General features: G+C 44.1%; 123 protein-coding genes, 3 tRNA genes, 29 pseudogenes and 1 CRISPR repeat array (1 of these 156 cut by a window edge). Of the genes and pseudogenes, 84 read left to right on the forward strand and 71 right to left on the reverse strand.

Features of this window, described 5'->3' with window-relative positions; genetic code table 11:
• The 3 genes from JCM16161_RS00335 to JCM16161_RS00345 all read right to left on the reverse strand — a co-directional run.
• Window positions 1-142 carry the 5' portion of a hypothetical protein gene (locus tag JCM16161_RS00335; RefSeq protein ID WP_054854648.1) on the reverse strand. Its footprint begins 47 nt before the window's first position, so 142 of the gene's 189 nt are visible here — the first part of the coding sequence; the start codon lies at window positions 140-142; the stop codon falls past the left edge of the window.
• The gene (locus JCM16161_RS00340; RefSeq protein ID WP_054854649.1) at window positions 132-920 is read right to left on the reverse strand and encodes a hypothetical protein; all 789 of its coding nucleotides are present in this window, start codon (window positions 918-920) and stop codon (window positions 132-134) included. The genes JCM16161_RS00335 and JCM16161_RS00340 overlap by 11 nt, the downstream gene beginning before the upstream one ends.
• A gap of 156 nt (window positions 921-1,076) precedes the next feature.
• Window positions 1,077-1,841: a DMT family transporter gene (locus tag JCM16161_RS00345; protein WP_243668269.1), complete on the reverse strand. Its 765-nt coding sequence runs from the start codon at window positions 1,839-1,841 to the stop codon at window positions 1,077-1,079.
• Between the two features lie 107 nt (window positions 1,842-1,948).
• On the opposite strand from JCM16161_RS00345, the pseudogene JCM16161_RS00350 reads away from it, so the two are divergent.
• Together JCM16161_RS00350 and JCM16161_RS00355 are read left to right on the forward strand one after the other, a co-directional pair.
• Window positions 1,949-2,643, forward strand: a pseudogene (locus tag JCM16161_RS00350) (phosphoribosyltransferase).
• A gap of 233 nt (window positions 2,644-2,876) precedes the next feature.
• Window positions 2,877-3,248: a hypothetical protein gene (locus tag JCM16161_RS00355; RefSeq protein ID WP_243668270.1), complete on the forward strand. Its 372-nt coding sequence runs from the start codon at window positions 2,877-2,879 to the stop codon at window positions 3,246-3,248.
• Window positions 3,249-3,250: 2 nt separating this feature from the next.
• On the opposite strand, the pseudogene nucS reads toward JCM16161_RS00355, so the two are convergent.
• From nucS to JCM16161_RS00375, 4 genes and pseudogenes are all read right to left on the reverse strand, one after another.
• Window positions 3,251-3,873: pseudogene (gene nucS / locus JCM16161_RS00360) on the reverse strand (endonuclease NucS).
• Between the two features lie 177 nt (window positions 3,874-4,050).
• Window positions 4,051-4,425: a hypothetical protein gene (locus tag JCM16161_RS00365; RefSeq protein WP_054854650.1), complete on the reverse strand. Its 375-nt coding sequence runs from the start codon at window positions 4,423-4,425 to the stop codon at window positions 4,051-4,053.
• A complete protein-coding gene (locus JCM16161_RS00370) occupies window positions 4,422-4,649 on the reverse strand; it encodes a hypothetical protein (protein WP_054854651.1) in 228 nt (75 codons plus the stop codon). The genes JCM16161_RS00365 and JCM16161_RS00370 overlap by 4 nt, the downstream gene beginning before the upstream one ends.
• Window positions 4,650-4,708: 59 nt before the next feature.
• Window positions 4,709-5,902: pseudogene (locus JCM16161_RS00375) on the reverse strand (citrate synthase/methylcitrate synthase).
• A 165-nt stretch (window positions 5,903-6,067) separates the two neighbouring features.
• Between JCM16161_RS00375 and JCM16161_RS00380 the strand changes: the two are divergent.
• Window positions 6,068-6,602 (forward strand): annotated as a pseudogene (locus JCM16161_RS00380) (nicotinamide-nucleotide adenylyltransferase).
• Between the two features lie 245 nt (window positions 6,603-6,847).
• Here JCM16161_RS00380 and JCM16161_RS00385 read toward each other — a convergent pair.
• The gene (locus JCM16161_RS00385) at window positions 6,848-7,039 is read right to left on the reverse strand and encodes a hypothetical protein (RefSeq protein ID WP_243668271.1); all 192 of its coding nucleotides are present in this window, start codon (window positions 7,037-7,039) and stop codon (window positions 6,848-6,850) included.
• Window positions 7,040-7,457: 418 nt separating this feature from the next.
• Window positions 7,458-9,156: a CRISPR direct-repeat array (repeat unit 25 nt; unit sequence GAGGATTTCAATAGAATATTGAAAG).
• A gap of 82 nt (window positions 9,157-9,238) precedes the next feature.
• Between JCM16161_RS00385 and JCM16161_RS13485 the strand changes: the two genes are divergently transcribed.
• Both JCM16161_RS13485 and JCM16161_RS13490 read left to right on the forward strand, forming a co-directional pair.
• On the forward strand, window positions 9,239-9,805 hold the full coding sequence (locus JCM16161_RS13485) for a hypothetical protein (protein ID WP_243668272.1): 567 nt from the start codon (window positions 9,239-9,241) through the stop codon (window positions 9,803-9,805).
• A 35-nt stretch (window positions 9,806-9,840) separates the two neighbouring features.
• Complete coding sequence (locus tag JCM16161_RS13490) at window positions 9,841-10,014, forward strand: hypothetical protein (RefSeq protein ID WP_243668273.1); 174 nt, start codon at window positions 9,841-9,843, stop codon at window positions 10,012-10,014.
• Between the two features lie 16 nt (window positions 10,015-10,030).
• On the opposite strand, the gene JCM16161_RS00390 is transcribed toward JCM16161_RS13490, so the two are convergent.
• From JCM16161_RS00390 to JCM16161_RS00400, 3 genes and pseudogenes are all read right to left on the reverse strand, one after another.
• A tRNA-Asn gene (locus JCM16161_RS00390) sits at window positions 10,031-10,106 on the reverse strand.
• Between the two features lie 88 nt (window positions 10,107-10,194).
• Window positions 10,195-11,421 (reverse strand): FprA family A-type flavoprotein, encoded by a 1,227-nt coding sequence (locus JCM16161_RS00395; protein WP_054854653.1) that lies wholly within the window; start codon window positions 11,419-11,421, stop codon window positions 10,195-10,197.
• 158 nt (window positions 11,422-11,579) lie between these two features.
• Window positions 11,580-12,842: pseudogene (locus tag JCM16161_RS00400) on the reverse strand (Glu/Leu/Phe/Val dehydrogenase).
• A 125-nt stretch (window positions 12,843-12,967) separates the two neighbouring features.
• Between JCM16161_RS00400 and JCM16161_RS00405 the strand changes: the two are divergent.
• From JCM16161_RS00405 to JCM16161_RS00415, 4 genes and pseudogenes are all read left to right on the forward strand, one after another.
• Entirely contained in the window at window positions 12,968-13,204 is a 237-nt protein-coding gene (locus JCM16161_RS00405) for a PadR family transcriptional regulator (protein WP_243668274.1), read from the forward strand.
• Window positions 13,205-13,288: 84 nt separating this feature from the next.
• A complete protein-coding gene (locus JCM16161_RS13495) occupies window positions 13,289-13,462 on the forward strand; it encodes a hypothetical protein (RefSeq protein ID WP_243668275.1) in 174 nt (57 codons plus the stop codon).
• Entirely contained in the window at window positions 13,432-13,902 is a 471-nt protein-coding gene (locus tag JCM16161_RS00410) for a CDP-alcohol phosphatidyltransferase family protein (protein ID WP_243668276.1), read from the forward strand. The genes JCM16161_RS13495 and JCM16161_RS00410 overlap by 31 nt, the downstream gene beginning before the upstream one ends.
• A gap of 82 nt (window positions 13,903-13,984) precedes the next feature.
• Window positions 13,985-14,422, forward strand: a pseudogene (locus JCM16161_RS00415) (DUF2286 domain-containing protein).
• A gap of 19 nt (window positions 14,423-14,441) precedes the next feature.
• On the opposite strand, the pseudogene JCM16161_RS00420 reads toward JCM16161_RS00415, so the two are convergent.
• A pseudogene (locus JCM16161_RS00420) lies at window positions 14,442-17,067 on the reverse strand (DNA-directed DNA polymerase I).
• Between the two features lie 176 nt (window positions 17,068-17,243).
• Between JCM16161_RS00420 and JCM16161_RS00425 the strand changes: the two are divergent.
• Both JCM16161_RS00425 and JCM16161_RS00430 read left to right on the forward strand, forming a co-directional pair.
• The gene (locus JCM16161_RS00425) at window positions 17,244-17,636 is read left to right on the forward strand and encodes a hypothetical protein (protein ID WP_054854654.1); all 393 of its coding nucleotides are present in this window, start codon (window positions 17,244-17,246) and stop codon (window positions 17,634-17,636) included.
• 72 nt (window positions 17,637-17,708) lie between these two features.
• Window positions 17,709-17,945, forward strand: coding sequence for a CPBP family glutamic-type intramembrane protease (locus tag JCM16161_RS00430; protein ID WP_054854655.1), 237 nt, complete (start codon window positions 17,709-17,711; stop codon window positions 17,943-17,945).
• Here the strand turns inward: JCM16161_RS00430 and JCM16161_RS00435 are convergent.
• The 3 genes and pseudogenes from JCM16161_RS00435 to JCM16161_RS13500 form a co-directional block, all read right to left on the reverse strand.
• On the reverse strand, window positions 17,920-19,326 hold the full coding sequence (locus JCM16161_RS00435; RefSeq protein WP_054854656.1) for a glutamine amidotransferase: 1,407 nt from the start codon (window positions 19,324-19,326) through the stop codon (window positions 17,920-17,922). The two genes, JCM16161_RS00430 and JCM16161_RS00435, sit on opposite strands and share 26 nt — an antisense overlap.
• Window positions 19,327-19,347: 21 nt before the next feature.
• Complete coding sequence (locus JCM16161_RS00440) at window positions 19,348-19,794, reverse strand: phosphatase (RefSeq protein ID WP_054854657.1); 447 nt, start codon at window positions 19,792-19,794, stop codon at window positions 19,348-19,350.
• A 3-nt stretch (window positions 19,795-19,797) separates the two neighbouring features.
• A pseudogene (locus tag JCM16161_RS13500) lies at window positions 19,798-20,963 on the reverse strand (aconitase X catalytic domain-containing protein).
• 93 nt (window positions 20,964-21,056) lie between these two features.
• On the opposite strand from JCM16161_RS13500, the gene JCM16161_RS00455 reads away from it, so the two are divergent.
• Window positions 21,057-21,821 carry an HAD-IIB family hydrolase gene (locus JCM16161_RS00455; protein ID WP_054854660.1) on the forward strand — a complete coding sequence of 255 codons (765 nt, stop codon included), beginning with the start codon at window positions 21,057-21,059 and terminating at the stop codon, window positions 21,819-21,821.
• A gap of 171 nt (window positions 21,822-21,992) precedes the next feature.
• On the opposite strand, the gene JCM16161_RS13505 is transcribed toward JCM16161_RS00455, so the two are convergent.
• From JCM16161_RS13505 to JCM16161_RS13515, 3 genes are read right to left on the reverse strand one after another with little or no spacing between them, the layout of a single operon-like run.
• The gene (locus JCM16161_RS13505) at window positions 21,993-22,190 is read right to left on the reverse strand and encodes a hypothetical protein (RefSeq protein WP_243668277.1); all 198 of its coding nucleotides are present in this window, start codon (window positions 22,188-22,190) and stop codon (window positions 21,993-21,995) included.
• Window positions 22,169-22,957, reverse strand: coding sequence for a DUF1743 domain-containing protein (locus JCM16161_RS13510; protein WP_243668278.1), 789 nt, complete (start codon window positions 22,955-22,957; stop codon window positions 22,169-22,171). Before JCM16161_RS13510 ends, JCM16161_RS13505 begins: the two co-directional genes overlap by 22 nt.
• Window positions 22,948-23,259, reverse strand: coding sequence for a hypothetical protein (locus JCM16161_RS13515; RefSeq protein WP_243668279.1), 312 nt, complete (start codon window positions 23,257-23,259; stop codon window positions 22,948-22,950). The genes JCM16161_RS13510 and JCM16161_RS13515 overlap by 10 nt, the downstream gene beginning before the upstream one ends.
• Window positions 23,260-23,377: 118 nt before the next feature.
• Between JCM16161_RS13515 and JCM16161_RS00465 the strand changes: the two genes are divergently transcribed.
• Window positions 23,378-24,319, forward strand: coding sequence for a DNA polymerase sliding clamp (locus tag JCM16161_RS00465; RefSeq protein WP_054854661.1), 942 nt, complete (start codon window positions 23,378-23,380; stop codon window positions 24,317-24,319).
• 34 nt (window positions 24,320-24,353) lie between these two features.
• Here JCM16161_RS00465 and JCM16161_RS00470 read toward each other — a convergent pair whose 3' ends face one another.
• The 8 genes and pseudogenes from JCM16161_RS00470 to JCM16161_RS00500 form a co-directional block, all read right to left on the reverse strand.
• Window positions 24,354-25,259, reverse strand: coding sequence for a hypothetical protein (locus JCM16161_RS00470; protein WP_054854662.1), 906 nt, complete (start codon window positions 25,257-25,259; stop codon window positions 24,354-24,356).
• A 15-nt stretch (window positions 25,260-25,274) separates the two neighbouring features.
• Window positions 25,275-26,081, reverse strand: a complete 807-nt coding sequence (locus JCM16161_RS00475; RefSeq protein WP_243668280.1) for a hypothetical protein — start codon at window positions 26,079-26,081, stop codon at window positions 25,275-25,277.
• 117 nt (window positions 26,082-26,198) lie between these two features.
• Window positions 26,199-26,453, reverse strand: a complete 255-nt coding sequence (locus tag JCM16161_RS13520; RefSeq protein WP_243668675.1) for a sugar phosphate nucleotidyltransferase — start codon at window positions 26,451-26,453, stop codon at window positions 26,199-26,201.
• A 5-nt stretch (window positions 26,454-26,458) separates the two neighbouring features.
• A pseudogene (glmS, locus tag JCM16161_RS00480) lies at window positions 26,459-28,292 on the reverse strand (glutamine--fructose-6-phosphate transaminase (isomerizing)).
• A gap of 53 nt (window positions 28,293-28,345) precedes the next feature.
• Window positions 28,346-29,032 (reverse strand): ribosome biogenesis protein, encoded by a 687-nt coding sequence (locus tag JCM16161_RS00485; RefSeq protein WP_054854663.1) that lies wholly within the window; start codon window positions 29,030-29,032, stop codon window positions 28,346-28,348.
• A gap of 20 nt (window positions 29,033-29,052) precedes the next feature.
• Complete coding sequence (locus JCM16161_RS00490) at window positions 29,053-29,547, reverse strand: GNAT family N-acetyltransferase (protein ID WP_054854664.1); 495 nt, start codon at window positions 29,545-29,547, stop codon at window positions 29,053-29,055.
• A 237-nt stretch (window positions 29,548-29,784) separates the two neighbouring features.
• Window positions 29,785-30,269, reverse strand: a pseudogene (locus JCM16161_RS00495) (30S ribosomal protein S13).
• Window positions 30,270-30,306: 37 nt separating this feature from the next.
• Window positions 30,307-31,425 carry an NDP-sugar synthase gene (locus JCM16161_RS00500; protein WP_054854666.1) on the reverse strand — a complete coding sequence of 373 codons (1,119 nt, stop codon included), beginning with the start codon at window positions 31,423-31,425 and terminating at the stop codon, window positions 30,307-30,309.
• A gap of 104 nt (window positions 31,426-31,529) precedes the next feature.
• Here JCM16161_RS00500 and JCM16161_RS13525 point away from each other — a divergent pair, with 104 nt between their 5' ends.
• The 6 genes and pseudogenes from JCM16161_RS13525 to JCM16161_RS00530 all read left to right on the forward strand — a co-directional run bounded on the left by JCM16161_RS13525 (window position 31,530) and on the right by JCM16161_RS00530 (window position 35,510).
• Window positions 31,530-32,027 carry a hypothetical protein gene (locus JCM16161_RS13525; protein ID WP_243668281.1) on the forward strand — a complete coding sequence of 166 codons (498 nt, stop codon included), beginning with the start codon at window positions 31,530-31,532 and terminating at the stop codon, window positions 32,025-32,027.
• Window positions 32,015-32,926 carry a hypothetical protein gene (locus JCM16161_RS00505; RefSeq protein ID WP_243668282.1) on the forward strand — a complete coding sequence of 304 codons (912 nt, stop codon included), beginning with the start codon at window positions 32,015-32,017 and terminating at the stop codon, window positions 32,924-32,926. Before JCM16161_RS13525 ends, JCM16161_RS00505 begins: the two co-directional genes overlap by 13 nt.
• Window positions 32,926-33,809 (forward strand): annotated as a pseudogene (gene cca, locus JCM16161_RS00510) (CCA tRNA nucleotidyltransferase). The gene JCM16161_RS00505 and the pseudogene cca overlap by 1 nt, the downstream one beginning before the upstream one ends.
• A gap of 42 nt (window positions 33,810-33,851) precedes the next feature.
• Window positions 33,852-34,349: a hypothetical protein gene (locus JCM16161_RS00520; RefSeq protein WP_243668283.1), complete on the forward strand. Its 498-nt coding sequence runs from the start codon at window positions 33,852-33,854 to the stop codon at window positions 34,347-34,349.
• Between the two features lie 62 nt (window positions 34,350-34,411).
• Window positions 34,412-34,852 carry a hypothetical protein gene (locus JCM16161_RS00525; protein ID WP_054854670.1) on the forward strand — a complete coding sequence of 147 codons (441 nt, stop codon included), beginning with the start codon at window positions 34,412-34,414 and terminating at the stop codon, window positions 34,850-34,852.
• 18 nt (window positions 34,853-34,870) lie between these two features.
• A pseudogene (locus JCM16161_RS00530) lies at window positions 34,871-35,510 on the forward strand (orotidine 5'-phosphate decarboxylase).
• Here JCM16161_RS00530 and JCM16161_RS13530 read toward each other — a convergent pair.
• The 5 genes from JCM16161_RS13530 to JCM16161_RS00545 form a co-directional block, all read right to left on the reverse strand.
• Window positions 35,485-35,709: a hypothetical protein gene (locus JCM16161_RS13530; RefSeq protein ID WP_243668284.1), complete on the reverse strand. Its 225-nt coding sequence runs from the start codon at window positions 35,707-35,709 to the stop codon at window positions 35,485-35,487. The pseudogene JCM16161_RS00530 and the gene JCM16161_RS13530 overlap by 26 nt on opposite strands.
• Window positions 35,710-35,830: 121 nt before the next feature.
• Window positions 35,831-36,259 carry a hypothetical protein gene (locus JCM16161_RS13535; RefSeq protein ID WP_243668285.1) on the reverse strand — a complete coding sequence of 143 codons (429 nt, stop codon included), beginning with the start codon at window positions 36,257-36,259 and terminating at the stop codon, window positions 35,831-35,833.
• On the reverse strand, window positions 36,219-37,106 hold the full coding sequence (locus tag JCM16161_RS00540; protein WP_243668286.1) for a DUF373 family protein: 888 nt from the start codon (window positions 37,104-37,106) through the stop codon (window positions 36,219-36,221). The genes JCM16161_RS13535 and JCM16161_RS00540 overlap by 41 nt, the downstream gene beginning before the upstream one ends.
• A complete protein-coding gene (locus JCM16161_RS13540) occupies window positions 37,097-37,324 on the reverse strand; it encodes a DUF373 family protein (RefSeq protein WP_243668288.1) in 228 nt (75 codons plus the stop codon). The genes JCM16161_RS00540 and JCM16161_RS13540 overlap by 10 nt, the downstream gene beginning before the upstream one ends.
• Before the next feature lie 140 nt (window positions 37,325-37,464).
• The gene (locus JCM16161_RS00545; RefSeq protein ID WP_054854671.1) at window positions 37,465-38,322 is read right to left on the reverse strand and encodes a hypothetical protein; all 858 of its coding nucleotides are present in this window, start codon (window positions 38,320-38,322) and stop codon (window positions 37,465-37,467) included.
• 104 nt (window positions 38,323-38,426) lie between these two features.
• Here JCM16161_RS00545 and JCM16161_RS00550 point away from each other — a divergent pair.
• Together JCM16161_RS00550 and JCM16161_RS00555 are read left to right on the forward strand one after the other, a co-directional pair.
• Window positions 38,427-40,186 (forward strand): annotated as a pseudogene (locus JCM16161_RS00550) (succinate dehydrogenase/fumarate reductase flavoprotein subunit).
• Window positions 40,187-40,246: 60 nt separating this feature from the next.
• Window positions 40,247-40,666 (forward strand): Trm112 family protein, encoded by a 420-nt coding sequence (locus JCM16161_RS00555; RefSeq protein WP_054854672.1) that lies wholly within the window; start codon window positions 40,247-40,249, stop codon window positions 40,664-40,666.
• Window positions 40,667-40,680: 14 nt separating this feature from the next.
• Here JCM16161_RS00555 and JCM16161_RS13545 read toward each other — a convergent pair whose 3' ends face one another.
• From JCM16161_RS13545 to JCM16161_RS00565, 3 genes are read right to left on the reverse strand one after another with little or no spacing between them, the layout of a single operon-like run.
• Window positions 40,681-40,842, reverse strand: a complete 162-nt coding sequence (locus JCM16161_RS13545) for a hypothetical protein (protein ID WP_243668290.1) — start codon at window positions 40,840-40,842, stop codon at window positions 40,681-40,683.
• 58 nt (window positions 40,843-40,900) lie between these two features.
• Complete coding sequence (locus tag JCM16161_RS13550; protein ID WP_243668292.1) at window positions 40,901-41,161, reverse strand: hypothetical protein; 261 nt, start codon at window positions 41,159-41,161, stop codon at window positions 40,901-40,903.
• Window positions 41,158-41,451, reverse strand: a complete 294-nt coding sequence (locus tag JCM16161_RS00565) for a DUF211 domain-containing protein (protein WP_054854673.1) — start codon at window positions 41,449-41,451, stop codon at window positions 41,158-41,160. Before JCM16161_RS00565 ends, JCM16161_RS13550 begins: the two co-directional genes overlap by 4 nt.
• 89 nt (window positions 41,452-41,540) lie before the next feature.
• On the opposite strand from JCM16161_RS00565, the gene JCM16161_RS00570 reads away from it, so the two are divergent.
• Entirely contained in the window at window positions 41,541-41,990 is a 450-nt protein-coding gene (locus JCM16161_RS00570; RefSeq protein ID WP_054854674.1) for a DUF2258 domain-containing protein, read from the forward strand.
• A 22-nt stretch (window positions 41,991-42,012) separates the two neighbouring features.
• Here the strand turns inward: JCM16161_RS00570 and JCM16161_RS13555 are convergent, their stop codons facing one another.
• The 3 genes and pseudogenes from JCM16161_RS13555 to JCM16161_RS00580 all read right to left on the reverse strand — a co-directional run bounded on the left by JCM16161_RS13555 (window position 42,013) and on the right by JCM16161_RS00580 (window position 43,799).
• Window positions 42,013-42,255, reverse strand: coding sequence for a nitroreductase family protein (locus JCM16161_RS13555; RefSeq protein WP_243668294.1), 243 nt, complete (start codon window positions 42,253-42,255; stop codon window positions 42,013-42,015).
• 5 nt (window positions 42,256-42,260) lie between these two features.
• Window positions 42,261-42,818, reverse strand: a complete 558-nt coding sequence (locus JCM16161_RS00575; RefSeq protein ID WP_243668296.1) for a SagB/ThcOx family dehydrogenase — start codon at window positions 42,816-42,818, stop codon at window positions 42,261-42,263.
• A 367-nt stretch (window positions 42,819-43,185) separates the two neighbouring features.
• Window positions 43,186-43,799 (reverse strand): annotated as a pseudogene (locus tag JCM16161_RS00580) (haloacid dehalogenase).
• 176 nt (window positions 43,800-43,975) lie between these two features.
• On the opposite strand from JCM16161_RS00580, the pseudogene JCM16161_RS13560 reads away from it, so the two are divergent.
• Window positions 43,976-44,524, forward strand: a pseudogene (locus JCM16161_RS13560) (glycerate-2-kinase family protein); the annotation flags it as partial.
• Between the two features lie 120 nt (window positions 44,525-44,644).
• The gene (locus tag JCM16161_RS13565) at window positions 44,645-45,163 is read left to right on the forward strand and encodes a hypothetical protein (protein WP_243668677.1); all 519 of its coding nucleotides are present in this window, start codon (window positions 44,645-44,647) and stop codon (window positions 45,161-45,163) included.
• On the opposite strand, the gene JCM16161_RS00590 is transcribed toward JCM16161_RS13565, so the two are convergent.
• On the reverse strand, window positions 45,160-46,233 hold the full coding sequence (locus JCM16161_RS00590; protein ID WP_243668298.1) for a GTPase: 1,074 nt from the start codon (window positions 46,231-46,233) through the stop codon (window positions 45,160-45,162). The two genes, JCM16161_RS13565 and JCM16161_RS00590, sit on opposite strands and share 4 nt — an antisense overlap.
• A 68-nt stretch (window positions 46,234-46,301) precedes the next feature.
• Here JCM16161_RS00590 and JCM16161_RS00595 point away from each other — a divergent pair, with 68 nt between their 5' ends.
• The gene (locus JCM16161_RS00595) at window positions 46,302-47,084 is read left to right on the forward strand and encodes a GNAT family N-acetyltransferase (protein ID WP_243668300.1); all 783 of its coding nucleotides are present in this window, start codon (window positions 46,302-46,304) and stop codon (window positions 47,082-47,084) included.
• A 25-nt stretch (window positions 47,085-47,109) separates the two neighbouring features.
• Window positions 47,110-47,186, forward strand: a tRNA-Ala gene (locus JCM16161_RS00600).
• Window positions 47,187-47,206: 20 nt separating this feature from the next.
• Here the strand turns inward: JCM16161_RS00600 and JCM16161_RS00605 are convergent.
• Window positions 47,207-47,682 (reverse strand): annotated as a pseudogene (locus JCM16161_RS00605) (PaREP1 family protein).
• Window positions 47,683-47,816: 134 nt separating this feature from the next.
• On the opposite strand from JCM16161_RS00605, the gene JCM16161_RS00610 reads away from it, so the two are divergent.
• The 11 genes and pseudogenes from JCM16161_RS00610 (at window position 47,817) to JCM16161_RS00655 (ending at window position 54,583) form a co-directional block, all read left to right on the forward strand.
• Entirely contained in the window at window positions 47,817-48,182 is a 366-nt protein-coding gene (locus tag JCM16161_RS00610; RefSeq protein ID WP_243668302.1) for a hypothetical protein, read from the forward strand.
• Window positions 48,155-49,513 carry a hypothetical protein gene (locus tag JCM16161_RS00615; RefSeq protein WP_243668304.1) on the forward strand — a complete coding sequence of 453 codons (1,359 nt, stop codon included), beginning with the start codon at window positions 48,155-48,157 and terminating at the stop codon, window positions 49,511-49,513. Before JCM16161_RS00610 ends, JCM16161_RS00615 begins: the two co-directional genes overlap by 28 nt.
• Before the next feature lie 53 nt (window positions 49,514-49,566).
• Window positions 49,567-49,914, forward strand: coding sequence for a hypothetical protein (locus tag JCM16161_RS00620; RefSeq protein WP_054854679.1), 348 nt, complete (start codon window positions 49,567-49,569; stop codon window positions 49,912-49,914).
• Between the two features lie 32 nt (window positions 49,915-49,946).
• A complete protein-coding gene (locus JCM16161_RS13570; RefSeq protein WP_243668306.1) occupies window positions 49,947-50,111 on the forward strand; it encodes a hypothetical protein in 165 nt (54 codons plus the stop codon).
• A 14-nt stretch (window positions 50,112-50,125) separates the two neighbouring features.
• A pseudogene (locus JCM16161_RS13575) lies at window positions 50,126-50,558 on the forward strand (amidohydrolase family protein).
• Between the two features lie 336 nt (window positions 50,559-50,894).
• Entirely contained in the window at window positions 50,895-51,089 is a 195-nt protein-coding gene (locus JCM16161_RS13580; RefSeq protein WP_243668308.1) for a hypothetical protein, read from the forward strand.
• Window positions 51,090-51,094: 5 nt separating this feature from the next.
• Entirely contained in the window at window positions 51,095-52,378 is a 1,284-nt protein-coding gene (locus JCM16161_RS00630; RefSeq protein WP_243668310.1) for a hypothetical protein, read from the forward strand.
• A gap of 42 nt (window positions 52,379-52,420) precedes the next feature.
• Complete coding sequence (locus JCM16161_RS00635) at window positions 52,421-52,702, forward strand: hypothetical protein (protein WP_054854680.1); 282 nt, start codon at window positions 52,421-52,423, stop codon at window positions 52,700-52,702.
• A gap of 20 nt (window positions 52,703-52,722) precedes the next feature.
• A pseudogene (locus JCM16161_RS00640) lies at window positions 52,723-53,458 on the forward strand (amidohydrolase family protein).
• A gap of 434 nt (window positions 53,459-53,892) precedes the next feature.
• Window positions 53,893-54,333 carry a hypothetical protein gene (locus JCM16161_RS00650; protein ID WP_243668312.1) on the forward strand — a complete coding sequence of 147 codons (441 nt, stop codon included), beginning with the start codon at window positions 53,893-53,895 and terminating at the stop codon, window positions 54,331-54,333.
• Between the two features lie 7 nt (window positions 54,334-54,340).
• On the forward strand, window positions 54,341-54,583 hold the full coding sequence (locus JCM16161_RS00655; RefSeq protein WP_243668314.1) for a hypothetical protein: 243 nt from the start codon (window positions 54,341-54,343) through the stop codon (window positions 54,581-54,583).
• 47 nt (window positions 54,584-54,630) lie between these two features.
• On the opposite strand, the gene JCM16161_RS13585 is transcribed toward JCM16161_RS00655, so the two are convergent.
• The 3 genes from JCM16161_RS13585 to JCM16161_RS13595 form a co-directional block, all read right to left on the reverse strand.
• Window positions 54,631-54,903 carry an FAD-binding oxidoreductase gene (locus tag JCM16161_RS13585; RefSeq protein ID WP_243668316.1) on the reverse strand — a complete coding sequence of 91 codons (273 nt, stop codon included), beginning with the start codon at window positions 54,901-54,903 and terminating at the stop codon, window positions 54,631-54,633.
• A 72-nt stretch (window positions 54,904-54,975) separates the two neighbouring features.
• The gene (locus JCM16161_RS13590) at window positions 54,976-55,188 is read right to left on the reverse strand and encodes a hypothetical protein (protein WP_243668318.1); all 213 of its coding nucleotides are present in this window, start codon (window positions 55,186-55,188) and stop codon (window positions 54,976-54,978) included.
• A complete protein-coding gene (locus tag JCM16161_RS13595) occupies window positions 55,185-55,766 on the reverse strand; it encodes an FAD-binding oxidoreductase (RefSeq protein WP_243668320.1) in 582 nt (193 codons plus the stop codon). The genes JCM16161_RS13590 and JCM16161_RS13595 overlap by 4 nt, the downstream gene beginning before the upstream one ends.
• 64 nt (window positions 55,767-55,830) lie before the next feature.
• On the opposite strand from JCM16161_RS13595, the gene JCM16161_RS00665 reads away from it, so the two are divergent.
• On the forward strand, window positions 55,831-57,609 hold the full coding sequence (locus JCM16161_RS00665; RefSeq protein ID WP_054854685.1) for a molybdopterin-dependent oxidoreductase: 1,779 nt from the start codon (window positions 55,831-55,833) through the stop codon (window positions 57,607-57,609).
• 147 nt (window positions 57,610-57,756) lie between these two features.
• The gene (locus tag JCM16161_RS00670) at window positions 57,757-58,158 is read left to right on the forward strand and encodes a hypothetical protein (RefSeq protein WP_054854686.1); all 402 of its coding nucleotides are present in this window, start codon (window positions 57,757-57,759) and stop codon (window positions 58,156-58,158) included.
• Between the two features lies 1 nt (window position 58,159).
• Here JCM16161_RS00670 and amrS read toward each other — a convergent pair.
• Window positions 58,160-59,298 (reverse strand): annotated as a pseudogene (gene amrS, locus JCM16161_RS00675) (AmmeMemoRadiSam system radical SAM enzyme).
• A 125-nt stretch (window positions 59,299-59,423) separates the two neighbouring features.
• Between amrS and JCM16161_RS00680 the strand changes: the two are divergent.
• From JCM16161_RS00680 to JCM16161_RS13605, 3 genes are all read left to right on the forward strand, one after another.
• Window positions 59,424-59,735 (forward strand): 30S ribosomal protein S26e, encoded by a 312-nt coding sequence (locus tag JCM16161_RS00680; protein ID WP_054854687.1) that lies wholly within the window; start codon window positions 59,424-59,426, stop codon window positions 59,733-59,735.
• Window positions 59,736-59,881: 146 nt separating this feature from the next.
• Window positions 59,882-60,070 carry a hypothetical protein gene (locus JCM16161_RS13600; protein ID WP_243668322.1) on the forward strand — a complete coding sequence of 63 codons (189 nt, stop codon included), beginning with the start codon at window positions 59,882-59,884 and terminating at the stop codon, window positions 60,068-60,070.
• Window positions 60,061-60,285, forward strand: a complete 225-nt coding sequence (locus tag JCM16161_RS13605; protein ID WP_243668324.1) for an FHA domain-containing protein — start codon at window positions 60,061-60,063, stop codon at window positions 60,283-60,285. Before JCM16161_RS13600 ends, JCM16161_RS13605 begins: the two co-directional genes overlap by 10 nt.
• 11 nt (window positions 60,286-60,296) lie before the next feature.
• Here the strand turns inward: JCM16161_RS13605 and JCM16161_RS13610 are convergent, their stop codons facing one another.
• Genes JCM16161_RS13610 through JCM16161_RS13620 form a run of 3 tightly spaced genes read right to left on the reverse strand, consistent with a single transcriptional unit; the run spans window position 60,297 to window position 61,833 of the window.
• A complete protein-coding gene (locus JCM16161_RS13610) occupies window positions 60,297-60,902 on the reverse strand; it encodes a serine/threonine protein kinase (protein WP_243668679.1) in 606 nt (201 codons plus the stop codon).
• Window positions 60,854-61,204 carry a hypothetical protein gene (locus tag JCM16161_RS13615; protein WP_243668326.1) on the reverse strand — a complete coding sequence of 117 codons (351 nt, stop codon included), beginning with the start codon at window positions 61,202-61,204 and terminating at the stop codon, window positions 60,854-60,856. The genes JCM16161_RS13610 and JCM16161_RS13615 overlap by 49 nt, the downstream gene beginning before the upstream one ends.
• Window positions 61,205-61,221: 17 nt before the next feature.
• Complete coding sequence (locus tag JCM16161_RS13620) at window positions 61,222-61,833, reverse strand: hypothetical protein (protein ID WP_243668328.1); 612 nt, start codon at window positions 61,831-61,833, stop codon at window positions 61,222-61,224.
• 151 nt (window positions 61,834-61,984) lie between these two features.
• Here JCM16161_RS13620 and JCM16161_RS00695 point away from each other — a divergent pair.
• A pseudogene (locus JCM16161_RS00695) lies at window positions 61,985-62,258 on the forward strand (acylphosphatase).
• 117 nt (window positions 62,259-62,375) lie between these two features.
• Here JCM16161_RS00695 and JCM16161_RS00700 read toward each other — a convergent pair.
• A complete protein-coding gene (locus tag JCM16161_RS00700; protein ID WP_243668330.1) occupies window positions 62,376-62,714 on the reverse strand; it encodes an NUDIX hydrolase in 339 nt (112 codons plus the stop codon).
• Window positions 62,715-62,791: 77 nt separating this feature from the next.
• On the opposite strand from JCM16161_RS00700, the gene JCM16161_RS00705 reads away from it, so the two are divergent.
• From JCM16161_RS00705 to JCM16161_RS00720, 4 genes and pseudogenes are all read left to right on the forward strand, one after another.
• The gene (locus tag JCM16161_RS00705) at window positions 62,792-63,031 is read left to right on the forward strand and encodes a hypothetical protein (protein ID WP_054854688.1); all 240 of its coding nucleotides are present in this window, start codon (window positions 62,792-62,794) and stop codon (window positions 63,029-63,031) included.
• A gap of 5 nt (window positions 63,032-63,036) precedes the next feature.
• Complete coding sequence (locus tag JCM16161_RS00710) at window positions 63,037-63,315, forward strand: MoaD/ThiS family protein (protein WP_054854866.1); 279 nt, start codon at window positions 63,037-63,039, stop codon at window positions 63,313-63,315.
• 121 nt (window positions 63,316-63,436) lie between these two features.
• A pseudogene (locus tag JCM16161_RS00715) lies at window positions 63,437-64,173 on the forward strand (CoA transferase subunit A).
• Window positions 64,166-64,891: a CoA-transferase gene (locus JCM16161_RS00720; protein ID WP_054854689.1), complete on the forward strand. Its 726-nt coding sequence runs from the start codon at window positions 64,166-64,168 to the stop codon at window positions 64,889-64,891. The pseudogene JCM16161_RS00715 and the gene JCM16161_RS00720 overlap by 8 nt, the downstream one beginning before the upstream one ends.
• Before the next feature lie 10 nt (window positions 64,892-64,901).
• On the opposite strand, the gene JCM16161_RS00725 is transcribed toward JCM16161_RS00720, so the two are convergent.
• Window positions 64,902-65,249: a hypothetical protein gene (locus JCM16161_RS00725; RefSeq protein WP_054854690.1), complete on the reverse strand. Its 348-nt coding sequence runs from the start codon at window positions 65,247-65,249 to the stop codon at window positions 64,902-64,904.
• A 201-nt stretch (window positions 65,250-65,450) separates the two neighbouring features.
• Here JCM16161_RS00725 and JCM16161_RS00730 point away from each other — a divergent pair, with 201 nt between their 5' ends.
• From JCM16161_RS00730 to JCM16161_RS00750, 5 genes and pseudogenes are all read left to right on the forward strand, one after another.
• Window positions 65,451-65,993: an RNA 2'-phosphotransferase gene (locus JCM16161_RS00730; RefSeq protein WP_243668332.1), complete on the forward strand. Its 543-nt coding sequence runs from the start codon at window positions 65,451-65,453 to the stop codon at window positions 65,991-65,993.
• 33 nt (window positions 65,994-66,026) lie between these two features.
• A tRNA-Ala gene (locus JCM16161_RS00735) sits at window positions 66,027-66,103 on the forward strand.
• A gap of 278 nt (window positions 66,104-66,381) precedes the next feature.
• Window positions 66,382-66,690, forward strand: a complete 309-nt coding sequence (locus tag JCM16161_RS13625) for a hypothetical protein (protein ID WP_243668334.1) — start codon at window positions 66,382-66,384, stop codon at window positions 66,688-66,690.
• 229 nt (window positions 66,691-66,919) lie between these two features.
• Window positions 66,920-68,050: an MFS transporter gene (locus JCM16161_RS00745; protein WP_054854692.1), complete on the forward strand. Its 1,131-nt coding sequence runs from the start codon at window positions 66,920-66,922 to the stop codon at window positions 68,048-68,050.
• Window positions 68,051-68,096: 46 nt separating this feature from the next.
• Window positions 68,097-68,864, forward strand: a pseudogene (locus tag JCM16161_RS00750) (ATP/GTP-binding protein).
• Here JCM16161_RS00750 and JCM16161_RS00755 read toward each other — a convergent pair.
• The gene (locus JCM16161_RS00755) at window positions 68,852-69,454 is read right to left on the reverse strand and encodes a hypothetical protein (RefSeq protein ID WP_243668336.1); all 603 of its coding nucleotides are present in this window, start codon (window positions 69,452-69,454) and stop codon (window positions 68,852-68,854) included. The pseudogene JCM16161_RS00750 and the gene JCM16161_RS00755 sit on opposite strands and share 13 nt — an antisense overlap.
• The gene (locus JCM16161_RS00760) at window positions 69,400-69,858 is read right to left on the reverse strand and encodes a hypothetical protein (RefSeq protein WP_054854694.1); all 459 of its coding nucleotides are present in this window, start codon (window positions 69,856-69,858) and stop codon (window positions 69,400-69,402) included. The genes JCM16161_RS00755 and JCM16161_RS00760 overlap by 55 nt, the downstream gene beginning before the upstream one ends.
• 103 nt (window positions 69,859-69,961) lie before the next feature.
• Between JCM16161_RS00760 and JCM16161_RS00765 the strand changes: the two genes are divergently transcribed.
• Window positions 69,962-70,606 carry an HAD family hydrolase gene (locus tag JCM16161_RS00765; protein ID WP_054854695.1) on the forward strand — a complete coding sequence of 215 codons (645 nt, stop codon included), beginning with the start codon at window positions 69,962-69,964 and terminating at the stop codon, window positions 70,604-70,606.
• Here JCM16161_RS00765 and JCM16161_RS00770 read toward each other — a convergent pair.
• Together JCM16161_RS00770 and JCM16161_RS00775 are read right to left on the reverse strand one after the other, a co-directional pair.
• Window positions 70,581-72,236 carry an Ig-like domain-containing protein gene (locus JCM16161_RS00770; protein ID WP_054854696.1) on the reverse strand — a complete coding sequence of 552 codons (1,656 nt, stop codon included), beginning with the start codon at window positions 72,234-72,236 and terminating at the stop codon, window positions 70,581-70,583. The two genes, JCM16161_RS00765 and JCM16161_RS00770, sit on opposite strands and share 26 nt — an antisense overlap.
• A 2-nt stretch (window positions 72,237-72,238) precedes the next feature.
• Window positions 72,239-72,523, reverse strand: coding sequence for a hypothetical protein (locus JCM16161_RS00775; RefSeq protein WP_054854697.1), 285 nt, complete (start codon window positions 72,521-72,523; stop codon window positions 72,239-72,241).
• 118 nt (window positions 72,524-72,641) lie between these two features.
• Here JCM16161_RS00775 and JCM16161_RS13630 point away from each other — a divergent pair, with 118 nt between their 5' ends.
• Window positions 72,642-73,085 carry a hypothetical protein gene (locus JCM16161_RS13630; protein ID WP_243668338.1) on the forward strand — a complete coding sequence of 148 codons (444 nt, stop codon included), beginning with the start codon at window positions 72,642-72,644 and terminating at the stop codon, window positions 73,083-73,085.
• On the forward strand, window positions 73,061-73,999 hold the full coding sequence (locus JCM16161_RS00780; RefSeq protein ID WP_243668340.1) for a MiaB/RimO family radical SAM methylthiotransferase: 939 nt from the start codon (window positions 73,061-73,063) through the stop codon (window positions 73,997-73,999). Before JCM16161_RS13630 ends, JCM16161_RS00780 begins: the two co-directional genes overlap by 25 nt.
• Window positions 74,000-74,004: 5 nt before the next feature.
• Here JCM16161_RS00780 and JCM16161_RS00785 read toward each other — a convergent pair whose 3' ends face one another.
• Entirely contained in the window at window positions 74,005-75,093 is a 1,089-nt protein-coding gene (locus JCM16161_RS00785; RefSeq protein WP_243668342.1) for an ABC transporter permease, read from the reverse strand.
• A 359-nt stretch (window positions 75,094-75,452) separates the two neighbouring features.
• On the opposite strand from JCM16161_RS00785, the gene JCM16161_RS00790 reads away from it, so the two are divergent.
• The 5 genes from JCM16161_RS00790 (at window position 75,453) to JCM16161_RS00805 (ending at window position 77,802) form a co-directional block, all read left to right on the forward strand.
• A complete protein-coding gene (locus tag JCM16161_RS00790) occupies window positions 75,453-76,448 on the forward strand; it encodes an NAD(P)/FAD-dependent oxidoreductase (protein ID WP_243668344.1) in 996 nt (331 codons plus the stop codon).
• A gap of 8 nt (window positions 76,449-76,456) precedes the next feature.
• The gene (locus JCM16161_RS13635; RefSeq protein WP_243668345.1) at window positions 76,457-76,621 is read left to right on the forward strand and encodes a hypothetical protein; all 165 of its coding nucleotides are present in this window, start codon (window positions 76,457-76,459) and stop codon (window positions 76,619-76,621) included.
• A gap of 4 nt (window positions 76,622-76,625) precedes the next feature.
• Complete coding sequence (locus JCM16161_RS00795; RefSeq protein WP_243668347.1) at window positions 76,626-77,105, forward strand: DUF1641 domain-containing protein; 480 nt, start codon at window positions 76,626-76,628, stop codon at window positions 77,103-77,105.
• A 114-nt stretch (window positions 77,106-77,219) separates the two neighbouring features.
• The gene (locus JCM16161_RS00800) at window positions 77,220-77,465 is read left to right on the forward strand and encodes a MoaD/ThiS family protein (RefSeq protein WP_243668349.1); all 246 of its coding nucleotides are present in this window, start codon (window positions 77,220-77,222) and stop codon (window positions 77,463-77,465) included.
• Window positions 77,466-77,517: 52 nt separating this feature from the next.
• Window positions 77,518-77,802, forward strand: a complete 285-nt coding sequence (locus tag JCM16161_RS00805) for a MoaD/ThiS family protein (protein WP_054854699.1) — start codon at window positions 77,518-77,520, stop codon at window positions 77,800-77,802.
• Between the two features lie 14 nt (window positions 77,803-77,816).
• Here JCM16161_RS00805 and prf1 read toward each other — a convergent pair.
• Together prf1 and JCM16161_RS00815 are read right to left on the reverse strand one after the other, a co-directional pair.
• A pseudogene (gene prf1, locus JCM16161_RS00810) lies at window positions 77,817-78,922 on the reverse strand (peptide chain release factor aRF-1).
• A 91-nt stretch (window positions 78,923-79,013) separates the two neighbouring features.
• A pseudogene (locus JCM16161_RS00815) lies at window positions 79,014-80,203 on the reverse strand (thiolase family protein).
• A 154-nt stretch (window positions 80,204-80,357) separates the two neighbouring features.
• Between JCM16161_RS00815 and JCM16161_RS00820 the strand changes: the two are divergent.
• Window positions 80,358-81,389 (forward strand): polyprenyl synthetase family protein, encoded by a 1,032-nt coding sequence (locus JCM16161_RS00820; protein ID WP_054854700.1) that lies wholly within the window; start codon window positions 80,358-80,360, stop codon window positions 81,387-81,389.
• Window positions 81,390-81,456: 67 nt separating this feature from the next.
• Window positions 81,457-82,221 (forward strand): isopentenyl phosphate kinase, encoded by a 765-nt coding sequence (locus tag JCM16161_RS00825; protein WP_054854701.1) that lies wholly within the window; start codon window positions 81,457-81,459, stop codon window positions 82,219-82,221.
• Here JCM16161_RS00825 and JCM16161_RS00830 read toward each other — a convergent pair.
• A complete protein-coding gene (locus JCM16161_RS00830) occupies window positions 82,218-82,949 on the reverse strand; it encodes a hypothetical protein (RefSeq protein WP_054854702.1) in 732 nt (243 codons plus the stop codon). The genes JCM16161_RS00825 and JCM16161_RS00830 overlap by 4 nt on opposite strands.
• Before the next feature lie 90 nt (window positions 82,950-83,039).
• Between JCM16161_RS00830 and JCM16161_RS00835 the strand changes: the two genes are divergently transcribed.
• Entirely contained in the window at window positions 83,040-83,663 is a 624-nt protein-coding gene (locus JCM16161_RS00835; RefSeq protein WP_054854703.1) for an alpha/beta fold hydrolase, read from the forward strand.
• Window positions 83,664-83,682: 19 nt separating this feature from the next.
• On the opposite strand, the gene JCM16161_RS00840 is transcribed toward JCM16161_RS00835, so the two are convergent.
• On the reverse strand, window positions 83,683-83,976 hold the full coding sequence (locus tag JCM16161_RS00840; RefSeq protein WP_054854704.1) for a hypothetical protein: 294 nt from the start codon (window positions 83,974-83,976) through the stop codon (window positions 83,683-83,685).
• A 250-nt stretch (window positions 83,977-84,226) separates the two neighbouring features.
• On the opposite strand from JCM16161_RS00840, the pseudogene JCM16161_RS00845 reads away from it, so the two are divergent.
• Both JCM16161_RS00845 and JCM16161_RS00850 read left to right on the forward strand, forming a co-directional pair.
• Window positions 84,227-85,083, forward strand: a pseudogene (locus JCM16161_RS00845) (ornithine cyclodeaminase family protein).
• Window positions 85,084-85,181: 98 nt separating this feature from the next.
• Window positions 85,182-85,490: an ArsR family transcriptional regulator gene (locus JCM16161_RS00850; RefSeq protein ID WP_243668351.1), complete on the forward strand. Its 309-nt coding sequence runs from the start codon at window positions 85,182-85,184 to the stop codon at window positions 85,488-85,490.
• Between the two features lie 156 nt (window positions 85,491-85,646).
• Here JCM16161_RS00850 and JCM16161_RS00855 read toward each other — a convergent pair whose 3' ends face one another.
• Window positions 85,647-85,835 carry a hypothetical protein gene (locus tag JCM16161_RS00855; RefSeq protein WP_054854705.1) on the reverse strand — a complete coding sequence of 63 codons (189 nt, stop codon included), beginning with the start codon at window positions 85,833-85,835 and terminating at the stop codon, window positions 85,647-85,649.
• A 320-nt stretch (window positions 85,836-86,155) separates the two neighbouring features.
• On the reverse strand, window positions 86,156-86,644 hold the full coding sequence (locus JCM16161_RS00865; RefSeq protein WP_054854707.1) for a metal-sulfur cluster assembly factor: 489 nt from the start codon (window positions 86,642-86,644) through the stop codon (window positions 86,156-86,158).
• 125 nt (window positions 86,645-86,769) lie between these two features.
• On the opposite strand from JCM16161_RS00865, the pseudogene JCM16161_RS00870 reads away from it, so the two are divergent.
• Window positions 86,770-87,851 (forward strand): annotated as a pseudogene (locus tag JCM16161_RS00870) (L-threonylcarbamoyladenylate synthase).
• A 129-nt stretch (window positions 87,852-87,980) separates the two neighbouring features.
• Window positions 87,981-88,908: pseudogene (locus JCM16161_RS00875) on the forward strand (malate dehydrogenase).
• Window positions 88,909-88,933: 25 nt separating this feature from the next.
• On the opposite strand, the gene JCM16161_RS00880 reads toward JCM16161_RS00875, so the two are convergent.
• Window positions 88,934-89,362 carry a hypothetical protein gene (locus JCM16161_RS00880; protein WP_054854708.1) on the reverse strand — a complete coding sequence of 143 codons (429 nt, stop codon included), beginning with the start codon at window positions 89,360-89,362 and terminating at the stop codon, window positions 88,934-88,936.
• A gap of 33 nt (window positions 89,363-89,395) precedes the next feature.
• A complete protein-coding gene (locus tag JCM16161_RS00885; RefSeq protein WP_054854709.1) occupies window positions 89,396-89,638 on the reverse strand; it encodes a hypothetical protein in 243 nt (80 codons plus the stop codon).
• A 157-nt stretch (window positions 89,639-89,795) separates the two neighbouring features.
• Here JCM16161_RS00885 and JCM16161_RS00890 point away from each other — a divergent pair.
• Both JCM16161_RS00890 and JCM16161_RS00895 read left to right on the forward strand, forming a co-directional pair.
• Window positions 89,796-90,492 (forward strand): annotated as a pseudogene (locus JCM16161_RS00890) (diphthine--ammonia ligase).
• 19 nt (window positions 90,493-90,511) lie between these two features.
• Window positions 90,512-91,795 carry an amidohydrolase gene (locus JCM16161_RS00895; protein WP_054854710.1) on the forward strand — a complete coding sequence of 428 codons (1,284 nt, stop codon included), beginning with the start codon at window positions 90,512-90,514 and terminating at the stop codon, window positions 91,793-91,795.
• Here the strand turns inward: JCM16161_RS00895 and JCM16161_RS00900 are convergent.
• Entirely contained in the window at window positions 91,790-92,758 is a 969-nt protein-coding gene (locus JCM16161_RS00900; RefSeq protein WP_243668353.1) for an isoaspartyl peptidase/L-asparaginase, read from the reverse strand. The genes JCM16161_RS00895 and JCM16161_RS00900 overlap by 6 nt on opposite strands.
• 127 nt (window positions 92,759-92,885) lie before the next feature.
• Between JCM16161_RS00900 and JCM16161_RS00905 the strand changes: the two genes are divergently transcribed.
• From JCM16161_RS00905 to ilvC, 4 genes and pseudogenes are all read left to right on the forward strand, one after another.
• Complete coding sequence (locus JCM16161_RS00905; protein ID WP_054854711.1) at window positions 92,886-93,443, forward strand: helix-turn-helix domain-containing protein; 558 nt, start codon at window positions 92,886-92,888, stop codon at window positions 93,441-93,443.
• Window positions 93,444-93,535: 92 nt separating this feature from the next.
• On the forward strand, window positions 93,536-95,860 hold the full coding sequence (locus JCM16161_RS00910) for a hypothetical protein (RefSeq protein WP_243668355.1): 2,325 nt from the start codon (window positions 93,536-93,538) through the stop codon (window positions 95,858-95,860).
• Between the two features lie 29 nt (window positions 95,861-95,889).
• Window positions 95,890-96,821 (forward strand): annotated as a pseudogene (hemC, locus tag JCM16161_RS00915) (hydroxymethylbilane synthase).
• Window positions 96,822-96,860: 39 nt separating this feature from the next.
• Entirely contained in the window at window positions 96,861-97,871 is a 1,011-nt protein-coding gene (gene ilvC / locus JCM16161_RS00920) for a ketol-acid reductoisomerase (protein ID WP_054854713.1), read from the forward strand.
• Here ilvC and JCM16161_RS00925 read toward each other — a convergent pair.
• Both JCM16161_RS00925 and JCM16161_RS00930 read right to left on the reverse strand, forming a co-directional pair.
• On the reverse strand, window positions 97,864-98,595 hold the full coding sequence (locus tag JCM16161_RS00925) for a hypothetical protein (protein ID WP_054854714.1): 732 nt from the start codon (window positions 98,593-98,595) through the stop codon (window positions 97,864-97,866). The genes ilvC and JCM16161_RS00925 overlap by 8 nt on opposite strands.
• Window positions 98,549-99,013 carry a DUF371 domain-containing protein gene (locus tag JCM16161_RS00930; RefSeq protein WP_054854715.1) on the reverse strand — a complete coding sequence of 155 codons (465 nt, stop codon included), beginning with the start codon at window positions 99,011-99,013 and terminating at the stop codon, window positions 98,549-98,551. The genes JCM16161_RS00925 and JCM16161_RS00930 overlap by 47 nt, the downstream gene beginning before the upstream one ends.
• A gap of 53 nt (window positions 99,014-99,066) precedes the next feature.
• Here JCM16161_RS00930 and JCM16161_RS00935 point away from each other — a divergent pair, with 53 nt between their 5' ends.
• Window positions 99,067-100,191: a tyrosine--tRNA ligase gene (locus JCM16161_RS00935; protein ID WP_054854716.1), complete on the forward strand. Its 1,125-nt coding sequence runs from the start codon at window positions 99,067-99,069 to the stop codon at window positions 100,189-100,191.
• A 2-nt stretch (window positions 100,192-100,193) separates the two neighbouring features.
• Here JCM16161_RS00935 and JCM16161_RS00940 read toward each other — a convergent pair whose 3' ends face one another.
• The gene (locus tag JCM16161_RS00940; RefSeq protein WP_054854717.1) at window positions 100,194-101,381 is read right to left on the reverse strand and encodes an NAD(P)/FAD-dependent oxidoreductase; all 1,188 of its coding nucleotides are present in this window, start codon (window positions 101,379-101,381) and stop codon (window positions 100,194-100,196) included.
• A 58-nt stretch (window positions 101,382-101,439) separates the two neighbouring features.
• On the opposite strand from JCM16161_RS00940, the gene JCM16161_RS00945 reads away from it, so the two are divergent.
• Together JCM16161_RS00945 and JCM16161_RS00950 are read left to right on the forward strand one after the other, a co-directional pair.
• Window positions 101,440-101,637, forward strand: a complete 198-nt coding sequence (locus JCM16161_RS00945; RefSeq protein ID WP_054854718.1) for a hypothetical protein — start codon at window positions 101,440-101,442, stop codon at window positions 101,635-101,637.
• Window positions 101,638-101,657: 20 nt separating this feature from the next.
• Complete coding sequence (locus JCM16161_RS00950; protein WP_243668357.1) at window positions 101,658-103,145, forward strand: HD domain-containing protein; 1,488 nt, start codon at window positions 101,658-101,660, stop codon at window positions 103,143-103,145.
• 317 nt (window positions 103,146-103,462) lie between these two features.
• Here the strand turns inward: JCM16161_RS00950 and JCM16161_RS00955 are convergent, their stop codons facing one another.
• On the reverse strand, window positions 103,463-104,572 hold the full coding sequence (locus JCM16161_RS00955) for a M24B family metallopeptidase (protein ID WP_054854720.1): 1,110 nt from the start codon (window positions 104,570-104,572) through the stop codon (window positions 103,463-103,465).
• Window positions 104,573-104,626: 54 nt separating this feature from the next.
• Between JCM16161_RS00955 and JCM16161_RS13640 the strand changes: the two genes are divergently transcribed.
• The 3 genes from JCM16161_RS13640 (at window position 104,627) to JCM16161_RS00965 (ending at window position 105,910) form a co-directional block, all read left to right on the forward strand.
• Window positions 104,627-104,932 (forward strand): hypothetical protein, encoded by a 306-nt coding sequence (locus tag JCM16161_RS13640; protein ID WP_243668359.1) that lies wholly within the window; start codon window positions 104,627-104,629, stop codon window positions 104,930-104,932.
• 107 nt (window positions 104,933-105,039) lie between these two features.
• Window positions 105,040-105,336 (forward strand): hypothetical protein, encoded by a 297-nt coding sequence (locus JCM16161_RS13645; RefSeq protein WP_243668361.1) that lies wholly within the window; start codon window positions 105,040-105,042, stop codon window positions 105,334-105,336.
• A 91-nt stretch (window positions 105,337-105,427) separates the two neighbouring features.
• Complete coding sequence (locus JCM16161_RS00965) at window positions 105,428-105,910, forward strand: MarR family transcriptional regulator (RefSeq protein ID WP_243668363.1); 483 nt, start codon at window positions 105,428-105,430, stop codon at window positions 105,908-105,910.
• Here the strand turns inward: JCM16161_RS00965 and JCM16161_RS00970 are convergent.
• The 4 genes from JCM16161_RS00970 to JCM16161_RS00985 are packed head-to-tail and all read right to left on the reverse strand — an operon-like array spanning window position 105,890 to window position 108,234.
• Entirely contained in the window at window positions 105,890-106,762 is an 873-nt protein-coding gene (locus tag JCM16161_RS00970) for a PfkB family carbohydrate kinase (protein ID WP_054854722.1), read from the reverse strand. The two genes, JCM16161_RS00965 and JCM16161_RS00970, sit on opposite strands and share 21 nt — an antisense overlap.
• Window positions 106,762-107,493: a hypothetical protein gene (locus JCM16161_RS00975; RefSeq protein WP_054854723.1), complete on the reverse strand. Its 732-nt coding sequence runs from the start codon at window positions 107,491-107,493 to the stop codon at window positions 106,762-106,764. Before JCM16161_RS00975 ends, JCM16161_RS00970 begins: the two co-directional genes overlap by 1 nt.
• 58 nt (window positions 107,494-107,551) lie before the next feature.
• Window positions 107,552-107,983 carry a hypothetical protein gene (locus JCM16161_RS00980; RefSeq protein ID WP_054854724.1) on the reverse strand — a complete coding sequence of 144 codons (432 nt, stop codon included), beginning with the start codon at window positions 107,981-107,983 and terminating at the stop codon, window positions 107,552-107,554.
• Between the two features lie 35 nt (window positions 107,984-108,018).
• Complete coding sequence (locus tag JCM16161_RS00985; RefSeq protein WP_054854725.1) at window positions 108,019-108,234, reverse strand: hypothetical protein; 216 nt, start codon at window positions 108,232-108,234, stop codon at window positions 108,019-108,021.
• 95 nt (window positions 108,235-108,329) lie between these two features.
• Between JCM16161_RS00985 and JCM16161_RS00990 the strand changes: the two genes are divergently transcribed.
• From JCM16161_RS00990 to JCM16161_RS01005, 5 genes are all read left to right on the forward strand, one after another.
• Window positions 108,330-108,533 (forward strand): hypothetical protein, encoded by a 204-nt coding sequence (locus JCM16161_RS00990; RefSeq protein ID WP_243668365.1) that lies wholly within the window; start codon window positions 108,330-108,332, stop codon window positions 108,531-108,533.
• 39 nt (window positions 108,534-108,572) lie between these two features.
• Window positions 108,573-109,133 (forward strand): hypothetical protein, encoded by a 561-nt coding sequence (locus JCM16161_RS00995; RefSeq protein ID WP_054854726.1) that lies wholly within the window; start codon window positions 108,573-108,575, stop codon window positions 109,131-109,133.
• A gap of 166 nt (window positions 109,134-109,299) precedes the next feature.
• Complete coding sequence (locus JCM16161_RS13650) at window positions 109,300-109,458, forward strand: hypothetical protein (RefSeq protein WP_243668367.1); 159 nt, start codon at window positions 109,300-109,302, stop codon at window positions 109,456-109,458.
• Window positions 109,459-109,460: 2 nt separating this feature from the next.
• Window positions 109,461-110,105, forward strand: coding sequence for a RimK family alpha-L-glutamate ligase (locus JCM16161_RS01000; RefSeq protein WP_243668369.1), 645 nt, complete (start codon window positions 109,461-109,463; stop codon window positions 110,103-110,105).
• Between the two features lie 41 nt (window positions 110,106-110,146).
• Window positions 110,147-110,359 carry a hypothetical protein gene (locus tag JCM16161_RS01005; RefSeq protein WP_054854868.1) on the forward strand — a complete coding sequence of 71 codons (213 nt, stop codon included), beginning with the start codon at window positions 110,147-110,149 and terminating at the stop codon, window positions 110,357-110,359.
• A 12-nt stretch (window positions 110,360-110,371) separates the two neighbouring features.
• On the opposite strand, the gene JCM16161_RS01010 is transcribed toward JCM16161_RS01005, so the two are convergent.
• Complete coding sequence (locus tag JCM16161_RS01010; protein ID WP_243668371.1) at window positions 110,372-111,007, reverse strand: PRC-barrel domain-containing protein; 636 nt, start codon at window positions 111,005-111,007, stop codon at window positions 110,372-110,374.
• Window positions 111,008-111,100 lie beyond the last annotated feature (93 nt).

Consider the following 111,100-nt stretch of genomic DNA (forward strand, 5'->3'; position numbering starts at 1 on the left):
TTTTGTATAAGTAAAAGATCTTACCGCAATTATTGCAACGGCATGCAATTATGAAGTTCTCACTACCCCTCCTACTTAGGAATTGCACCATTGCCCAATTATTCATGCCGCAGTATGGCAGGTAATTACCATCATTTATCACCGAGGAAATCCATTAAATTGCGCCTGTTATTAATACTATCTCTAGCCTTCTTATCCTCCTTATTATCGGTGTCGCCCCTGCTATTATTCACCTCCTTAATGGCCTCATCTATTGGAATCACCACGCTATTCTCCTCATCGCCATACTTCGTGGTTAGTACCTTCCTAACAAGGCTAACTATGCCCTCATTTATATTATCAACCTTCCTAGTCCATTGCCCTAAATTATTCAATGCATCAAGTGGTGTTCCAAAGACCCTTAGTAATGCCTCTGCCCTCTTCGGACCTATGCCTGGTAATGATGATAGGAACTGAATCTGGGCGTCCCTGATCGTCTCACCCCTCTTAACTGGAACAGCCTTAATGCCTTTACTCCCTGCTCTTTCTGCCAATGACTTCAGGGTATACGCCGTACCCTCCTCATCAGGTGTGTATAATACCCTGATGCCCATGTCAACCAACATACCCAACGCGCCAAGCACAGAATGCTTATGCACATCTCTCCTATTCAGGGCCCTCCATAGGTCACCTTCAACGATTACGTAGGCTTTACTAAATGCATGTAATAATTCCCTGCCTTGTTCGAATAACCTACCATCGACTATCGATGATATGAAGTCCATAGCCCTCTTACGCTCAACACCGATGTCATTTGGTAATACGTAATCACCAATGTCGAGTTTACGAGGAATGACACTGCAGCCCAACCTCTTAACCCATTTAATGACCTCCTCAGCCGTTTCGTACTCCCGCGAATCAACTATTATAACGCAATCCACAGAATCCCCAATTTAATGAGTTAAGAGAACTAATTAATTTACCTAATCCACATTAAGCCCCTCCATGGACCTCCTCGGAAACTACCATGTAAATGCCGAATAACGTCACGACAATCCCAACAATGGTTAACGCCTGAGGAATCTGGTGAAATATTACTAATGCGAGTATTGAGCTCCAATAGGTTCGCCTAGTGTTGATGTGGTTACTGTTATGGCCCTTGAATACCTAAGGGAATAATTCAATAATGTGTGGCCAAGCAGCATTGGGCCGAGTACAATCATTGATATGTAAAACCAGGTATATAGTGGGTATGGCCAGAACCTGGTATGCATTATCAAGCCAACAATCAGTGTTGTTACTGCCGAGACGCTATAGACGGGTACTGTGTATGTCGCTAGAGAGGCCCTAACCCTAATGAACCTACCGACCAGGAAATACACGGCACCCGACACGGCGCCTGCAAGTGCGAGTAGGTCACCAATTAATGCCTTCATACTCACGTAAAATTCAGGTACTGTGATTAATACAATGCCTAGGAAAGCGGTTAGAGTTCCCATTATTGAGCGTTTACCAACCCTTTCGCCAATTAGTTTACCCATGGCCAATGTAAATATTGGGTATGTTGAGACTAACGTGGTGCTTGCAGCCACCGTGGTTAGGTATAGGCTCTCAATCCAGGTCATGAAGTGCGTTGCCAATGCAACGCCACTTATAACCATTAGCACCAGCTCATTCATTGACGGTGTATACGCATTGTTCTTCCTTTCAATCACGAGTAACGGCGATAGTACGGCCGCGGCTATCGCGGTTCTCCAAAAGGCCACGGCTATTGGTTGGGCACCGGATAATAATATTAGTATTGAGGCCCAGGATATTGCCACCACCGCTACCGCGAGCACAAGATAGTACTTAATTGCCATAAATCACTTCTGGATTAACAAGTATCAAGTTTTAAATGCATTAACAATGCACTATCCCCAGCGTGGGCATGAAATTTATAAATTAGCATGAGCATTATCAAAAAAACGTGGTTAAGGTACCTATAAGGCTTGTTAGTTGGGACGAAATAGCCGAGTGGGCCAGGTTATTATCGATGAAAATAAAGGACTCGGGTTGGTTACCGGATATTGTGGTTGCGATAGCCAGGGGTGGGTACGCACCGGCTAGGCTCGTCTGTGATTACCTAGGTATCACCGACCTAATTAGTCTTCAGGTTGTTCACTGGCCATCAACGGCTCAGGTGGCTGAGAAGGCGTACATTAAGTATCCCCTATCCGTTGACTTAAGTGGTAAGAAAGTCCTTGTGATTGACGATATAGTCGATACTGGTGATTCCATACAGTTGGCTAAGGAGCACATAGAACGTAATAACAGGAATGTTGAGGTGAGGACCGCAGCCTCCAGTGGATATCAACCGTCGCCAAGTTCAAGCCTGATTACTGGGCTATTGAGGTCAGGGATTGGACGTGGTTTGTCTATCCATGGAACATTACCGAGGACACCACGAACTTCATAAGAAGAGTACTTATTGAGGAGTCCAGGGGTGGTAAGAGGGAGTGGACGTTAAACGAGATAGTTAGTAAGATGGTTGATTGGTACGGCGATGAGATTCTCAAGGTTAAGGTAACCTACATAGATCTGGCCCTCAGGAACCTGGAGAGGCAGGGTGTAATCACCAGGACGTATAAGGATGGTGTTGAGCATATAGTGCTTAAGGCATGACTAATCAAGGCGAGAGAGTAATCATTTTTAAAGCCCACGATTAGCAAATCATGAATGCTAACACAGGAGGAGAGAATAAGGGCATCCATAATAGGTAGGGTGGGGAGACTCAGAATATACCTATACCTAATCCTACTACTGCTTTTCCTAGCGGCCTACTTCCTAGCTATGCCGTGAAACCCAGCCAGCAATTTGCGTCTCAGGTCAACCAGGAAATTAGCCAGGAGCAGTCAATGATTAATAAGTTATCATCAATATCGCAGATCGCAGCCTTCTCCTACAGGTTAACTAACCTAATGATGTCGTTGGGTCCATCGTTAATACCGCTATTTGGTATTTGGAATACAGCTGAACAGTGGGTCTATGCCGGTATAGCCACGAATGCCGTGTCCAGCAATATCGCCATATCAATAATGGCCGAGACGGTACTGTTAACGCTCATAATCGCCATACCCTCGACGGATGGTTTACTCCTAACACTATCACTAATTAATTACGGAAGGGATAGGAATTTCAAAGACCTGGCGGTACTCTCTTTACGCTGGTACATAATGTCCGTAATCCTAGCCATAGTATTCCTAGTACTATTTGCAGCAATACCATGATTTCAAACCAGGTTCTTCGGTTCAACACGCCTAAACTCAAGGCCATACTGCCTCAGGTAATGATAGGCCGCGGATGATATGGAGGGCGCCACGAGAATACCCCTAACGTTTTTGCCCTCCTTCTGGCTTAGGTGTTCTACGTAACGCTTAAGCTGATTAACAGCCTCGGGGCCTGCCTGATTTCTCTTACACTCAATAACCACTAGGTTGCCCCTGGAGTCCTTAGCCAGCAGGTCTATGTCGCCAACGATTGTGTGATACTCCCTGGCAATTATTTGCAGCCCATCCTCAACAATGCCCGGATTACTCACTATGGCATTTACCAAGTCCTCCTCAGTGCCAAAGACCCTGTAATTTAACGTGACGCCAAGCCTCACGCACTCACGAGCCTAATCACGGGCACCTCGACAACCACGATCTCCCTCGGGCTAGCCCTAACGCTCCTGAGTGTTAGCACGCCGAGGTTTATTGAGGCATATAACGTGGATGGTGGTGGGTTCCAAAGCCTGGGCTTCTCCTTATTGGACTCGTGGACCATGAACGTTCCATCAGGCTTTGAAATGACTAGTCTAGGCATTAAGTCCTCGAGCTGTGACTTTGCCCTGCCCTCGTAGGATGCCGTCATGTCCCCATAAACGAGTATTACATGAGTGCTCTTCCTAAGGTTAATTAGCCTAAGAGCCTCGGTTGGTGATGGATCAACTAAGTACTCAAGGTCTGGCGCCGCTTCTTTGTTAATAAAACTTGTGAGATCCATCTAATGCACTTATTGTTAAATGCATAAGAACTTTCTCTTCACTCGTTATTTCGTATACTCAACATCATCCTCACTTATTAACTCCAGCTCAAAGTTTAGGTCATAAAGAATCTTGGCGATATCAAATGTGCTGAGTCTTAATGGGTTAATGATTATGTTAAGCGTATTATTCTCAATCCAGATATCAAGGGGCTTAATCGCTTTCTGAGCATTCTCTAAATTACCTAGCTTAATTAATCTAAACCTGTAATACCTGGCGTATGCCGTGCACCCGTTATCAAGGGCTTTATTGGTGAAGTCCACATCATCATCTATCATTACGAGCGCTCCCTCATTACTTAGATTAATTATGTTTACATCTCTATTCTTAACAACGTTATCAAAGCACTTCCTCCACTTAATTAGGTAGACCAGATTCATTGATTAATCATCTTTTCAATAAACTCCTTAACCCTACGGATATCGCCCTCCTCAATCTCTATTAGGCTTAGGGCATTACGTAGTATGGCATTAAGTTCATCTTTAGTTACTGAATTAATCTCATTAAGTTCAGTCATTATGTAATTAATCACGGCCCTAGCAGCCAATCCCCTCAGGCCAGCTTGCATGTTCTTTAATTCCCTTAGTAACTCATTGCTATGCATCGAAATCGAAGAGATTATGAGAAATGGTACTTTTAACACTTTTTACTAACGAAAGCCCATCACTGTCTCTTATCAATGGGTACGTAGGGTACATCATGAGGCCCTACATAGCATGCCCTAGGCCTAAATAGTCTGTGCTGGTCTAGGTACTCAATGGCGTGGGCAGCCCACCCAACTACCCTCGACATCGCAAATATTGGTGTGTAGTATTCATAGGGTATGCCTAGTAGGTACATTGCTATGCCGCTCCAGAAGTCGATGTTCGGGTAAAGCTTCTTAGGAGCCAACTTCTCAAGGACCACCTTCTCCACCTCCTCGGCAATCCTGTACCACGTCATGTTACCCTTAGCCTCACTAAGCTGTTTAACAAGTTCCTTATAGATCCTGGCCCTCGGGTCATAGGCCTTATACACCTATGACCGACACCCATCAATCTCTTACCCTCAGCAAGCAGTTTTTCCACGTATGGCCTAGCATTCTCTGGCTTCCCAATCTCCAGGTACTGCTTCATTGCAGCCTCATTCGCACCACCGTGAAGTGGACCCTTTAACGCCGCTATGCCAGCCGCAATCGCTGAATATAGGTCCGTCCATGTTGATATTGCGACTAGAGTCGCGAATGTTGATGCAGGTACTTCATGGTCAATGTGAAGGACCAAGTAAAGGTCTATTGCCTTTGTTGATGTTTCATCGGGTTCCTTGCCAAACATCATGTATAGGAAGTTTGCGGCGTGGCTTAGGTCCTTCCTAGGTGGAACAATGTCCAAGTCTCTACTTGCTCTGTAATGTGCGGCTATCATTATTGGTAAGGCGGATGTTAATTTAATGGCTCTCCTGAGATTGGCTCCTTACTATAATCATTTGGATTTTCGTCGAAAGCCCCCAGGGCGGCTACTCCAGCCTCAAGTGCGTGCATTGGGTGTGCCTTAACCTTACCTAAGGTGGTCACTATGGAATATACCTCACTAGGCAGGTCCCTATATGAGGCTAGTAGTGCCTGAAGTCATCAAGTTCCTTCCTATTGGGTAATTTACCGTATAGTATTAAGTACGCAACCTCCTCAAAGGTTGAATACTTAGCTAGGTCATCAATTCTATAACCCCTATACCAAAGAATGCCATTCTTACCATCAATATCGCTTATGGTAGTGGTCTTTACAAGGACATCTTCAAGACCGTGAATTATAGGCCCACAGGGACTTTGAATAACTTTACCACTCGTTTGGATTTTTACTTCTTTAACCTCTTCACTCATACGTCCCTAGTTCAGCAGGCACTTATTTAAATGCTATCCTAGTATATAGTTTAATTATATTTAAGGTATTAGTCAAATGTCGAATTCATAATAGATAGTTAAAAAAAATTGGTTCATGGGGATATGTAATGAAAGGCTTAATACTGCATGGGTTTTCTAACCTTAATGATTAGGGGGATCTTCATTGGCAGGTTTCAACCACCGCATTGGGGGCATGTTTGGGCCATAAGGGATATACTCAATGAGGTTGATGAGTTAATAACGGTTATTGGTTCCGCCCAGTTCAATTACATAATCAAAGATCCATTCACTGTAGGCGAGAGAATTTGGATGCTGAGGGAAGCATTGAGGAGGGTGGTGTAGATTTATCAAGGTAATAATCGTGCCGATACCCAATATTGAAAATAATGCGGCATGGTTCGGCTACTTAAGGTCATATGTGCCACCATTCCAAGTAGCATACACGGGGAATCCATTCGTAGCCATGCTGCTTAGAGAGGCAGGAATTGAGGTGAGACAACAACCGCTCTATGATAGGCAGAGGTATAATTCAACGAGAATTAGGGAGTTAATGCTCAAAGATGATCCAGAGTGGGAGAAACTCGTACCAAAATCCGTAGCCGAAATAATTAAGAAGATAAATGGAATAGAAAGACTAAAGACAATAGCCACAGGCGAAGCAGAACCACACAGGTGGTAAGTGGCTATTGTAGATTGAAGCATATGCACGGTACGGCGAGATTGAACGCAAAAACTGGCGCCATCCTCATCGCTTCCCTCCTCGATTGAGTATGTAATTGCCCCGTCGCCATTCAATATACACGTGGTCTGTGGTTCTGCAGCCTCGTTGGCTTGGTTTTTGTTTCGTAATGTGTGGAGGGGCGTGTGATGAACCTAATGAGCCATGAATGATAAACCTAGTGGGCTTAATGACGAGGCCTCGGCTCAATCACCGACCATTAATAGCTCGACCGTGTACCTCGCGGTCCTGCTCAGCGTTACCTCCTGCTCACCAGCCTCATCACCGCATGCGTACCTTATTTTAATGGTCTTCGGCTCATTGCTCACTATAATGTAGGTTGCCCTGTACCTTGGTTTGAGGACGTCACTGCTCATTGCCTTCACGTCCTTGCCCATGACCTTGAGGTAATTCCCGCCGTAAAACACTAGGCGATTAACGACGATCTCGCGCCCGAGGTCGGCACATGCGGCGGATCAGAGCTAAATAAACGTTCAAATAATGCACTAAGGACTGTTGGGCATGCACGGTGTCGTGCGTGCCCTCGGCGTGGGTGTGTGGCGTAATTAAGTCAGGTGGTAAGGAGGTGGGTGCATGAGTTCGTGCACGCAAACCGTTTTGCAAGGCATTAAGCACCGTGAGAACAAGCTCGGCATTGCGGAGTTGAAACTCCATAAGAACATTAATTCAACCCCCAATAAAGACCGTGGAAACACTCACGAACCGCAAAAAAATTAGGAGCAGAAAGGCGTTCCAACGAAAACCAAGGAAACAGAGAGGAAAAACTTAAAAAGAACAAAACAAACAAACAAACCAGAGGATTTCAATAGAATATTGAAAGATCAACTTCCTCGTTGCCCTGGCCATAAGCATCACCCTGTAGTGAGGATTTCAATAGAATATTGAAAGCTTGTCGTCGTAATCAACCAACGCGTAAATGAATTTCTTTTGAGGATTTCAATAGAATATTGAAAGGCCTATAGCCAGTCGCCTCGAGTGCCCTCTCGAGGTACTTGCCGAGAGGATTTCAATAGAATATTGAAAGAGTTACACGGGGTGCGTAGCGAATACTGTCGCTGTGGACACGAGAGGATTTCAATAGAATATTGAAAGTCATTCATAATTAATGCGTATGAACAAGTTAGGGCTGGACATTATGAACAAATAGAGGATTTCAATAGAATATTGAAAGTTCAGCATTTCCATTATGTCCTTGTTTGTTAATTGCAAACCATAAAGCTCAAGGAGGATTTCAATAGAATATTGAAAGCACGCGTGCAGGGAGTTAAGGGACTTCAAGTGCGTCGTCATGGGAGGATTTCAATAGAATATTGAAAGTCCCTACTCGAGGCGGTGACGAGCGTGGGCATTGAGGAAGTACCGAGGATTTCAATAGAATATTGAAAGATGTAGTTTTGACTAAACACCCCCATGCCTTCGAAGCCCAGACTAGACGAGGATTTCAATAGAATATTGAAAGGGAAGGACGAAGCGTTTGACGCACTGTGGGAAATACTCGTGAACCTAGAGGATTTCAATAGAATATTGAAAGCTTCCCTGGCTCGGGCATGTAGACCGTGCAGTACGAGGGCTTGAGAGGATTTCAATAGAATATTGAAAGTTAATATATGATGACGTGGGCGTTAGGATAATACCCGGCGCTGGAGGATTTCAATAGAATATTGAAAGAGGGATTAATCTCGGCCTTGATGGGATAGGGATGGTATAATGAGGATTTCAATAGAATATTGAAAGCTGAGAAATACATGTAACGCGTATCGTTAATAACTATTACATAAGAGGATTTCAATAGAATATTGAAAGTTGGTGCCTTGACTCTATATGGCATGATGAAGAGTGAATCCCATGAGGATTTCAATAGAATATTGAAAGTGTTGGGGAGTACTTAGTAGATGGGATTCGCGGCAGCCTGCGGATATACGTGAGGATTTCAATAGAATATTGAAAGAATCGTGGCAAGCACTCTAGAGATTCTCCTGGGGTTTTTCGTGGAGGATTTCAATAGAATATTGAAAGATGTTTATTACAAACGGGTTCGACCAATGCATCAACTCCTTCCTGAGAGGATTTCAATAGAATATTGAAAGGTCCTCGACCCCGAGGACGAGTACTGTAGCGCATTAGCCCCATTGAGGATTTCAATAGAATATTGAAAGCTCCGCAATGAGTAGCTGCGTTGCTGGGGAGATCTGCGAGAGGATTTCAATAGAATATTGAAAGTTATACACTATGCCATCACCGCCGAAGTGGGCAACCAAGTGCGAGGATTTCAATAGAATATTGAAAGCCCAGAGGTTTGGTAGGTCGAGTTTCATGTTTTGCCTGTACCAGTCGATGGAGGATTTCAATAGAATATTGAAAGGAGGCCAGGGTTGGTGATGGGAATGGTGGTGGTGAGGCTAAGGGAGGATTTCAATAGAATATTGAAAGTGCTGTCTAGGTACGTTATTTCGACATCGACTGAGTTGTGAGGATTTCAATAGAATATTGAAAGATCCCCTCAACCAATTCCGTGGCCAGGGAAGAACTACATACACATACACGGCTTGGGCCTCAACGATAGCGATGTGAGCGTTATGTGGAGGTTAAAGGCTATTGACTACAAGGGCGTGTTCGAAAGTAAAGCCGAGGTTGCTGAGGCGGCTAGCAGGCTCGGCGATGAGGAGTTCCCAATATTCACGCTGTACGCAGTGCTCGGCGATGGTGATGTGAACGTTAAGGAGAAGTCGGTTAGGCTCACAATGGGCCATTCAAAGCTTGAGTTGTGGGGCGGCTTAATCGAGGGGTTAAGGAGCCTTGGGTTTAAGAAGAAGGATGACAATGAGTATACCGTAGCCTATACGATTAGGTCCTCAAAAGCCATTGAGTTAGCCAAGAAAATGCTTGGCGACTCGGCGATTAAGACTTTGGTTGAGGACTTGGTCCAACTGCCCGATGCCGAGAAGCCTAGGCGTTTAATGGCGTTGGCGGGCATGGAGGTCAAGCCCCTGGGTAGGTCTTCAATTGAGGTCATTGATGGCGTGAGTATGAATGTTCACGTGAGAGACAGCGGCACTGTCGAGCTTAGGACCTGGCGTAAGAGACTTGAGGATGCCGTGAGGATTCGGGAGAGACTCAAGAGGGCAGGCTACGACGCTGGCTGAGGCCCAGCGGCGATTATTTCGAGATCTACATAAGTATGTACGTAATCGAGAAGGATCAAGAACTCACGAAAAAGGTCTGTGAAGTATTGAGGAAAATGCTCGAGGAGACAGCCAGCGAGGGCAAGGAAAGGAGAGCAAAAGCAATAACAAAGGCAATGACAAAACTAAACTGCCCCACCCAAAACCCACGAACCCAAAACAAAGCATAGTCATAATCAATCTTCGTGGCGCCGCCGCGGGATTTGAACCCGGGACCTACGGGTTAACAGCCCGCCGCTCTACCGGGCTGAGCTACGGCGGCTTGGTAAGGAATGGGTTTATGGTTTTTTTAAGTTTTTGTTCCTGGATTTTAGTATTAACCGTTGTTCCTAGGTCTTTAAGGTTATGCTTTATTGGGTCATTGCCTGCTTAAAGCTTTGTAGCGCTATATCTATTTTGTTTAGGTCGTCCTTTGTTGGTACTCCATTTACGCTTATTGCGTCTATTACCGTGAAGCCTGCCTTCTCGAGCCTCGCCTTTACGTGCTTAAGCACTACGTCGCCCCAGCCATAGTCCGTTATCAGTAATATTGGCTTCCCACCCCTTAACTTCTTTATTAATAGATTGATTACGTAGTCCATTAGTGGGAATGGTTCGGTATCGTATGTGGATATCCCAAGGACTATGCCAAGCGCGTTATTTGCATCCCCAATTAAATCACCAATGCCTGCTCTTTCCTTATCCGTAAACCTGTAACTACTAACGTTAAAGCCCCAGTCACTGAGTACCTGAGTTACGTGGTTCATTATACCATCAACGAAGCCATACATTGAGGAGTACGCAACCACTATTTTCCTATTAACTGGTGTTTTCAATGCAAACTCCCTATACAGATCAATGGCTTTTCTCACGAGGTCTCCCTTGATTACTGCACCATGGGCAGGCGCAATGATTTCAATATCACCTTTCGTTATCGTTAATACTTTATCAAGGTTCTTAATGACATTATCCCTGTAAAAACCAATTATATTCGCGAAGTACTTCCTCATTGAAAATACGTACTCATCGCTTAAGTCCTCAATAAACACCGACTTAGGTATTGTATATGCGCCAAAGACATCACAGGTTAATAAGGTCTTTATCTGTGGTATGTACGTAACCATGGTCTCGGGCCAGTGAAGCCACGGTACGTGGATAAACATTAACTGATAATTCCTCGTGCTTAGTATCTCGCCATCCTTAACAGCCCTAAATCTAGGACTTATTCCATAGAGACTCCTCAGTAATTTATTAGTCATTGGATGACCGATGAAGGTAATGTCCGGGTTCTTCTCATACAAGGCCTTTATTGAGCCGCTGTGGTCTGACTCCATGTGATGAATTACGACGTAATCTAGGTCGCGGATATCAATTACGGAGCTCAGTGCATTGAGAAAATCATTCTCCAAGCCCTTCTTCCATGAATCAAAGAGGATTGTCGCGTCATCATCAACCAATAGATAGGCATTATACGTGACCCCCTCAGGTATCTCCCACAGGGCTTCGAAGTACTTTGTTGTGGTGTCGTCATATCTAATGATCATTAAATCTCTACTTACCTTGTCAATAATGATCCCATGACTTCTTTCCTTACTCATTACATTTACGACACATACTATGCATTTAAATATAGGGGTCTATTCCTCATAAAATAACATTAATATTTCAATTTCAAATGAATTCTTACGCAAATGGCTAATAAAAGGAATGACTTTCTATTTGACTATATTTTATTCTTGGTCATTATCTCTAAATCTTAAATCCAGCCCCTAACCTTCATTGCATTGTATATTCTATCCACGGCCTCTACGTATGCCGCTTCCCTTATCGTTACCTGGCTCGTACCTAGCTTACTCCACCTATTCATCACCCTGTTAAATGTATCAAGCAATATCCTCTCTAGCCTATTCCTCGTCTCCTCCTCATCAGAAGTACCATTGCAGGTCCTCAACCCACTCTAGGTATGACATCACGACACCACCGGCGTTAGCCGCCAGGTCAGGCAATATCCAAACACCCTTTGAGTGCAGTATCTTCTCTGCGTCAGCCGTAGTTGGGCCGTTTGCGCCCTCAACTATTAACTTAGCCTTTATGTTGTTAGCATTGCCCTTATGTATGACGTTCTCTAAGGCGGCGGGTACGAGAATGTCCACTGGCAGTTCTAAAACCTCATCATTGGTTATCTTCCTGGTTCCTGGAGATTCATAGTTCATTACTGTGCCTGTCTTATCCTTAATCGCCTTAACGTCTGCTAGTTTAAGCCCATTCGGGTTATAGACGCCGCCCTTACTGTCCGTTACCGCAACGACCTTAGCACCCATCTTCTCCAGCCAATACGCACCCCAATAACCAACGTTACCAAATCCCTGAACAGCCACGGTCTTACCCTCAATGCCACCCCACAACTTCTTAGCCGCCTCCCTGGCCCAAACAGCTACACCAAAGCCTGTTGAGTATTCCCTAACTGGGTTGCCCCATAATACCACCGGCTTTGCCGTGAATACTCCAGGCACGTTATGGCCTGCAATCTTGCTGTACTCATCAACCATCCAAGCCATTATCTGTGGGTCGGTGCCAACGTCGGGCGCTGGTATATCCACCTCGGGACCTATGAAGGGTGCTAATGCCCTTGCATAGCCCCTGCTTAACTCCTCAAGCTCCCTTTTGCTTAACTTCTTGTAATCAACGGCAACCGCGCCCTTACCTCCACCGTATGGTAGGCCATTTAGTGCGTTCTTGAAGGTCATTACCGTGGCCAGCGCTATGTCCTCCTCAAGCGTGACCTCTGGGTGGAACCTTATCCCACCCTTGTAGGTCCTAGGGCGTTGTTGTGCTGTACCCTGTAACCCGTGAATACCTGGATTTTTCCATTGTCCATCCTAACGGGTATGTTAACAGTTATTATCCTCTGAGGCCTACTTAGGATTTCATAGACCTCCTGTGGGTATCCACCCAGCTCTATAGCTCTCTTTAGTGTTTGTAACACACTTTCTAGGAATGTAGTCCCCCTTAGTGACATCGAGACTATGTAAATGATGGGTTATTAAACCTTTCTCTATTGGCTTATGTAATACGAATGCACCATGGCACTAAGGTCAAAAGTTAGCATTTAAAATTATTAATCAACGCCTTACTAGGGACTCAATGAGCGAGAAGGCGCTTAATAGGCTTATGACTAAGCTAACCAAGGAGAATCTGTGGATTTACGTAGTTAAGCTGCTAATGGAGAGGCCCATGTATGGTTATGAAATAGCTAAGGAAATAAGGGAACGCTTCAACATTAACATAACAAACGTTGGGGTCTACGTAGTGCTTTATAAAATGGAGAGGGACGGCTTAGTAGAGACGTTCGTGAGTAATGGATCTAAGATGTATAGCTAAGGCCGGAGACCGTGGGGCTTTGGTTAAGGGCTAGGGATTTCATATCCTCAATCCTTAGGCAGGTATTTGGTTGTGGTGTTGATTGTGGTGCTGGGAAGGCTTAAGGATAAGGTGGAGAGGATTGGTAGGAGAATCCTTGAGAGAGGCCTTGTTAGGGTAATGCCTAGAAACCCCAATGCATTGACAATATCGTCCTTAATCATGGCACTACCAACACCCTACTTAATGTGGCTGCATCATACTGGGCCTACGTACTGACATTTACACTGCTAATAATTGCGAGCGCCTTTGACATGCTTGATGGATTAATAGCGAGGTATTGGGGGAGGGCTTCTAGGCTTGGTGCTTTCCTGGACTCCACACTGGATAGGTATGTTGATTTCATAGCGCTAATTGATCTATGGATAGTCAGCGATATGAATTTGCTAGGCATAGCCTCGTTATTACTTGCCATACTGGGTTCATTAATGACGAGTTATACCAGGGCTAGGGCTGAGGCGCTCGGCGTTAGGATGATCGGTGTTGGACTCCTCGAGAGGGAGGAGAGGCTCATCCTCATTCTTCTTATTCTCCTAATATTCATTGTCACGGGCATAGACGCGGTGGCGCTGTACGGCTTACTCCTCCTTGCGCTATTAACGAATGCCACAGCCATAGAGAGAATAATTACTGTGGTTAGGTCCCTGGGTTCTTCGTGATGATTGAATGCGGATTAATTATCTAGCGGTAGGGAAAAGTTAAGCTTTATTAATTAATCCTCAGACACAGTAATTGTGGGGTATGCCTGAGGAGGGTGAGAACGTGGTTATTTACATAGAGAATGAGAACATAGCCAATAAGGAGATTGTTAAGTCAAGTCTCACAGATACCGTGAAGAATTATGTAAAGAAGCTATTAGATAAGTGGAATCCCGAGGAGTCCGACTTCATAGTCCTTAAGGTACCTCAGACCGTGAGCCTAGATCTACCATTGAGTAAGGAGCTCTATAGGAAGGTTGAGAAGTACGGCGTTAAGAGTTGGTAATAAGGCTGAGGTTGAGATACGACTTACGAAATAATATATAGCAATAGGTGGATGGGTGAGGATATGGAGGCTGATAGGTTCGTAGTAATAATGCCGTACATAAACGATGACGTAATAAACCAGGTAGTAAATAACATATTATCATCACTGGCACCTGAGGGTGAGGGAGAAGGTGAGGAATTCCTCGAGGAGTAGTTTCACCTACGTAAATCTATCACGAATAATTATCTATTATTGATGAACCCATTATACTCTCAAACTCTATCCCAAAGGCATCAAGAACCTGCTCCAACGACGTCCTTAAGTACTCAATGTACTTATTAGGATCTACCTCGTCAATCCTAGCCAATTGTATTGGCTTAACCCCCTCCTTACCCGTGGTCTTAACGTAAATTATTATATCGCCAGGTCTCACGTTATAACCAAGGTTCTTCAACTGCAATGCAGCCTTAACATGCTGTGGTGTGTTCTTTGTGTATGACTCAAGGGGCTTGGTTAATGCCGTCCTTATTGCCAACTTATTGAGTGGTATCTCCTTCCTCTGCAACTTCCTGTAGTAGTCCCTAACCTTGTCCCTAACCTCCTCAATAACTTTACCGACATCCTCAAGTCCCTGGATATCCGAGAGAAGCCCCACGACTTCGTTAAACGCCTCCTTTGCGAAGTCAGGGGTATTCCTCTTCTTACCAACTAATCCCTTTATATCCAACTCACCATTCTGTAGTATGCCAACGTAGTTCTTCTTCCTACCGCTCATGGCGACCAACTTATAGACCTTATCAAGCTCGATCTCTATACCAAACTCCTTATCTACCCACTCAATCAATTCCCTGAGCCTATCCTCATCCGGATTCCATATGAATAGACTATCGGTATCGCCATAAATAGGCACTAACCCAAGTTCCAGCGCCTTCAACACTGTCTTGGATAATACGTACCTAGCCAGTGCCGTCGTTAACTCGGCGGCGGGTGGGCAATATAGCTGGAATACCTCGGCTCCCAATACGCCGTATGATGCATTAATGAAGACCTTAAGTGCGCTCTGTACTACGTTATAGTAGCTCCTCAATAACTCGCTCTGCGCGGTCTTGGCCAGCTTCTTATATACGTAGGCTCTCAAGTCCCTGAGCAGGCCGACTATTAATGCCGTTAGTCCTCTTCTATCATTACACACCCAATGGGGTAGTTCCGGTATTGGCTTATTGCCTTGCTCCTTCTCGCTTGGGCACTTAACGGTCTCATAGGATATGTTCCAACGCTTAATAACTGATGGGTACATGCTTGCGAAGTCGAGTACGTATACGTTCGGGAATATGCCGGGCATTGGTTCCAGGACTATGGCGCCTGCGTACTTCTTACCCTTAATAATAGCCTTAGTGGCTACGTCACCCTTAACCTTAACAATATCCTCCTTCTCAGGTATTAACCAACCCCTCCTCCTATGTTCGTAATACAGCATGTTCCTAATCCAAGCCGATATCTGGCTCCTGACCAGGTCATCTGGCGGTGTCTTGGATATCCTGGACATAAGTATTATTAGTCTCAGTACTAGGTTATTGTCGTAAGTCGTCAGGTAAAGCCCTAGGAATGCGTCCCTAAAGTTATAATTAATTAACTCAACATAGCTCATCTGTGATACGGGCTTGTCTCTACTCAGCTTTGACATGCCTATTATTGCGTGGGCTATGGTGTCCAATGTCCTATCCATACCCCTGTACTTACCGCCAAAGGCATAAACCTCGATAGCCTGATGTTGAAGAACTTATACAGGTCTAGGTGGATCCCAAGGGCTATGGATGCCTCATTCCTCCTCAGCGTTATTGGTATCTCCTCCTTCCTAAAACCAAGTTTCAAAGCCCTATGGTATATGTAGGGTAGGTCGAAATTATCACCATTAAATGTAATTAATATTGGGTATTGCAGGATTATCGAGAATAATTCCTTAAGCATTTCATACTCACTATCGAAGAACTCCACCTCGACATCATCATACATGAGATTCTCAAGGTCCTCGGGCCTCAACTCCATACCTGGTCTCCTGAGAACCAGGACTTTCCTCAGCCATCACTACCTGCGAGCCCTATGGATATGATTTCGTAATTAGCCTCCTTAGGGTTTGGCACCCTATTTTCCTGCGGCGTAAATACCTCTATGTCGAGGGATAGCCTCTTAATGTTTGGCACAGGGGCTTGAAATAGAGGTATCCACCTCCTCGCCTCCTCAAGGAAGTCTCCGTCATTTGCGTATAGCTTATTTATGAATTCCTCAATCTCGGCAGGTACCTCAATGGGCACCTGCACCAGTTTTCCATCCTCAACCCTATAGAACATGCCGGGTATGATTTCATTATCGTATATGTAGCATAGGTGATACCTTATCCTAGACTCCCATGTTTTTGGGAGTAACTCCCTTATTGAGTCGGCCTTGCTCCAATACTTAATGGGTCCTTGGCATTTATTTTTGTAAGTACCACCTTCCTATCACTTAATGGGTCATATTTCTCAACAGCCTCTATGTGACTGAAACCCGGGTGTAGGATCACCTTCGTGAACTTGGTGATTAGCTCCTCAGGCCTAACATTAGTCAGTAGGTAAGGTCTATGCCCAGTATTGTCATACCAAAAATAAACCCTGTCATTAACAGGATCGTAAAGCTTAACGAGGGCCTTACCAGCCTCCCATCGTAAGTCACGGTCAGCACTATTGACGGTGGCGTGTTTTGAGGGGTCTCAGCCTTATGGATATTTCCTCCTCTTCCTCCTCCTCACGTTCCTCAAACTCCTCCTCTTCAAGCTCTTCTTCCTCTTCCTCATCCTCCTCCCTATACTCCCTGCTTCTCATTTCTCAGCAATATAGCTATAATAACTAACTTATTAAGCCGCTGCTCCACTGCCTTAGGTACTACGGCCTTCATACGTATTTGTGAGTAGAATTATTAAGTGGGGCATGTTGACTAATCGAGCAATGGGCAGGTACCTAGCGATGTTGTTTGGCCCACGATACTCCTAGTCGCCATAGTGATCCCTGTATTCATTACCTATGAACCATACATATTAACGAACACGCACTATGACATTTCATCATCAATAATACAAACACTAAGTAATGCCGTGAGGAGCCCAATAAACGCCCTATCAACATACCTCCTCGGAGACCTTGCCCCATACCTATACGTAGTAATTGCGGTTTTACTAATTCTCAATAGACGGAGAATTCATGAATTACGTAATGAACTAGGTCTATCATGGAAACCCCTATTTGGTAGGTTGACGATACCGATAATCATCATATTAGCGCTTATATGGTTCCTCATAAGTGGCTTAATACCGCTCATGTTTTTTTATACCCCAGGTTTCATTAACGAATATCCTTCTTATGACATACACGCTGTACCCAATAGCCATCAGTGAAGAAATGGTGTTTAGGGGGTTCATGCTTGGTAGATTATTACCTAGGAATGGCTCCGTCAATGTAATCACGCAATGCCTGCTGTGATGATAGACGCCATTTACTTCACAATAGCGCACGTACCCGTTTACCTGGCGGTTTACGGCGTGAATAACCTGACCCCATTAATTTATACTCTTGGTTACATACTCGTTTATGGGGTAATTTCAGGCCTTATATTCATATCGACAAGGAATGTAGTACCTGACATAATTATTCACTGGATTAATGATTATTTGTCTATAATTACCGTGATTTACCTAGCGCATTAATAATGGTGCTACATAATGTATTGGAGATTTTGATTGCGGCCTCTTTATAATCCTCAAGATCTATTAATTCCTCCGGTTTAGAGGACATGGGTAGTGATTCTAAGGCTGCGAATGATACTCCTAGCCTGCCAATTCTTCTCCCGAAGTTCTTGAGCATTCGATTTTCATGAGGTCCGTCGTAGGCATTATTGAGTATTGCGAGGATTGGTTTCTTACCATATTTGATAAGTAAATCAATGTAGGACCCAAGTCTAAGTAATGCGCCCTCAACACCGTCGAGATTCGCAGAGGCAATCAGCACCACGTCAGTGTTTACATACCTTATGAAGTCCAGGGTTGATGAAAAGCCACGCCTATACCTCCTGGATGAACCGGTCAAGAGTCCCATGACGCCCTCAACCACCAATACGTCTAACCCAAGATTCCTGATGCCGCTTATTACCTTCCGCCAATTGACCCAACCAAGTGATCTACTTCCCCACCTCAGTCTTATGCTCATCCAGGGCTTAAACGGCTTATTAAGGATGTAAAGGCTTGGATGCAGATCCCTAATATCGCCAGCTAATTTAGCAACACCTACGTAGTAACCAGCCCTATTAAGACAGTACGCCAATGCACTCGTTATCAGCGTCTTACCTTCGCCTGTCATGGTTGATGCGACGGTAATGATCCTAGTCACCCCAGGACCCTCCTCTCCCCTACTCACCCATTCATTCTCACGGTAACTCTCGTAGTAATTCTTAATTTCAGCCTCATTATTAATCCCAATTTCATGAAGTATATTCCTCATTATTGGAGACCCTAACCCAAGTATCCCGTGAACCATCGTACCAAACACCCTATACTTCCGTGATACAACCAGCGTAGGTGCATTAATCTCCTCATTTCTATAATTATACCTTGGTATACGCGATACCCCCACAACCTTAACGTCATCAGACAGTATGTTCATCCTGCCATACGTATGCGCCTGCCAACCAATTAATTCAGTGCCCACGAGATTTCTCGTTGCCCAGGTCTCGTCAATTACCCTAACCCTCACAGGCCCTGTAACGATTAGTGGCTCAAAAACTATGTCTAGAATGCCAAGCCCCCTGGAATAACCAGGTAATCCCTTAACGTTTAGGTTCACCGCCCTTGACAATAATTGAGCACCTGAGCAAACACCAACGACAAAACCACCCCTCTCAACATACTCCCAAACCTCCTTCTCAATCCAACCATAGCGTTGTAATACCTGGGACTCCACTAAGGTTCCAGGAGGTAGTATTAATAAGTCAAGATCCCTTATCATGCCTGGCTCGCTAATGCGTACATTAAATGGTAACTCCTCGTAATAGGGCATTGCGCCCCTGACGTTTAATACACCAATCTTAATCATAATCAGTCACCATATTAATAACTACGAGAGTACCACTGCGTCAATACCGTTATTCACTAGTGCCGATACAGTGTCTGCATTATCATCGAAATGCACCAATATTTCATACCTTCTTAATAGGTTTTTAATCATCCATAACTTATAAACGTAGTCAGGTTCGGTATTATTGTCAGGTCTCATGAATAGCCCCTCAAACTCGCTTATCCCGAAATTCCTTAATTGATTCATCGTGCATTCCCTCATGGATTCCCTCCTGCCAGTGACAATTATTATGCCAAAACCCCTACTCCTTAATAACTTAAGGAGATCTATATTCCTAGGCTTGGGTCTGTCCATAAATAGCTTATTGCAGTCGAGGAAGCAATCCCAATCAACTCCACCATCATACTTAAGGCATAGTCTCAATCTATTTTCTGAGTTAACCAAGACTCCGTCTATGTCGAAGGATACGTACTTAATATTAACCACCCACTACTCATTGAATGCCATATCTAGGCATTCAATGCCGTTACAACTTATATAGTTAATGCCCACCATCTTAGGTAAGTAATACATTTGCTTAACGGATTCGGTGGCGACTGTATTAACCCCAACACTCTTGAGAAACGGTGATACGACAGGGCACGTGGTCAATACCAGGTGTATATTGGAGTCCCTAAGCATATTAATAATGCTTTGATTTAATGAATTAATTACAAAGGGTGTCGTAGCTATGTAAATGGGCTTCTTAGCTCTTTTAAATCCCCTGCCCCTTACGTAATTAATGACCGTCATTATCTCATCAACGCCATAATGAGGGCACCCAAGAAATACCGCGTCAAAATCCTGCCCCTTAACCCCCGTATTCCTAATTATGTCGTTTATATCTATGTCAATCTCCTCCGGCTTGTCTATCATCGAGAAATACTCCCTATAATTTGGTGTTAATCCATCAATAACCATGAACGCGTGGGGTGAGTATGTTGCATAACTAGCCAGTAATTGCTTAATTACCGCATTTCCATTAAACCTAGCCACCAAGTATGGCTTACCGTCACCAACCTCCTCGGCAATCTTCCTCCCCAGGAGCCCCGCGATTAATGGGTTATTAATTACCTGCCTCCATTAATTCTAACTACGTGCGTCGGTACCCTGCCATTAAGCGTGTAAAGCCCGTACCTAGGAACCCTACCAACCAACGCTGATAAGACTACGAAGGGCCCTGGTAACTTCTCGGTCCATGCATCATGAACGGCATTTATATAAGCGACGGCATTTGACTCAGCCCACGCATGGTAAGTCCTCGGTCTAATTCGTAAATACTCATATGGGGTACACGTGAGCCATAGACTGGCGCCCATACTCCTCAACGCATTTATTATTCTCCATTGCCTACTGATGAATTCCCTATCCATCCCCCAATCATTGAGTACATCAATGCCCACGGGATTGACCGTGGTAAACACGCGAAACTTGACATTAGACTTGGCCAGATCCTCTAGGTATTCAAGGCCAGGATCGCCTATTGTTAGGTAGGAGGCGCCAGCGATATGCGCGGTCTCTATCTCAATTAGCTTATCGGCCTTTAATACATCGCCAACCCTAACTATTACTTGCATTGCCCTTGCTATGGCATCCCCATAATCGCCACGAAGCATGGCCTCTTCATACCTATTAAGGTACATTCGGCACCTTGGTATTTGCGGAGAAAATAAATCTTATTAAATTAATTATGTTACACGAACTCGGTAATGCCCAATAATAAAATTGACCTATTTAGGAATGTATCGGCATTATTTACTGATTATGATGGGACGATAGCGCCAATAAACGTTGCTAGAAGCCTGAGTAAGCCTCCGGAACCCATTTATGAGAAATTGAATGAAATAGGCAAGTACATACCAATAGCCGTGGTAAGCACGAAGGACTGCGACTTCTTAATACCGAGGACAGGCTTTGCCAGGGCATGGTCATGCACAAACGGCCTTGAGATAAGGGTCGGCGGTAATCGCCATATACATGAGGATTTACCCAAGTGGCAGGATAGATTTATGTACCTAATCAGCACCATAAAGAGCATTGATGAATTCAGGGATGTATATCTGGAGATTAAGCATGTTGGTGATTTAATCGGTGGATTAGGGATTGACTGGAGAACTAGGGGTTCAATAAATGCGGAGGCTTTAAATCGTATTATTAAGATTGCTTACGAATTAGGGTTTAAGGTCATTAGATATAGGGGTCATCCATTCATAGACGTATACCCAGGTATTCAGGTTGATAAGGGCTATGCGGTTATGAGACTCAGGGAGCTTATGGGCGTAAAGGGACCGATAATGTACATGGGCGATTCAGAGAATGACATCCCCGCAATGAGGGTTGTCGAGTATCCCATTGGTATTAGGCATAGGTATAATGAGGGTCTTGACCTACCGGTGTTACTATGGGTTGATGAAAATGAACTACCCACATTCCTGGAGAACCTACTATCAATTTTAAAGTCCAAGGTTCATTAACTTTCGCAGCCTAATCAACCGGCTCAATCGCCGTAACTTAACCTCATAGTTAATGCTCACTTTTAAATCAATTCTAAGAGAGTTAATGACCCTAGACTCGGTAATACTCTCTACATTCATAGGCTTCTTGAGTGCGTGATTAGATGTAATAAAAACCTTTCTCTATAGTAATCAATAAACCCATAGAAATGGTTTAGGCATATAGAGTGCAAGGCCCTCGAGACCCACCCTCTCGCTGGGTTTCATCAAATGCCTATACTCACTAGCCCTTGGATTTGCCAAGAACCACCTATTCCTTGGTGTGATGATCCTTGGTAATTTACCCTGAAAACCGCACCGCTTACACCTCAATAGGCCTGACCTACCCATGGACTCCATGGGCCCGCCGCACATGGGACACCTTGGTTCCTCACCTCAACATACCTATCGTGAAGAACCCTAATCCCCTCAACATAGAGACTAAGATCACCATTCGGCTTAACACCACCCCACACCTGGGCGAGGCATCCATCGCAATTCATCAATTCCCTAGAAATCCCCAAGTGCCTATATGCCAATGCCTTTCTACCGTTATCTAACGTAATGAGTGCATGACCTTTATCATCAAATGCCACATTCGTAATAACACCCGTGATGTCGGCATTCCTATACGGTATGAACTCACCCACATGCGATCTATGTTCCTCAGTTCCCTGGTTCGTTAAGTAGATAATCCAGCCAATGGCATTGTACTTATTGGCCAGGTAATTGCCCATGGTAAGTACGTGATGAGGTGAGTCACCTCTAATGCCAAAAAGTACTGGATCAGGGCCGTGAGGCTCAATAAGCACCTGATCATTATACAGGTTTAGAAATGTGAACGGCCTTGTTGCCTCGTCCCAAGCCTTCACATCGTTAATATCGATGGCTGGTCTCTCCTCATCCTCAGGTCTGTACGCAATGAATTCATACGTGGCGTCAACAGGTACAAAGCCTAAAGATGCCAATGCCCCAATGACGCCCCTACCACCCACGAGTCTGGCATTGACTTTATCGGCAACCCTATGTGCGAGGTCTAGCGTAACCACATCCCTAACACTCTTTCTATAAAACCAAATTAGCCTCTCGTTAATATTCAATAAATCATTCACCACCATATACGCAATTCCAGGGCTTGTCTTACCAACCTCTTAACCATTTGATCAATTAATGAATACATTAACTCAACATAATTCACTGCATCACTCTCGGACTCAATTCGAATTATTATTGATAGGGATGCATTACCCCTTGTCTTAAACGGTACGTAGGGGTTCAACCTCGTTAAACGTGGTAATCCAACAATATTATTAGTTAATCCGTCCTTAATTAGGTATTTTACGAATAAGTACATGACGTACGTAGTGCAACCACCACCCTCCCAATCAGTATCATCAATGCCAATCATTAAATACGGCATTTATGCAGTAAAGCCTATGGGAATAATATAATTCCTTCCTCATAACGGCCTGTCAAAATTATCTTAATTTGGGCGATGAAAGCCTTTTAAATTAAATTACAATTAGTATCAATCAATTATGGTTGAGAGCGAGGAGCCTGAGAAGGAGGAACGCGAGGAGGGCGAGGAAGAGGAGACCGAAGGCGTTGAGTCGGAGGAAACCGCTGAAGAGACTACGGAGGAAGCAGAGGAGACTGGTGGGGGCGAGGAGGGTGTTGAGGAGGGTGAAGGTGGTGTTGTTGAGACTGAGGAGTATTACAGGATAATGTTCCCGAAGGGTAAGGAGTTTAGGTACGTATTCACTGCCTTAGCCAATCTGCTCCAGGAGTCAAATCTCGTGATTGATTCTGAGGGCATTAAGATGAAGTCAATAGACCCAAGTAAGGTTTCCCTGGTAATACTGAACATACCCGGTTCAAGCCTTGAGGAGTACACGGTGACGAAGGAATTGAAGGTTGGGATAAGCTTTGACCTTGTTAAGAAGATCTTGAAGAGGGTTAAGGCTAGGGAGAAGGTTGAGCTTGGTGTTGATACTGCCAAGAATAGGTTCTTCATAACGATATACACAAAGAAAGGTAGGGAGGGAGGCTTTTACAGGAAGTTTGGTCTTCCAATAATTAATATAGCCGAGGAGGAGGTCCCCGAGCCTAAGCTTGAGTATCCGGTCAGGATTAGGATGGATATGGACGTGTTCGTCGACGTACTAAGCGCGGCAAGTGAGGTCTCCGACTCCGTTAAATTCATGGCTAAGGAAGACTCCTTCTCCATATTAGCCGAGGGCGAGGGTGGTAAAGCAATTGAAACAACGTACTCCAGCAGTGATGAGGTTTTCTATGAGTATTCCGTGCAGGGCTCTCATGATTCTACATACTCCGTTGAATTGCTGCTCGATTTCATAAAACCAATGAAGCAGATCAGCGAGACCGTGACAATAGAGTTCGATAATAATAAGCCGTTAAAATTAACTATGGACTTCGCGATAGGGTCTATTCAATTCTACTTAGCTCCCAGGGTAGCGTAACTTGCCTTAAAAATCGAAATATTTACCTTAACTGCTATATGCTATATTTAATTGATAGGTAATCATGAGGAGGCACTATTGTTGGTATTAATTGAGAGAGGTTAGCATCAAGTGATAAGCCTTTGATGGAGCCATCCCTTGGTTTGAAGTCCATGTTAAAATCAATCACGTGCTCACTCCAATTACCTATGAATACCAATCCATGACCATCCAGGGACTCAATCCTCGTCATTATATGCGTAGGCATTATTGACCTAACCTCATAGTCATTATTGATGGTTACCCTGCCACCATTAATATTAATATTTAAATCACTAATTGCGTATACACGGTTTAAACTCATTATAAGTATTATGAAGTGCTCATTAATGTACATAAGAATCCAATTAAGATAGGGTATAATCTTAACATCCATGGTTATGTGAGACGGCCACGCTACGGGATTAAACAATGATAGGAAGGTTAGGTACTTAAGTTCCTCATTCGTTGAGAGCAGTAATTTATCAAATGCTTTAAGGCTCATTAGGGGCATGTTGTATCTATTGAGTGCAATGGTTAATTTGGAGAGGTCCTCTGGACTTAACTCACTCATTCTCCTATAATAATCATATAGTATATTCACAGCCCTGTTATACTCATACAGCCTATTCGCCAGGCATATTAATTCATCGACACAGCTCCTCCTCAACTCATTTCTAACCCTCATGATCTCGCTCTTCAAGCTCGCAATTAACTTAACGCTCTTTTCCCACCGCAGCCCTCTATACGCGTCTAGGTATTTCACCATTAACTCATCATTACTGCAATACTCAACCTTGGCATTGATTAATTCGTAAGCATTCCACAGCCATAATGCATAGTCACACCTAGGCCTTAAGTAAGTGCCTGTCCCAAGCCTTAATGTGTAGTCCTCCCTCGATGTGAATATTGACACGTACATTTTACCTCAATTACTTCAATATCGATAGGGTGGTACGTACTTATTATGCTCTATTATTGATCCTGGGTATATCACGGAATTGGCGCCAACCCTTGCCTTAGGCCCGACAATGGCGCCCAACTTAGCTACCTGCTTACCCTTAATAATGACCGGTGATAGGTGAGAAACCTCAACGCCACTCGGTAATACGTTTAGGGTGATAACGCCAGGCTCTATTGTGCTCTCATCGCCAATTATAGAACTGCCTATGAATGAGCCCCTACCCACGGTGGCTTTATACCCTATAAGTGACTCCGTTATTTCAGCATCAGCGCCCACCACGGATTCCTCCTCAAGTGACGTGTTATTTCTAATTAATGCGTTATTACCTACGTAGGCATTCCTACCCACGTACACGGGCCCCCTAATTATTGCGCCATGGTCTATCCTAGCACCCTCATCCACCACCACAGGCCCCTCTATGACAGCTCTTGGCGAGACATCAGAATCCTTACTAACCCTAGCTTCCCTTAAGTCGCTCATTAAGTACCTTATGGCACTTAGTAGGTCCCAGGGATAACTAACATCAACGAACCACCCACTCCAGAGGGCTAGGTTTATATTGCCCTTAAATTGCCTTAGGGCATCATTAATATTACCATTGAGGTCCTGTAACGAGACTAAAAACTCCTTCTCAGCAATTAGTATGCCAGTCCATGCATAGCCCGATTTATGCTCACTCACCTTATTAATTGCTATTACGTCATTTACCTGGACCTCGAAGTAACCCTGCAGATCCGATAATGGTGTCATTAATACGGTTACAGGCTTACCCGAGTTCACGTGACTATTTAACGCAAGTCATAAGCCTCCTGGGGTAGCACAACATCGCCAAACGATATTATCGTCGTGCCCTTACCAGCGACCTCATTAACCATCTTTAACGCACTATCAATATCATCACCCCTCTGCCCAACGTTCTATCGAAACATTATTGAAGTATCGACCAACCTCATTACCCACCTTAGTCGGGTCCCTGGAGATTATGTAAATAGTCCTTAACCCTAGATGAACGAGGTTATTCGTTGGATAATAAATGAGTGGTTTACCTAGTAACCTAATGAGTGGCTTATCGAGATAGGGCGTTAATGGTTCCATGTTGGTTCCTCTACCGCCACCAAGTATTACTCCGAGGACCTCCCTATGATGCATCATACCGCTCACTCCACGGTCACTGTCTTCGCCAAATTCCTTGGCTTATCTGGGTCATAACCACGTGCAACTGCCGTGTAATAGGCAAGTAGTTGCATTGGCACTATGTATATTATTGGGGCGATCCTATAATCAATGTTTGGCAATTCAAACGTTACACTCAGTAATTCCTTAAACTTACCAACGTATTTCTCGGGAACAAACCCTATGGTATATGCATCCCTAGCCTTCATCTCCATGACATTACCAAGTAACGCATCTACATTGTCATCGTCAAGTATTGAGAATACGACGGGATAGCCCTCCTCAACGAGCGCTATTGGTCCATGCTTACTCTCACCTGCTGGGTATGCCTCGGCATGTATGTACGCTATTTCCTTTAGCTTCAGGGCACCCTCCATACTCAGCGGGACCCCAATACCCCTACCTAGGTAGTAAGCGTTGTTTTTGGTCTTCATATACTCACTTAATGCCTTAACCCTGCCTTCGGTCCTAGTTATGACGTTCTGAAGTAAACCCGGCACCTTATTGAGTGAGTCCATTAAATTCCTATATTCACCCTGGTCTAATTTACCCATGCAATGCCGGTCCTTAGAGCGAGTATTGTAAGGATGACTAATTGTGTGGTGAAGGTCTTCGTAGCCGCAACACCGATTTCGGGACCTGCCCTCGTATAAAGTACGTAATTTGACTCCCTGGGTATTGCACTATCAATAACATTTGAAATAGCAACTACCCTGGCACCCCTCTCCTTAAAGGCTCTCACGGCGACCAGGGTATCAATAGTCTCGCCTGACTGGCTAATGGCTATTACGGTGTCATCCTCATTAACCGCATTAACGTATTTCTTATACTCAGAGGATATTACTGCGTGTGTGTCAAGACCAAGCATTATCGTGAATAGATAGTCACCAACAAGACCCGCGTGGTACGATGTACCGGCACCAATTATCAACACCTTCCTTGAGTTTAGAAGGAGATTAACCACGTTATCAAACTCTCTCTCGTTAATCCCCGCCAGTGTTGAGCTTATGGCGAAGGGTTGTTCGTGAATTTCCTTAAGCATGAAGTGCGGATAGCCCTCCTTACTCGCCATTTCAGGGGTCCAACTAATGAGCCTAATCCTCTCCTCAACATTAACGGGAACACCATCCTTCTCAATATAGACCTTGCCTGGCTCAATATACCCATACTCGCCATCCCTAAGTACTATCACCATATTCGTAAACTCGAGGAAGGCTGGTATATCGCTGGCGACGAAATTAGCGCCATTACCAATACCAATGACCAACGGTGAGGTGTTCCTAGCGAAGTAAAGCCTGTTGGGTTCCTGGGATATGGCAACTACGAATGCGTAGGCACCCCTCAATCTCGATAATGCAGCCTTAAACGCATCAAAGGGCTTGTAACCAAGTTTTAGATATTCCTCGATTAGGTGGGCAACAACCTCGGTATCTGTCTCGCTCTTAAACACGTGACCCCTCTTAATGAGTTCCTCCTTGAGTTCTAGGAAATTCGAGATTATGCCATTATGTACAACGGCGACATTACCACTACAATCAGTATGTGGATGCGCGTTCTCATCGCTTGGTTTTCCATGGGTAGCCCATCTAGTGTGTCCGATGGCTGTTGTGCCATTAACCTCATCAAAGTTTAACCTTGCACTAACCTCTGCGATCTTACCCTTACCCTTCCTAACCTCTATGTAATTACCCCTAATAACCGCAATACCAACCGAGTCATAACCCTATACTCAAGTCTCTCAAGGCACCTCCTAACTACCTTACCAATAGGCTCCCTAAAGTTATTTGGCAACGACGTAATGCCAATAATCCCGCACATAACCTAAGCACTTAATCCTAAATAAAGTAGTTAGAATTAATAAATATTTAGTCTCAAGAGATAAGCCCTAATTCAATCTCAAGTACTGTCAATAATCTACATAGTATTGACGATGTATCCATGACGTATCTACCGATTTTCAAAACATCATCAGCAAGTTCATAAGTACGTTCCTCAAACGGGCCCCTGGGAAATGCGCCAACCATAATCAAGGGCCTCCTAAAATTTATCACGTAATCGATGAATGACTTTAAAGATATTTCTTTACCCCTCACATCATCAAGGAGTATTTTACGGTCAGGCAACTCCGTGTTTAGTACGTAATTAATACCATCAACGAACCTCATCAATGGCTTACCAACAGGTGGTACCCTACCCACCATAAATAATTGGCTCATTAACCCAATGAAATTGTCGTAATTGCGTGGTGGGTGTATCTCAGGGTCAACATCGATTACCAAGTCATTTATTGTATGTATGTACGTTTTAATTAGGTTATTCCTTGCAAGTAAGCTACCCTGAATTAGGAGGAGTGCTTGGTGAAGTATGTCAGGTCTTCCTCGCTTCTCTGCATTGGGTAATTTAATCATGGCCCTATGATGCCTGGCCCTATCGAGGATTAGGTATCTTGGATTTACCCCTCTTTTCCTTGCGTCCTTAATTATTATGGGGTCGCTTAATAATTCCTTGGGTATGGTCTCGAGCGACGTCTCGGTTAGTAATAGTATTATCTTATCCACAGCAGTGAGTTAGAGTGGCATTAATTTAAGAATTGATCAACATTTATACTCTGTAAATTGAAGATTGTGGTACACTCATCATACATGCACTTTATGATTCCATGGAATTTCCTAGATATTGCTAATATCCTGTGATTATCAGGGGTTGTATACGCTATCAAGGTCTTAGCACCCCTTCTCTTCAAATCATTTATTGCATATGCGACAAGTCTTGTGCCAATGCCCCTACCTTGGTAATTATCCTTAACGACAATAGCCATTTCGTAACAGCCATCGCTTAGATAAACAGCCTCTAAAACACCAACTAATTCATCGCCAAGAAAGGTGCCATAAATGATATTACGTGGATCAGAGAAAACAGATTTCACGTACCTCTCAAAGTCCTTAAAGAAACCCCTAAACCTATAGTAAATACTCTCGTTACTTAATGAGTTATATAAATCAAGAACCCTTTTCATATCATCACTCCTTAACTCCCTAAATTCAAGCTTAATTAATGACTTCACGACACTCATACTCGATCATTATCCATCACTATTCAATATTTTAAATTTCTTTCTCTTCAAGTGTAAAACATGCCTAGTAGAAGTATCATATACAAAGAAATGACGATAAACTCATATGAACATTATTGTATAGAATAGAATTGAATACTTAGAATGCTCATAATGGGTTAACACATTAAATATAAATCATTATTATGATTGCAACACTTAAATAAAAATTAATTAAGTCACGTTAAAGTTTTTCCTTTATTTACTACCACCTCCACCTCCGCCACCACCGCCAGGCGCTGCCTTACCCTTTGTTACGCCTACTGTTAGGCCCAATCTACCCGTTGTCCTGGTCCTTTGTCCCCTAACCTTAAGCCCCAGGTTATGCCTAATGCCCTTCCAACTCCTTAATTTCTTCATTAAGTCAATATCCTTCTTAGCCGCAAGTACTAAATCCGCACCCAGTAGGTGAATGTTTCGGCCTGTCTCCGGGTCCTTAGCCTATTCACGAACCAACCAGGTGCGAACTGGTTCAGGTTTCTCACGGCCCAATCAAGCTTCCTAACGGTCTCATCATCAAGCTGACCCAGTCTAATTGATGGGTTTATCCCCAAATACCTACATATTGCGTATGCCGTTGATATTCCAATACCCCTAATTTTAGTTAGGGCATAAGCCACTGGCTTATATCCATCCAGGTCAGTATCACCAATCCTCACTATCTGCCTAACCTCCTGGGACATTCGGCTCTAATGCACCTATGGGTATTTAAATTTTAATTTATAAGATGACCTCACCCTCCCTATATATTGGTTCCATTATTTCCCTATACGGACCTATCTTCGTGCTCTTTGCTATGAATACGGAGTCCTTTATATAAACACCATCACCAATCACAGACCCATCCTCAACCCTAGCCCACTTACCAATGTACGTATTACTCCCAATAATACTCCCCGATATGTAAACCCCATCGCATAACGAAGATCCCTCAAAGATGAGCGAGTTTATTATCTTAACAGTACTTCCAATCTTAGTATTCCTGTGTATTATAACGTTTGGGCCTATCTCGGTATTACTTCCGATGGTGACGTTAGGTCCTAAGTAAACGGGGGGTTGTACTGTGACCGTTGATGGCAAGTCAATATTTATGCAGCCATTATTAGTATTTCCGCACCTGCTTGCTAAGACGCTGAAGTTCGCCTTCATGTAGTCCTCGGGCGTTCCAATATCAAACCATAGGCCATTGTGTATATATCCATAAACCTCACCCATCCTTAGAAGCCTTGGTATAACATCAATAGCCAGTTTAATTTGACTCTCTGGGTTCTTCGGTATCAACTTAACAACTTCCTTTGTAAATACATAAAAGCCTGCATTTATCAAATTTGAACCAACGTACTGCTTAGGCTTCTCTATGAAGTTTATTATCCTATTGGTCTCATCTAATTGGGCGACACCGTACCTGGACACATCATCCACCCTAGTGAGCGTTATCGTAGCTACGCCACCCATCTTCTCATGAAAGCTAACAAGAGAGGCGGCATTTATATCACTGAGTATGTCTCCATAAACCACGAGGAATGTATCCGAGAGTTCGTACTTCTCATTAATTAATGAGATTGGACCTGCATCACCAAGCGGCTTGCTCTCCATTACAAATATTAATCTATCCTTAAAATCACTCCACACCTTCTCCATGTGCTCCTTTATTAAATCGCCCATATACCTTATTGATATGAATATTCTGTTCAATGGTATTTTCGTTACGGATTCCATAATCCAATCAATAATCTCCCTATCAAGTACTGGCAGTAGGGGTTTGGGACGTGAATAGCTAAGGGGTCTAAGCCTGGTTGCTAATCCACCGGCTAGTATTATTACATCATAACTTTTCATATGCAGTATTTCACTTTCTAGATATTTAATTTTTATTGTATCATTGTCCAGGTTCGAAATTAATAAGAATTAAAAGGCATGCCTTAACATTTAAATGGGTCTACGTGAGTAACATACTTGATTCCTGTCATTGGGATCATGAGTGCATAACGAATTCCATAGCCTCGGTTCTCATGCAGTTACTAAAGGGCTTCGTACCCAAGGAATTGGTCAGTAATAGCGCATTCCGCGGTTCGGCATCCTGTAATGATAAGTGCACCTTATCTATAGGTGATTACTCAATAATAAAGGATTTAGATGATGCTAGTATTAAGGATGGTGTCGTTAAAGTCATTAGGTCCATAGACCTAGGCGATATTCCTGATCTGCTGCAATTATTGGTTAATATGGATTTAGAGCCAGGCATTATTGCAGTTGATGAGAATGTGAGTATCAACATAAGGGGTGAGTTGGGTGCTAGGGTGAATGAAGCCCTTGGAATAGCGCTATACTCAATAGCCGCCTATGATAATGCCATTACCAGGCTTAGCGCGGCTGCCGCAATTTACGAGGGTCTCGGTAATGTCGGTAAGGCGCGCTTCATGGAGCGATGTCGAAGATAGCCAGGGCAGAGGAACTTAGGGTTAAGGCCTCGAGACTTCATGAGGAGGGTAATCATGATGCGGAGAGAAGTATGATTGAGGATGCATCCAAGCTATACGCATCGTCCGTTGTGAGCTTTAGGGAGGCCGTCGGTATTGAGGAGGCGAGGGCTAACGAAGTGCTTAGCATGATGGATTCCTCCGAGGTACTCGCCAATTACTACTTTACTCATGGTGACATAGCCAGGGCTATGCAGTACTACGATGCCTGCAGGAGCGCTTTAAATAATGTTCAGGGCTTGAGCGGGGATTACTGGAGTGCGGTGAAGATAAAGGGTGATCTGTGCTCGGCGTTTTACCTACTATGTAAGGCCATTGAGGAGGGTAACTGGAGAACGTATGAGGAGGCTGGTGATAAATTCCTCGAGCTAATAAATGAGGGCTTAATTGATGAATTAACCACGGAGGGTGCGGTGATGTCTTATAGAGGGGCCATAGACGGTGTTGAGGAGGTCGATGATGCCGTTAGGATATATTCAAAGTATGTTAAGGCTGTGAGTAGGTACTTTGACAACATAGTTAGGGATAGGTATGGAAGCTTTGATGCCTTTATGGAGGAGTTCCGTAAGGGCGATTATGAGGGTCTCGCCCACGTGCTCAATACTGATGTTAGTACGCTTAAGTTGTATGTTGTTGGTAAGATAATAATGGATGTGATTAGAGAGGAGGGATTGAGCGAGGATACAGCCCTTGAAGTGCTTGCCTACCTAGCCGGCCTTGGTTTGAACCCACTCGATATGGGCGTTGACGAGATGATCGAGGAACTGCGTGGATTTATCGTGGATGATAATTTCCTTAATAGGGTTAGGGATCTATTGGTTAGGATTAAGGATAGGCTTGATAATATCGTTGGTAGATAATGACGATTATTAGAGGTGGCTTTATTAATTCATTATTAGTAATAATATACATTGTGAATATTGAGGAGGTTTTGTTGGAGGCTGCGAGGATTGTTACGCCAAGCCCTGAGGAGAAGGCCAGGGTTATTAATACGGCAAATGAGGTTATTAAATTATTAGTAAATGGTTTGTTGAGGCGTGGCTATAGGGATTTTAACGTAACAATACAGGGCTCCATAGCTAAGGATACGTGGTTACCAGGTGATAGGGATATTGATATCTTTATTATTTTGCCCAGGGACTATATTAATAAGATTAAGGATGGCAGTATAATTAATGACTTAATAAGTATAGCCATTGAGAGCAATATTAATTGGAGCATTAGGTATGCTCAGCATCCCTACATTCAATTGTTAATTAATGACTTCGAGATCGACGTAGTACCATGCATACGCATAAACCCCGGTGAAAAACCATTAACCGCTGCGGATAGGACACCATTACACACAGAGTTCGTAAATAGTAGGCTCGGCCAGAGGACTACCGACGTTAGGTTATTGAAGGCGTTCTTCAAGTCCGTGGGTATTTATGGCGCTGAGATTAGGGTTCAGGGATTCAGTGGTTACGTAAGTGAATTGCTAATAATATATTATGGTTCCTTCCTTAACACGATCAAGCTATTAGTAATTGGCCGACAAGGCATGTTTTCATAGATATGACCGGTACGTACAACGAGAGGGATGCCATAAGGAGGTTTAAATCACCAGTTATAATAATAGACCCCGTCGATCCAAATAGGAATGCCGCGGCGTCAATAAGCAGGGATGCGTTGGCTACGGCCATAGCGGCATCGCGGGAGTTCCTTAGAAATCCGCGAATAGATTTTTTTCATGAGAGTGCATAAGGCGGTGAAGCGACTTGGGTATTACCCACGGTAGTTATGAGGATGCCCTATCCAGGAAATACGTCGCCAGACATTGTGTGGGGTGAAATTAGGAAATTTATGTCATCATTAAATAAGAACCTTAGGAAGCTTGATTTCGAGATAATCCGTTCAATGGCCTGGAGTGATGATAAATCAATGATTCTCATAATGATATCCCTAAGCGAGCTTGAGCTTCCTCCATACGAGCTTCATGAAGGCCCCCCAGTTAATTCAAATGCCGCCGAGGGATTCATTAGTAAGTACATTAATGACCCCAGTATTATTGGTCCATTCATAAGGGGGTCACGGTGGTTCGTGGTTAGGAGAAGGAGGTTTTATGACGTTGTTGACGCAATTAAGCACTTATCATCTACGGTGTCGTTGAAGCACCTAAGGGATTCCCTCAATAATGCCCAGTACATAAAGATAAGGTCAATTGGTGATCTGAATAACTTTGAACAGAATGAAAGGGCAGCTATTGAGGAGTTTCTCTGGTCACGGCCCTGGTGGTTGGTTTAGGTTACTCTCAATTTTTCATAAGCGATATTTTTTTTAAAGTACTTCGTTAATACATCAATGATATGTCAAGCGCGCCCGACCTCGAGTTAATGACCTTTAATGGAGTTAAGGAGCTTCTTAATTACGTAAACAATCAAATAAGTGACCTTGAGAAGAGGATTAAGGATATTGAGGGTATGATGAGTGAGTTGAAGGTTAAGGCCGATAAGTACATGGCATTACTGCAAATGATAGAGGAGATAGTGGGTAAGGGTCAGCAATTACCGCTATCCACGGCAATAGAGCTCACGGGCTTGAAAATAATCTTTGATCCAAGACCAATCGATGAGTATGAAACCCTCGATGAAAGTAGGAAGGCCATGGCAGATAGGTTGGCTGCCCTAACGAGGGTTAGGGATGTACTCGACGTCATTGTTAATAAGCTTGGTGATAAGGCTGAGGTGCCAATACTGGTTGAGTTAAAGATGGGTGTTCCAGTTAAGATAATATTTAGGAGTTGGTGAGTCTAATTGAAACTACAGGTGGCGTTAGATCTAACAGAGCCCAGTTTGGCGGTTGAGTTAGCACGTAGACTATGCAGTGCGGGGGCTGTGGATATTGTTGAGGCTGGGACTCCGCTGATAAAGGCGGCGGGCATATTCATAGTCAGTGCGTTAAGGGTTGCCTGCCCAAACGTGGATATTATGGCTGACCTTAAGACTATGGATGTTGGCGCCCTCGAGGCCAGGTTAGCCATTAACGCTGGAGCCAATATAGTTAGTGTACTTGGTGCTGCGGCTAATGAGACAATTGGTGAGTTTATTAATGAGGCGAGGAGCTTGGTGGTAAGCCGTTAGTTGACATGATAAGTGTTAAGGACCATCAGCCAGAATTAGGGAATTACTCAATGCGGGGTTAAGGCCTGACTACGTAGGTCTTCACCTTGGTATTGATGTTCAGAGAAGTAGGGGTTTAACCGTTGAGGACTTGATAAGCGAGGCCGTGAGTATTAAGAATAGTTATGGCCTAGCAGTTGCAATAGCTGGTGGTATTGATGAGAAGGTGGCGCCTAAGATCAGGGGTACCAACATAGACGTGGTAGTCGTTGGTAGGGCAATAACGCAGGCGCCAGACCCTCTAACGTCTGCTAAAAATATCAGGAGATTGCTCGGCATTGATTAGGCTTTCTAAAAACATAGATTAACCGAGTTAATCCGCCATGAACATACTGTAAACCATTAATTACTAGTTCAAAGCCGGCATTTAAGAACCAATCGAGGGAATCAACGTAGGTTGGGTGTGAAAAAGCGACATAACCACCGTTCCTTAAAACCCTAAAGGCTTCCTCAGCAAAGCCCCTATACAATGAGTCGAGATCCACATTAATTATTGATAACCTATTATACGGTGGGTCCGTCGCTATTGAGTGAATCGACCCATCCCTAATAGGCTTAATAAGGAATCCGAGTTCACAGAATCAACATATGCACTATTTAACGAACCTAGGTACTTTGGTTAATATCTATCCCAATAACATGGGCCCCGACTAACATAGCCTCCTGAGCAATTACCCCAGAGCCTACAAATGGATCGAGGAAAACCCCGCCCTCCTCAGTCCTTGCTAAATTAACGAGAAGTCTTGCAATGCGCAGGTCAATAACAACGGCATTGTCCAACCTACCCCTCCTCAATGCCCTATACCTTGACCTATCAAGCTCTACAAAGAGTCTCTCACCGGTGCCATTACTAATCCAAATACGCCTAATTAGTGAGGCCCTGCAGATTTTCTTCCTTAATTGTTCAGGGTCACCCCTATACTCGATCACCAGGTCTCTTGAATCATCAATAAGGTCCAGGAATCCGCCTGACAATTCGCTTAATGCCTCCAACTCACCGTACGCCAATGCCTTTAGATCCTGACTTACCTCCACCCTTAACCTTACCATACCTATTCCTCAAAATACCCAGTGCAATCAACGTTATTAATCCTACCACAGTATAAATCATTAAATTGAAGAGTAGGGTATACGTACCCACCTTACCAAACATGTAACCAGCTAAATCACTCGCCACTAGCAATAGGAATACCGTTAGAAGCACATCAGCTGCTATCCTGCCAAAGGGCCTAGCCCTAAACTTTATGTAAACCTCAACTACGTTAACCGTGAGTATCGCGCCAACCACAAGTCCAACTAAGTCGAACACATTCAATGCGCCCCAAAGCGGTATAGTCTGGTGTAGCATATAGTAGGTGGATAGTGAGTATATTATTACGAAGAATATTGATAGGGCTGATATGAAGAACGTGGCTTCATACATCCTAAGGAATCTAAGTAGGCTTTCATGAAGGTTAAAGCCATATAGTATAAACGCAATGCCCAGCAGTATCGTTATGCTCGCCACAATCATCGTCCTAATAATGGTGGGTATGTACGGCCACACACTATAGAATGCGCCATAAATGAGTAATAGGGCCCCAGGTATGCCAAGTGCGTACCTCCTATACCTAGGTTCACTAAATAGTTTACCAATGTAGTACCTAGCAAGTACTGCAAACTCCTCAAAGCCCCTAGTCTGCTTAACGACTATTCTCCTGACAGAAACCACAGGCCTCCTTGATTGAATAAGTGGAACTACAACCTCATCAGAAGGCCCGTCAGAAACCACGACGAAGCCATCAGCATCAAATACCTGAAGCACCTTATCAACTTCATTAAGTATCTTCATGTCGGCAGTGACATCCTCAGAGCTCGTCCCAGTTACCACGGCTATCTCCACGTTATCAGCCCGAACGTGGAGATCAGCGTATCATAAAGCTGTATTGCGCCAAACATGGCGTTGGCATCCGAATCATCTGGATACCTGAGTATGTACTCCGTAGCCACCTTGAGCACGTTGCCCCTACCGATTATTGGTGTGGGGACGCCGAGTCTCTCGCCTACGTCATTGTCCCTATCAACGTACAGCACTATTAGTCTTCTTACGAGCTTTGACATGGCTTACTTCTCATTATCTTCATCAGACTCCAGACCTAATAAATCATTTAGTGATACTCTCTCGCCTCTCATCAATTTCTGAAGGCCCTCCTCAGCCCTTTTCCTCAATTCTTCCTTAATCCTCGCCTCCTCCTGCCTCTTCAGGCTAGGTTCTTTGACTTGCGCGCAGCCGCCAGCAATAGCTGGTACTTGTTTAATTCCTCATTCAATTCCCTTAAACGAGTCCTCAACTCCTTAATCTCAGCCGACTTACTTAATATAGCCCTCTTTAACTCATCCCTCCTAGCCTTAAGTGAATCCCTCCTACCCTTTAACTGAGCAATCTCGTTAACAATAGCCTCCCTTTTCTTCTTCAATTCCTGTATCTGAGCCTTAATATTAGCAAGGGCATTATTATAGAGGTCCCTCATTTGCTGACCCAGCTCCATCCTCTCCTTACGCATCTTCTCAATCTCCTGAGAATCACGGTTTATGTATTCCTTAATTCTCGAAAGAACCTCGGCTGCATTCAACTCCCTCTCCAACTGCTGTATTGTCCTGAAGAATTCCCACTCCTTCTCGGGATCTGTGGGTGAGATCTCATGCTCAAACTCGAGCTTATCAATCAACTCCTTCAGTTTCTCCTTATCGACAGGCTTACCACCAATTATGTCATTAACCATCCTCAGTAACTCCCTGTACTTCCTCACCCTATTTATTAATTCCTTAATTCTTTGAAGCAACTCGACCCTTCTATCCTTAAGTTGCTTCAATGTGTTGACAATATCATCCCTATTCTTCCTTAACTTAGCAATCTCATCCTTAACGCTCTTTAACTCATTTCTCTTGCCGTTAAGTTGATTAATTACGGCGCTCAACTCCTCCCTAACCTTATTCAACTCATTACGAAGCTCACTCCTCTCCTTATCCTTAGCTTCGATTTCATTCCTAACCTTAAGAATTTCACCACTCAACTCCTTAATCTTACTCTCCAACTCCTCCTCATTCAAAAATGCCATTCAAAATAAGCCATACTAAGGAAGGTATTAATAATGCTTATCCCAGTCCTGAGGTCTCAATGAGGGAAGAAAATATAAACTACCTATGTAAAACGGATTAGGGTATGACTGAAGTACTTAAGTACGACTTAGTAATCATTGGTTCTGGCCTAGCTGGTTTAAGGGCTGCCTTCGAGGCTGCAAGGGTTTCTCAGGCAAGATTAGGATTGCCGTCTTATCAAAGGTTCATGCAATGAGGAGTCACTCTGTTAGTGCTGAGGGTGGTGCAAGCGCCGTCCTATATCCAAAGGAGACGGGAGATAGCCTTGACCTACACGCGTATGATACGGTTAAGGGCAGCGACTTTCTGGCTGACCAGGACGCCGTTGAACTACTAGTACGAGAGGCCCCTAAGGAAATAATATTCATGGATCACCTGGGTGTTCCCTGGTCAAGGGATGAGAAGGGCAGGATACTACAGAGACCCTTCGGTGGTATGTCCATACCTAGAACGACATTCGCCCAGGATAAAAGTGGTTTCTTCTTAATGAGTACATTATACGATAACGTACTTAGGTTCGATAATGTCGAGATACTTCATGAGCACTTCGTTACATCATTATTAATGGATAACGGAGTATTTAGAGGCGTCACGGCAATTGACCTAAGGACTGGCGAGTTTAAGGTAATACTTGCTAAGGCAGGTATAATCGCGACCGGTGGTAACGGTAGGGTTTATAAGTTCACGACAATGGCCTGGTCATCAACAGGTGATGGTTACTCACTGGCGTATAGAGCCGGAATACCACTTAAGGACATGGAGTTTCCGCAATTCCACCCAACGGCATTGGTGCCCAACGGTATCCTGATAACGGAGGGCGCCAGGGGCGAGGGTGGCTATTTAATTAATAAGGAGGGCGAGAGATTCATGAAGAGGTATGCACCAAGTAAGATGGAGCTCGCTCCTAGGGACATAGTGAGTAGGGCAATAATCACCGAGTGCATGGAGGGTAGAGGCTTTATAGACGAGGAGTCTGGGCTTTGCTACGTCCTATTAGACCTGAGGCACCTTGGTGAGGAGAGGATAAATAAGAGGTTGCCAATGATTAGGGAAATAGCCATTAAAACATTGGGTATAGACCCGGTCGATGAGCCAATACCGGTCAGACCAGCAATGCACTACATGATGGGAGGCATACATGTCGATTTATATGGCCAGGTAATGCTTGATGAGGATAAGACCAGGGTACCAAACCTATGGGCTGCCGGCGAGGCTGCCAATGTCAGCGTTCACGGAGCCAATAGACTTGGCAGTAATTCATTAAGTGAGTGCCTCGTGTGGGGTAGGCTAACCGGCGCGGCCGCGGCTAAGTACGCGATGTCTGCACCGGACTCAATGCTGGAGTATACCGGTGATATAGCGACGAAAGTGGCTAATGAGGAGAGTAGGATATTCGATAAGTTATTGCATAAGGAGGTCGGTGCCGAGAACCCGTACTCCATTAGGGAGGAGATGAATAGGACGATGGACACCTACGTATATGTATTCAGGGATAAGAGCGGACTTGAGGAGGCGTACTCAACAATAAAGAGGTTGAGGGAGAAGTTCCCGAACGTTAGGATTGAGGACAAGGGTAGGTACTACAACACGAATCTTAAGGATGTACTCGAGCTAGACTTCCTGCTCGAGCAGGCTGAGTTAATAATTGTTGGTGCATTAACAAGGACTGAGTCAAGGGGTGCTCACTATAGGCTTGACTATCCGAAGAGGGATGATGTTAATTGGTTGAAGCACACGCTATACTTCTATACGCCCGATGGGCCTAGGCTTAGTTACGTTCCGGTTCGCATAACGAGATGGAAGCCCGAGGAGAGGAAGTACTAAGGCGTTTAAAAATTCATTAAAGGTAAAAGTAATTAAAGGGTAATAACAGGGCTTTTTCTCGTGAAGTACAGGTTAATGGACGTATTGGCGTGTCCGTACGATAAGACATTCCCATTAACATTAATAGTACTTAGGGAGAGGGAGTATCCTGAACGAAAATACGAGTGGAGCAAGAGACCATTCTGTGAGGAGTATTGCGCACTTAAGAACGTCTTCATAAAGAACTATCCAAACCCACAGGAACTACCCTGTGATGAATGCATCAAGAAGGAGGTTGTTGAGGGCGTATTGTACTGCCCTAAGTGCGGTCGTTGGTATCCAATCAAGGATGAAATACCAATACTACTACCTGACGAGCTCAGGAATAAGGAGGAAGATAAGGCCTTTCTAGACAGGATTAAGGATCAATTAATTAAGGTTAATCCTGAGCTTGGTAATAAGATATTGAAGGAGGGCAAACCAATCAACTTATCAACATAAGGCGACGTTTATCATTAAACGATGGTTCCTATAAACGACATTGCAATACCAAGTATTACATAGAGCACAAGCCACAGTACGGCGTTACCCCTAAAGTACCTGCTCATTAATGTGCCAAAGGCTCCAAGTATAATCACCGGGATTACTGGTATCCAAAACACCCTGACCAGGTACATCGTATAATTCGTAACTGAGGCGCCAGTAGTGACACGGCACCAAATACTAAGCCCTTAATTAACGCATCGTATATAGCCCTCCTATGTAGCTCGTCCTCAATAATGAACCCCTCCTCATCAATAGAGCCCTCTCAATATGACTCAATGAGCTCCTCTCCTCGATATACTCGGCCATGAATGCCGTTATCAAATTTATCGTCGTAACTATAGCCACCAACTTAATAGTACTTCGCATTGCCTCGCCAAGCACAAGCGTTGTTAAAACACTGTCTAAAAAGCCAAGTACTAAGTACCTGCCGTCTATGCCCGCCATACTCATCTCTCCTTAAGTAATTGAGGATTAATCTCAAGTATGTACTCACCAACGATTACCTGGTCAATACTCCTAATCGCGCCGCCCAGGTCCTCGATTACCCTCCTCACATCCTCATAATTTATGTTATCACCCTCAATAACGATTACCAGGCCCAATACCTCAACGTCGGTGTCAGTGACGGTGACATTAACAGCCTTAACACCACTAACCCTGCCCAACTTATCCGCAAGCTCCACCGTGGAGACACTACTTGGTATGTCAACATCAAGCACAACCCTACGTAACCCACCCAATTCAGATCAGGATAAAGAGATCAACCCCTACTTAAGTATTTAACTCTCGGAAAATAAGTTTTAAATGAAACTCAATTATGTAATGTATCATGTCTTGGAAACCCAGTGAGGACGTAGAACGAGATAAGGAGCGAGCGGCAGAGTATGAGAAATTATATAGCGGGTTCACATTCCATGGGCCATTAACCGTCGAGTTAAGGACGGGGATAATAATAGCGGCGAGATTTGCCGATAAACTCAGGCGTGCCGCCTTTGCGGCGTTCTCAAAGATGGTCCCTGAGGACGTGATACTTAGAGACATTGCGGAGTTAAATAAGACCGTGTATGACGAGATGATTAAGAGGAGCATTGATAAGCTGGCTCTCGTGAGGATAAGCGTCGTGGTTTCATACGATCAAAAGGCAAACAAGCTTAACTTCTCTGATTTAAAGATTGAGAGGTTATACACCGAGGATGAGGTTAATAAGGCCATTGAGGAGAGGTGCGGTGAGTTAGAGAGGAAGATTGAGAAGATAAGGAGTATAATAGGCTCGATATAAGCAGTACAGGCTTAATCAGCCGTTAAAAACCACGTACCTCCTTACCAATAAGCATTAATAATACTGGGAACTCCTCAACGCAGTCAATACCGAGGAATCCGCATAGTTCATTATCATAGAAGGCGCCCACCGCCCTAACACCAAGTCCTAAGCCCATCGCCGCTAGGTACATGTTTTCCATAACAGCACCCGCGTCAAGTAAAACGTACCTCAAGGCCCTCTTCCAGTATTTCCAGCGTGTTCGTGAATAGAACGCCGTGAGCACGATAACTACCGACGCCCTGCCAACGTGATCCTGCCCGAGGCCAAATCAGCCATTAACGAGTTAAACTTACCTAACTTAAGGACTTCCAATGCGTGGCTAAATGGGTCGTAGTGATAAAGCCCCTCTCTCAACCCCGTCACGTTATGAATCACTGGGTACGCCTCGATAGGCTGTAAAGCCCCTGCCGATGGGTATGCACGTAGTGGGTATCTATCGAGCCCATAGGCCTGCGTCCAACCCGTAATGCCTAGGCCTAGGTAAAGTATTGTTGATAAGTCATCAATACTCACTGGTTCATCTATGAAGTCCTCGGCACTCCTCCTTGAAACGATGGCCCTACTTACGGTCATCATAATGGGCTTGGGATTCGGTAGCTTAATCACATAATCACTCCTGACCCTCCTTAATGAAGGCATTGCACCAAGTCGTCTAGGCCAGTACTCACCTCTGTAATGTCTCATTAAGAAGTCGCAGGCCGCACCAATATCCTTGCCTATGAGCCTTCTGAATATTGATAATGCCTCGCCAGGTATGATATCCCTTAACGCCTCATCCTCACACATGATATCTCAATAAAAATATAACATAATAATGATATTTATTATTTTGACTTTAGTCTAGCACTGAGCAATTACCACAACAATTCAGAGGGTAGGATGCCATCCTTAACTTGCCTTGGTTCCTTAATTTCAAACCTGCCTCACGGCTACTATGAAGAATGTGGTCGAAATAATCAACACGATTGGCAATCCCATGGGTACCAGCCAAGCAGGTAATTGGAGATTGGGCTGTGTACGTAGTGATTAATACGAATGGGTAAGTCACTGAATGGGGATATTGAGCCATACCTTTACCTTCCGTAGAACTTTGTTCGTTTCCCATATTTCCAGTGGAGGGAGGTCGCGAGATCGAAAGATTGGAAATTAAGCTTTACTTCGGCAAATTATTTACGTTAGAGTTCTTCGATGATTGTTCCTGAACCACCTTAATATTTAATGTCTTGTAGAATATCTTTTCATTAAGCCAGTTAATGTTGGATGACACGTAATCAACTTTCTTCCTCATCTCATAATCCCTGGGCTCTAGACTAAGTAAATCCAGGTAAAGCTCCTCCATTACCCTCTTAGCCCTTAACGCGAAGTCTAGGTTATTCTTAATCATCTCCTCAGTAGCCTTTCTACTGAGCTCGCCCGTGAAATCAGCAATGCCGTTTATGTAGGCTCGGCATCGACGCCTAACTCACTCGGGCTTGGTATCCTATTTTCGGTCATGAAAAACCACATTGTCATCGCCTCAACGTACTCCTGGAGACTGATTACTGCGTTATTATAATACATCGGGTACTTAGCAATTAATTCCCTGAGTTTATTAACGAGATCCTGCATCTCCCTTATGTATTTACGCGCTGTCTCAATATCATCCCTAATCAATGAGTATATTACGGACTTAGAAAGCCTATTCACCTTAACCCCAGTCTCAATAACCACATCCTTAACCTCCTCAAGCTCCCTCAACCTTGCCCTTAATCCATCGGTGTCAATCATACGGTTATGGTGCCTACCTAACCCTTAAAAATCAATTGCCATTAATAATTCATGTGGTATTTCCCGTATTCGGTGGCGATTTACTGAGTGATTTACTAGGCCTAATCCTTAAATCCTCGGACTTATACCTTAGGACTTCGAAGGCCATAAGCGTTGATAATGGTAGGGTAAGGATCATGGGGCATGAAGTTGATTATTTCTACGTTATAGCCATTGGTAAGGGCTCAATAAGGATGGCCAAAGCAATTGAGGATGTGGCCTACGATAGGATAATAGATGGGATCGCCGTGGTGCCCAGAGGAACGCCGGGTAATCTACGGAAGATAAGGATTCTCGAATCAACACACCCATTACCAACGGAGGCAAGCATTAATGCTGGGTTGAAGATACTTGACCTGCTAAATAACGTTAGGGGTGGTGATTACGTACTATTTCTAATAAGTGGTGGTGGCTCAGCTTGGTTGAAGTACCCATGAAGGGTCTGAGCTTGAGGACATTAGGGAAGTGAATAACCTACTACTGAGGAGTGGGGCTACTATTCATGAGATAAACACCGTGAGGAAGCACTTATCAATGACGAAGGGAGGGAGACTAGCCAAGGAGGTAATTAAGAGGGTGGTAGGGTAATAACGTTAATAGCAAGCGATGTACCTGGTGATGACCCGGCAACAGTCGCCAGCGGACCAACCGTCCCTGACCCAACCACGTATAGGGACGCCATAACCATACTGAGGAATAGGGGTCTTTGGGATAAAGTACCTAGTACCGTTAGGGAGGTTCTTGAGCAGGGTTTAAAGGGCATAGTTGAGGAGACGCCTAAGGAGTTAGTTAATACATGGAATTACGTGATTGCGAGTAATATGGACGTGCTCACGGACTTGGCGAATTATGCCAAGTCGCTTGGTATGGAGTCCCTAATACTCACGTCCAGGATGGATGGGGAGGCCAGGGAGGTTGGTAGGTACTTGGCAAGTATAGCCCTAGAGGCCAGGTTTAGGGGTGTCCCAATTCGGCGCGGTTTGATCCTATCTGGTGGTGAGCCGACGGTTACGGTGGTGGGTAATGGTAGGGGTGGTAGGACGACGGAGATGTGCATGGGCTTCGCATTGTCGGTGAGGGGCGTTGATGGGGTCTCCATGATTTCCATGGCGACTGACGGAATTGATGGAAACATGGATGCGGCGGGCTGTGTCACCGATGGTCACCTAATTGATGAGGCTATTAAGTTAGGTATTGACCCAGTGAATGAGTTACGTAATAATAATACCGCGTTCGTATTCGAAAGGACGAACACCATAATACGTACTGGGTGGACGGGTAGTAACCTAAACATCGTCACAGCAATCTACGTCTCAGGCTATTAAAGTAGTGGAAATGGTTCAATCTCCTCAAGCTTCTCCGGGTCAACACGTAGCCTACCCATGACTGCCTCCTCAAAATAATCAGTGGTGACAAGGGCATTGGCTATACCCTCCTTAAGGTTAAATTCCTTAACCACGCCAAAACCTGCCAGGAAGCCCCTACGCATTAAGCCAATGAATATATTGCTAAATAGCCTAGAAGGCACCTTAACCACGCCACCATGCCTAGTGACTTCAGCCACATTATCGATTACGTAATGACCACAATTATTAATCACACACTCAATCGCCGAGTTTCCAATGAGCCTGTCCAACCCTATATTGACACTAATTAACTCACCACTTAAGTACCTACGTAAGGCCTGATTCCTCAGAAATCTCCTCTCGTCAGGAGTCCTAGGCCTTACGTACTTTGACCTAGAGACATTAATCACCTTAACGCCTGATCGCAGGTGTAGGTTGATGCCTATGGACACGACATAATCCACGCCAACAGCATCAACTACGTTTCTAATCAACTCAATACCTCCATCCCCAACCCAGCCAGGCATGTCGATTAGCACGAGGCCAGGAGTCCTACTAAAGGCCTCCTTAACCATTGCACTAACCCCACTAATAAATCTACCAACGCATTGCGATGGGCTGTTACAACCAATAAAGAACCCACTCATCATGTGCAGATCCTCGAGTGTCGGTGTCGGTAATCCAACACAGGAAAGCCCAATGACACCTGGAGGCCCTATTGATGACTGACCAACATCGGCATCCACGACGCACGTACTTAAGCCCTTGGCCACGTGCCTATTCAATAGGTACGTTGTTAACGTGGTCTTACCAGAATCAATGTCACCGATTATTAAGGCGATACCCTCGAGGTTAATTCCATCCCAATCACTTGGTATCGTATTACCATCAACATACCTAACAGAGCCGCCATTAACGGATAATGTGCATGAACCCCTGGCAAATATGGGTAGCGCCCTAAATCTCTCGACACTCAATGAACCACTTACGGGACAACCTAGCACCTCACATTGCCCGCTCATCACCGTTACCGTGGCAGGGCCCTCCACGATCAAAGTACCATCACTAAAACTCAGTGTTAATGAGCCCACGGGAAGCAACACATGCACATGTTTAAGTGCTTTATTGCGAGGGCAATGGGAAAGGTAAAAATAGAAGTTCGGTATTTACGGCTGTAATGAATGAATTAACGATAAGAAAGGCAATACCTAGTGACGTGGGGCAGGTAGTGGAATTCACGAGGAATACGTTTCAATGGGGTGATTACGTACCTAGGGCAATCAATGAGTGGATTAGCGAGGGCACGGCATACGTGGCGGTCATTAAGGATAGGGTAGTTGGCGTGATTAACATGGTATTAATTAGGGAAATGAGTACTGCATGGCTGGAGGGAATTCGAGTACACCCTAATTACAGGAGGATGGGTATTGGTAGGGCATTAACTGAGTACGTACTCGGCGAGGCCGTGAGAAGCGGTATCAAGTATGCAATGTTAATGATCGCTGACTGGAATGAACCAAGCCAACGCCTGGCAAGGTCCCTGGGGTTCCGCGAAGTAATGACTCTATTCACGGGCATAGCAAGGCCGAGCCAGGTAGGCACAGTCCGTGGAGAAGCGATGCGGGAAGTAATTAAAAATGCGTTAAGGAGGACCAATGGTTATTTCTGCACGACAAAGAAGCATTGGATGTGTACGAGAGCCACCGAGGATTTCGTAATGACTATGATAGACGAAGTGTACATTGGCAGGGGTATAGGCCTTGGTGAATTCTCCGTGGGGCCACCAACAACGCCCACTAAAACCGAGGTATTAGCTACGGAGAATGGCGATTTCGAGAATTACTACGGCAGGTTCATAGTCTACGAGAAAGAACTAAGCCAAGCACAGGCAAAAGCTTAAATTTCTTGGTTCTCGGCTTTTCCTTGGGCCGGTAGTCTAGCCTGGAAGGATGCCCGCCTTGCACGCGGGAGATCCCGGGTTCAAATCCCGGCCGGTCCACCACGCCATCACATCCTCGGTTCTTACGAGATAACCTTCCTAGCCTCCCTAACCATCTCCTCTATCTTCTTCATACTCACCTTCACGTACTCAATCGTGTACTTTCTCTCATGGAATCCCCATACGTGTAGGTCGTATGCAGCGTTCCAGCCATCAAGTACCCAATAACCGAGTTCTTTCGCCAGGGTCTTACTGGCCATGCCGAGTAGGTACGTGTGCCACCTACCCTCCCTCATGAACTCCTGGTACTCAGGCGTTCTATATTTCTCAGCCAACGCCTTAACAACCTCTTCAGCAGCCTTGTAGAGCTTCTCACTAGCCTGAACAGCATCGCCTTTATCAACGTATTCCCTGGCCTCACTCAAGTATTTCTCGGCAATGCCATTCTTTCCCTCATGCTCTCCTCAGGATCCCTCATGCTTAAGGCATCAAGCAGCAACTCAGTAACGTCGACCCCCTTATCCATCAATTTCCTAATCAACTCCTCAACACTAATCATACAATAAATCATATCGCCACCCAATATATAAATTCTCCATCATGTATGAATGGGTCATCTCTCAGCCTCTCGATTCACCTCTTAAGAACACCCGAGTAAAAAAAGTCCTAGTGGGAATAATGGGAGTGATGGTTATGGCTTGGGTCAAAGTCGTAACACTCGTAATGCTCACCCTGGCCCTTTCATTAATAGTAATCGTACTGGTAAACCTAGGGCAGCAACCCACGCTTTATAGATCCTGGACCTACTCACCGGTTAAGGGTGTTACTGAGAATTACGCCATCTATAGGGTTGGGGTAAACGGAATTAATTACTCAAGGGTGGTAATAAGTATTGAATCCGTAGGCGGCTCACCGCTGAGTAATGCCTCGATCACCGTATTCGCCCTAACGCCCTACCACATAATCCCCGTTGGGTTATTCGAGGGCTCTAGAGTAGTCATACCCATGGACTCCCCCGGCATTGCTACGCAGTGGGTAGGTGGGTCTCCTGGATGTTAAGAGGCACCTGGCACTCGCTACAGCCTGGGTTGTACACGGCATTGCTGGTCTTTGTTACGTACCAAACACCGCGTGGGGTCTACGTCAAGGCATTCACGGTACCGTACGCACCTGCATCGTTATACATCGGCAATGAGTCCTACTTAATAACAGTCAATGTTGAGATAAACACATCAGCGCCACCCAACATACCCATGAATCAACTAAGGGCTGTTGGGCCGGCAATTAGAGGGCCTACGCTCGTATTAACGAATAACACGGACCAACCTGGTCAATTATACGACTGCGTGAGCCAATCACCGGAGGCGCCAACATATGCGCCCGGCACTATACCGACGGTGTATGGGTACTTCGCCCTAGCTAATTGCACGGGTTACAATGGGACAATACCACTGCTATGGGTCTCATGGAGTCAAAGTATGGTTAGCGCATTAAGTGGAGGTACTGTTAATCTGGGACTTAATATACAATCATCATCCTCAGAACCATTCTCCCTATACGCTGAGGAGTTAGAAACAAGCGGTGGGCAGGTAATAGCCTACGCGGTTGGTTCCACATATAGCTCATCATCGTTTTATTTATATGTACCAAGTACGTCTCCTGGCGAGTTTGGAGTCAATATTAAGGGACCTGGCATTTACTATATAGGCGCGCCTGGCGCTTATGCTATGGCCCAATACCAGTACTGGGAATGTAATCCAAACCTCGGTACATGCACACCTACTAACCAATATTATTACTACGCCATAGGGCTTAATATGCAGGGACAAGCCGTAGCAAGTCTTGATACCGGTAACGGCCCAGTATCAGCCATATTTCAGTTCCTAAGTTACTACGGCTTGAGCCTACCAACGCCTGTATATTCAGGGTGTACGATAAATAATCAAGGTAATTACGACTTCTACTTCCCCAACGGCACTTTAGAAGTTAATGTTCCATTAGAGGCGGAATACATAGCCAATGTATTTAACGTACCAATACTTGAAGTCATATCTACGTTAGCCTCAGCCGTTGGGGGTGGCGTGGTTGTCGAGACCATAGTTGAGACAGGCGGGTTACCGACATGGGCTCAGTGGCTCATTAATGTTCTTTCAAGTATGGGCCAAATGACTAATTTACAGCAGTCCGGAACAACAGCCCCCGAATATTACTATGTATGGGCCCAACCAAGCCGGATCGGTCAATACGTCTATTATAATGTCGTTCCCGTCATTAGCTATGTGAATTATAACGGCCAAACCTACGCGGTCCCAACGCCCGGCGTTGAGCTCAATGAGACCTGGGCCGGTGGTCAATTAGCCCAGGGGTGTCCGCCAACGTACCTTGGTTAATACTGCTGGATGATTATGTAAATTTATAAAATTATAATGCCCGTTAACTCTTAGTGGGTAGTGTTTCCCTGAGTGATATATATGGACGTTGTATCACGGTTTATGAATACAGCGTATTAGTTAAGTTGTGTACCTCAACTACGGTGTTATTGATTGTCTTATCCCTCCTTTTGATAGCATTTAACTTCTTCATTAGCATTATAGTCATTGCGATCATTCTCTCATTCTCGGAGTTGTACCATAGGGAGTTGAGGGTTGATAGGATCGTCATGGTTAGGCACGGCAGATACTACATGGTTAACTTCATATGTGGTAATGAGATTATTAGGGCTCGGGCTAACTTAACTACGGCCTCGAAGATAGCATCGCTGGTTAAGGTGCCCGTTGACTTTCACCAGTAACGCTTACATAGGCGCTTTAATAACTCTAGGCAATGGTTAATGGTTTTGTCTTGTTTAATGGGTTGGTTTATCCATCATTCAAGCCTCTGGTTAGGGCTGAGGCCATGGTCGTTATTGGTGATAGGGTTGCATATGTCGGTGATGAAACAAGGGCTTTGAGGATTACGGATGCCTCGGGCTTGAGGAAGTGGACTTAAAGGGCCGTGTTGTGATGCCGGGATTCATCGATGCCCATGCACACTTGGACTCGATAGGCATTAACCTGGCGACGCTGGATTTAAGGGGCATTGATAGTATTGAGGAATTGAAGAGTAGGCTTAGGGAGTATGTGAAGAGTGTTAAGACCAGGTGGGTGATGGGTAGGGGCTGGGATCAGGAATTGTTTAGGGAGAGGCTGGCCGAGTAGGCTCGACATTGATGAGGTGGTCAGCGATAGACCCGTCATGTTAGTTAGGGTCTGTGGCCATGCCGCCGTGCTTAACACAAGGACTATGGAGTTAACCGGCCTCTTAAATGCAGTGGATAGGGATGTGATTAGGGATGAGAGGGGTAATGCCACGGGTGTAATTATTGAGCAGGCGTTAGATAGGGTGACGTCATATAGATCGATGAGGAGACAGGCAGGGTGTTTCCATTGGTTGTGAAGTCACTTTCGTGAGATGGCATGTGGTAATGAGTTTAACGTGCCTATGCTAGGAATAGCAACTTCTACATGGTCGTGGGATCCACAAGATTGCACAGGGTCTGTGGGTGGTTATGTGGCGCCGCTCATTATTAAGTAAGTAGCGCTTTAGGTTTATGACCTACCGACCTTTGGAAGTAATGCGTAATGCTGCGTGTAATGGATGGTTTTTGTTCTCCTAGGGTTTGGGAGGGCGGTGCCTTGGTTGAATTTGGGGGAGACCCTCCAAACGGTTATTCGGCACCTCCTTGGTAGTGTCTTATTAGCCTTGTTGTGTATTGATTCCATGGATGTCTAAATGGTTCTTAATGGCCTAAGGATTTGTTGGGGAGTCAGGGTGAAAGGCTCTAAACGACTTAGGTGTGGTGAGGAGGTCAAGGACCCAAGAATCATTGATGAGGTAATGAGGTTGATCAGCGAGTTCATGAATAGAGTCGAGAGGCATAGGGACATTTTACTCAGTGAATTGGCAACGCGTTTGACGAGTCAATAAGGGCATTGAGTGATTGGTTGAATAACATGGTAATCGTTAAGGGCGATGAAGTAATTACAAAGCTTAGAAATGCCGAGTGTGAGGTTAGCAGTAAAATGCTCAAACTAGCCAAGCAAGCACGCGAAAGATGGCTCTCAGTATATAGGCGAGAGCTCGAGGAGCTAATCGAGGGGTTGAGGAGGGGCGAAACAACAATAATTATTAGTGGGGATCCACTCGATAAGAACAAGTCATTCACGGTGCATCTGTATACTGAGGGGCTCGCGATTAAGGTAGCGAGGGTCGCTAAGTCAGGGAACATAACGATAAATATAACGCTTGATGGGCTCGTGGGCGTTCACGTTACGACGCCGAAGCTATTCAACGATAAGGCGTTGAGGGCTTCGCAATGTGGGTTAATGCTGACCGATGGATCAATCGATAATGGCTACCCGATAATGAACACTACACAACTTTGGCAAGCAACGATCTTTCCATTAATGTTTCCAGGTAAGATTCGTATGCGTATACACAGCTTGAACATTAATGATGGCGGTGTGAGTGTTGTGTGGCATTTAAGGGCCGTTGAACATAAGGATTCTTTTAAAGGCAAGGCCGGGATTACCGAGGAGGTTAGTAGGCTCGATGATGCGGAGTTCATGGCATTCCTGCTACATGTAATACTCGGTGATGGCCATGTGGACATTAAGGAGAAGGGTATTAGGCTCTATATGGGTAAGGCGAAGCATGAGTTGTGGGGTAAGGTCATCGATAGGTTGGAGGGCTTGGGGTTCAGAAAGTATGACGGAGAGTACAAGGTGGACTATGTGGTTAATTCTTCAAAGGCCGTTGAGCTAGCCCGCAAAATGCTCAGTGATAAAGCGATCAAGGCCTTAATCGAGGACTTGAGTCCATTGCTAGATGCTGAGAAGCTTAGGCGATTAATCGAACTAACAAGCGTGGAAACCAAGCCAAGGGGTAGGTCATCAATTGAGGTCGCCGGCATTAAAATGACCGTCCACATGAGCACTAGCGGCTCTGTTTGGCTTACGATACAGCGTAGTGACTATGGGAATGCCGTGAAGATTTTGGAGTTATTAAGGAACGCGGGTTATAGAGAGACCGAGCTAAATAAGCATGGCGATAGGTACGTGGTCTACATGGGCATAGACGTAATCAAGAAGTATCCCGAGCTCACCAGCAGGGTATGCGAAGTATTGAGGAAAATGCATGAGGAAGCAGTAAACGAGAGCAAGGTCGAGAGAGCTTGGAAGATAGCCAAGGCAATAAAGAGATTAGGCTGCCAATAACCTGCCCAAGGTCCACGGGCTCAATAAAATAAACCTAACTTGTTGAATAAGGTTGAGGAGTTGGTGAGGGACTCGTACACACTTGATGATTATAGGGAGTTCATGATGAACTCCATGAAATACGCAGCATCGCTTGGTGTCACTACCGTGGGCTTCGTATCCGTAGACCTAAAAAGCCTACAATCACTAATAATGATTGAGAGGGAACTCGGTAATTTACCGGTTAGGGTTAGGGCTTACCTAAATCCATTCGACCATGGGATTGACATCATCGAGTTACTGAGGCAGCTCGGCATTAGGCTGGCTTCGGTTCTCAGTACCTGAGGATTAATGGTATTAAGGTTATCGCCGATGGTTCGCTTGGAGCTAGGACCGCCTGGTTGTCGAGACCGTACAACGATGATCCAGGTAATTCCGGCAGGCCGAATTACAGTTTTGACGAGTTGATGAGTATTGCTAGGAGAAGTAGTGAGGCTGGTCTTCAACTTGCTATTCATGGTATTGGGGATAAGATGGTTGAGGTAATACTCGATATTTACGGTAAGCTAGGCGATGCCCAAGTACTTAGGCACAGGATTGAACACGCCTCAGTCCTCAGGGAGGACTTAGTGAGGAGGATTAGGGAGCTTGGTATCGTATTGGCTGTTCAGCCTCACTTCGTAATTAGTGATTGGTGGGTTGTGGATAGGGTTGGTGCTGATAGGGCTAGGTACGTGTACCCATTCAAGACATTGATTAATAATGGCGTAATGCTCGGCTTCAGCACGGACGCGCCAGTCGAGTCACTAAACCCATGGAAGACCGTGTATGCGGCGGTTACCAGGGGCTGCTATGAGGGTATAGAACTGTGTAAGTACACGGAGAATGAGAAGGTAAGCTTGATTGATGCGCTTCATTACTACACGTACGGCTCTGCATACCTATCCGTGAGGAGAATGAACTTGGAAGCTCGAGCCAGGTTACCTTGCAGACTTCATAATAATTGACAAAGACCCGCTAAGCGTGAGCGATAAGGAACTAAGAAACATAAAGATACTGGAAACATACGTGGGAGGACAAAGAATATACCCATGGAAATGAATCACATGCGGTATATCGGCATATAGACGAATTAACCTCTATTACTAGACGTTATTCATTAAGGATTAGCAAGCCTTAAAAGTCTCTTAATACTACTTTATCGATATGTCCCAATCATACCTATATATTATAATCGCTTTGATGCTAATTCTTGTTATTATTAATATTTACTTAATTTTAATTATAAATAGTAAAATCTCAGAAATTAATTTATTGCGGACTAAGATTTACCTGCTAAAGGAAAATTATACGGGTTATAAGTTAATATGTAATTCATTAATATCTCAGTATAATAAGTTAAGAAGCAATTACGTTCTTTCGACTGAAACCGAGACGATTAAGGTTAAGCCCATACTCTATCTTTTTATATGGGGAAATAACGGCTTTGCATAGTATTCTTAAACGTAACGAATATAGCGGCTAAGCCCATGATAATGTTTATTAATATATATGCCGGTCCGCCGATATCTAAGGAATTTAGGGCGTATTCAACACCGATCTTAGCGCCACCAAATATCACAATATCATTTCCGGTAATGACCGTATTCTTTAATTCTACGTTCATGCATTATATGGCTTACGGCATTTCTAACTCATCCATCGGCAATTACTCCGTGGATGAATTAATGAACATGAACCTAACAATCACGATAGAAATAAGAAATTCCCCAACAATTACATACAATACCTCAATAGCTGAGGTGGTCCCATTAAGCAAGCCTGTGGGTCTTGCGATGTATTTACCATCATCAATTTTTGCAAACGTTACATGGATCGACCTAGAGATCATAAATCCATTACCAAGCACCATAATCATTAACGCTATAGCTATACTCATACAATGGTTCATTACTAACTTCATGCATGTTAAGTAAGTCATTAATGGTAAATGCAACGAGCACGGCGGAATTTGATTATTTACCAACACAAACAGGTCCAGAACTAATGTATACTAATAAACCAATAATAGTATTATCAACAACTTGTACCGTAAATTACGCATTTCCAAGCAACATCACAGAATTGCCCTATGGATATGTCGTATTAAGTACTAGCATGGGAAACATAACAATACCATTATTACCATTGCCATTACCAGTAACCCCAGTACCGCGTAATAGTTAATCCGTATTTACTTGGGGTTATTACTAGGGATCTTCGTTTCATCAGTATTAGAATGCTGCCTTTTCCTGCACTGTTCCCTGTATCATTTTTCCCTCCCTAAATCTGCTCAGCCTAAATATGTCCTTAAACGTCCTCACCTTCCCGTACTTTATTAGTTCCGTGACCATCAATGCGAAGGCCGGTGCTAACTTAAAGCCATGGCCGCTTAAGCCAGCAACAACTACTAAGTCCTTTACAGGTTCGTCAATTATGGGCATCCAATCAGGGGTGACGTCATACAAACCCCTCCAACCACCCAGGTACTTTGCGTTTACGAACACGGCAACCTCCTGGCGGCATTCTCCATGACATTGACGGCATAGTCCAACTCCGGCGTAGCCAATGGGCTGAAGTTATCTGGGTCTGGCCAGGCATCCTCGGGTGGGTATAGTAGGCCCATTAAACCATAGCTGGAGCTCGGGCCTTATGTAGAAGTTATTCACGTAATCAAACACGTTAGGTAATGACCTGCCCATTTCGACCCTAATCACCCTCTCAATAATGTTCTTAATCGGCAGGTTGAGTTGGGGTAGTAGCTTTGGTGTCCATACATTAGTGGCGATCACGTAATGATCAGCCTCACAGTCTCATCATTACTGACGAGTCTCACACCAACCACCCTGTAATCCCTAAGTTGAACCTGGGCCTCATCGATAATTAGCTCAACGCCCAGCTCCCTAGCCCTATTCATGATTGTGTTTGTGTATAGGCCCGTATCCGCGTAACCCGCGTCCTCCTCATAAATACCAACTTCACCCTGCCCGACATCGGCATTGAGCATCTCACGAACTTCGTAATCACTTAATAATCGAACCCTGGCGCCAACGTTGCGGAGCATCTCGAAGGCCCTCCTCATACCATCCTCGTCATTACCCAAAACCAGGAGCCCGGTCTTCGTGAATACGTTGATGCCGAACTCCCTCTCGAAGTTCATGAAGAATTCATGGCTGTAATGAGACATGCGCGCCACATCCTCATTTGCGTAATAACTCCTAACGAGACCTAAGGAGTAGGCTGTCATTCCCTGGGCAACGCCACGCTTATCAATAACCAAGGTCCTAAACCCCTCCCTAACCAGGTAATAGGCTATGGTGGCTCCCGTTGAACCTGCACCAATAACTACCACATCGAAGGTCCCTCCCATGATTAATCCTAACTTACCACTGGGAATTAGTTTATAACTAGTACGTGATTGATCACTAATTAACATGGTAATTGCATGTACGAGGGATTGCTACGACACGTGCATATTTAACGAAAACTATAGACCACTCAACCTATTCCCAATAAATGGATTTACATGCGCCAGGGGCAGGGCTGATTTAACCAGGAATGAGAGGAATAGAGTATTGTCGGCCTATATAGACGGTAAGGAGGTCAGCATCGAGGATGCCATTAAGTATGCGGCAAAGCTGCTCAGGGAGGTCATAAAGAGGGACCCTGCCAGGATACTGCGTACGGATTACGACGGTAATCAAGGGCTCTTAACGTGGTATTTCCCCGACAGGTTATTCAATGTCATTGGGGCTTCACAGACCGACAGGTCGATATGCTCTGCCGAGGGTCATGCAGCCATTAGGGCGCATTACGGCACTAGCATGGGCGCTTTACCGGAGGATTTCATTAAGTACAGAGCTGCTGTGTTCTGGGCATTCCCGGCTAGTGTGTCGGCACCGCACATATGGGCCCTGTTCATTAGGAAGTTTAAGGTGGCGGTTGATGTTAGGCTTAGCGACACGGCCAGGAAGTCGGATAAGGCGGTTATAGTTAAGCCTGGCACTGACGTGTTTCTAGCCATAGGCATTATTAAGGTGCTGATTGAGGAGGGCCTTGTCGAGGGTAAGGTTAGGCATTTCGAGGAATTAACGAGTTATGTCGAGAGGTTCTCACTTGATTATCTGTCGAGAATTAGCGGTGTGCCTATAGATAGTATTAGGTGGCTTGCCGAGTTTTACCATGATTATAAGCCACTAACATTGATAGGCTTCGCCCTTGGTCGTTCCTTAAATGGCGGTGACGCCATTGGTATGATCTCGTTAATCCCAGCCTTGGTTGGTTTGGAGAGGGGTTATTACTACTCGAATTCCCTGGGTTGGGGGATAGACTTTGACTACCTCAGGGGCCTTCATATGGCTAGGTCTTCGAGGGTCATACCAATGGCTGACTTTGGGGATTACATTGAGCGAGGCGAGGTTGACCTTGTGTATGTTTGGAATGAGAATCCAGTGGTTACCCTACCAGGTGGTGATAGGTTGATTGAGGCCGTCCGTGAGGGTAGGGTTACCTTAATTGTTCATGACCCGTACTGGTCTGAAACGGCTAAGCTTGCTAATGTGGTTATTCCTGCACCGACATTTCTTGAGAAGTATGACGTGGTTTATAGTTATTGGCATGACTACTTAATCTATAACGAGCCAGTTAGGTCTCTTAGGGGCATAACGGAGGTCGACTTAATGCACCGATTAGCTAAGGAGCTTGGGATTTCCCATCCACTGCTTATTGAGGATCCCTGGGAGGCTGTGGATAGGGCCATAAGGCCGGCTGGCGTTACGTTGGAGGAGCTCAGGGAGAGGAAGGTCGTTAAGGTCAAGCCAAGGTACCTACCCACCAACGAGCCTGATGCATACCCATTGCCAAATCCAGTGGAACCCAGTGAATTAGGTAGTAATGAGGTTCGCCTAGTCTTTACATCACACCCGCTTTACACTAATACGCAGTTCCGCGAGGTTTATGGCAATTTGGAGCCCGTGGTTTATACCCATGATTATGAGGGTATTGTTATCCTAGAGAATGAGTTTGGTAGCATCAGGGTTAGGGCTATTAGGGATGGCAATGTACCTCCTGGTGTGGCGTTAATTTATAAAAGCAGCCTTATTGATCTTGATGGCAAGCCCATTAATAGTATTACGGGGCGTGTTAAGGGTAAATACGCAGGTACGCCATTACTTAACGGCGTTAAGGTTAGGGTTAGGGTCGTGGGTAAATAACGTATATTTTTGCCAATTTATTATTGATTAATAAAGTCATTTTTGCATTATTCACGGTAATTAATAAGTTAATAATAATTTTATTCACAGAGTGCAGATATTATTTTTAGGGACATGCTTTTAAATTATGCCCATTAACGAGGTAAAATGGTCGTAGAGCTTGCTAAGGGGTCTACTAGGAATTTAAGGAGGTTTTTAAGGGAACTAGGCATAGTCGTAGGTAAGTGTTTTGATGATTTTGAGTTTACCTCATTGCTAAGGAGTATTAATAGCAAGTATGGTGATGATTACTGGTTATTGGGTTGGAAGGAGCATAAAATTAATGATTATTCATCACTATTCGTATTAACGCTCATTGATGACCGTGATAGGGAGTACGTGATTAAGATTTATGTTGGTGTTGGGGTTATAAGTATGGTACTTCCAATTAATCAGCTTAACCTGGCCGAGGAGGTCACGGGAATAACAATGTTAGTTAATGGAAGCACTGTTAATTTGTCAGGCAGGGTGTTTTGCATATCCAATATTGAGATTAGGGCTGTGGCCTAACTTATCCCTGTGTTTTAACATGAATTTTTCTCCTAAGCTCCTCGATTTGCTCCCTGGTTATCCTGACATACCTAGATAGTAATTCGATGGGTACGTAGGCGAACCTATCACTTAACCTCCAGGTTGGCCACACCTTACCGCCGATGTTAATCTTGGCGCCGCAGAACTTGCACCTACCATCTTCCGTCAGGTTAACCTCCAGTATGTCGAAGCCCCTCCTCCTAATAACAACCCTACCGCAGTTCGGGCAGTAGGTATTTTCGAGTTTATGCCCTGGAACATTACCAATGTAGACGTACTTAAGCCCCTCCTCCTTAGCCACCTGGGCGTGCTTCTCCAGCGTCTCTATGGGTGTTGGTGTAGGTAGTCAACCTTATAGTCAGGGTGGAACCTTAGGAAATGCATTGGTGTCTCTGGCCCCAGGTTATCCACAACCCACCTGGCCAGTTTACGTGCATACTCCAGGTTATCGCCTATTTCCGGAACCACCAGGTCCGTAACCTCGATGAATATTCCCTTCCTCTTCATCTCAAGGAGTGTCTGGAATATGGGCTCGGGATCCGGGACCAGTGAGAATTTCCTCAGGAACTTGGGCTCGGCATTACCCTTAAAGTCTACGGTTGCCGCATCGAGGAACTTGGATATGTAATCAACGGCTTCATCGGTCATATAGCCATTGGTAACGAATGTATTAAACAACCCCCTCTTCTTGGCTAGGACCCCAACATCGTACGCAAACTCTGCGAATATCGATGGTTCATTATACGTATATGTGATTCCCTGAGTCCCGTAGGTCTCGGCTAACTCGACAATTTTCTCTGGGGTCACCTCGAAACCCTCGAGAACCCTTCTCTGGCTTATGTCGAAGTTCTGGCAGTACTGGCATGCCCAACTACAGCCGTATGTGGAGAAGGAGAGTACCATGGAACCTGGGTTGAAGTGGTAAAGTGGTTTCTTCTCTATTGGGTCTACGGCTATTGCTGAGATCTTTCCATAAACCATTAAGTAAAGCCTACCGCCCAAGTTCCATCTAACGCCGCAAAATCCATACTGACCATCAGAGAGCTTGCACCTCCTTGCGCATGCTGTGCACTCAACCCTACCGTCAGGCAACGCCTTATACAGTACCGCTTCCCTCATTAAGCTCATATGTAATCATTAACCCATGATTAAAAACCTTATGAGGCAAGTAAGTCTCTACTAATTAGTACGTAGTCACGGAGGGGGTATGTTTTTTTAAGTAGTTTGTTGTATGGAGCCAAGATATGCCGAAGAAGAGGAAGAATAGGGGACGCCATAAGGGTGATAAGGGCAAGGAACCGATGGTCTACTGCGACAATTGCGGTAAGCTAGTGCCTAGGTCTAAGGCTGTTAGGGTTACGGTACCATACTCACCAGTGCCGGCCGACCTTGCTAGGGAGCTTGAGAAGCAGGGCGCCATCGTCCCTAGGTACTACGTCACAAAGACCTACTGCATAAACTGCGCAATCTACCTAGGCATACTAAAGGTTAGGGCTGAGGATGAGAGGAAGAAGAAAGTTTCACTAACGAAGGCGCCAGTACGTAGGGAGCAGTAACGGCGCTACCTGCGGCGAAGCCCACCCAAACGCAGCGCCGGCGCCCTCAACTTCGCAAAATACCCAGGGAACGCCAACAAAGCCCTGAGTTTAAATAACGATGGTAGTAACTCTTATAAGTCATTTCAGGCTTATGTTAATGCATAATGGAGCATAGCGAGGAAACCAGGAGGATGGAGTTACCCAATACCGAGACGGTGAGGAGAAGTCCAAGTAAGCTTGAGCTTGTATTTATTGAGAGCCCCAGGGACTTCATGAAGGATTTTAAGGTCGTGTTTGACCTATCAATAATAAGGGAGATAACACTTGGTAGGAGCCTGAGAACATGGTCATAATACCTGACCCAACAGTATCTAGGAAGCATGCGGTGATAACGATGGTCGGCAATGAATTATTAATTAAGGATTTGAATAGTACGAATGGCACGTACGTGCTTGACGGCGGAACATTCAAGAGAATAAGTGAGTATAGGTTCAGTGGTGATGTGGTTATTAGGCTTGGTTATTACACGGTCATTAAGCTATCACTGGTGACGGAGGAAAACCCATAGTACCAAGCGCATCATGAGTTCATGAACTTACTAAGCGCGGCTAATATTTCATTAGTGCTTGATGGTCTAAGTGACGGGTTTAACTCAAGACCTCTCATTATTAATGATGCAATCTCGGGCGGTACATCAGGCCTATAACTGGTTATTAGGGGTACGACTGCCTGCCCACTGCTTAATCTGTGGATGTGCGGATTAATTCCCGTCAGCATTTCATAGAATATGCATGAGAGGGAGTAAATATCGGACCTAACATCGGCAATTCCCTTACTAACCTCAGGCGCTGCATAGGCTATTGAGAATTGCGATACGTAGGACTTACCGCCAACCATTATCTTAGCTGCACCTAAGTCGCCAATCTTCACAATCCTCCTTTCCCTATCCTTGAATAATATATTCTCAGGTTTAAGGTCTAGGTGCACTATATTAGCCTTATGAAGCTCAGATAGTGCAAGTGTTATGGAGTACGCCAACCTCAGGAACTCATTAAGCTCAAGAGGCCCCTTCTCCCTCATTAAATCCCTCAATGATCCTCCTTCCATGAACTCCATAACCACGTATGGTGGCTCACTTAAGTAATCCTCGAGCGACTTATATGGGAGCTTCTCATCAGGTGGTATGTGAACCTCAAATACCTTAACAATGTGTGGGCTCTCAATGATAGGTACTCGCTCATCTCCTTTTTAAATGACGATAGCACCCTCGGGTCATTAGCCAAGGGATTACCCCTTGAGTCCCTATCCTTAAGAACCTTAATGGCGTAAACCCTACCCCACTCATCCCTGCCCCTAAGCACGTAACTGAAGCCGCCCGTAGCGACCACATTATCGATTAGGTACTTACCGCCTAACCATGCGCCCAACCACGCTATTGGTGGTTTCAACCCCCTAACAAACCTCAACCTTGTTGGTCTTAAGTACATTATTATGAAGACGAGTATTAGGGCGGTGATGCCCAGCCAATAAGCCTAATCACCGGGTAAATGCCGTAAACCAACGTCACTATTAACACCACCACCGAGACATAGCCAGGGAATCTACGCATCATCGGTGTTGCGGATACTATGGATGGTACCAATGCAATATACGCATAAGGTTGATTCAGCACCAGGAGGAGTACGGCGGCAGGTATTATTAGGGATACGCCTAGGTATGTTATTATTCTGTCAATCGTATCCTCAGGGAAGTCAATCCTATACATTAGTATTGAGTTCCTAATCGTTATTATAAAGGACGATGCAAATATGAGAAGTGAATTGATTAGTAAGTAAAGTGCGGGTGGTGCCGGGTTTACATAACCCCTGTAAAATAGGTATAGGACGTACAACACTGTTAATACTATCATGGCCCTTAAATCAACGACCCTCAACGATAAAACCAACACCACAACCCCTAGAAATACGGCTAATACATCATAGACATAGGCACTGTTAATTATGAATATTATCGATAATGCAAGGATTATCTCCGAAACCAGCGGTATTAGGAACCAGTTATTTCTCAACGGATACTTCCTAAATAATTCATAGAATAGCACAAACAATGAAACCACGATAAACGCCCGCACGGCATTAATACCAGTTATAAATAGTAAACTTATGAAAAGCACAATCCCCGGTAATGCCTTAAGTACCTTATTGCGTCGGTGATCAGCACGTTAGTTACTCTTTAAAGTCCCATTTAAAACGTTATTTAGATAATGAATGAAGAGGGTTCACATACTCGTTAAGGGACTAGTCCAGGGAGTTGGTTTCAGGGCATTTGTGAGGAGGAATGCCAAGAGATTGGGCATTAAGGGCTTCGTTAGGAACCTACCCGATGGCTTCACAGTGGAAATAGTGGCGGAGTCCAGACGACGCGATTGAGCAGTTGATAAGTATTGCCAAGAGGGGGCCACCAGGAGCTGTGGTTGAGGATGTTGATGTGGAGTATGAAGAGCCTAAGAACGAGTTCAGCGATTTTGAGATACTTTATTAACATACTTAATTAAGCCGCCGCCACACGGCGTAGGCCCCGAATCCAGGAGGTCCATTATCAATTGCTTAGCGGTATCCGTTAAGTCAAGGCTCGATGCCTCCCTTAGGTCTACGAACCTCAACTCCAGGGCATCACTCGAGCTCTAGGCTCGCCGCCGATAGGCTCCACTAAATAATCAAGGAGTAGGAAGTGATACCTAACCCTGCCCTCCTTATCCCGCTCCACGTATTGATAAATGCCAAAGAGCCCCAATGCCTTACCAATGATGCCCGTCTCCTCCTGTAACTCCCTCAGTGCTGCGCGGTCTGGGTCTTCGCCTGGTTCGACCATGCCACCGGGTATTGACCACTTACCCTTATTGGGTTCGGCACCCCTCCTTATTAGCAGGATTTTATTATCCTTAATGACTATGGCGCCAACACCAACCAATGGGTATCTTGGGTACTCCCTACTCATTTTAATGCGCAGCCATGTCTTAGGTTAATTAAGCATTAACGCTAATATTTAAAAGTGTGATAGTTCTCGCATAACTAATGGAGTGCAATAATGATAAGGTAAGGAGCGTAGTTGAGAGCCTATCGGATAAGGAACCCATTGAGGCTTACCAGACATTACTTGAGGAGAATTGCTTTGGTAGGGGCATGATTTACGACATTGGTGGTAAGTACATAGTCTACATGAAGGATGAGGAAAACGCATGCATAGAGGAGACGAACTCGATAGACCGTGCCAGGGAGTTGGCGAAGGCATTTGTTGACTCCGTCTGTTCCTAATGACCATGAAGGTAAAGGTAATATTGTCAGCGAATTTACACGAGCTTGCTAATGCCGTGAGTATTACGTTGCAAGTGCCAGATGGGTGCACGGTTAAGGACCTAATAATGAGACTTGGCGAGGTGAATCCAGAGATCCCAAAGATACTGCTTAAGGGTGATGAGCTTAATGAGAATTATGTAGTGATTGTGAATGGTAGGGATATATACTGGCTAAAGGGCTTGTTTACTAATCTCAGTGATGGTGATGAGGTGCTAATCGCGCCTAAGGCATTTATATCGTAAAACTTAATACCTCTACTTAGGCATCTAATATTTGTGATTGTGAATGGCTAGGAATAAGCTGGTGAGCATTGATGAAGCCCTGGACCTAATTAATGATGGTGATGAAATAGCGATTGGTGGTATGTCCTTTCATCGTAATCCCATGTCAATGGCAATAGCCATAGCGAGGTCAAATAAGAGGGACCTGGCGCTGGTGGATAGGGAGCCTGGGCTTGCCTTTGATCTATTAACGATTTCAGGTAGGGTAAAGAGGATTAGAGCTGCATGGTCACCTTCGAGCACTTTGGCATTGCCCCCGGGTTCAGGAGGATGGTGGAGAGCGGTGAGGTGGAATTCATAGAGGACGTTTGTGAGGGCGTGATGGCTGGACTCCGTGCAGGGGCTTATGGACTTCCCTTCATGCCATCAGCAATAGCGTTGGATAGCGACTTAGTCCCGTTAAACGTCAAGAGGGGTATTTGGAAGGTGATTAGGGATCCATTTAATGACCAGGAGTTAATCGCGGTTAAGGCTATAAGGCCTGACGTGGCCTTGGTGCATGTTCACAGGGCTGATGAGAGGGGTGATGTTGAGATTTACGGTCCTAAGTACGAGGATTTACTTAAGATTCAGGCTGCCAAGAGGGTTATAGTTACGGCTGAGGAAATAGTTAGTGAGGATTACTTTAGGGAACACCCAGAGAGGTTGACAATACCTGGCTTCATGATAACGGCGGTTGTGCATTCGCCGAGGGGTGCATGGCCAACGTCAATGTATGGTTATTATAAGGCTGATTACGAAATTATCAAGAGGTATTTCGATAGTGTTAAGGCTGGGCTTAGTATTGATAAGGTGCTTGAGGTGTTTGTTCATGGCTGACATGGATAATGTAATTAAATGCATGGCAAAGCAACTAAGGGATGGAGACACCGTATATACGGGACTAGCCTCAGTGCCTGCGGTACTGGCGGTGGCATTGGCTAAGCATTGGGGATTGAATATTTGGTTCATAAACGTAGCCGAGATATACGAACCTAGGGATATATTGATAACTCCATCATCGGGAGATCCATACCTATTCATTGATGGTGAGGGTTTTGTAACGAGCCTAGACGCCTTTGACCTGGCTAGGCGTGGGCAGCTCGATGTCATGTTCTTTTCGGCGGCTCAGGTTGATCGACGCGGTAACATGAATTTATCAGTCATTGGTGGTAGTTATGAGAGACCAAGGGTTCGACTACCAGGTGGTGCAGCTGCGGCTTACTTATACAGGAGGGCCCGTAGGATCGTGATGTGGCTTAAGGAACACTCAAGGAGGACGCTTGTTGAGAGGGTTGACTTCATAACCGCCCCAGGGCCCACGAGGCAGGGCCCGCGATTAACAATATGTACTCCAAAGGCTATGTTTGAGTTTGATCATGAACTTGGCGAATTGGTGTTGACAGGCGTATTCCCTGGCGTTACTGTAGATGAGGTAATTAATAATATGGCCTTTAAACCAAGGGTTAGGGAGACATTGAGCATTCTTGAAGCCGCAACGCAGGATGAGCTGCAATTCTTAAATAAGCTGGATCCAGGCGGTGTTAGGTATTCGTAAAAATCATGAGTCATAGCATTTTACTCTCTATTTTATATGCGCCCAGTATTATTGCTCCGGCTGATTTCGAAGCCTCAACAAGCTTCTTACCAACATCATCACCACTCCCCGCTGGGTAAACAAGCAGTGCATAGCCAATGGCCTCGCCAGGCCATCCATAAGCGTAGGCCAGTAGTAGGTTGAGCCCTGTGGCTGCCTCTATCGTGGTTAAAACCCTACCTAAAGTGCCTGGTTCGTTGGGCATCGCTATGTGTATTACGAATACACCACCCTGTATTGCCATGGCTAGGTCATAGAGCTTTGTAAATAGCCTCTGCATATCCTCGATCATCCTAAGTAAATTAGCCCCTGCGCTCACGTATAAATTGAAAGCGCTTAATTATTTCAATAAATCACACAAGATAAAGAGATAAAAACAGACCACTCTTAATTAGATTGACGAATGAGGAGTATCTATAAATGCACCATATGTGGCGCATATACTGAAGATACGATGCATTGCGGATCACGCACCGAATTAGTTCTGGAAGGTGGATTAAGAAGTAAATTGAGTCACTTAATGACGTACCTACTTAGGCATAACCCAAAGGCTGTTGATCTAACGATGGATCACGAAGGTTGGGTGAGTATTGATGAATTAGTGAATGCAATAAGGACTAGGTGGAGCTCCAGGGCATACTCGTGGCTAACTAAAGAGCATGTGATTGTGGTGGCATTGTTAGACCCGAAGGGTAGGTTTGAGGTTAGGAATGGAATGATTAGGGCTAGGTATGGGCATAATAAATCACTTAATGTCAGTATAAAGTACGAGATTGACAATGAGACGAGGGTCTTATACCATGGAACCACGAGAGAGGCGCTGGTACGAATAATGCGTGAGGGGTTAAGGCCCATGAATAGGAAGTACGTGCACCTAGTGCTGGACCCGGAGGATGCGTATGAGGTTGCCATTAGGCATGGTAGTGATGTAGTAATACTAAGGATAGACGCAAATTGCTTAAGGAGGAATGGTCAGCAAATACTGATAGCGACGGATAAAATAAGACTCACGAATTATGTACCACCACAATGCATAGAGTCAATAATGAACCCACGAGACTAAAAGCTTAAAATTGCCCATGAAATGACAACTACCGGGCCGGTAGTCTAGCCTGGAAGGATGCCCGCTTGGCGCGCGGGAGATCCCGGGTTCAAATCCCGGCCGGTCCACCACACTATTGACCGCCATGGAGTTAGTTTTTTTGTTTTGTTTGTTGCTTTATGTTTAATGTTTCTGTGGTTATTAGGTATCGGTTTTGGTTTATTGGGTGTTTCCTGGGTTATTCTTGAGTATGCCTCCGCCTTTAAGCTCAGTGTTGATTATAGCTGTCGTACATTAAGGAGAGGCTGAATTACCTAACGCCCCTATACTTAATCGGCGCCGCTGCTGTGGCTTTAACATTGGTTTCATGGATTGAGCTTGGTACAAGATCTATATATCCTACGTCACCGTGTTAGGCCTAACTGTCGGTGGTAAGGTGTTCCTTAATAAGGTGAGGAGGGGTTTCATAAGGGCTCTCGATGTTTACGACCTTGACCTTGACCTACCAATAGTTTCCGCCGCTGTATCATTGATACCGCTTAATTCAATAATCGATATTCTCATAGTTAATTTAGTATCTACCGCGACGTTATTCCTTGAGTCAGTAATTATGTATGTTAGGGCGAGTAGGAAGTTATTCGATGTTGGGCGTATGAGTGCATTATTTTACTCATTACCTCTGCTGGCGATTGCCTGTACTCGCTCTATGTTTCTGTAAGTTCGGTCATTATATTCGTAATAGCGTTTTTCGTATTAGTACTATTTATTGGTGATCTAGCATACTTAATAATTAAGGGTCCTTAGTTAGTAAGCCTTAATTTCATTAGTATTATGAAGTACCTCCGGTGATGAGTACTAGACCAGGATGACTTGGTGATTGAAAGAACCCGGGCTGAATATTTCTGGGTATGGTTTTTAAGTTGTTTAATTCTATGATTAATTAATATATGGATCATAAGAAATTGAAAAACTACATACTTATCCAGAACCTCGCTGGTGGACTTGTCTCGCCATTCATGAGCTTCCTAGCCGCGGTAATAGGCGTGCCCAGCGTAGGTATAAGCCTCGTCTCCTCAGCCTCCTCATTCTTTAGTGGTGTTGTTCAATTACCATTGAGGAGGGTAAGGCGTGTTGAGCAATTACTTAAGTTATCAACATTGGTCCTTGCCATCTTATGGTTCGTAATGGCATTCATAGCCTACGGGAATCCAACGGCGTATTTGGTGACGTATGTCCTAATCGCGGGTGTTGGTGGTGCGAATTCCTTTGCATGGGCATTAATAATGGAGAGACTTAGCAGGGGTAGTAGGGGTTGGGTTTTAGCTAATTTTGCGTTTTACGGGTCAATAGGTAGTTTATTAGCTACATTGGTTACGGGGGCCATAGTTGGCAGTAATTATGTCGTTATGCGCTACGTGTTCATGGCTAGCGCATCACTAATACTCGTGAATGCGATTAACGTTTGGAGTATTAAATCAATAGATCCTGATGATCGAGTAATTAGTGAGCCATTATCCATACTTAGGGGTAATAGAAGGTTGGCTAAGTTCCTTTTCATAAACACCGTATTTGCCATTGTATGGAGTTTTGCATGGCCCCTATTCCCACTGGCCCAGGTATACTTACTAAATATGAATGTTGAGCAGTTGGCGATAGTCAATGTAATAAGTGGCGTCTCCACACTAGTCCTGCAGAGGTTTGTGGGTAAGTGGTTTGATAGGAATAGGAGACTGGTCATGTTCCTAGGAAGGCTCTTGTTGGTTACATTCCCACTATCGTATGCCCTAGCCAACAATGTATACGTTATTTACATAGCCAATACCGTGGCTGGATTCACGAACTCCGCATCAAACATTGCCTATATATCCTTTGTATATGATAATTCCGAGGATAGAAGGACGGCGGTTAGTCTATATAACCTGTTTTATGGCGTTGGTACGTTGATTGGGTCATTAATGGGTGGCGCGTTGGTTATGGTGATGACCAGTTACGTGGGTTTAAAGGATAGCGTTAGGTACATGCTACTTGGCGATGCCGCGGCTAGGGCTTTAACGGCTACGTTATACATGAGTGTTTAATGCGGTTCGGAAGTTTTTTTATTGAGGTTTTTACTTACGTAGTTGGATGTTCACAGTATTTATAGTGGGTACTGCTGGATCAGGAAAAACAACGCTTGTTAATACATTTGCTGAGTGGCTTGAGAATAATCAGTATGATGTGGCCATTGTTAATTTAGACCCGGCCGTGGAGTATGTCCCCTACATACCGGATATAGACATTAGGGACGTGGTTTCGGCCAGGGAGTTAATGAGGAAGTATAAGCTTGGCCCCAATGTCGATAATAGCCGCAATAGACATGCTGGCTGTTAGGCTCAGGAGATTAAGAGCCAAATAATGGATATTGGCGCGAACTACGTCCTCATAGACACGCCGGGCCAGATGGAGCTATTCGCCTTTAGGAGCGTTGGCTCGGTATTAATCAATAGATTAAGCATGGATAGGTCAGCCGTAGTCTTCGTAATAGATGCAACGCAGGCACAGACCCCTAGTGGTTATGTGTCATCAATGCTTCTGGCATTATCAACACAGTTTAGGTTTAACATGCCCCAGGTAAACGTATTAAATAAGATTGACTTGCTCGATAGGTCTGTGGTTGATGAAATACTTGAGTGGGGTGAGGAGACTGACCTGCTCAGGGAGGCATTAATGTCCGGTCAGGCCAATAAGTTGGAGGCTGATCTGAGTGTTAGGTTGTCGGATATATTGACGGCCATTGGCACCATTCCTAAGCCAATACCAATAAGCGCAAAGACTGGTGAGGGTCTTGATGCCCTTTACAGGGTGTTGCATAATGTATACGTTGGCGGCAGCGATTATGATTACCTTGAGTAAACCTCACCGGTGTTCCTAAGCATTATATAACCGGGCCTAGGCCCGGCCCTGCTTATCCTGCGCATGAACTCCCTAACCGCCGGCTTATTAATACTCGCCTTAGAGACCACTATATCGAATTCCTCGAGGGCTATGGGCTTAATAGCAAGCCCCATTGTAAGTGCCTGCCCGGCAATGGCTATGCCATAGTCAGCAAGCCCCCTGGCAACCTTCTCCGTAACCTCCACGTGCGTCTTAACAACATCATCGTAACCCCTCACAATCCTCCTCAACTCATCCACGCTATACCCAATATGCCTAGCTATTCCATTTAGTAGGAGTTCCGTTGCCAGTCTCGTGCCTGAACCTGGATTCCTATTAACCATCCTAAGCCCTAGTATATCCGTTAAATCACTAATGCTTAGGTACGGTCTATGCACAATGCCTAGTAATCTCATGTAGCCCCTTATTAAGACGGCATTATCCCAGGCGCCCAATGAGTTCATGTAGGGTATGTTATACTCACCACTCATTGGGTCAATTAGGTGAATACCGGCTATATCGCTAAGCCGTTGATAACCATGTTTAACCCGCTCATTGAGCCAACCCAATATGCATCGATACAGTAACCCTCGCTCCTCATTTCATTAATTATGTCCCTAACTATACAATCATCGCTCCCTGCATATACGGTGTCGCATACCGTACCGTCAGAGCTCCATACGTATCTACTCATTATCGACTTATACGTGTTTAGTAGTTCCTTGCCCTCCGTAGTTAATGCCATGCCTCCCCTATACCCCCTCTTTGAGTTAACGACCTTGATGTTTAATCCACCCTCCAACCTGTTAATTAATTCCCAGGCCCTTGAGTATGGTAATCCGAGATCCTTAACCACGGATAGTAGGGATCCCTTCTTCTCAAGGATCTCAAGAAGCCTTGCCGTTAAGTCATCCATTAACACCTTACCATCCTGCTCAAGGAGCACTTCAATCTTAAACTTAGGCTTACCCACTATGTAATAAATTGTGGATTTCTTAATTAAGTATTTTGCTTCTCATTTTAATATAATAGAATGGTTTATTAGTGAGTTAATAAGAAAGCATATTCCCCATACTATGGTCATTAGAGCCATTATACTAGACCTCGACATGACACTAGTAAATACATTACCTAAATTCCTAAACATACTCAGGGAGTGTGCTGCGAAGTATGGTAGGAACATAGATGGCAGTATTGATCAATTACTCAACATTTACTATAGGGATCCCTCGCTGGGTGAGGTACTCGGTGATTTATCGAAGAACTTCTGGTTCTGGCATGAATGCTGGACGCTGTACTCCCTGAGGAGGGATTATGGTGAGGTATTTCCAGGTGTCCTGGATACCATGAAGACTCTGCGTAATATGGGTAAGAAATTAGTCATAGCCACCGGGAGGGAGTTGGAATGCACGCGCATAATGGATGAACTGAGGTATTACCGATTCACAGAGTTTATAGATGGGTGTGTATCACTTGGTGACTTAGGCCCAGGTCATGATAAGCTAGACCTAGTTAAAAGGGCGCTCGAGATTCTCAAGTTACCGCCTAATGTTGTTGCTTACGTTACTGATCATCCAAGGGATATACTCCTAGTTAATGGGTTAGGCATAATAAACATAGGGGTGGCAACATGGGCCAGGGACTTTCCCACAAAGTTAGTGATTAGGAGTGTAGCCGAGCTGCCAAGGCTTATTATCATGCTTGATGAAGCCTCCGATTAATAACCATGCCTATCAATACTCCAAGGATTATCGGTGCTAGGTAAGCGAGGAGCATGTACCAGGGTATTCCCAGGACCCCTGGTATTACCGTTATGTAATAAGGCCCGTATGTACTTGAGTCTACGTACTCATTGCCGGGGTACTGTATTGACACCTCGTAGAAGCCAGGTTCCGGGAAGGGTATTGAGGCCTTCATATGGGATCCAGTAATTGGTATATTATACATGCTTACCGTCTTATTTCCGTTCTTAATAATTATCGTTAAGTTTCCATTAACGTAATTAATAGGTATGTTGGTTACAATACCTATCCTGAATGTTTCATAACCACCCGCAGCGATTAAGTTGCTGCTGCCATTTACGTAGAGCGTTAATGGCGCCTTCATCACATTTAACGTGTAGATTGCGCGGCACCCCTTATAATTAATGTTTCCAGGCCAGGACACAATTATTGAGTAGTTACCCGGCATTTTTGGAATAAATGTGTATGTGCCGATACCGCTTGCATTAATATACATCGTCCCACCAATTGATGAGGTATTGCTCGTTATTAATACGTTCAATTGGGCATTTACGATTATGGGGCTCATTTGGCTCTGTATGACGAGTTCGTGCAGCACCTCGGGTGTTCCGTTGATAGTTATTGATAGTGAGCAGGGGGCCTTACTAACGGTTATTGTAAGGTTTGTGGAGCTTGGCAGGTAATTCGGTGGGTTTGTGTAGTAAATGGTTATTAAGTACGTGCCTGCCTGGGGCGGTATCCAGGTTATCTGGACGGTACCGTTTATTGGCGTATAACTACCTATTGTTGAGGCTAATCCATTGAGTTCATAACCTATTGTTAATGTACCACCTGAGATTGGTGGTGATAACCTCACGTATATATTAACCGCACTGCCATATGTTACGTTTGTATTATTTACATAGGCAATTATGTATACAGTACCGGGTAATACAATGAATGTATAATTAATAGTGGCCTCCTGGAAATACGTGGTATTTGTAAAAACTACTGTTAATACGTGATAACCAACGCCGTAATTAACTAATAATGAGTATTGCGCAATTCCGTGGCTATTAGTGGCTACTGTCGTTACGTAATTATTATCAACATAGATGCTCAACTCCTGGTTCTGCAGGGGGCCTACTGGTGTTGTTGCGTTTATGGTTATTGGCATGTAATTACCGTAATTAACGGTACTTTGCATACTTAGGGCTAAGTATACAGGCGTTGGCACTATTGCAAATGTGAGGGTTTCATTCTCATTCCATGTGTAACCCCCTGCATCCGTGTAACTTATTCTGAAGGTTATCGTCGCCGTACCCAGTGAGTACGGCCCTGGCGTTACCGTTATGCTCTCATTTATTGGTGGCTTCACGGTAATCACGCCATTACTAATTACGACGCCCGTTCCAATCATCGCTATTAACGCCGAGCTTATTGGTATTGGTGTGCTATTCGTTATATCGAGCGTAATCATCTGAGGCACGCCACTATAAAGTTTCGTCGTTGTGGTGTTTATTGTTACTCCAGGAATTACTGAGGATACCGTGAAATAGTAATTCACTGCATAACCAATGGTGGATAATGATAATGACGCGTTATAACTACCCTCAGTTAGAGCCGGCACGGTTATGTTAAATGAGTTTTCCCCAGGCTGTAGTGTCCATGAGCCTGGGCAACATAGTTACTAATGCTTAAGGTGTAGGACACGTTAATCGGTACTGGTGCATTGTCACTAATGTTAACCACAATAGTGCTGTTCAAGCCGGCGCCTGTGTATACGTGAGTATAATTACCTAAGGGTTCGGGGTAAGATCCGTAGTACCAGGTAATTCCTGTAACGGTGAAGGGGGTGGGTGGATCCACGCCAAGCATTGCCAGTATCATGTGCATTATTAACGCTGTTATCACCATCTACGATAGCAATTGATTACTCATTTAAAAATACTGCTTACTCGCGACGATAAATGTGAAGCCTCATTATCAGGCGCATCTAGGTTTTTAAGGGCTTAGGGCAATTGCCTCTGAAGATATGGGTGGTAGGTTTACCGTGATAACCTTCGGTTGTTGGTTGAATAAGGCGGATAGTGACATAATGATTACAAAGCTCAAGTCATTGGGTTGGGAGTACACGGAGGATGCAGGGTCTGCCGATACTATAATCGTGAATACATGCGCCGTTAGGGAGGAGGCCGAAAGAAATGAGCTTAAGCTCCTGAAAAGGCTAAGTGAGGAGTATCCCAACAAAAGACTGATTGTTGCTGGTTGTCTCACTAGGGTTAGGCCCGCAACCATAAAGGATGTGGCTCCCAATGCTGTGCTTGTTTCGTCTCATGGAGCCGAGCTTATAGACGAAGCCTTGAATAGCGGTACCGACATTAATATGTATGATGATAGACCGGCAAAGTACCTACTGGTTACTACCCGGAGTTTCATGGGCATAGGTACGTTGTGCCAATACAGGTTGGTTGCCTAGGTAATTGTAGCTTCTGCGTTACAAAGATTGGTAGGATGGGCTTTGGCAGAGTAAAGAGTTACGACATGGATGATATAGTGAATGCCATTGCCAATGCCGTTAATAGAGGTGCCAGGGAGATTTACCTGACTGGGCAGGAAATAAGTGCCTATGGGCGTGATAGGGGTTACGACCTTGCCGACCTACTTGAGAAAATACTGAGTAGGGTTAATGGTAGGTTCATGGTTAGGCTTGGGATGATGGAGCCGCTGGAGCTTAGTCGAATAATTGATAGGTTACTCGATATTGTGAGGTCTGACTGGCGTGTATACAGGTTCTTCCACATACCAGTACAGAGCGGTAGTGATAGGGTGTTGATGCTAATGAGAAGGAAGTACTCGGTTGATTTATTTAGGGATATTGTCATGAGGATTAGGAAGGTCTTTCCAGATGCGACAATTGCCACCGACATCATCGTGGGCTTTCCTGGGGAGACTGATGAGGACTTCTTGCTGAGTGTGAAGTTAATCGAGGAGTTGGGCATTGACAAGGTTAACCTGGCTAGGTATAGCCGTAGACCCTTCACCGAGGCGGCGTACATGGAGCAAGTGCCTGAGCAGGTTAAGAAGGAGAGAAGTAAGATTGCGACGGACGTATTCAATAGGGTCGCACTTGAGAGGAATAGAATGTTCATTGGCAGGGAGATGTGGGGCATCGTGAGTGAGGTTGACTTTAAGGGTGAGAATTACGTTGTCCGTTCATATAATTATAAGCCAATAGCCGTGAGAAGGGCCGACATTGGCGCATTCGTAAAGGTGAAGGTCACGGACGCAACACCACAGAGGCTCTTTGGTCAATTACTTGAATCGGAGAGCTTGAGTGTTAAGTATAGGGTTGATTTCAGGATTACCGAGGGCCTTGACCTGGTCTCCTAGCGTTATTACTCAATTCTTAGGACTTCCATTGGTCTGATCTTCGTTATCGACACTAATGATGGTATTGATGCAATTACTGAGGTGGCTATGGCTATTATCAATGAGTATACGTATAGTGTTGGTAGTAATATTACGGGTATTATTATTGGTAGGTTTAACCTAATCATTATGTACCTGGCCAGGTAGGCACCTGCTATGCCAAGTACTATGCCTATTACCGAGCCTATTATACTTATGAGTAGTATCTCAAGGAGGAATATCAGTATTACCTGGCTGTTAGATGCACCCAGTGCCTTGAGAATGCCGATCTCCCTAGTTCTCTCCCTAACATTCATTATCGCAGTATTGGCGACACTGAGCCCCGTGACTAATAGGCTCAATGCTATTATTACTACGAAGAATAGGTTAACCATCGATAGGGCGTTTGAGATGGAACTAAGGACAGACTTTTGCTCATAAACATCAGCGTTGGGGAAATACTCGCTTAACGCCGTGGCTAGTTGATTGAGGTATGTGGGGTTATCCTGGGAGAGCTTTATGAATATGGCGTTGATAAAGCCCTCATCACTTAAGTCATTTTGTAACGTACCTATTGGTGTTACGATCATATTTAATTGAAAGCCAAGAAAACCACCAAGTATGCTACTAAACGTTCCAGTAACCTTGAGAGGTATTACTTCAGAACCACCTTGAATACCCGTTAATACCTGGACATAGATTGTGTCGCCAATGCTTATGTTATCCCTTTGGGCCAGGGTATCCTGTATTATTGCTTCGCCATTACTCATTGGTAATGAACCGCTCTCCATGTGGACTTCAAAGTATGAGAAGTACTGACTCGGTATTCCAATTAATGTAACGGCATGTCCATTAACCTGCGCCGTACTTATTATTATCGCGGGAACCACGTAAGAGACATGGGGGAGCTTAGCGATTACCTGAGCCACCGCCTCAGGTATTGAGACACTTTGCGAGTAAACCATGAGGTCTGTGGGTAATATGTTCTCAACCTCACTGGTGATCGCTATCTTAAATCCGTAGGTCATCGTCTCAAGTGTTATCATTAACGCCACACTATAGATTATGGCCAACATCGTCAGTATAGCCTCGTTCTCCTACCACTAAGGTTCCTAATCGACATTGTGAATAGAGTCCTTAAACTCATGAGACGGTTTAGTGTATTACATGGCCCTTAAAAACGCTTCTAACAAGGGATGATCAGCCTTCACCTCCATCCTCATTTGAGTATCAGACTGTTGATCCATCATCACCCAATTAATTACCGGTACGTCAATTATTAATAATCTTTATTACCACGTTACTGAATATTACGGTACCAAGTGCTAATTCATTTAAATGCATTAGTTAATAAATCAATTATTCTTTATACTTTCACAAACTTGTAACTTAATTAATAATAATGCTTAAATAGTGGCATATATGTAAGGTTACCGTGCCGAAGAAAATACTCATCCTAGGTGGCGGTGTTGGTGGTGTCGTTGCTGCTAAGAGAATTGCTGAGAGAATAAGGGGCAGGGTTGATGCTGAAATAACAATAATAAACGACACCGACTACTACTTACTACCGCCATTACTCGTTAATATAGCGCTTGGTGATATTGAACCAAGTAAGGCGCAGTTACCGCTATCAATGCTGGAGAGGAGGGGCGTTAAGTTTGTTAAGGCTAAAGTCACCAGGGTGGATCCCGATAACAGGGTTGTGGAGACTGACCAAGGCAAGTTTAATTATGATTATCTCCTAGCGAGTTTAGGAGTTGACTTTGACTTCCAATCATACAACCTAGGCGTTGGTTACCACAATTTTACCCTGGATGGCGCGCTCAAGCTTAGGGACGCCCTTAGGTCCTTTAATGGTGGTAAGTTAATAATCTTCACTCCAGAGCCAATATACAGGTGTGGTGTGTATCCCTTTGAAATTGTGGCTCAGCTTGACACGGTATTTAGGAAGAGGGGTATTAGGGATAGGGTTGATATAACGCTGATTCACCCATTCGAGAAGCCAATACAGCCCTTGGGACCCGAGGCTGTTAAGATAACTGAGGAGGTCTACGCAAAAAAGGGCATTAAGTATGTTGGTAATGCGAAGCCAGGGACCGTTAATGATAAGGAGAAAGTCGTTGAACTAGCGAATGGTGAGAAGTATAAGTATGACCTGCTTATAGTGGTACCCCCAGCTAGGCTTCCAAAGCCCTTTGAGGGAACGCCGTTAATTGCCGATACACCAACCGGTAAGTGGACGGCAATAGATGTTTACACGGGTAGGAGCCTTAAGTACGATGATGTTTATCTACCCGGCGAGCATTCAATGCCATACATAGGCCTACCAACGGCTGGGGTACCCGTTCACTTCACGGCATTGGCTAGCGCCACGGTGATAGCCGGCGAATTACTTGGCGAGCTATTGAACCTGCCCAAATTAATGCAATGACCTGCGCCATGGATTATGGGGACCTTGGTATGATGTTCAACTGTGACGTCAAGCTCGACTTGACGGGCAATAAGGCTGCGTGGATAGGTAGTTGTTATAGTATATTAACGTCACCACTTGGTAGATTGATTAAGGATCTATTTTATAAAACTTGGCTAGCAACAACCATGTGAGGTGATGGCCATGGCACAGGCACAGCAGGTTCAGACGGAGAAGAGCCCGGATGAGAAGCTTGCGGAGGCACTGAACATACTCGTTCAGAACATTGATGAGATTAGGGGATTGCTTGATCAATTAATTGAGCTTAAACGTAGTGGTGTTATTGATGCATTAATGCTAATCGTCAATAGGTTTGATGAGGTTATACAGTATCTTTTCCAGGACCCAGCAATATTTAGGCTGTTGTCTATCCTGGTTGATGGTAGCCTGCAGGCAATGAATAAACTGGATACCCAGGATGTACTTAAGTTGAAGGGCTTGGTTCAGGACCTGGGTGGGTGCCTAGGGAAGAACGTGGATCTAGCAAATGCTAAACCCGTGGGCGGCTTGATGGGGCTTTGGAGGGCGTTGGGGGATAAGGACGTACAGAGGGGTCTTGGTGTTGCAATGGCGCTTTTGAAGGCATTAGGTAAGTGCTCGGCGCAACAGCAGGGATAGTAACATCCTAATGCTGAATCATTAAATAAGACTTACTAAAAAGATTTTTATAATATTGACACTACAGCAATAACGATGAAGATACAAGTCAAATTCTTGACTTTACTATATGAAATGACTAAAACATTAAGGGCCGAGATTGAGCTACCAGACGGTGCTACATTGCTAGACCTAATAAGGAAGATCGATGACGTTATATACCCAGGCTTTTCCAAGATAATTCTCGACTGCAACAATAAGATTAAGGATAAGTTCCTAGTATTAATTAATGGTAGGTCTCCGGACTTCTTAAACGGTATTAATACGAAGTTATCAGATGGCGATGAGGTAACATTCCTACCACACTGCGGTGTTGCATAATTCAGTGTCTTCATATTAAGCTTTTTAAACTAAGTATTGCTACCAAAGATTGATGAAGGTTCAGGTTAAGTTCTTGGCGTCCCTATATGACATAACCAAGGTACTTAAGACAGAGCTTAACATACCCGATAATGCGACAATTAAGGATTTAATACAGGTCATTGATAATTCAGTAAGCCCCAACTTCTCAAAGGTCATATTGGATGATAATGGTAGGCTTAAGGATCAATACGTTATACTGGTTAATGGTAGGTCAATAGACTTCCTAAATGGATTAAGCACTAAACTATCCAATGGAGATGAGGTGGTGTTCCTCCCACCTGCTGGTGGTGGTTAAGGGGAAGATGTGGATTATGAATTATTTTTATCCTGATTCTCACTATAGTTCTCAAGGATCCAGGATGGCGTTGAAAGTATTGCCACGTAACCTCCGAATGTCTGGGTCAGCGTTAGGTTCTCCTCGACTGATTTAGGCATTACGAATAGTTCAACGTCCTTCCTACCCTTGAGCATTAGTGTTATGTTCATTACCTCGTCCTCACCAACGTCCTCACTAACAACAACCACTTTAGCAATACCCTTCTTAACGGCATCCATCACTGATTCCTTACCATAGATTAAATACTCGGGCTTCTTAACGGCTAGGTACATTATCTCCTCCATCAATTTCTTAGCCTTAACATACTCAGTCTCCTTAAGCTTATCCTCAGCATTCCTAATCGCCTCAAGGACGCCACCAATGTCTGCGCAGCATGCCGATACAATGGCGATGACCTTATCTCTAATCCTATGGTCAAGCTCACCCTCCTCAAGGAACTCCTCCTTAGTTGGTCCAGGCCCGGCAACAACAATGCCCTTTAGGCTCGGGATCTCAGTAAACACCTTATTGGCTCTCTCAGCCACTAGTTTGTAGAAGGTCTCGGCTAGGTGCTCTGTCTGTCTCTTATACCTAAGGCTGATTGACCGCCAGCAGCGTGCTTATTTGGTACGAAGAACTCCACCTTATCAACAATCTCCCAGTAATTACCCCTCAACAACGCAATTACGGCCTCGCCTCTCTCAATCACTATTATGCCGTAGGTATCACTGCTCTTAACCATGCCCTCCAGGATTTCCGTGTGGAATGACGTATCGCATATGTACTTAAACGTTGATACTGGTATTGGAGGTATTATGGCGTAGAAGACCCACTCATAATTACCTGGGTTGATCATGTGAAAGCCTGCGAATATTGCAAGTCCATTCTCGGGGGCCTTTGAGATACCCTTTATAGAATTTATAATTCTCTCTAGGGCATCCTGAACATGGGTCCTGGTGGTCTTATCCTTGATGTTACTTGCCAATGCCCACTCCTGCCTGAGCATTGATACTACGTCAGGTATCGGCCTATTACCATTAATATATAGGCTTATGAGCGTTGTTGCATAACCCCTGTACTTCTTAAGTAGGTTAATCATTATTTTCAACTCCGAGAAATCCTTTATTCCAAGGCATCAACATACTAGGAATGGTAGGGGACTATCGCATTTAAAAGCCTTTTGCCTTTTGTTAAAGCATCTCTATAGCCACCGCAGTCGCGCCGCCAGTCCCATGGCACAGGCTGCCACGCCCCTTTTCCCGCCGACGTGCATTAACGCCGATATTAATGTAGTGACTATCCTAGCACCACTCGCACCAAGTGGGTGCCCAAGTGCTATTGCGCCACCGAATATGTTCATCTTATCATAGGGTATGCCCAACTCTTTATTCACAAGGACGTTAACCACAGCAAAGGCTTCATTAACCTCAAAAACATCAACGTCATTAATGCCCCAGCCAACCTTATTCAGTAATTTCCTAATCACGTATATCGGCGCCTCCGGGAATCTCCAGGGCTCTAACATGTGCCATGCATAACCAACAATCCTCGCAATAGGCTTTAACCCGAGCTCCCTCGCCTTATCCATTGTGGTCAGTAATAACGCTGCAGCGCCATCGGATAGCTGTGATGAGTTCCCGGCAGTATGCAATCCATTGGGGCCGAAGGCAGGCCTTAACTTAGCCAGCTTCTCTAGGCTTGTGTCCGGCCTAATTCCCTCATCCCTATCCAGGTAAACCCTCTCGCCGTTTATCACGGTATCCACAGGCTCTAGCTCAAGGTAGTACTTATTCTCCGTAGCCCTTAAAGCCCTCATGTGGCTCTCATAAGCCACCTTATCAAGTTCCTCCCTGGTGATTTCATGTTCCATGGCCACCTTATCAGCCTCCTGACCCATGAGCATCATGTTTGTGGGATCCGTTAATCCATCATAAATCATTAAATCTATGAATTTCAAATCTCTACCGATTAAGTGCTTAATTCCCCACCTGGCCTCATGCGGTAATGCAAGTGGTTGCGTGCTCATGGACTCCGCCCCGCCGGCAATTACCACACTAACATCACCGACCTTAAGAGCCCTAACGGCCTCAATAATTGCCTGCATTCCTGAGGAGCAAACCCTATTAACTGTAAATGCGCTAACCTCAATTGGCAACCCAGCAAGTAATGCAGCAAACCTACTGAGGTTCTGCCCCATACCACCCTGGAGCGTTGATCCAAAGACAACTTCATCGATTAATTTCCCATCAATACCCGTCCTCCTGATCAACGCCTTTATCGCCTCGGCTGCCAGGTAGGGCGTCTTCACGTTTTTAAACGCACCGCCAAATTTACCGATAGGTGTCCTTACAAAGCCCGTAATGACTATGTCCTGGCTCATACGTCTTTAGCAATTGATTAAGCAATATTAAGCTTTGTCCATAATTAATGATTAACAATGACTTTAGACATTAACTAATTTATATTCAACAGTTAAAAATGCCGTGGTGCGCCGTAAGGATATAACTTAATTACTGGCGCTAATCGTAAGTTCGATGGACATTTTAGAGAAGCTTCATAGTCTCTATGGACGTGAAATCGACGAACAATTAATTAAATACCTAAGCAGGGAGGTGAATGAGGAGTTTAGGGATGCCGTGATTTACCAAGTGTCCACTGGCGGTAAGAGGTTAAGGCCGTTAATAACGTTAACGGCTACGAGGGCCTGCGGCAGCGATTATAAAATCGCATTGCCCGCCGCCGCAATCGTGGAGTTAATACACAATTACTCCCTGATATATGACGACATTATTGACGAGGCGCTGCTAAGGAGGAATAAGCCGACCGTTAGGGCTAAGTACGGTGATAACGCAGCCATACTAATTGGTATATGGTATAGGGAGGCCATTGAGGATGCAATACTCGAGACTAGAGATCCGATGGCCTTTGCGAAGGAGACCGCGAGCACGATACGCGCTATAGATGAGGGTGAAAGGCTCGATATATTACTTGAGTATGCGGGGCGTAAGGACCCGTACTTTGTCGAGAATAGGTTGGGGCCTAGATTATTAAATAATTGGGAGGCTCTATATAATACGTATGTGAAGATGATAAGCCTTAAGACCGCCGCACTGATAAGGACAGCCGCGGTCTTCGGCGCGATGTCCGCCAATGCGCCGCATTGTATCAAGCCATTATCCGATTATGGCACATACCTGGGGCTCGCGTTCCAGGTATTAGATGATGTACTGGATATTTTCGGTGATGTTAAGAAGTTTGGTAAGGAAATCGGTAAGGATATTAAGGAGCATAAGTTGGGTAATGCCGTAATTGTCATGGCGTTGAAGGAACTGAATGATACGGAAAAGAGGGAGTTATTGAGTATTCTCGGTAAGACTGAGGTAACTAATGACGATGTTAAGAGGGCCGTTGAAATAATATCAGGGACGAATGCCAGGGAGAATGCATTAAAAATAGCCATGGAATTTGCGGAGAAGTCTGAGAAGGCATTAAATGAGTTGAAGAGCAATGAGTTTGTTGAGGATCTTAGGGAGATCCTAAGGTTCACGGTAACTAGAGAATTTTAAATATCGAGTCATGAGTAACTTCACACTTATAAGCCTGGACCTACGGTACTAATCACTTGAGAACTTAATGAGACTTTTCATTATGAAGTTAGGGGGTAGCGCAATAAGTGATAAGTCAAGACCGCTTAGTTATAGGGAGGATTGGGTAAGGGAATTGGGCGCCCTGCTCGTTAGGGAGGTTAAAACGGGTAATAAGTTCGTACTAGTTCATGGAGGCGGTAGCTTCGCGCATCCCATGGCCCTAGCCTATGGATTAAATAAATACAGGGATTATGAACAATTAATTGGTATTTCCTTCACATCAGCTATACTTAATCATTTAAGTATGAAAATAACGCTCACATTAGCATCGATTGGGTTACCCATTTACCCATTAAGGACGGGTTCGATATACGTCATTAAGAACGGCAAACCCCACCTGTTAATAGAGCCTATGCACATAATCGAGTTAATTGAAAGGGGTGTAATACCAATGCTTTACGGTGATGTGGTTGCCAGTGATGAGGGCTTCTCAATAATCAGTGGTGATGACATAATGCTCGACCTGGGCTCAAAGCTAAGGCCATCAGCATCAATATTCCTAACAGACGTACCTGGAATACTCGATGTTAATGGTAATATCATTAGGGAGTTGACGAGGTCGTCCGTGGTAAACGAGAGGGAAGCCCGTCATATAGACGTGACAGGGGGTCTCATGAGGAAGGTTCAGTCAGCAATGGAATTGGCTAAGTATACGAGGACTTACTTATGTGCGATTTGGGACTTGGAGTCAATAGGCAGGATTCTCAATGGTGAGGAGCCTATTAAATGTACGAGGTTTTTACCCTACTAATTATTTCCTAGCTTGAATAATACTTCGTCTAGGTACGTGCTATTTGTGAGCCGTTGGCCATAGATTATTCCTGAGGCTTCTACCGTATTGTGGGGCTTAATTACTATTAACAATGGGAAGTAAACATTACTTGCATTAATACCTAACCTAGTAAGTAGTTGTGGCAGTAATGTCCCGTAGCCAACGATAAGCACTTGAGAGCCTGACGTGAAATTACCCCATAGGGCCGTTGTAATTACGAAATCCGCGTACTCTAAGTTGAAGTTACAAAGTTCATATACGTAATTATCAAATTGTTGAATCGCCGATAAGGTTGCGGGAGCCTGTGTTGGTGGATTAGGAAATACTACGATCACCACGTTATAGCCGTGATAATACGTGGCGTTATAAAGCACCGGCCATACATTACATGTTTCATCTAGTAGGTATGGGTCATTGACCGTTAAATACATTAGTATGGGTTTCGTATTGTTTATTAACCCCAGTGCGGTGGCATTAATGAGCGAATTATTGTATGGGTTTATCAATGTTGACAACATGTACTCAGTAATAATTGTCGCATTAAGCTGGGACTGGGTCTGCTGAGGCATTGTTAGTTTAGATACTATACCAGGTAGGAAGAGGACTATTATGAACGCTGCCTCCCCAAGTATTACCAACGTTAATGCCAAATAGAATAGTTTTCCCCTACGCCTTTGAGACCTTCTCGACTTCCTTGATTTCGCCATGATTAATGAAAGGGTCCCATAATAAATTTATTAGGTTAACTCTCCTACCGCCCAAAGCTTTATAACTAATTCAATGCGCATGCCCTAACAATGAGGGCGTTGGCACTGCATGGCTTTGGTTCAAGCCCTGAGAAAATAAACTGGCTTATTGGCCCCTTAAAATCACTAAACCTTGAGGTAATAGCACCTACCTATAGGGACTTCGAAGACGGCCTTAATAAGGTCAGGGAATTACTGGGAGGAACTAATGAAAAATACATCATTGCTGGTCACTCAATGGGCGGTACAATAGCGCTACTTACGGCATCAACCATGGATCGAATTGCCTGCGCTATTTCCGTGTCAGGACCAACCGATAGATTAGCGCAGATTAGGTGGCTACTCTCGGGCGAGCCCGGTAGTATTAGGAGGAGGACTTATGAGGAATTAATGAAAATCGATAATAGGCAAGTCACTGAGGAATTTCTCATGAAGACCTCACCAATCAATTACTTAAGGCCCAACTTACCACCAATGCTCCTAATACATGGTACTAATGATGAGTTAGTAAGTATAAAGCAGGTGGAGGATTACTACGAGAGGGCTAAATCCCTTGGTAATGTTATTGAGTTCGTAAGGGTTGAGGGTATGCCGCACACACCCAGGGGTAAGGATATTAGGGTGATAGCGAAGGCCATTGAAGATTTTGTAAGAAAATACTGTTTGAATGCATGAAATGGTTCAATAATAGGGATTAATCAGCTACGTAGGTTTCCAAGTGAGATTCCTCGTCAATATATGGTATCTTTACTAATTTATGCCCCTTATGAAGTGGTAATAATGACCTATGGACCATGGTCTTACAATCCGAGCACCAATAAAATTCATCTTCATCCCTCTCCTCATCAAATTCTACAAAGAATGGGCACTGCCACTCAGTCATGACAAGTTTCATGTAATATGGGCTATCCTTATTTGTGCAAATACCAATATTGTCGCGTAGTTCATGAAGTCTAAAGTACTTGCAGTTAATGCATTTAATCTCCATAATTCCACCCCATTATTTTACTTATAACTAGAATTAATAAATCTGTCGCAAAATGCGCAAGCGGTATTTCACTATTCATGCCTATAGATAATAATGCTTAAATTTTTCATCATAATTCAAATGTAATATGAAGTTAACAATAATAAGTGGGAGGGAGGTTGATGAGGTGCTTGATAGTGCTGACGGTGTTACGGGATTAATAAATGCCGTAGCCGCAGCCTTTAGGGATTACAGCTCTGGTAAAGTTAAGATGCCGCAAAGAACGGTTATTTACCTCGACAATGATTGGTGGGGTGTAATGCCCTGCGGCGCACGCAATGTTGGCTTCTCGGTTAAGGTAGTTAATGTTATCGAAGGTAATAAGGCACGTGGTTTACCAACAACCCAGGGCATTGTCATGCTTATGGATGATGCTACGGGGCAGCCGCTAGCGGTTATTAATGGGACGGCATTAACGGCGTGGAGAACGGCGGCTGCGACCGCCGTGTCCATTAAGTATATGGCGCGAAGTACTGATAGCCTAGCAATGATAGGCGCTGGATTACAGGCTAGGTATCACTTACTCGTACTATCTAGGGCCTTCTCCATCAAGAAATTATTTATATACTCAAGGACGAGGGAGAGAGCCTTGAATTAGCAGGTTTAGCCCGGGGTAGGGGTATTGATGCCGTAGTCACCGATTCGGGTTATGACGCTGTTAAGCAGGCTGATGTTGTAGTAACGGCAACGACGAGTAGGGAACCCGTTATTCGTGGTTCATGGCTTCACGAGGGGATGCACGTGGCATCAATCGGCGCACCTGAGGTTAATGCCAGGGAATTAGATGATGATGTTATCCGTAGAGCATCAGTAATCGCTGTTGATTCGCGTGCCGCAGTTATGAATGAGACTGGTGATATAATAATTCCAATGAAGAATGGTTTAATCCTTGAAAATAGTTTAATTGAGATAGGCGAGATAATAAGTGGCGCAAGACAGGGTAGATTAGGGGATAGGGATATCACGTTATTTAAGTCCGTAGGCATAGCCGCAGAGGATCTTGCGGCTGCCTTATACATATATGGCTTAGTAAAAAGTAGGAATATGGGTGTAACTGTAGAGCTATAATGCCTTAATTATATATAAATATTTTGATAAGTCCATGCATTCATAGTGGAAAATGTTGGAGAAAAGGTTTATAAAGAGACTCTGTGACACTGATGTTGGTGATTAACGTGGTGTCTCTCATAACAATTAAGGAGAAGAGTACCGAAGAGATCCTTGAGGACGTCGATATTAAGTACATCCTTAGGTGCATACTTAGGCTCTCACCGACTGAGGTTGAGATTTACTACCTATTGCAAAATAAGGCTAAGGAACCATTAACCGTTGCCGAGATAGCCAAGGAGATGAATAAGTCAAGGAGCACGATAGAGAGGTCCCTAGTGAAGCTTGTCCAACTTGGGTTAATAGCCAGGAGACCCGTGCTCGCTAAGAATGGAGCTACACATATGTTTATTACACGAAGCCGATAGATTACGTAAAGCAGAAACTATTACAGTTGATTAATGCCTATTATGAGAAGTCGAAGCAGTTAATCGAGAACTTAACATCAGCCGCATTAATCGAGTCATTAAATAGCATGGCCACTGAGGAAGCCCAAAGTAATAACTAGGGTATTGAGGTAAAAATTAGGTTTTTCCTCCTAATCCCAGGTCCATTGATAAATCATGTAATCCCTCCTCGATTTCATACATCACGAAGTTCATATCTAATGATTTATCGACAATCATTATTAATGCCAGCTTACCCATCGACTTCACAATCAATAGGTCTTGTCCAAGGGATATAACTAACTCGGATAAATTTGCCTCGCTCAATGCCCTCTTCAGGTTAAGTTCGAGGTTTTTTTATTGAGGATACTATTAATGCGCCTAACACTTCGGGTTAATGTCGATGTTGCTCTTCATTTCAGAGGCTATTGTAAATCCATCCATTGTGACCAAGGCTACAAATTTTATTAAGTCGCTTGATTCCAGGATTTCGTTCAGTTTCTGCTGTATCCGCTCAGTTAATGTTCTTCTTGATGGGATACTGCTTGTTGATGATAGCACATTTTCTATTCTAAATATACCTTTTAAATCTTTTATTCATAATACAGAAGTGCAGTTATTTAGAAATAGACTATGAGAAAGTAAAATCATTGACTTTGTTGGTCCTGACCCTCATTAACCCCCTGCCCACTTGCCTGGGTGTTTTGTTCACCCTGAGTCTTTAGCCATTGTTCAACAATATCATATCCATATATTGCCTTAAACATCTCACGCCCTAGCTTCGTCATTTTTAGGGGAGTCCATGGCGGATCAAATACGACGTCAATCTCTATATCCTTCGCATCCGGTATTGCTTGTTGAATTGCAGCGCCAACCTGGTAACCGAGGTTTTCAGATAATGGGCAACCCACTGCTGTTAGTGTCATCTTTACGTGAACGACCTTATCATTGTCCATTGTTATTTCATAGATAAGCCCTAGGTCATACACATTTATTGGTATTTCGGGGTCATACACATTACGAAGGATTTCTATCAACTCCTTAACCTTATCATTAGGTAGGTTCGTTTTAAATATTGGTTCCTCCGCCCCCTCACTGTTCGTAGTGCCCAGTGTCTCTTCATTAGACACTGCCATTAATAATCACCAACAGTGTCACGGAGACTTATTTATAAACCTATCTAGCTTATTGATGGTTATTAATCGTAAAGCAATTAAGTATTAATAGATGGATTTATAAGTATTGAGCATAAGTAAACGCGATGCTTAAGGTGCGTAAGGTAGATCCTATAAATCCTGATGATTCCGCGATTAGGGAGGCGAGCGATTACATTAAGCGTGGATACTTAGTAGCATTCCCTACAGAAACGGTCTATGGGCTTGGTGCGGACACATTCAATGGTGAGGCATGTTTAAGGGTGTTTAAGGCTAAGGGTAGGCCGCCGGATAATCCACTCATTGTGCATATAGCCGATGTGGACGAACTTTATAAGGTTGCCGTTGATATACCGGAAATCGCTATATCCGTGATTAGGAGGCATGGCCAGGCCCCTTAACGCTAATACTGCCCAAATCACCTGATGTGCCTAGGGAGGTCACTGGCGGTCGTAATACGGTAGCCGTGAGATCGCCTGCGCATCCAGTTGCGCTCGCATTAATTAGAGCATCTGGAACTCCCATAGCCGCACCGAGCGCTAATAAGTCTGGTCGACCAAGCCCCACATTGGCTGAGCATATAATTGAGGATTATGCTAATGATGATGTTGAAATGATTCTGCTTGATGCTGGGCCTACGTTTTTCGGAGTTGAATCTACGATAGTAGACGTGACTAGAAATCCACCCGTATTGTTAAGGCCTGGTCCCTTTACCATTGAGGAATTAAGGTCATTATTTAATACTGAAATAGTGATCCCTGAATTTGCGAGGGGTTTGGGCGAGGCCGATGCTGCCCTGGCGCCTGGCATGAAATATAGGCATTATGCGCCACGTACACAATTGGTGGTTGTTGAATGTGGGGATTATGATTCATTAGTTAAGTTATTACGTGATGTGGCCGTGGATTATTTAAATAAGAAATTGAAAGTAGCACTACTAATCACTAAGGAAACAGCCAATGAATTAATGAAATATCCTGAAATTAATGAGTTACCAATAATAATATTAGGCTATAGGAGTAATCCATACACAATAGCCGCGGCGCTATTTGACTCATTAAGAAATCTCGATAAGTTAAACGTTGACCTAGGCATAGCTGAGGGTATTGAGGAGAGGGGCATTGGATTGGCCGTAATGAATAGGTTGAGGAAGGCATCAGGCTTTTCTATAATTAAATGTAAAATGTAAGTAATAGCTTATTCAGTAATGTTTTTCATAAATTGAAATTGTGATTTAAGTAATGCCTATTATTGATGATACATTGTGGATGGATTAAAGTTAAAAACGCGTCATTAATGCCAGTAATGGGTGAATTAGATGATAACGATAATAGGTAGTGGGCGTGTTGGTGCAACCACGGCAGCCTTCCTAATGTTCTTCGAAGTGGATAATGAAATAGTCCTCATAGATATAATAAAGAACCTACCACAGGGCGAGGCCCTCGATCTAAACCACGCAGCCGCAATACTGGGTAAGTCCGTTAGGTACAGGGGTAGTAATGACTATAAGGATATGGAGGGTAGTGACATAGTAATAGTTACCGCGGGTCTAGCACGAAAACCTGGAATGACCAGGGAGGAATTAGCTGGTAAGAACGCGGAGATCGTTGCATCAATAGCCGAGCAGATCAAGAGGTACGCGCCGAATTCGATCGTGATAATCACCACGAATCCGCTTGATGCCATGGTTTACGTACTTTATAAGAAGCTTGGCTTCCCAAGGAATAGGGTCATTGGATTCAGCGGCGTCTTAGACTCAAACAGAATGGCTTACTACGCATCCCTACTCATCGGTATAGCGCCCGAGTCGATAATACCTGTTGTCCTTGGCCAGCACGGTGAGAACATGTACCCAGTTCCAGAGGCGTCCTTCGTTTACGGTAAACCACTCACTGAGTTCATAACTAAGGAGCAATATGATGAGATTGTTAAGAAAACAATCCAGCAGGTGCCGATATAACGAACTTAAGGGCTTCAGCAGCAATTGGGGCCCTGCTGCCGGGCTCGCCATGATGGTGGACTCAATAAAGAAGGATAGGAAGAGGATATTCGAGGCGTCCGTATACCTAGATGGTGAGTATGGGGTGAGGGATATATTTGCAGAGGTGCCTGTTGTACTTGGTAAGAATGGTGTTGAGAAAATCATAGAACTTAACCTAAATGAGGAGCAGAGAAAGAAGTTCTTAGCAAGTGTCGAGGCCATTAGGAAGAACCTAGCTCAGGTGCCTCCGCAATTCCTATCATGAAGAGACGGTTAATAGCGGTTAAAAATTATGTAAAATCGCCCATATATTTCCTGACGTTTTCCCATAATAAATTAATAATACTTGATAATAATTCTGTGTGATTTAGGATATACCTAGTGAGGTCTTTAACTGCTATTGTGAAGTCATTAATGTAATTACTTATGAATTCTGGGTCATTAACTAATGCAACACCATCCTGAACATCTTTGGCGAATCGGTTGATTAAGGACATTGTATGCTCATCAATACACTCCATTAGTTCCGACGTATTGCTTAATATTCTATTTTCTTTATCTAGGTGATCCCTTACAACATTTAATAATTGATCACGCACTGACTCGGTATTCTTAGACCTAGTTAGTAGTAATAATATCATGTAATGCTCAATAACGGCTACTGAGTAAAAGGTCATGAGAGCGTTCAGTAAATTTTCTACGCACTTTAATTCGTTCATTATTAACTATCATTAAATTACCGATTTTTAATGTCACTTCTTCGCAGTCTTTTTAACCTCTCCAATGATCTCTCCATACATACTTATTGAGAATTGCTTACCGCACTTAGGACATGTTATTGATATGCCCATGTTGTACCAGGACTCGCCCATCTCAACTTCGAAGACATGGCCGCAGTACGGGCACTTAGCCCTAATCTTTAACACTCTCTCAGGCACACCGCCTGAATATTCCCAATCCTCAGGGAACTGCCACTCTTCTCCTTCGTTGCTCATCGAGGGTTTGGACCTACTTAGTGAGTTAAAAACATTTCTATTTACGGGTTGCGGATCTTTACTTTCTAGTGATCCTTAGAGCATTAATTATTTTTATAATTCAATTCCAAGAAACACAATCAGTGTTTTAAATCCATGTATTTAAAAAGCATTGATAATGAGGGTTTGTTCCTTGTTCTCGGGTGGCAAGGACTCAACCTACGCCTTACACTGGGCCGTACTTAAGGGCTTTGACCTCGCTTGCTACTCACGTTGAAGCCCCACCGTACCGACTCATGGATGTTTCATTACCCAAACATTGAGTGGACGAGGTATCAAGCCGAGGCCTTGGGTATTCCCCAGGTTGTTTATGAAACAAGCGGTGTTAAGGATCTTGAGCTTGAGGACTTAAGGAGGGCTTTTAATGATGTTAAGAGGGAGTTTCATGTTAATGGTATAGTGACTGGGGCCTTACTATCCGACTATCAGAGGATGATGATTAATATCACGGCTCATGAGGTGGGTTTGAGGGTTTACTCACCATTATGGAGGAAAAACCAGGTTATTTACCTAAGGGATTTATATCGTCATGGTTTTAGGTTTGTACTAACGTCAATAAGCACCTTGGTATAAACCCTAGGTTATTAGGTAAGGTGTTAACGCCTGATGACATTGAGGAGTTAATAAGCGCTGCGTTGAAGTATGGGTTTAACCCGGCGCTAGAGGGTGGCGAGGGGGAGACGTTTGTCGTTGATGCGCCATTGTTTAGGAATAGAATTGTTATTGATGATGGTGAGGTTCGTAGGTTAGATCAATACTCATGGATTTACGTGATTAAGTCCATGCACCTAGAACCAAAGATTTTAGTTGAGTAGTAATAATTAATGGCCATACATGGGTTATTTACTTAGGAATTGCGATTTCGTAATAACGTGGATCAACAACGAACTAAGGATACTCAGGAATGTGGATATAGCGATTGATAATGGATTAATAGTGAATGTTGGCAATATAGCTAGGGGTACGTATGAGGAGATTGATTGTTCAGGCCATGCCGTAATTCCAGGGCTCGTAAATGCACATACCCACACACCAATGTCCCTGCTAAGGGGTTTCTACGATGACGCCGAGTTAATTACGTGGCTCAATAAGATGTGGAGTGTGGAGCGGGAATTGACTAGGGACGTGATATCCCTGGGTAGCGAGTTATCCATTATTGAGATGGTGATGAGCGGCACAACGGCCTTTATAGACATGTACCATTACCCAGACGTAACGGCAAGTGTGGCGTTGAGGTATGGGTTGAGGGCTGCCCTGGGCCCCACGTTCATAGACACCCTAAGAAGTCCTGCACTCGTTGAGAATGAGTTAAGGAATTTCTTAAGCATGTACGGTGATTCATCGTTGATAAGGCCTATAATAAATGTTCATAGCATTTATGCTGTTAGTAGGGACACATTATTGAGGATTAAAGACCTAAGCAATGAGCTTAACCTGCCGATACAGATACATGCGTCAGAGACTAGGGATGAGGTTTACGAGTCGAAGAGGAGGTTTGGTATGTTTCCTGTGGAGTACCTAAACTCGCTTGGTCTAATATTAAGTAAAACCCAGCTCGTTCACCTCGGCTGGGTCACTAATTGGGAGCTAAGCATTATAGCTAAGGCTAATGCCCGTGTGACGCATGCGCCAACATCAAACATGAAGCTCGCCACAGCGGGTCACTTCCCAATGAGGGAGTTAATAGATATGGGCGTCACAGTGACTTTAGGCACTGATGGCCCCGCTAGTAATAATTCGCTCGATATGTTTAGGGAAATGAAGATGGCAGTGCTTCTTCAAAGGCATTCGTACTGGGATGTGGGTATTAAGGCCATTCATGCATTTAAGGCGGCCACAATCAATGGTTACAAGTTATTGGGTCTCAATGGTGGATGTATAAACAATGGTTGTGTGGCAGACTTAGTATTACTTGACCTTAGTAGTCCGAGGCTACAACCTGCCCGGGATGATAATATCCTCTCAAACATAGTCTATTCCGCAGATGGCTCAGACGTAGATATGGTAATTGTGGATGGCAAAGTAATCTATGACAGATCCAGGGATTACCCGGTATTAAGGGAGCGAGCCAGGAATATTGGGGAGAGACTTAATGACTTTATTAGGAAGTTCCTATAAGCACTTGGTTGTTTCATGGGAATGGGTCACCTGGCAAGTGGGCAACAATGACCCTACCCATATCCTCCCTGCTCCATGCCCTACCCATGCCTCGGTATTAAATGCCGACGCCACATTACCGGAGCTATCAATCGCGATTAACCCAATATTGCCAGGGCCAAATAATTTCGTGACATAATCAACGACTTGCTTAACGGCATCATTAATTCTAACGCCACCCCTAACTAATGTGGCTACCCTGAATGACGCCATCGCCCTAATTATGAACTCCCCAATGCCCGTGGCGGATACCGCACACACATCATTCTCAGCCCAGTAACCAGCGCCAGGTATTGGTGAATCACCAACTCTACCAGGCCATTTAAGTATCGTTCCACCTGTCGATGTTGCAGCGGCTAAGTTGCCATCCCTATCAAGCGCCACTGCACCCACCGTGCCTAATAAGCCTAACTTCCTTGCGAGGTACGTGTTTTTCTCATACCGTGAACGCAAATTCCTAATAAGGGACTTATACCTATTAATTTTATTTTCATTGATTAATTCCGTAGATGGCACCCAAAGACCGAATTGCTTAGCCAATTCCTCAGCGCCATCCCCAGTTATTAACACGTGATCAGTCTTCTCCATAACAAGCCTGGCGAGCCTTATTGTATTTACCACGTGCTTAACGGAAGCCACAGCCCCAACGCTTAAGTCCTTACCCCACATGACGCCCGCATCCTGCTCAACCTCACCATATAAATTCAGTACCGATCCCTTACCAGCATCATAGGAGCCGTCAAATTCCATGACCGTGACAGCCTCAACAACCATGTCCAGGGCATTACCCCTTTTAGCCGCCTCAAGACCTGCATTTACGGCATTCACTAATCCGCTCAAGTATTTTCGCCTGTGCCCCTCATCAATGAAGTATCCCAAGCTACCTGCACCACCGTGTACGGCTATTGTGGCTTTCACGTTCACCGAATCTAGGAATAATTAGCATTTATAATATTTATCATTAATCACGTATATTAATGAGTATTACTTAAGTAATTTATTAATTTGAGGACATAAACTGATTTTTAACCGAGGGCATAATCAATAGTGTATGTCGAGTAAATTAACGAAGACTGAGGAGTTAGCTGCCAAGCTTTACTTTAATGAGGGATTGAAGCCTAAGGAGATAGCTCAGAAGCTCGGTATATCCGTAAACACGGTATACAAGGCAATATCTAAGTATAGGGCCTTCACTAAGAATACGGATCAACTATCAAATCAATTGAATGATGATAAACAGTTAAATAAGGTAGATACCCAGGTGGGTAATAATCCATACTTATTGAGTAATTATGGTAATGTATTTAATGTAAGCCTATCCATCATTATAGGGATATCAGAGTCCCAGCCAAACAATAACTACCTATATGAGAGTGCCTACCAGGGCGAATTAGTAAAGGAGTTGAAATCCCTTAAGGAATTAATTGGTAAGCTCATTGAGAAGGTTGAAGAGCTTGAGAAAAGAAGTAAGGATAGTTGTATACCCACTTCTATAAAGGGACAGAGCAGCATAACTAATTATGAACAGCCCAGTAATGACTCGTTACCCGAGTTTATACGAGATAATCCATGGATTGACGTTATTAAGTCAATACATGCCAATGCCTAGTTTCTATCAGTTTCTCCTGAGTTTCACGTAGTTTCTCTCTTTCAATTATTAAGAAAGAAACGGTTTATAAATTATTTCATGGTTTTCATTATGTGAAACAGAACGTAATAACAAACACACTTTATACATTGGCGGATACGCTTACAGCTATACTACTTTATGCGGTCTTCCCGATAATACCACTGTACGTCTTCATAACGCTACTAACTTTAATCATGGCATCAACGGCTCTTAAGAGACATGGCCTAGCGGCGGCGGTTTTAATTACATATGTGATTCTAGCGTTCATAACAGCCCTAGGACACGCATCATTACTAATAATGCCACTACTCCTAACTACCTACTTAATAACTGAGGCTGGCATTGTTAATGACATTGCCGTAGCATCATGGACCCTCTTATTCACGCCATTATATTGGTTGTCAATACCACTTTCAATAGCGCCATCCATAAAGGGATATAGCGTAAGATCAGCGATCATCTTTGCCCTACTCACTTTCTTATACGCAGTTGGTGCCGCGTATCAGGGCATTACGTGGTTACCAATAACAGCCATTCACGTGGTGAACCTAGACTTAGTACGTGGGATGGAGTCCCTAATATTCGATAGTTCAGGTAGTTTACTCACCTTATCTAATGAGTTAAGCAATGTAATGCTTTACTTCGTCCTTATCGTGGTCATGACAATACCACCCTTAGTAGGTAGGTACCTGCCGAGGCTTATCATGACATGGTCAGTAAGCACGGATATTTCGCAAATAATTATGAACCTAACACCGCAATTAGTAACCGCATCTATACTTTATGCGCCCTTAATTAGCGGTAATACATGGAATTACTACGTAACTCCATTACTCATTATTGGCTCATTTATTATTGGACTTGGTACCTACGCACTCGACATCACGCAGTCCAAGCTTAAAGTGGGGGTTCAGTCAATAATGAGTGCGAGGAAGAAGTCGCCGATCGTAATACCAATAATTGATCCATTAATGATTACTGAGTATAGTTATTGGGTTAAGAAATTACCTAAGGACGACGCAGATCTTGTGAACACGGTAGTAAATACCCTATCCAAGACTGGTATAGCCGCGCTATACGCCTCATTGCCCCAGGATAAGATTGAGATAATTGCCAAGGCACTATTTGGATTAACCAGGACTAAGGGGTTCATAATTAAGGGCAATATTGATGAATTAACAAACGACGTTGAATGGTTCATTAAAGCTCACGAGAAGGCACTACTCGTATTAATCTCAAATGAAATAAATAAGGACATGTTCTTCAAATTAATTGACTACAATAGACGCACTAAGTTATATGCCTTGATAATAAACAGCGATGATGGTATTGTAGACAAATTAAGGAAGTACGGAATTGAGGTTATAAACTACGGCGCTGTGGAGGGCACAGAGAAGGAACAGAGACAGACTAAGTATGTTGAGGAGGTGCCATCAAAGCAGGTCGGTGCGGCTGATAATGCCATTAGTAACGCCCCTAATAACCCAGCCCTAATTAATGAGGAGGTAATTCACCAAGCAAGCGTCAATGCGCCCATAGGTGTAGAAACCGCGACAGCCCCTACCAAGGCTGTTAATGAAAATGAGGTAATCGTGAAGAAGGATAATGAGGTGACCACTAATTTGCCATTAGAGAAGGGCGTCACAAAGGAGGAGAAGGCCTTAGAGACTCCTAAAGTTCCTGCGCGTAAAGAGAGGGCAAAAGATGAGGTGGTGAAGGAGAGACCCAAGGCAAGGAGTAAGAGTGCTAATGTTAATGTTATGGTTGCGATAGACCCCATCGATTTAATAAGCATGAATACAAAGTCAAAGTTGATTGATTATATTGACTCATCAATTAGGTTGAGGGATATGATGAGAAACCTAGGGCTTAGGTACATGGCGTCAATAATGATAATAGGGCCGCCCAAATCAGGGAAGACCGCGTTAATAAACCACGTGGCTAAGCACTTAGGCGTGACCATCATTGATTATAAGGATCCAAGCATTTCCATAATTGATAATGCAATAATCCATGTACCAAACCTCGAGACAGCCATTAATGAGGATTTAAACTACGTACTTAAACTACTGAGTATAGCCAGGGCTAAGCACCTAGTCGTTGTATTTGAGAGTAGTAATCCATGGTCCATAGACCCTGAGTTCGTAAAGAAGAATATCGATGCCGTGATACCGGTATTACCCGCTCATGACGAGTACATTGATGAGGTTATTGAAAATAAGCTTAAGGTCAGCGATAGGGACCGAGATGTGATTAAGGGCATAATCAAGTCGTGCCCAGCCATTGAAGCTATTGAGAAGATAAGGCTATACCTATCCTCTAGGGATAGTACGAGCATAATATGTGAAGACACGTTTAGGAAGTACCAGGACTTTGCCCAATCATTTAGTGTTTAAATAATTGTAATTACTGGGATTATTAAGTAATGAGGATTAGGATTGCGACAAGGGGTAGTAGATTATCGTTGATACAGACGGAGATTATAATGAACATGATTAGGAGGGTTGAGCCAAACGTGCAGTTTGACGTAATTATTGTGAAAACTACAGGCGATATAGTCCAGGATAAGCATTATACGCTATCGGCGTTAAGGGGATTTTTGAGAAGGAGGTTAACCTGGCGCTGCTGAAGAATGAGGCTGACATAGCCGTGCACAGCCTCAAGGACTTACCCAGTGAGATTAGCCCGGGTCTCGTGGTGGCTGGTTTTTCACCTAGAGATCCGCCATTCGACGTATTGGTTGTTAGGGATGATTATCCAGGTGACCTAACGGCGTTACCCAATGGTGCTAGGGTGGGTACATCAAGTGTTAGGCGTAGGGCATTCCTTCTTAGTGTTAGGAGGGATATTTCGATAAGCGTAATTAGGGGTAATGTCGATACACGAATTAATAAATTAATTAGGGGCGATTATGACGCAATCGTGATTGCGGAGGCGGGCCTTGTGAGGTTAATGAGTGATTTGAAATCACTTCACATTAAGTATACCCGCATACCCCTTGACTTATTACCGCCAGCGCCTGGGCAAGGTATAATAGCCGCCGTTGTCCGTGAGAAGGACACGGACTTAATAGACCTCCTTAACAGGGCTAGTGATCCTAGGGCTAGGGCTGAGGCGTTAGCGGAGAGGGCTTTCTTAAGGACTATTGGCGGTGGCTGCCACGTGCCAGTCGGTGGCATAGCAATCTATGGAGAAGACCATATGGAGTTCATTGCAGGCATGGCAGATTTAGATGGGGGGAGGAAAGTCCTCGTTAAGTTGAGTGGTTCGCAATCAAACCCTGAAGAACTTGGAATAAATGCTGCACGTGAATTACTGAAGCGGTGGAATGAGGATAAAACTCATTCTAACACATAACTATGAATACTTATATCACTGCTAGTTACTTACCTCATTATGGCGAGGCTTTACTTTGATGGGAATGCTGAGTTAATAAGGGGTAAGGTAGTATCAATGATAGGCTTTGGCAATCAGGGAAGCGCGCAGGCGTTGAATCTTAGGGATGGTGGTTTCAACGTTGTAGTGGGTAATATAGAGGATGAGTACGCAGGTAGGGCTAGGGATCAGGGCTTCACGGTATACCCAATCCCCGAAGCTGTTAAGCGTGGCGATATCATAGTTATGGCAATACCTGATGAAGTACAGCCAGAGGTTTGGGCGAGGGATATTGCGCCTAATTTATCGCCGGGCAAGATCGTGGTCTTCCTAAGTGGTTATAATGTGTATTATGGCTTCATAAAACCACCTAGGGATGTTGACGTGGTGATGGTTGCCCCACGAATGATTGGCGAAGGGGTTAGGGACAACTTCGTGAGTGGTAGGGGCTTTCCAGTACTAATTGGTGTTGCAAATAATTATAGTGGTAAGGCGTGGGATTACGCATTGGCGTATTCAAAGGCGATAGGTGCCATTGGAAGACCAGGTGGTGTGGCTGTTGAGTCGAGTTTTGAGGAGGAGACCATAACGGACTTATTCAGCGAGCACACGTGGGGTGGAGCCCTCCTCTTCCTGCTCGCTGAAGGTTATAACGTACTTATTGAGAATGGGGTGTCCCCTGAGGCGGCGATGCTTGAGCTATGGGCCTCAGGTGAGTTGGTAGCAATCGCCAAGGCCATCGTTGAGAGGGGATTATTCGCACAGCTTAGGGGTCACTCTACGACTAGTCAGTATGGTCACTTAACCTGGGGTCCCAAGTACGTGACCGATGAGGTTAAGAGGTTAATGAGGGAGGCGGTTAGGCAGATTAGGGATGGCACGTTCGCCAGGGAGTGGGCCCTCGAGAGAATGCTTGGTTACCCTGTCTTCAATAGGCTTTGGGATGAGGTCATGAGGAGTAGGGTTTGGCAGGATGAGGATAGGCTATACAGGGCCTTGGGTAGCGTAGGTAATGCCAGTGCCATTAAGTAATTATGGGTAGCCTAAGGGCCATGGCCATTAAAGACGTGGTTACGGGTATTGCCAGGTTATCCTCCATTCCATACGCCTCGGCTAAGGCTGCCACCACCGTTATTGCCAGGGAACCAATTACCTGGTTCGTGAGTAGGGATAGTACTATTGCCAATGATGCCATACCAACCAGCGCCCCCTCCATGGTGGCGTTACTGAAGGGTAACCTAACCCTACCAAGAAGTACACCACCAATCGCGCTCATCGTGTCGTAGACGATCACTGAAATTATTCCGTAAATCACATAGTTACCGGTCAATAACTGGCTAATCAGCACTCCAATGGCACCCATCAGAATGCCCAGGTAACCACCCCTCCTCTCATAATCCCTCTCAACGCTCTCAAGTAATTCCTTAACCGTCTTCTCAAGTCTCATTAATCCATCGTCCAGGGTATCTATTGGTATTGCCGAGCCTATTGGTGACTTAGTGATTTGTTGTAATATCGATCTCCTGGCGCTCGTTAGTGCGTCAAGCAGGACTATAGTAATTATGGGTCTCTTAACCTGAATTACATATATTACGGAGACACCCAGGGCAATTAACGTGAAGTACAACGTTGTTGATATGCCATACGCATTCAGATTAATTATGAATGGTATAATTAGGAATACGGAAAGCACGACATGAATTAACTTCCTAAGTGCCATCGCCTTTAGTTGCTCTATCCTGCTCAAGGTCAACACCTACAATATAAACTGTTAATGGACTCCCTCTCTTTAACCTATCTATGAGTCTCCTATCGAGGTCAATAGCCGCCTTATTCGCCCTAATCATCAGTGTTGAGTCATCAACATAGTTGCTCCGTCTAATGATCAATTTATTATTATTGCCCAGGGTAAGCCTTGATGATCCCATTCCAATCACGTAATCGAAGTAATCATCAACAACGAGTATTACTATTACCAGGGATCCATCCTTCCTAATAATCTCCTTAAGCTCCGGCTTTATATCGGACAAACCCTTATCCGCCCTAATACCGATGATGCAGTCGCCCCTAGGTGTTAGGTAATCATCCTTCGTAATCTCAATCGTAGTCCTATGCCTAGCCCTAACATTTACGTGGCCCCAGGCCATTACCCTATCAATTACTACCCTGACCACGTGAATTCTTATATCAATAAAGCTTAATTATCTTAATTTTAACGGTAATAATAATGGATGTTGAGGAGAGATTATCACTAATAACCAGGTACCCAACGGAGGAGGTGCTCACGGTTGATGAGTTGAGGCAGTACCTGGAGACGGGAGCCAGGCTGAAGCATTACATAGGCTTTGAGATAAGTGGTTATATACACATTGGTACCGGCATCGTGAGCCTATCAAAGGTTGTTGACCTGCAAAGGGCAGGTATTGAGGTTTCAATATTACTTGCAGACATACACTCATGGCTTAATAATAAGCTCGGTGGCGACCTCGAATTGATTAGGAAGGTTGCGAATAAGTACTATGTCGAGACCTTTAAGAAGGTGATTGAGGTTCTCGGTGGTGACCCTGATAATGTAAGGTTCTACATGGCAAGTGACCTGTACCATAACAATGATGAGTACTGGTACTTAATACTTGACCTGGCCAGGATGACGAACCTCGCCGATATTAGGCATAGCCTAACAATACTTGGCAGGAAGATGGGTGAGTCAATACCAATGTCGTGGCTTGTCTATCCACTACTTCAGGTGGCTGATGTCTTCGTGATAGGCTCCCACATTGCGCATGGTGGTATTGACCAGAGGAAGGCCTACGTACTTGCAAGGGAGGTTGCTTTAAAGGTCAGGTTTTACCCGTTGATGCTCAATAATGAAAAGGTGAAGCCAATAGCCCTATTCCACAGCCTAATACCCGCCCTCAACATTACTGGTAAGGAGTCTAAGGAGGAATTGAGTGAGATGAAGATGAGCAAGTCATTACCCGACACAGCAATATTCCTACACGACAGCGCAGAGACTATTCGCCAGAAAATACTCAAGGCATATTGCCCACCCAGGGAGATCAAGATGAACCCCGTGATTGAGCTTGCGCATCTATTCTCATTTAGGGAACGTAGGGATAAACCATTCGTTATTGAGAGACCACAGCAATATGGTGGCGGTAGGTTAGAGTTTTGGACATTCGATGAGCTAACAAAGGCTTATACCGAGGGCAAGATACACCCGCTGGACCTTAAGAATGCCGTTGCTGATGAGGTTGTTAAGTACCTTGAGCCAATAATTAAGTGGTTCCAGGAGGGGCAGGGCGCTAAGTTAATTGAGGAAATGAGTAATATAATGAAGATAACGAGGTAGTACTACTCTATCAATTCCCTAATTAATTTACTAATCGTGCTTGGGTCAATCAGCGACAACTCATTGATTACTGAAAAGACCGCCCTAATGAATGACCAAGGCCTTCTTGATGCCGCCCTTAATATGGCATCAACGTGATTATCATAATCATCAACGTCAACACTAACCCCACCCATTGATTGCATTACATCGCCCAAGCTCCTGTTTATTAACATGTGCAGGATATAAGACGCAGAGCCCAATGCCCTTACCTTGCCTCTAATGTACTTCCTGAATAATGTATCGTAAATAAACAACGCATCGCTTATCGAGAGACCCTCCCTCATGGCATTGCTCATACTATCAGCGAGTAACTTCGCACTTAGCATACCCATTATAATACCACCCCCAGTCATTGGCTTAACAAAACCTCCAGCATCACCAATAACCGCTATGTTACCCGCAACCACGTGGTTTGGCGATCCACCAATTACTATCTTACCCCCAAATGGCCTTAACTGCTCGGTCTTTTCGGCCTTTATTATTTTTAGTAACTCCGTGAACTTAACCCATACATTCGCATCATCGGCTAATCCAACCCTGAATTCGTGGAAGTCCCTTGGAACTACCCAAGCAAAGTAATGTTCACTAAGCTTCCTATCGAAAATTACCACAATTTCATCGTCACTCCTAGGCATTAGTTCGCTTATAGTGAATGACTTAGTATCGATTTGCACGCCATAAACGTGGGTCGGTCTCCATGGAATGATATTCCTAGTCAGCGCCATATTGGCGCCCTCGGCTATTATGGCTAGGTTATATGTCTCTTGTCGTGATCGGGTCTTAATAAATCCACCACTAATCTCAGTAACCCTCTCACCCAATACTAACGTTGCACTGCCTAATTCATCAGCTAGGTAATGCTCAAGACCCGGCCTATCAAGCATTGCTATGGCCCTCCTCCTAAAGTCAAAGGTAATGCTATTACCATTCAGGTCCGTTATTCTTACATACCGATACGTATTTATAATTGGTGGTGATATACCAAGTGGCTTTAGGGAGTCGAGATTAACAAGCCCTGTGCAATGAGGTGGTATTCCGAGCATTTTATCCTCCTCAAATATCACCACATTCATGACCCTACTCAATTCGCGGGCTAGGTAAAGTCCGCTAGGTCCAGCACCTATGACTACAACATCGCTTACGCCCATTTTAATTTGCCTTGAGAGGAATTAACAATTTAATATATGTTTTAGTCCCTATCCTTAAATGGTGCTAAACTACACTAAGGTTATTGCTGATCCAGCCCTTGGCTGGATTAGATTAACTAATGAGGAGGCTAGGTTCATCGATACCTGCAGGTACATGCAGAGATTACGATACATACATCAGCTTGGCTTAACATTCATGGTCTACCCATCAGCCACCATAGTAGGTTTGAGCATTCACTTGGCACTCTTCAAATAGTGACGTTAATGCTTGAACGAATGCTTAGGTCAAGTGATGTCAGAGAATCACTACTCGACCTTGGTAAGGCCATGGGCCTTGATACAGAGGACGAATTAATAATGCACATGAGAATAGCCGCATTATTACATGACCTAGGCCACTTACCCTTCTCTCACGTATTTGAGGGAGTGTTTGGTCAGGGCATTGACCCACTAGTTAGGAGTTGCAGTGTGGGAATTAATGAGGAGGCATTGGGTAAGGTCTTCAAGGGGCCCTTTAAAGAGCATGAGTTAATAACGTATTTCATACTTACAAATAATGATGAGTTTAAGAATGTACTTAAGGAGTCAATACCGGGTATTGACTTACGTATAATAAAGGCATTATTGCACGGCGACATTGTGATTAAGATTTCGAAATTACTACCGCAGTACATGGACGTAATTGGCTATGAGGATATAGCATTTCTTAAGTCGCTTGGCGATGAATTGAGACCTCTCAATATTTTGAGGAATTTAATATCGGGTGATCTTGACGCTGACAGGGTAGAGTACGTACTTAGGGACTCTTACTTAACGGGGGCTAGCATTGGCTCGGTAATAAGCATTGGTGATATTGAGAGAATACTTGATAACATGAAGATCATTAGGAGTGGTAGGGATTACGTATTGGCATTTGATGAGAAGGCCAGGGCTAACCTGGAGGGCTTCATAATCGCGCGCTTCAATATATATAAGCTCGTTTACCTTCATCATAAGGTTGTATTATTCAACACATTAGCCAGAAACCTACTAAGTGAATTATTGAAGCACTTCGATGAGCTTAATGATGACCTTAAGGATTACCTATGCCAATTATATCACTTCTCAACAGGTCATTTAAGGGGTTACGAGGTCATGTACATAATAGATGATTACCTATTATCCATATTACTAAGAAATAGGCAATACCTCGTAGATAGAATACGTAGTGTCTCTAAGTTCCTGGATCCCTTAATAACGAGGAGTACGACATTTAAGGCATTATGGAAGAGGGATTTTGAGTTTATAAATATCATTAATAAGGAAGGCATTGAATTAACACTGATAAATGATGTATTTCCATACCTATTAAGTAAGGGTGAATCTAAGGATGAGGTCTTACGAGCATTTTATGATGAATTAAGGAAGGAGCTCAGCGAGGCATCGGTTGCCTGTTTACGTAGTCTAGCCAATAATCAATCACTCGAGTCATCAGTAATAATTGGATTTAGGACATTCGAGCCAGAGACCAGGCTTAATATAATCCATGGAGATTCCCTGGTCAATATTAATGAATTATCACCACTGGCAATATCCGTATCAGATGCGTGGAAGAGATCTCCACATGTCTTTACATTCGTGGATATTGAGGAACTAGGTAATGCATGTCGAGACACCGACATTAATGTTGCCCTAGATAACCTCAGGAGTTTAGTTGTGAAGGCGATGTATAATGCATTAAGGAGTTTTGGCAATATTATTAGTAAGTATTTCAATAGTTCGTAGATAATGAAGGCCCTCATTACTTAATGCCACCTTACCATTGCTAATCCTTATCACATCAAGCAGATGTATCACATCGCTAGGGTTAATTGAGTATCCCATACTATTTAGGTGCTGCGTTATTTTTGAGAGGAGATCTGGAAATTCATTAATGCTCACGTTCCCCAATTTATTAAGTTCCTTAACAACCATTAGCTTAAAAATCAATGGGTCTGGAATTTCCCGCGGATTCATCGATACAGACTATGATAGCTCACTTATTAAGCTAATGATTAAAACAATACTTCAGTGCAGACTGAAACTTTCGATTTTTACGTATGTCAGAATAAATCCACGGGATACCTACTTATGGCCCTTGAACCTGTTTCAGTAACTAGTATCGTATCTTCAATCCTAACACCACCAACACCCTTAATGTAAACGCCAGGCTCCACCGTTATTACCTCATTGGGCCTTAACTCCTCATCACTTGAAGGACCTATTGATGGTCTCTCATGAACCTCGATTCCAACGCCATGCCCCGTACTATGTATGTAATATGAGTCAAAACCATACTCAGCAAGCACGCTCCTCGCTATTGAATCAACATCCTTAGCCTTAATGCCAGGTTTAATGGAGTTAGATGCCTTTCTAAACGCCTCAAGCACAGCCAACGCGGCATCCCTTAACTTACCGTTTACTGAACCCACGGCGACGGTCCTCGTCATGTCAGTACAATAGAGGTGGTATCGGGCACCAACATCGATTGTTACCAATTCACCCCTCCTTATCGCCCTATCTGTAAATACGTGGTGTGGGTATGCGCCGTTTGGTCCCGAGGCAACGATAGGCTTAAATGCGACATCCTCAGCGCCTCTACTAATCATCCCTTGATACAGCATTGCTGCAACATCCCTTTCCCTCCTACCCTCAAGCCCACTCTTCAGCACGCTATCGAGGGATTCCTCGGTTATTCTTGTCGCCTCCTCGATCATACTCACCTCATATTCATCCTTAATCTCCCTCAACCTCAGTATTGAATCATTAATATTCACTATTTTAACGCCTACGGAATTAAGCTCCTTAGCCACCGGCGAGTCTGGATTATCAATGCCGACAATATTATTAGGCTTAAGCCCAACCTCCCTAAGTAGGTAATCACCAAGGCTCTTAGATACAAATAACCTCTCCTCCGGCATTCTCCGTGGTATCTCAATGGTGGAATAGCCAATGAGTCTTACATCGCCATTGACGATTTCCTGAACCCTTTGGAAGTCGAGCCTAGGGACTATTAATGTGGTATCCATTGACCTATTAACGATAAGCATCAATCCGCTATCGACACCCGTGAAATACTCAAGGTTTGTCTCATCAACTATAACTACTAAGTCTAGGCTTAATTCGTCAAAGAGACTTGATATTTTCTTTGTACGATCCCTAATTATATTCACGGCACGTTTAAAAGTTAATACATTTTTTAAATTGCTTCTCTCTATTCAATATTAATGATTAACTGGAGCGTGGAGTCTGAGGATGCCTTAATGACTACATATGTGTATAGGTACTCAGTGCTTGGTAAGACAATCGAGGCTAGGGTAGTGCATGATAAGGCAATTAACAAGTATAAGTTGAGATTTATATCGATAAAACCTGTAAATGAAATAGAAATATCCCTACTCACAATATTAACCCCCCATTTTAAATTCGCGATAGACTATGTCCAAGATAATAAGGTGGCAATGATATACCCAAGCCTGGAGCTGAATTATACGATGACCTGCAATCAGTCAGTACGTATGTCGACTCATTAATAACACTAATAATCGAATTACTGAGTTACTCAAGTAATCCATTACTAAGGACTGAAATTAATTATGAGCTTGCATCAAGGAATTGGATACTTGACTTAAGTGATACCTTGGCGAGTATGTTTAAGGTTTATGATACTAAGGTTGGTGTGATCAGGGTATCCGTAGAACTTGAGCACCGCCAACTGGAGTTGGGTAAGGCTAAGGTGGATGTATTGGTGAGGGCTATAACGGCATTGAAATGCGTGGTTGATTCCCTCGTAAATAAGGGATTCAGCGCTCAAATAGTTTATGAGGACCTCGGCATAGCGCACTTAACGGCTGAGTTCCCCAGCCTTGGGATATTAACATTGATAGCCTCGAAGATTGATGACATAATTAACGAAGTAGAGAAGGCATGTTCCTAAGTGGTTGCAGTTCCACGTTCTATTTCTTTTTAACAATCTTATATAATCCATTAAGAGCCGGTGTAATTTATAAATAAGTATGTCATTTACTATGTCTCGTATGGTTTTAATGAGTACGTACAATTATTACCTGGTGATTTCCATAGCTCTTATTCAATTTGCAGTATTATCATCATTCATTTATCAAATATTTAAGGAATCAAGGAAGCCAATAGATAAGGATGTGGAAAATACCAGGGTTAATAAATCGTCATCCATCGTTAATCAACTGGAGTTTGACACTGTAAGCAGGAGTAGGGTAGATACGGCAGACGTTAGTGAGTTAATCACGAATATAAATGAGGATGAGGTCAGGGTCCTATCCTACCTACTAAATAGGGGTGGTGATGCATACCAGGCAGAAATAGCGAGGGAGTTGGGATTGCCCAAGAGCACTGTTTCCCGAATAATTAGGAGATTGCATGATAAGGGGCTAATAACGGTTAGGAGGGTTGGCAGGTTTAGTTATGTCCAGATTACGGACATAGACTACGTAAGCGATATAATCAGTAGGTTAGGCCTTGATAAGTCGTGAGAACAGCTCATCAGTTATCTCACGTACAATCTTATCGTTGATAATGCCATAGGGCCCCTCACCCGTGGTCTTGGCCACAGCAACGGCGTTTGAGAAAATGAATGACCACTCAAGGTCCTCACCCCTACTAAGCATGTATGTTAATGAGCAGGTCAATACATCGCCAGCGCCGGTTGGGTCTCTCACATTAACTATGTTATCTGTGGAAACGCGGAGTTTACGACCATTATACAGTAGTATTGATCCGTTGGCGCCCATGGTCAGTACAATGACCTTACCTGAGTATTTACTGGCTATGGCGTTAAATTCATCTATTGATACATCATCAACACTAGCCTTAATTACATCAGCATACTCGATTATTTTCACAACATCATCAATATTAACCTTAGTACTCACATAATTATTCTCATCAAACACCCTAGTAAATCCCTGTAAATCAACGCCCATGAATCTAACACCCCTCCTAATATGTCGTAAGACATCCAGACCAACTTCCCCGGCTATTGGATTTACGGCAACCGTGTCAGGTAATTCATAGAGGTCATTTATCGAGAAGTCCCTGCACCGAGCCAATAGCCTTAATTTCCTTGTTGTGCCGTAATACGTTATTTCGTATGACGTACTATTGCAATCACTCATCACTTTAATCCTATCCGTGACTATGCCCCTATTTCTATAATTGGTTAAGTACTCATTGAAGTCGTTACCAACCAATGTAATTGGTAATGGGTCAATACCTAATTGCCTTAAGTAAAATGAGCAGTAGGTCGGTGCGCCGCCAGGTGATTTCCTAATTATAGGGCCTCTCCTTATTATGTCAATGGCGGCATGGCCGATTATTCCGAGCATTAAGCACCTTTATTAACAGTGGTTAATAAGTTATTAGGGATAAAGACATCGAGTAGTAACTTAATGGAGTGCCCAATCCTACCAAGCCTGAAATCGTTAATGACCCTTGAGGATCTTATCAACGACATTATTACACTTGTGAAGTTATTAATACCCTCAATAGTCGATACCAGGGATACTCTAACCTCATCGCCACTACTTTCCTTCACTATTATCAATCCATCATTACCATAAATCCTAACCCTACCCCTAGCATACTCCCTATATCCAGGGAACTTAATACCACCACTCACCATAAGTCTCAGGTAAGCGGTGTATATCATGAAGCTAGACTTTATGTAGTTCCTCAATACCGCATCAACAACGCTTAACAATTCATTTACGGCATTGCCATGAAAACTAACGCCCCTAAGGAACTCCTCATTAACGCGATACCTAATGTATGATGCCTTACCACCCCTAATACCTAGCTCATAAAGAGCCAATTCACCCCCTAATAAGGCGTAAACCTCGATGCTTGATGTATCATCCCAAGTAACAGGTTTAATCGACCTGCTCTCTATGTATGAACCCTGGTATGGAATTATCATCACGTAATTACCAGTCTCATTACATGATGTGATAAAATCGATATAGTTATTCCTGTGTACAATGCATAGAAGTCCATCATCTAGCCTAAGTGGTAGAATTGGGTGTCTCCTCATGATTAGGAACTTAGGCAGCACAATCATTAGTCACTACGATATTTAATAGCCTAAAACTCAATTTTAGCGGTATTACCAAAAGGAATTACTTAACCCTCCTGAGGAAGATGAGTGGCCCGTATCTCTCAAGAACATCGGCTATTAAGCCCAGCGCACCCTCATCCTTACTTGAGAACCCTATCACCCTAACATCCTTATCACTAAGCCTAATGTAATGGTCAAGGTCAAACCTAATAATGACCTCCTTCGGACCAAAGATCACCTTAAACTTCGTCTTATTCTCAACAAGTCTCTTAACGGCCTCTGCCGTTGTTGATATCTGCCTAGGCGTTGGTTTACCCCTCGGACTCCTCTTACGTAACTCGCTAAGCTCCTTCTTCGCCTCCTCATCCTTTATCTTAACAATACCCTTAACCTCATCAATAACTATTGAATCACCCTGATAATCAACGACCTCAAAGTTCTCAGTATTGTTAATAATACTCAGTAATTCATTCAATGATACTTGTCTCGCCATATTTTTACGAAGTGAGGTATTGGGATTTAAATGCATTACGTATTAATGAGGGATAAGAACCTCCTATACTTACTATCATGTGTAGCCAAATGCCTAATCGCGTCACTGAGATTAAAGAATAATGCTCCGCACTCCTTACCATCCTTACCCCTGTATTTACACTTTATGTGGGGTGCATTACCTTCATATACAATTTCTAAAACAGGCCTTAGCTCAGCCGGTATCTCGGGTATTTTTAATTCATTACTCATTGATTAATTAAGGGCTTCAGGAAGTATTTTAGTGCTTTGTTTACCGTATTGGTTTATTGGCTCTTAAACATTTATTAATTAGTTCACTTATTGATATGGTGACCTGGATGATACCGCAAAGGGATGTTAGGGGCTTATTGTCATCAGTACCGTATTATAGCCTAAATCCCTACGTAAATAAATGCCCAAGTTGTGGATCTGTTATGGTGGTTGATGGCGAGTGGGTCAGGGAGGATAGTAGGCATAGGGTTAAATTAATCGAGAGATCACTGACATGCCCCACTGTAAGGTTAGGATAAGGCAGTACATATATCTGCAGTGATTAGGGTGTTCGTTTCATGTACTCAGACGAGATACAGAGGTTGATTGACAGGTCGTCAATGTTTATGTTCATATCGGTCATTGCCTCATTAATATCGGTGATCATGATAGTCATAGCTGCTGACTTCCTATCAAATGAATTACCTCCATCAATAGCGGTTAAGTATTTTCAAGTACTCACCTTTCCTGGGTTGAACGCTGTTACGGGGCTCATAGCGGCATCATCGGTGATGGCCGTGATTGGGGGCTTCATGATATACATGGCAAGGTCAAGCCTAAATAGGAGGGAGTTCCTGGGACTGCCTTCGATAATCACAACTAGCCTAATCCTAATTTCAGTTGCGTTAATATCAGCAATTGGTATATACGTCATTTATCAATACTACGTTGGTTTTCCCGGCATGATGGGTCCATTACTGCCTGGTACATTTTCACTGATGTTATCAATAATATTACTGATAATCACGTTCGTACTCACATTCCTGTCTTTAATGATGACTAATGAACTAAGGAGAAGGTACACACCACGCAGAATAAGGAGACGCCAACCTCCTCCACCCCCACCGCCTCAGGCATAATTAGATAAAAATTGGTAAAATGCTAGGTTCATGTTTTTACGTTAAAAGATTTATAAATTAATTTAAATTGGGCACGGTGTATGCCTAATTCGGTCGTTATAATAGGCGATTCGCCAATACCGGATAGGCCGAGCAGGGACTTAATCATTTATGCAAGAGACGCAGCTTGAACGCCATGTATGTGCCCATTTCACGGATATCGGTTAGGGTTGATAAGGATGGCCCACTCGCGGTAATTAGGGATAGGCCATTTAAGGTTGATGGTGTCTTTCTCAGGAGCTTGGTGTTCTTATTGATGTTGAGACCTTCTTTAGGAGGACGATAACCATGAGGTTAATTGAGGAGAGCGGCACTGTGGTTATTAATCCATTGGATGGTTTATTAAGGACTAGGAATAAGCTTGAGACGACGGTAATATTAAAGAGTAAGGGTTTGCCCGTGCCCGACACAATAGGCACTGAGGACATACTGTATGCGTATGAGGTGGCTAAGAGCATGAAGGATGTGGTGATTAAGCCGCTACAGGGCTCTAGGGGTTATGGAGCTGTGAAGGTAAGTGATGCTGACATAGCGTTTCAAATAATGAGGACTCTACTCACGTTTAAGAAGCCAATATACCTGCAGAAGTACATAGAAAAACCTAACCGTGATATCAGGGTCATGGTGATTGACGGCGAGGTTTTCGGATGCATGGTTAGGGTTGCCCCAGCGGGTCAGTGGAAGACTAATGTTGCCCAGGGAGCTGTTGGTAAGCCCTGCACCAACATTGATAAGACGGTTATGGAACTAGCCGTGAAGTCCGTGGAGGCCCTTGACCTTATCTATGGTGGTGTTGATATTGGCGAGGGTAAGGATGGCTACGTGATCTTTGAGGTCAATGGTTCACCCGATTGGGCCGAGTTAACAGCAGTCACCGGTAGGAATCCCGCTAAGGCCCTCGTTCTCTCTATGATGAGGAGGTTAAAGGCATAATACCGTAAGGTTTATTTCCCAGACCTAGGTTGCTTAGGGTTATGACGAGGTGGTTAATTAAGTGCGATAGGTGCGGTACTGAGACCATATTTAACGCAGGGTATGATCTAACGAACCTCGGCAGTAAACTATACCTTTATTGTGAGAAGTGTAGGAGGAATACCGAGCATACGGTGCTTGGTTATTACGATGATGATACTAACGAGTTTGTGCCATTCGAGAGGGCATTATCATTTAGGTATAAGTCGTTATGATTATTAAGGCCCTTAATAGCACTCCTTTTCCAGCTCCATTCTTAGCGAGAGTAATTCGGACCTAACCTTCCTCAATTGATTAAGTAGTTCATCAAGCCCCGTTAGTTCATTCTTCTCATCATCCCCTAGGTCACCAACGACCTGCTTAATCATTAATTCACTCTTCCTCCTCTCAGCGTTGCCAATCTTCTTATCTATCTCGGAAAGTGTGTCATTTATGGCACTAATCTTCTCATTACACTGCCTAATCCACTTAACCCTCTCCTTCTCAAGCCTATCCCTAATATCCCTATACAGGTCCTCCTTAATACCACCCTGGAGAAGTAGATCACTGAGTTTGTTCAGTTTGTCCATGATATCCCTAAGCCTCTCCTTAATACTATCCACCTCATTCCTATACATACTAACAAGGCCCGAATACTCATCATTAAACCTCTGAAACACAACCTTATCCGTAGCAAATACAGCATTAACATCATTAATATTAAACTCCCTAGTACTCCCGTCACTTAACCTAACCGTTATGGAAATCGGCTTCCAATCACTCCTACTCAACTTTATGCTCACTACGGTACCGATCACCTTCCCATCATTAGTAACCACAGGCTTACCAACATATCCCCTAAACCTCTTCTCTGTCGACTTCACCGAACTAAAGAATTTAAATACCATCGTTAAGACGACCAAGCATCAATATAAATATGTATTATTGGATAAAACACGCGTATTCAGATAGATAAT

Source organism: Vulcanisaeta sp. JCM 16161 (assembly GCF_001316285.1).

Excerpts from the sequence above, each read along its gene's own strand:
- JCM16161_RS00345 (WP_243668269.1), bottom strand. The coding sequence starts at position 1,841 with ATGGCAATTAAGTACTATCTTGTGCTCGCGGTAGCGGTGGTGGCAATA.
- JCM16161_RS00355 (WP_243668270.1), top strand. The coding sequence starts at position 2,877 with ATGATTAATAAGTTATCATCAATATCGCAGATCGCAGCCTTCTCCTAC.
- JCM16161_RS00365 (WP_054854650.1), bottom strand. The coding sequence starts at position 4,425 with ATGAATCTGGTCTACCTAATTAAGTGGAGGAAGTGCTTTGATAACGTT.
- JCM16161_RS00370 (WP_054854651.1), bottom strand. The coding sequence starts at position 4,649 with ATGCATAGCAATGAGTTACTAAGGGAATTAAAGAACATGCAAGCTGGC.
- JCM16161_RS00385 (WP_243668271.1), bottom strand. The coding sequence starts at position 7,039 with ATGGGCAAGGACGTGAAGGCAATGAGCAGTGACGTCCTCAAACCAAGG.
- JCM16161_RS13485 (WP_243668272.1), top strand. The coding sequence starts at position 9,239 with ATGTGGAGGTTAAAGGCTATTGACTACAAGGGCGTGTTCGAAAGTAAA.
- JCM16161_RS13490 (WP_243668273.1), top strand. The coding sequence starts at position 9,841 with ATGTACGTAATCGAGAAGGATCAAGAACTCACGAAAAAGGTCTGTGAA.
- JCM16161_RS00395 (WP_054854653.1), bottom strand. The coding sequence starts at position 11,421 with ATGAGTAAGGAAAGAAGTCATGGGATCATTATTGACAAGGTAAGTAGA.
- JCM16161_RS00405 (WP_243668274.1), top strand. The coding sequence starts at position 12,968 with ATGAGCGAGAAGGCGCTTAATAGGCTTATGACTAAGCTAACCAAGGAG.
- JCM16161_RS00430 (WP_054854655.1), top strand. The coding sequence starts at position 17,709 with ATGCCTGCTGTGATGATAGACGCCATTTACTTCACAATAGCGCACGTA.
- JCM16161_RS00435 (WP_054854656.1), bottom strand. The coding sequence starts at position 19,326 with ATGATTAAGATTGGTGTATTAAACGTCAGGGGCGCAATGCCCTATTAC.
- JCM16161_RS00455 (WP_054854660.1), top strand. The coding sequence starts at position 21,057 with ATGCCCAATAATAAAATTGACCTATTTAGGAATGTATCGGCATTATTT.
- JCM16161_RS13505 (WP_243668277.1), bottom strand. The coding sequence starts at position 22,190 with ATGGGTAGGTCAGGCCTATTGAGGTGTAAGCGGTGCGGTTTTCAGGGT.
- JCM16161_RS13510 (WP_243668278.1), bottom strand. The coding sequence starts at position 22,957 with ATGGTGGTGAATGATTTATTGAATATTAACGAGAGGCTAATTTGGTTT.
- JCM16161_RS13515 (WP_243668279.1), bottom strand. The coding sequence starts at position 23,259 with ATGCCGTATTTAATGATTGGCATTGATGATACTGATTGGGAGGGTGGT.
- JCM16161_RS00465 (WP_054854661.1), top strand. The coding sequence starts at position 23,378 with ATGGTTGAGAGCGAGGAGCCTGAGAAGGAGGAACGCGAGGAGGGCGAG.
- JCM16161_RS00470 (WP_054854662.1), bottom strand. The coding sequence starts at position 25,259 with ATGTACGTGTCAATATTCACATCGAGGGAGGACTACACATTAAGGCTT.
- JCM16161_RS13520 (WP_243668675.1), bottom strand. The coding sequence starts at position 26,453 with ATGATGCATCATAGGGAGGTCCTCGGAGTAATACTTGGTGGCGGTAGA.
- JCM16161_RS00490 (WP_054854664.1), bottom strand. The coding sequence starts at position 29,547 with ATGAGTGTCGTGAAGTCATTAATTAAGCTTGAATTTAGGGAGTTAAGG.
- JCM16161_RS00500 (WP_054854666.1), bottom strand. The coding sequence starts at position 31,425 with ATGAAAAGTTATGATGTAATAATACTAGCCGGTGGATTAGCAACCAGG.
- JCM16161_RS00505 (WP_243668282.1), top strand. The coding sequence starts at position 32,015 with ATGTCGAAGATAGCCAGGGCAGAGGAACTTAGGGTTAAGGCCTCGAGA.
- JCM16161_RS00520 (WP_243668283.1), top strand. The coding sequence starts at position 33,852 with ATGCCCTATCCAGGAAATACGTCGCCAGACATTGTGTGGGGTGAAATT.
- JCM16161_RS00525 (WP_054854670.1), top strand. The coding sequence starts at position 34,412 with ATGTCAAGCGCGCCCGACCTCGAGTTAATGACCTTTAATGGAGTTAAG.
- JCM16161_RS13540 (WP_243668288.1), bottom strand. The coding sequence starts at position 37,324 with ATGTCAAAGCTCGTAAGAAGACTAATAGTGCTGTACGTTGATAGGGAC.
- JCM16161_RS00545 (WP_054854671.1), bottom strand. The coding sequence starts at position 38,322 with ATGGCATTTTTGAATGAGGAGGAGTTGGAGAGTAAGATTAAGGAGTTG.
- JCM16161_RS13545 (WP_243668290.1), bottom strand. The coding sequence starts at position 40,842 with ATGTACCTGGTCAGGGTGTTTTGGATACCAGTAATCCCGGTGATTATA.
- JCM16161_RS13550 (WP_243668292.1), bottom strand. The coding sequence starts at position 41,161 with ATGAGTATGGCGGGCATAGACGGCAGGTACTTAGTACTTGGCTTTTTA.
- JCM16161_RS00570 (WP_054854674.1), top strand. The coding sequence starts at position 41,541 with ATGTCTTGGAAACCCAGTGAGGACGTAGAACGAGATAAGGAGCGAGCG.
- JCM16161_RS00575 (WP_243668296.1), bottom strand. The coding sequence starts at position 42,818 with ATGTGTGAGGATGAGGCGTTAAGGGATATCATACCTGGCGAGGCATTA.
- JCM16161_RS00610 (WP_243668302.1), top strand. The coding sequence starts at position 47,817 with ATGGCTTGGGTCAAAGTCGTAACACTCGTAATGCTCACCCTGGCCCTT.
- JCM16161_RS13570 (WP_243668306.1), top strand. The coding sequence starts at position 49,947 with ATGGTTAATGGTTTTGTCTTGTTTAATGGGTTGGTTTATCCATCATTC.
- JCM16161_RS13580 (WP_243668308.1), top strand. The coding sequence starts at position 50,895 with ATGGTTCTTAATGGCCTAAGGATTTGTTGGGGAGTCAGGGTGAAAGGC.
- JCM16161_RS00650 (WP_243668312.1), top strand. The coding sequence starts at position 53,893 with ATGTTTATTAATATATATGCCGGTCCGCCGATATCTAAGGAATTTAGG.
- JCM16161_RS00655 (WP_243668314.1), top strand. The coding sequence starts at position 54,341 with ATGGTAAATGCAACGAGCACGGCGGAATTTGATTATTTACCAACACAA.
- JCM16161_RS13595 (WP_243668320.1), bottom strand. The coding sequence starts at position 55,766 with ATGGGAGGGACCTTCGATGTGGTAGTTATTGGTGCAGGTTCAACGGGA.
- JCM16161_RS00665 (WP_054854685.1), top strand. The coding sequence starts at position 55,831 with ATGGTAATTGCATGTACGAGGGATTGCTACGACACGTGCATATTTAAC.
- JCM16161_RS00670 (WP_054854686.1), top strand. The coding sequence starts at position 57,757 with ATGGTCGTAGAGCTTGCTAAGGGGTCTACTAGGAATTTAAGGAGGTTT.
- JCM16161_RS00680 (WP_054854687.1), top strand. The coding sequence starts at position 59,424 with ATGCCGAAGAAGAGGAAGAATAGGGGACGCCATAAGGGTGATAAGGGC.
- JCM16161_RS13600 (WP_243668322.1), top strand. The coding sequence starts at position 59,882 with ATGGAGCATAGCGAGGAAACCAGGAGGATGGAGTTACCCAATACCGAG.
- JCM16161_RS13605 (WP_243668324.1), top strand. The coding sequence starts at position 60,061 with ATGGTCATAATACCTGACCCAACAGTATCTAGGAAGCATGCGGTGATA.
- JCM16161_RS13615 (WP_243668326.1), bottom strand. The coding sequence starts at position 61,204 with ATGTACTTAAGACCAACAAGGTTGAGGTTTGTTAGGGGGTTGAAACCA.
- JCM16161_RS00700 (WP_243668330.1), bottom strand. The coding sequence starts at position 62,714 with ATGAGTAGGGAGTACCCAAGATACCCATTGGTTGGTGTTGGCGCCATA.
- JCM16161_RS00705 (WP_054854688.1), top strand. The coding sequence starts at position 62,792 with ATGGAGTGCAATAATGATAAGGTAAGGAGCGTAGTTGAGAGCCTATCG.
- JCM16161_RS00710 (WP_054854866.1), top strand. The coding sequence starts at position 63,037 with ATGAAGGTAAAGGTAATATTGTCAGCGAATTTACACGAGCTTGCTAAT.
- JCM16161_RS00720 (WP_054854689.1), top strand. The coding sequence starts at position 64,166 with ATGGCTGACATGGATAATGTAATTAAATGCATGGCAAAGCAACTAAGG.
- JCM16161_RS00730 (WP_243668332.1), top strand. The coding sequence starts at position 65,451 with ATGACGTACCTACTTAGGCATAACCCAAAGGCTGTTGATCTAACGATG.
- JCM16161_RS00745 (WP_054854692.1), top strand. The coding sequence starts at position 66,920 with ATGGATCATAAGAAATTGAAAAACTACATACTTATCCAGAACCTCGCT.
- JCM16161_RS00765 (WP_054854695.1), top strand. The coding sequence starts at position 69,962 with ATGGTCATTAGAGCCATTATACTAGACCTCGACATGACACTAGTAAAT.
- JCM16161_RS00775 (WP_054854697.1), bottom strand. The coding sequence starts at position 72,523 with ATGGTGATAACAGCGTTAATAATGCACATGATACTGGCAATGCTTGGC.
- JCM16161_RS13630 (WP_243668338.1), top strand. The coding sequence starts at position 72,642 with ATGGGTGGTAGGTTTACCGTGATAACCTTCGGTTGTTGGTTGAATAAG.
- JCM16161_RS00785 (WP_243668342.1), bottom strand. The coding sequence starts at position 75,093 with ATGTTGGCCATAATCTATAGTGTGGCGTTAATGATAACACTTGAGACG.
- JCM16161_RS13635 (WP_243668345.1), top strand. The coding sequence starts at position 76,457 with ATGGATTATGGGGACCTTGGTATGATGTTCAACTGTGACGTCAAGCTC.
- JCM16161_RS00795 (WP_243668347.1), top strand. The coding sequence starts at position 76,626 with ATGGCCATGGCACAGGCACAGCAGGTTCAGACGGAGAAGAGCCCGGAT.
- JCM16161_RS00800 (WP_243668349.1), top strand. The coding sequence starts at position 77,220 with ATGACTAAAACATTAAGGGCCGAGATTGAGCTACCAGACGGTGCTACA.
- JCM16161_RS00805 (WP_054854699.1), top strand. The coding sequence starts at position 77,518 with ATGAAGGTTCAGGTTAAGTTCTTGGCGTCCCTATATGACATAACCAAG.
- JCM16161_RS00820 (WP_054854700.1), top strand. The coding sequence starts at position 80,358 with ATGGACATTTTAGAGAAGCTTCATAGTCTCTATGGACGTGAAATCGAC.
- JCM16161_RS00825 (WP_054854701.1), top strand. The coding sequence starts at position 81,457 with ATGAGACTTTTCATTATGAAGTTAGGGGGTAGCGCAATAAGTGATAAG.
- JCM16161_RS00830 (WP_054854702.1), bottom strand. The coding sequence starts at position 82,949 with ATGGCGAAATCAAGGAAGTCGAGAAGGTCTCAAAGGCGTAGGGGAAAA.
- JCM16161_RS00835 (WP_054854703.1), top strand. The coding sequence starts at position 83,040 with ATGAGGGCGTTGGCACTGCATGGCTTTGGTTCAAGCCCTGAGAAAATA.
- JCM16161_RS00840 (WP_054854704.1), bottom strand. The coding sequence starts at position 83,976 with ATGGAGATTAAATGCATTAACTGCAAGTACTTTAGACTTCATGAACTA.
- JCM16161_RS00865 (WP_054854707.1), bottom strand. The coding sequence starts at position 86,644 with ATGGCAGTGTCTAATGAAGAGACACTGGGCACTACGAACAGTGAGGGG.
- JCM16161_RS00880 (WP_054854708.1), bottom strand. The coding sequence starts at position 89,362 with ATGAACGAATTAAAGTGCGTAGAAAATTTACTGAACGCTCTCATGACC.
- JCM16161_RS00885 (WP_054854709.1), bottom strand. The coding sequence starts at position 89,638 with ATGAGCAACGAAGGAGAAGAGTGGCAGTTCCCTGAGGATTGGGAATAT.
- JCM16161_RS00895 (WP_054854710.1), top strand. The coding sequence starts at position 90,512 with ATGGGTTATTTACTTAGGAATTGCGATTTCGTAATAACGTGGATCAAC.
- JCM16161_RS00905 (WP_054854711.1), top strand. The coding sequence starts at position 92,886 with ATGTCGAGTAAATTAACGAAGACTGAGGAGTTAGCTGCCAAGCTTTAC.
- ilvC (WP_054854713.1), top strand. The coding sequence starts at position 96,861 with ATGGCGAGGCTTTACTTTGATGGGAATGCTGAGTTAATAAGGGGTAAG.
- JCM16161_RS00935 (WP_054854716.1), top strand. The coding sequence starts at position 99,067 with ATGGATGTTGAGGAGAGATTATCACTAATAACCAGGTACCCAACGGAG.
- JCM16161_RS00940 (WP_054854717.1), bottom strand. The coding sequence starts at position 101,381 with ATGGGCGTAAGCGATGTTGTAGTCATAGGTGCTGGACCTAGCGGACTT.
- JCM16161_RS00945 (WP_054854718.1), top strand. The coding sequence starts at position 101,440 with ATGGTGCTAAACTACACTAAGGTTATTGCTGATCCAGCCCTTGGCTGG.
- JCM16161_RS00950 (WP_243668357.1), top strand. The coding sequence starts at position 101,658 with ATGCTTAGGTCAAGTGATGTCAGAGAATCACTACTCGACCTTGGTAAG.
- JCM16161_RS13640 (WP_243668359.1), top strand. The coding sequence starts at position 104,627 with ATGATTAACTGGAGCGTGGAGTCTGAGGATGCCTTAATGACTACATAT.
- JCM16161_RS00965 (WP_243668363.1), top strand. The coding sequence starts at position 105,428 with ATGTCTCGTATGGTTTTAATGAGTACGTACAATTATTACCTGGTGATT.
- JCM16161_RS00970 (WP_054854722.1), bottom strand. The coding sequence starts at position 106,762 with ATGCTCGGAATAATCGGCCATGCCGCCATTGACATAATAAGGAGAGGC.
- JCM16161_RS00975 (WP_054854723.1), bottom strand. The coding sequence starts at position 107,493 with ATGATTGTGCTGCCTAAGTTCCTAATCATGAGGAGACACCCAATTCTA.
- JCM16161_RS00980 (WP_054854724.1), bottom strand. The coding sequence starts at position 107,983 with ATGGCGAGACAAGTATCATTGAATGAATTACTGAGTATTATTAACAAT.
- JCM16161_RS00985 (WP_054854725.1), bottom strand. The coding sequence starts at position 108,234 with ATGAGTAATGAATTAAAAATACCCGAGATACCGGCTGAGCTAAGGCCT.
- JCM16161_RS00990 (WP_243668365.1), top strand. The coding sequence starts at position 108,330 with ATGGTGACCTGGATGATACCGCAAAGGGATGTTAGGGGCTTATTGTCA.
- JCM16161_RS00995 (WP_054854726.1), top strand. The coding sequence starts at position 108,573 with ATGTACTCAGACGAGATACAGAGGTTGATTGACAGGTCGTCAATGTTT.
- JCM16161_RS01000 (WP_243668369.1), top strand. The coding sequence starts at position 109,461 with ATGAGGTTAATTGAGGAGAGCGGCACTGTGGTTATTAATCCATTGGAT.
- JCM16161_RS01005 (WP_054854868.1), top strand. The coding sequence starts at position 110,147 with ATGACGAGGTGGTTAATTAAGTGCGATAGGTGCGGTACTGAGACCATA.